Source organism: Sphingobium sp. VMM (assembly GCF_056790315.1).
Window position 1 is genome coordinate 1 of the sequence record NZ_JBXGSI010000017.1, and the last position, 113,041, is coordinate 113,041.

The window sequence follows — 113,041 nt, forward strand, 5'->3', positions numbered from 1 at the left end:
GTGGAATATATCGAGACATATAGGAACGGCCTAAATTTATCTGAACTCCTACGCCTGAAAGCCGTAAGAACCCAGGGCCGCCGCCCACATGTCCCTTCATCTAAATCACAATGTCAAAGAGCCGCACCGACATCAAAACCGGACAACCAGTGTTCCCTAAACTCTCGTTCAGAGGACCAGTGTCCGTCTATGTGGGCGACCGGGTCAGTCAAGCGCCTCAGCAGCGCCGCCCCGTCCGGTGAAAAGCCCTCTAGGCGGGGCAGCCGGAACCGTCAAACGCTTTTTGCAATTTTGTTTCACATTTTTTTGGCGGTTCCGGTCTAAACCCGGAAAACACGGGCATTTCGCCACGGGATACAGGATGACTATGGGGTTACAGGAAGCCGATGCCGCCGACGCAGGGTTCGGCGCACGGGTGAAGAAAGCGATATTCTGGCGCTCCGGCAGCCAGATCATCTCGCAGATGCTGAGCTGGGTGGTGACGCTGGCGGTGATCCGCCTGCTCGACCCCAAAGATTATGGCCTGTTCGCCATGACCCAGGTGATCCTGAACTTCGCCACCTTCCTCAATGGCTATGGCCTGGTCGCGGCGCTGGTTCAGTCGGAGGATCTCGAATCCCACCGGCTGCGCCAGGCCTTCACCATCATGCTGCTGCTGAACGGCAGCCTGGCGCTGCTGCAACTGGCAATCGCACCGCTGGCCGCCGACTATTATGACCAGCCGATGGTGGCGCAGCTGCTGCGGGTGCAGGCACTGCTCTATCTCTCCACCCCCTTCATCGCGATTCCCGAGGCGATCACCGCCCGCGCACTCGATTTCCGACGCCCGGCCTTCATCAACCTGATCGCCGCCATAGCGTCGGCCGCTATGGCGCTGGTCGGCGCGCTGTCGGGCTGGGGCGTATGGACCCTGGTGTTCGCGCCGATGACCGGATTCTGGGTGAAGGCGCTGGGCTATATGCTGGTCACCGGCTTCCGCCCGATTCCCAGTTTCGATTTCAGCGGCACGCGGGCGATGATTCTCTATGGCGCGTCGCTGCTGGGCAGCCAGCTCTTCTGGATCATCCAGAGCCAGAGCGACATCTTCATCGGCGGCCGCGTGCTCACGCCGCATCAACTGGGCCTCTATGCCGAGGCGCTGTTTCTGACCCAAATCTTCGTCAGCAAGTTCATCCCGCCGCTGAACGAGGTCGCCTTCCCGGCCTATGCCCGCATGCAGAAGGATGTGTCGCGGGTGGCCTGGTCCTTCTGCAAGGCGGTGCGGCTGCTGATGCTGATCTCCTGCCCCATCTATCTGGGCATGGCCGTCACCGCAGAACCGCTGGTCGAGACCTTGTTCGGGCAGAAATGGCTGGAGATGGCGCCCTTCGTAGCGATCCTGGCGCTCGCCATGCCATTCATGACGCTGCAGGTGATGTTCGCGCCGGTCAGCAATGCGCTGGGCCGGCCCGGCACCACCGCCCGAATCGCCGCGATCGGGGCGATATTGATGGCCGGCGCCTTCCTGATCGGTATCCAGTGGGGGGCGATCGGCCTGGCCTGGGCATGGCTGGGCGCCTTCCCGATCCTGACCATCGTCACCGCAAGGCTCGCGGGCGGGCCGATGGGGCTGCGCGCGATCGATCTGATCCGTGCCGCCGCGCCGGGGCTGGGCTGTGCCATCCTGATGGCTGGCGTGGTGCTGGTGATCGACCGCCTGCTGCCGCCGCTCGCCGCGCCGATCCGGCTGGCGATCCTGGTGCCGGCCGGCGGCATCGCCTTCCTGGCGGCGCTGATGCTGTGCGCGCGCGGCACGTTGATGGAGCTGGTGCGCCTGATCGTGCGCCGCGCGCCGCCGGTGCAGGCGCCCGCCTGACGGATCGGCGCACGCCCGGCCTTCGTCAGGCGGTCTGGATATAGTCGCGCAGCGCGGCGGCTTCCGATTCGATATTGTCGATGCGGAACTTCACCAGATCGCCGATCGAGACCAGGCCGATCAGGTCGCTGCCCTTCACCACCGGCAGATGGCGAATGCGCCGCTTGGTCATCAGCGACAGGGCGTGGATCACCGGCATCTGGTCGTCGATGGTGATCGCGGGCCGGGTCATCACATCGGCGACCGTGTGGTTCAGGGCCTCTGCCCCTTGCTGGGCCAGACGATAGACGACATCGCGTTCGGAAAAGATGCCGACCACCTGGCCGCCATCGACCACGGGTACGCAGCCGATTCGCCGATCCGCCAGCAAGGTCACCACCGACAATACGCTGTCGGTCGACTGGACCTGGACGACTTCGCGCCCCTTGCCCTGCAAGATTGCCGCGATGGTCATGGCCGCTCTCCTTTTGTGGACTTACTGTCTCTGCGCTTGATGATCCCACTTTCGCGGCGCAAAGAAAAGGGAGGAGAGCAAGAGAATGACAGAGAAAAAGGGCCTGGACGATCCCCGGATCGCGGCAATCGCCTGGTCGCGATTCCGCCGGATCATGCTCTGGATGGCGCTGATCGGCGCATTATGCGTCGGCGCGGCCCTGCTGTTCCTGCGGCTATGGACCGGGCCGATGCCGGTTCACATGATCATCGCCACCATATTGGGCGTCTGGTTGACCTTCATGCTGGGAACGGGCTTGATGGCGCTCGTCTTCCTCTCCGCCGGGACGGGGCATGACGACCAGGTAATGGACCGGCTGAAGGACGAGGTGCCGCTTGACGATTGATCCCCATCGCGAAGTGATATTGCGGGTCGTGCCGCGCCCGGCCGACATCAACAGCAATGGCCATATCTTCGGCGGCTGGGTGCTGAGCCAGATGGATATTGCCGGCGGCATCGTCGCGGGCCGAATCGCCCAGGGCGCGGTGGCGACAGTCGCGATCGAGAGCATGAAGTTCATCTCGCCGATCCTGATGGGCGACCTGGTGTCGGTCTATGCCCAGGAAGAGAAGCGCGGCCGCACATCGGTGGCGATCCGCATCGATGTGGTGGCGACTCGCGGCGGCGGCGCGGAAACGGTGGCACTGACCAGCGGCGTCTTCACCTTCGTCGCACTGGATGAGACCCACCGCCCCCGCCCCATTCCCGGCGATTGAGGGGTCAGCGCAGCTTCTGGTCGTAGCTGTAGCTGACCTGCCCGTTGGCGGGGATGATGGCGCGCCAGACCCAGCTATTGCCGCGGCGCTCCATCTGCGTCGGACGCGGCGCGATGTCGTGGGGAATGAGGATTTCCGCCGTCGCATCAAACGGCCGCGCATTGGTGAGGGTCAGCGTCCAGCGCCGCGCCTTGGCCGACTGGCTGCCGATGACCGCCATGATGCGCACATCGGCGCTTTGGGCGATGTCATAGTCGACCCGCTCGCCTTCCGCCTTGTCGCCAATGTCGGTTTCGCCCGCGAGCAGGCGCTGGCCATCGACGGCTTCGAACAGGGCGACCCGGCCCGAAGGCATGGCGAGTCCCAGCCCGTCGGCCTTGCGATTCTGGAGCCGCAGGCGGAGCGTCATCGGGCGTGAGCGGCCATTGCCGTCGCCATAATCAATCGTCGCGGCATAGAGGCGTTCGACCAGCACATCGGGCTTGCGCAGCAGCGCAACCTGCTTCTGCCCCTTGGCTGCAACGTCGACGGTCACCGGGACGCGATAAAGTTTGAGATCGCCGACATCCTCCGGTGGCGGCGGCGGAGGGGGTGGCGGCGCGGCCACCATCGGCGCGGGAACGCGACGCGCGGTCAGCACGATCTCCTGCGCCGAATCCATCATCGCCTCGGCCTGCGGCATGTCGATCGGGAACAGTTCCCACTGCGGATGGGTACTGGTGATGTCCATCGGCCAGCAGCGCAGCGACAGTGGGCCGCCGGTCGGGCGCGGTTGCGTCTTGCGCCCCTGCTTGTTGGGCTGGCCGGCGATGACGCTGAGCCGGGCGTCGGCAAAGCCGGTGACGCCGCCATTGGCCACGGTCAGCCAGGCCATGAGATCGAGATGGCGGCCGTCATCCTGCATGTCGGCGACATAATTGGCGGCCCAGTCGAATCCCTCGGCCAGATAGGTGAGTTGCAGCGTCACGCGGGTCGGCCGGGCGCTGGTGGCGATCACCGATAGCGTCGGCCGTGGCGACAGGTCGGTCGGCACGCGCGGATAGAGCATGCGTTCGGGCAGGCCGCTGCACCCCAGTGCCTCATAGCCCTGCGCCGTCTGGACGATGACGCCGCCCATCGGCCCGGCGCTGATGATCGCATCCTGTTCACTGACCTTTCCGGTCTTGCGATCGGTGCGGTGCAGGGTGACGCTGCGCTTGAGATAGGCGTCGACCAGACCGGCCGGCGAGAGCAGCCGGGCATCGCGATTCTTCTCCCGCACGCCCTGCGGCATGCCGGAGAGGATCGCGGTTTCGGGCATCAGCCCCTCTGCCACGCCCTCGAACCGCACCACCGAGTCGCCCTTCGGCAGGTTGATGATGCGAGTCTCGTTGATCAGCGCATAGCCGCCGGGCCATTTGGGATCGATCGCCCCCCTGACACGATCGGGCTGGCGATAGACGGTGACCGAGACCGAATCGGCCTTGGCCGAAACCACCGTCCCCGCCCGCGCTGGCGCGATGCCGAGGCAGAGCATAAGAAGGACAAGGACGCGCAGCAGCACGGCGCCGGCCCGGTCAGTAGCGCGAATCGAAGGTGACGCTGAGATCGACCGAGCCATTGGCCGGCACCGGCACGCTCCATTCCATCCGGTCGGCGGAGACGCGCTTGCCTTCGAGGCTTTGTGCAGTGACGCGGGTGTCGCCCCACATCCCCTGCTGGGCCAGGTCGACCGTCACCGCTTCGGGCCGGGCGTTGGTGAGCGTGTAGCGCATCCGCGTTTCCCAGCGCTGGCCGCCCTTTTTCGTGCGCTGCTCGACGGTCGGGCGCACCTTGACGTCGAATGCCTCGCCGGTGCGCAGCGCCATCGACGATCCCATCGGCGTATGGTCGATGCTGTTCTCACCGATGAACTGCGGATCACCGCGCGCGTCGCGCATATAGACGCGGATCGTGCCGGCGGGCAGCTGATCGCCAAGGACGCCCTGTTTCGAGGTCGAGAATTTGAGCACGCTCGATGCGCTCATCGGTTCGGTCGAACTGCCCATCCAGGGATTGAGATATTCATAGGTGGCCCGCGCCGGCGCGCCCTTCACATCGAGGAAGCTGACCTGCTTCTGCTGGGCATTGGCGATGGTCGTGCGATCGGCCAGCGGATAGAGATAATAGTCGCCCAGCCGCTCGCGCGGGCCGCTTTCGGTGCCGGCCTGGTCGATCGCGCCGCTAGACGACTGCCACCAGTTATGCCGCCCGCCGCCACTGGCCGGATTGCCGGCGACCAGGATCGTCTTCGCATTGGTGAAGCTCGTGCCGGTATTGTTGGTGAGCGTGACCCAGCCCTGCATGTCCATCGCGCCCTTGGTCGCGTCGAACAGCGCGACATAATCGGCCGTCCAGCCAAGATTGGGCGTCAGATAGGATAACCGGGCCGGCACGGTGCCGCCGCGCGCGGCCTCGATCGTCACCGACAGGGTCGGGCGGGCGCGTAGATTGGGCGGCACCCGGTCGAAGATCACCCGCACCGGCAGACCATCGTCGCGCAGCACCTCGATCCGCGAACCGATCTGCATGACGATGCCGCCATTGGCCGCCAATATCTTGGCACGCTCGCGCGTCTCGGCGCCGGTCGCGGGGTTGGTGCGGACCAGGGTCACTTCCTGCCCCACCGCCTTGTCCATCAGCTTGTCGGGCGAGAGCAGGTCGAAATCGAAATTCTGTTCGACGATCGAGAAGCCGGGGCCGGAGAGATTGACCGTTTCGGGCCGGATGCGAGCGGAAACGTCGGGAAATTCGATGCGGTTGCGGCCGGCATTGACGCTCAACTGCCGGTCATCCTGCACCAGCGACGGACCGCCATTATAGATGGTGACGGCGACATCGCCCTGCGCGGTGGCGCCGGTGGGATCGACAGCAGCAGTCTGGGCAAAGGCGGCGGCCGGCAGCAGCAGCGCCAGACCGGTCAACAGGCGGACAGTCGTCATCAGGTCTGCACTCCCAAGACCTTGAAGAGAGCCTGATTCACGTCATCGGTGAAAGCGCAAAGCGCTTCCGCCTCAAACGATCAGGCTCTCATGCGACGATCTTCTGCCCCAAGCGGCTATATTTGCAAATAAAAAGGGCGGCGCCGGGATGGCACCGCCCTTTTTGTTTTTGGGGTTGCTCGAAAGCCGCGCTTATTCGGCGGCTTCGGTCGCCGGACGAGCGCGACGGGTGCGCTTGCGGGGGGCTTCCTCCGTCACGTCCGTGTCGCTGTCATTATCGGCGCGGGCGATCGAGGGCGGCAGGATGCTGACATCCAGGCCTTCATTCGCTTCGGTCGGCGCGGCATCGGCCTTGCGCGGGCGACCGCGACGCGGCTTGGGCGCTTCGGCGGCCGGTTCGGCTGCGAGTTCTGCGGGCTGTTCGGCTGCCACCGGCTGCTGCTCGGCGCCTTCCTCGGCCACCGGGCGGTCACGGCGATTGCGATCGCGACGGTTGCGGTCGCCCCGGTCGCCCCGATCATTGCGGTCACCGCGATCCTGACGCTCGCCGCGCGGTTCGCGACGGTCATAATCGCGCTCGGCGCGCTCGGGCTGTTCGGTGCGGCCCTCTTCGGCGCCGTCCTCATTGCCCTCGAACTCTTCGCTCTCATCGTCGAAATTCTCGTCATTCCGGCGGAAGCGCTGCTGCTGCTCCTCCTGGCGCGAACGATTGTCGGCCAGCACGCGGAAATAATGATCGGCGAACTGCAGATAATATTCGGCGTTCACACGGTCGCCGGCCATCTGGGCATCGCGCGCCATATTCTTGTATTTCTCAAGAAGCTGGGCCGCATTGCCGCGGGCGCGGTTGTCGATACGGTTGCCGTTGTCGCCACCACCCCGGTTACCGCCATTGGGACGACCGTTGTTGTTATTATTCCGGCCGCGATTGCGGCGACCGGCCTGCCGGTTGTTGATCAAGACATGATCCTTGCGTTCGCTATGATAATATTCACTGAAAACACTGTTCAGCTGCTATCCCCAAGCACCGCCCCTTCCGTGGGGCCGGATGTGGCTCCGCCGGACATGATCCGAACCGGACCACGCCCTCAGCCACCAGAGGCGCTTGCGCAGCAGCGCCATCTTGACTTTCAGGAGCAGGAAAATGCCTTATCCATCAATGGCCTGATAAGGCCATGTCGCCGGAATAGCGGTTTTCCTGATCCCGATGTAATGGCATTCACGCGATAAACCAAGCAATTTTCGCTGTGGTGGCGTGAAATCCCGCCTTCTTATTCGCCCGGCGTGGCGACGAGGCAGCGATCATGCCCCGCAAGGTCGCGGCGCAGCGAGACGCCCAGCCCCTGTGCCAGCAGCAGTGCCGACACGCTTTCCCCCTGATCATAGCCGATCTCGATCGCGGCCATGCCGCCCGGCGCGATCAGTGCGGGCAGTTGCGGCACGATGCGGCGATAATCGTCCAGCCCGTCGGCGCCGGCGAACAGGGCGCTGGCCGGGTCGTGCAGCACATCGCCGGCGAGCGGCGCGTCGGTCGCGATATAGGGTGGGTTGATCAGCAGCAGGTCGAACGGTCCGGTCACGCCAGCCGCCCAATCGCCAAGCTGGAAGCGCGCGCGCGTCCCCATGCCCAGCCGATCGGCATTGCCCTGCGCCACCGCCAGCGCGGCGGCCGAGGCGTCGATGCCCAGCCCCGTCGCATCGGGCCACTGGTCGAGCGCGGCGAGCAGCAGCGCGCCCGATCCGGTGCCCAGATCCAATATGGTCGTGGGCGACCGGTCACGGAAATGATCGACCGCCGCCTCGATCAGCGTCTCGCTGTCCGGGCGCGGGATCAATACGTCGGGGGTGACGGTCAGGCTGATCGTCCAGAAATCGCGGCTGCCCAGGATATGGGCGATCGGTGCGCCGGCCAGCCGCTGCTGCAGATGGACAGCGAAAGTGACAGGGACAGACAGGTCGCGCTGGCGCAGCAACAGGTCGTTGCGGCCGATGCCCAGCGCATGGGCCATCAGCAGTTCGGCGTCGAGCCGCGGGGTGTCGCTGATCGCGGCTAAGCTGACAGTGGCGTCGCGCAGCGCATCGGCGACGCTCACGCCACCCCGTCCAGCTGGGCGAGGCGCGCGGCCTCATCCTCGGCCACCAACGCGTCAATCACTTCGGCAAGGCCCGGCCCTTCCAGGATTTCGGGCAGGCGGTGCAGGGTCAGGTTGATGCGGTGGTCGGTCACCCGCCCCTGCGGGAAATTATAGGTGCGAATGCGCTCCGACCGGTCGCCCGATCCGACCATCGCCTTGCGCGCGCCGGCCTGTTCGCTCTGGGTGCGCTCCCGCTCCGCTTCATAGATGCGGGCGCGCAGCACCTGCATCGCCTTGGCCTTGTTCTTGTGCTGCGAGCGCTCATCCTGCTGCGTCACGACGATGCCGGTCGGCAAATGGGTGATGCGCACGGCGGAATCGGTGGTGTTGACGTGCTGGCCACCGGCCCCAGAGGCGCGGTAGATGTCGATCTTCAGATCGCTATCGGCGATTTGGACATCGACCTCCTCCGGCTCGGGCAGAATCGCGACGGTCGCCGCGGACGTGTGGATGCGGCCGCCGCTTTCGGTGACCGGCACGCGCTGGACGCGATGCACGCCGCTCTCGAACTTCAGCTTGGCGAATACGCCGGTGCCATTGATGCTGGCCACCACTTCCTTGAAGCCGCCCTGTTCCGAGGCGTTGGCGGAGATCATCTCCATCTTCCAGCCCTGGGTATCGGCATAGCGCTGATACATGCGGAAGAGGTCGCCGGCGAAGAGTGCGGCTTCGTCCCCGCCGGTGCCGGCGCGGATTTCCAGCATCGCCGGGCGGGCATCGGCCGAATCCTTGGGCAGCAACTGTAGCGCCAGCGCGCGCTCTGCATCGGGCAACTGCCCCTTGAGCAGTTGCATTTCCTCCTGCGCCATTTCGCGCATCAGCGGATCGGCGTCGCTGTCCTCGCCGCCGGCCATCTGTTCGAGCGCGCGCAGCTCCTGACGCAGCCGGCGCACTTCATGCGCGGCCCGCGCCACCGGCTCGATCTCGGCATATTCCTTGGACAGTTTCACGAACGCATCGGGCGCAAGGTCGGCGCGCGTCATCGACGCCTGCACCTCGTCCCGGCGCGCCTCGATCTGCGCGATGCGTTCGGCGGAGATGTGCATCAGAGCGCCGTCACCGTGCCGATCAGCGCATCCAGTGCGACCGCCTGCTGCTCGCCCGTGCCCAGATTGCGGACCGCCGCCTCGCCCCGTGTCAGTTCGTCGTCGCCCAGGATGATCGCCCAGGCGGCACCCGACGCGTTGGCGCGCTGCATCCGCTTCTTCATATTGCCGCGATAGCCCATGTCGCAGGCGATGCCGGCGCGGCGCAGATCCGCGATGATGCCGGTCGCCTTCGCCTCGGCCGCCTCGCCCATCGGGATCAGCACGATCTGCGGCTTGTCGATCGCCGGCTGGTCGATCAGCATCGCCAGCCGCTCGATCCCCGCTGCCCAGCCGACCGCCGGGGTCGACGGACCGCCCAGATTTTCGATCAGGCCGTCATAGCGGCCGCCGCCCAGCACCGTGCCCTGTGCGCCGAGGCGATCGGTGATGAACTCGAACGCGGTGTGGCGATAATAATCGAGGCCGCGCACCAGCCGCGAATTACGCTCCCATGCGACACCGGCGGCGTCGAGGCCGCTGGTCACCTTGTCGAAGAAGCTGCGCGCTTCGTCGGTCAGATAGGCGTCGATGTCCGGCGCGCTGTCGGCGATCGGGCGGTCGCGCGGATCCTTGGAATCGAGAATGCGCAGCGGATTCTTCGCCAGCCGGTCGATGCTTTCTTCCGACAGGTCGCCCCGATGCGCCTCGAAATGGGCGATCAGCGCGGCGCGCCAGGCTTCACGGCTTTCCGCGTCGCCCAGCGTGTTGAGGTTCAGGGTCACGCCTTCCGACACGCCCAGTTCACGCAGCAGCTGGTCGGCCAGCACCAGCAGCTCGACATCGGCTGCCGGCTCGCCCGCGCCCAGGATTTCGGCGTCGAGCTGGTGAAACTGGCGGAAGCGGCCCTTTTGCGGGCGCTCATAGCGGAACAGCGGGCCGTGGGTCGCGACCTTCAGCGGCGCATATTGCTGCCAACCCTCGGTAATATAGGCGCGCGAAATGCCGGCGGTGAATTCGGGGCGCAGGGTGATGCTGTCACCGCCGCGATCCTCGAACGTGTACATTTCCTTCGACACGACGTCAGTGCTTTCGCCCAGCGAACGGGCGAACACCGCGGTCGATTCAAAGACGGGCACTTCAACCCGCTGGAATCCATAGAGTTTGCGCACCCGGTCAAAGGTGGCGACGACATGGGCGAAGCGTTCCTGGAACGCCTCCGCCGTGCCGCCCAACATGTCCTGCGTTCCGCGCACCGGGCGCGGCGTTTCGATCTTCGCCATGGGGCAGCGCCTTTAACGATAATCGCGGCCCAAGGAAACGCGCTTTTTATGGCGGCATAAGGGGTGGACGCGGGCGATTCGCCCCGCCATGCTTGGGACAGACGGGCCGTCCGGCCCCCGTTCCTTTTCTGGAGACCGTCATGATCCGCAGCCTTGCTGCCGCCCTTTGCCTTTCGACCGCGATTGCCAGCCCGTTGCTGGCGCAGGATGTCATCCGTTCCAAGCCGACCGCCCTGCCCGTCGACAGCGCCAAGCCGATGCCCAAGGATGTCCCCTATCCGGGCGGCACGATCCGCCTTGACGTCGACGCCACCGACACGGTGCAGCGCATCTTCCGCGTGAAGGAAACCATTCCCGTCGCGGCGAGCGGCCCGATGACCCTGCTGATGCCCGAATGGCTGCCCGGCAACCATGCCCCGCGCGGCCCGATCGAGAAGCTGACCGGCCTGACCTTCACCGCCGACGGCAAGCCGATCAGCTGGAAGCGCAATCCGCTCAACGTCTATGCGTTCGAGATCGACGTGCCGGCCGGCACCAAGCAGGTCGTGGCGCAGTTCCAGTTCCTGTCGGCGACCGCGACCAACCAGGGCCGCGTCGTCGTGACGCCCAAGATGCAGAATATCCAGTGGGAAGATGTCTCGCTCTACCCGGCCGGCTATTATACCCGTCAGATCCCGGTGCAGGCCAATGTCACCTATCCCGCCGGCTGGCAGGCGGCGACCGCGCTGCGCGGCAAGCGCAGCGGCGACACCATCGCCTATGACGTGATCGACTATGAGGCGCTGCAGGACTCGCCGGTCTTTGCCGGCACCCATTTCAAGGCGGTGGACCTGGGCCATAACGTCACGCTGAACATCGTTGCCGACGATGCCGACGAGCTGGTGTTCAACACCGACCAGATCGCCAAGCACAAGAAGCTGGTGGCCGAAGCCGGCGCCGCGTTCGGCACCTATCATTTCGACCATTATGATTTCCTGCTGTCGATCACCGACGAAATGGGCGGCATTGGCCTGGAGCATCATCGCTCGTCCGAGAATCAGGTCGAGCCGGGCTATTTCAAGAAGTGGGATTCGGGTGAGGCGCTGCTCGACCGCAACCTGCTGCCGCATGAATTCACCCATAGCTGGGACGGCAAGTTCCGCCGCCCCGACCTGCTGTGGACGCCCAATTTCGACGTGCCGATGCAGGACAGCCTGCTGTGGGTCTATGAAGGCCAGACCCAGTTCTGGGGCTATGTGCTGGGCGCCCGTTCGGGCATGTTCTCCAAGCAGGAGACGCTGGATGCCTATGCCCAGATCGCGGCGAAGCTGGACACCACGCGTGGCCGCGAATGGCGCCCGATGGTGGACACCACCAATGATCCGATCATCTCCGCCCGCCGTCCCAAGGGCTGGGCCAACTGGCAGCGGTCGGAGGATTATTATAATGAAGGCCTGATGATCTGGCTGGAGGTCGACGGCATCCTGCGCCAGCAGACCAAAGGCGCCAAGGGCATCGACGATTTCGCCAAGGCCTTTTTCGGCATCAAGCCGGGCGACTGGGGCCAGGTCGTCTATAATCGCCAGGACGTGATCGACGCGCTGAACGGCGTCGCCCCCTATGACTGGGCCGGCCTGTTCCACAAATATGTCGACAGCCCCACCACGGAAACGCCCAAGGGCGGCTTCACCCTGGGCGGCTACAAGCTGGTCTATACTGATACGCCCAATGCCATCACCAAGGCGGCCGAAGGCGCGCAGAAGACGGTCGACCAGAGCTTTGGCGTGGGCCTGACGGTCAAGAATGACGGCGATATCGCGGCGGTGATCTGGAACAGCGCAGCATTCAAGGCCGGTCTTGCGGTAGGATCGAAGATTATTGCGGTGAACGGCAATGAATATTCGAGCGACGCATTCAAGACGGCGCTGACCGAGGCTAAGGACGCGAAGAAGCCGATCCAGCTTATCCTAAAGCAGGACAAATATTATCGCACCCTGACCCTCGCTTATTCGGATGGCCTGCGCTATCCGCACCTCGAAAAGACCGGCACCGGCGAAGGCAGCCTCGACAAGCTGCTGCAGCCGCGCACCTGAAGATTTCCAAGCAACCGCATGTAAAAGGCGAAGATGCATGAATATTGACCTGATCCCCGTCGGCGAAGATCCGCCAAACAGCCTGAACGTCATCATCGAGGTGCCGGTTGGCGGCGAACCCGTGAAGTACGAGTTCGACAAGGCCTCGGGCGCGCTGTTCGTCGATCGCATCCTGCACACGCCGATGCGCTATCCGGCGAATTACGGCTTCGTGCCGCACACCCTGTCGCCCGATGGCGATCCGCTCGACGCGCTGGTCATCGCCCGCTCGCCCTTCGTGCCCGGCTCGGTCGTGCGTGCGCGCCCGATCGCCGTGCTGAACCTGGAAGATGAAGCCGGCGGCGACGAGAAGCTGGTCTGCGTGCCGGACAACAAGACCTTCCCTTATTATAATAATGTCGGCGAGAAGGACGATCTGCCCACCATCGTGATGGAGCAGATCGAGCATTTCTTCACCCACTATAAGGATCTGGAAAAGACCAAGTGGGTGCGCATCGGCACCTGGGGTGGCGCAGAAGACGCCAAGCGGATCACGCTGGAAGCGATCGAACGCTATCAGGCCGAGAAGAAGAAGGGCTGAGCCCTTCTCGGTATAGCCATCTGAAAGGGCCGCGCGGTGATGATCCGCGCGGCCCTTTTTCTATGGCCTAGATTAATCGGTCGGCCTCCAAGGCGAGCGCCAGCGGATCGCGACCGCGCGGCGTGCGGGCATGGAGCCGGGCATCCGCCTCCACCAGCCGGGCGACACCCATGTCGAGCTGTGCTTGCGGCAGGGTGAAGGGCAGGCGCAGGAACCGCTCGAACGCGCCATTGACGCCGAAGCGCGGCCCCGCCGCAATGCGCACGCCATGATTGCCGGCCAATGCCGCCAGCGCGCTCGCCTCCGCGCGGGGCAGTTCGGCCCAGAGCGACAGGCCGCCAGCCGGCGATTCCACCCGCCAGTGCGGTAGATGTTGTTCCAGCTGCGCCAGCAGATGGTCGCGCCGGTCGCGCAGCATCGCCGCGCGCGGCCCCAGCCCCTCGTCCGCATCCATCAACTGGGCGACGGCCAGCTGCTCGATCACGGGACTGGCCATGTCCATCGTCGTGCGGATGCGGCCGAGCGCGGCTACGGTCTGCGGATCAGCACGGATCCAGCCAACCCGAAGCCCGCCCCAGAAGATCTTGCTGGCCGACCCCAAGGTGATGACATGGCGGCCGGACGGATCATGGCAGGCGACCGGCGGCGGCGGCGATCCGTCCAGGCCCATCGCCACCATCGTTTCGTCGATCACCAGCGGCGTGTGGGTGCGCATCGCCACCGAAACCAGCGCGCGGCGGGTCGCCGGGTCCATGCTGCGCCCGGTGGGATTGTGGAAATCGGCGATGATATAGGCGAAACGCGGCGCGGTCTGGCGGAAGGCCGCATCCATCGCGTCGATATCCCAGCCATGGACCGGCAGGCCGACCGGCACCGGCACGACATTGGCCCGCTGCAGCGCCTGGATCGCATTATGATAGGTCGGATGGTCGATCACCGCCCGATCACCCGGCCCCGCCAGCCATTGCAGCAGCAGCGAGAAACCCTGCTGCGCGCCGTTGGTGATCATGATCTGGTCGGGATCGGTCGGGCAGCCACGCCGCTCATAATGGGCGGCGATCGCCCGGCGTAGCACCGGCAGGCCGAGCGGATCATAGCCCAGATCCCCCAGATAGGCGGGCAGCGCCTCGACCGCATGGGCATAGGCCAGGCCCACGCCGGGCGCAGCCGGCAGCGCGGCATGGGTCCAGTTGAGCAGATTGTCGCCGGTCACGCCATCGATGTCTGGCGTCGGCGTCTCGACCCGGCCGGGCGGCAGGCGCGTGACGCTCCCCGATCCCTGCCGGCTTTCCAGATAGCCCTCGTCGCGCAGCCGGTCGAAGGCGGCGGCGATGGTCGTGCGGCTGAGCCCCAGCGCGGCGGCCAGCTCCCGCTCGCCCGGCAACCGGACATTGAGGCCGATCCGCCCGTCCAGCACCAGCATCCGCAGCGCCTGCGCCAATTGGCGATAGGCCGGTTCGGCACTGTCCTGCGCGCGCCAGGCGCCCAGCAACCGCAGCAGCGAGGGAGGCCGAAGGAAGGAAGTGGACATGGCAATCAATCCAATCAGAGAGATTTGAAGGCCACTTACGCGTCATTGGTCCTTTTGTAAAAGGCCAATTTGGCTAGGTCTGATGCCCATGATGATAACCCGCCGCCTTTTCCAGCTCTTCTGGGGCCTTGTGCTTTACGGCTTTGCCATGGCGCTGATGCTGCGCGCCAATCTGGGTCTCGATCCCTGGGACGTGCTGCATCAGGGGCTGGCGCCCAAGCTCGGCCTCAGCTTCGGCATGACGGTCAACCTGGTCGGCGCGGTCGTGCTGCTGCTCTGGTGGCCATTGCGGCAGCGACCGGGGATCGGCACGGTCTGCAACATAGTGGTGATCGGCACGGCGGTGGACATCAGCCTCCATTATCTGCCGACGCCGGACGGCTATGCGATGCGGGCCGCCTGGCTGGGCGCGGGGATCCTGCTCAATGGCATTGCCGGTGGCGCCTATATCGGCGCTGGCCTGGGGCCGGGTCCGCGCGACGGGTTGATGACGGGCCTGTGCCGCCGCAACGGCTGGCCGGTCAAATGGGTGCGCACCGGCATCGAGATCGCGGTGCTGGCGACCGGCTGGATGCTGGGCGGCACGGTCGGCATCGGCACCATCGTCTATGCCGCGACGATCGGCTGGATCGTCCACCACGCCTTGCCCTTCTTCACGATCACAGCGCCCGAACGCCCGGCGATCGCAGGATAAGTTGCCCCCTGACCGGCCGACAGAAACCCGTCGGCCGGTCCTTTTCCCGTTGAAAATGCGACGCACCTTCCTTGACCGGACCGGCCTTTGACCGGACCGGGCAGTCGGGCATGATCCCGCCTCCGCCATTCCCGACGATCAAGGAGTCCCCGCCATGCGCGCCTTCCTCGCCGCTGCCCTCACCCTGCCCTTCGCCGTGGCCGTCTCCGCCGCGCCACCGGAACAGGCACTCGCCCCCCTCGCTTTCGAGCAGATCGCACCCGCCGGCACCAAAATGCCGCGCTTCAAGGTCGATGCCGCCTGGCCGGCCATGCCAGAGGATTTGCTGCTGGGTCAGGTCAGCGGCGTCGCGGTCGGCCCGGACGATTCGGTCTGGGTCGTGCATCGCCCGCACAGCCTGACCGCGACCGACACCGGCCTGGCCGAATCGCCCGCCACCGCCGTCTGCTGCAAGCCGGCCCCGCCGGTGGTGCGCTTCGCCCAGGATGGCCGCTATCTGGGCGGCTGGGGCGGCGCAGCAAGCGCCCCCACGGTCGACGGCGTCAATCAATGGCCCGCAAGCCTGCACGGCATCTTCGTCGACAAGGCCGGCAGCGTCTGGTTCGGCGGCAATGGCAAGGGCGACCATGTCGTCATGAACTATACGCCAGAGGGCAAATATATCCGCAGCTTCGGCCGGCGCGAGAAGACCGGTGGCAATGACGCGACCGACCAGCTCGGCAACCCGTCCGACGTCAATCACAGCGACGGCATGGTGCTGATATCCGACGGCTATGTGAACCGCCGCGTGATCGGCTTCGACGACCGGACCAATAGCTACAAGGGCCGCTGGGGCGCCTATGCCAAGCCGCCGAGCGGACCGGTGCTGCAGGGCACGTTCGACCAGAGCCATGCCGTCGATCCCAGCCGGGTCGCCGATCCCAAGTCCGCCATCTTCAACAGCATCGTCCATTGCGTGGTGCCGACGCGGGACGGCCACCTCTATGTCTGCGACCGCAACAATAACCGGGCACAACTGTTCAAGCGCGAAAAGGATGGCGGCCTGACTTTCGTGCGCGACCTGGCGATCGCGCCGGAAACCGGCGGCACCCACACGGTAACCGACATCGCCTTCTCGCCCGACCCCGACCAGACCTATCTCTACGTCGCCGACATGATGAACGGCCGCATCTGGGTTCTGGAGCGCAAGACCCACACTATCCTTGGCGCCTTCGGCCGGATCGGGCGACAGGCGGGGCAATTCACCTGGCTGCACAGCATTGATACCGACAGCGCCGGCAATATCTATGCGACCGAGGTGAACACCGGCCGCCGCGTGCAGAAGCTGGTCTTCACCGGCATCGAATGAAGGGAAACCTCCTTACGTGGCGACCGAACTCTACGACCTGACCGTCCCCGCCTTCCTGCGCGGCCTGCGCACTCTGTCCACCCTGCTGGACAAGGGCGCCGCCTTTGCCGCCGAACAGGGGATCGATCCCGCCACGCTGACCGGCGCCCGCCTGATCGAGGATATGCGCCCGCTGACCGCGCAGGTGCAGCTTGCCACCGACAGCGCCAAGGGCGCGGTCATCCGCATCGGCGAACTGGAGCCCTTCCCCCTGCCCGACACGGAAGAGACGTTCGCCGACCTGCAGGATCGCATCGCCCGCACCATCGCCTTCCTGGAATCGGTGCCACGCGACCGGATCGACGGGCGCGAGGAGGCGACAGTGACCCTCAAGACCTCGCGCGGCGAATTTGCCTCCACCGGGCGCAGCCATGTGCTGACCTTTTCTCTGCCCAATTTTTATTTCCACCTGACGACCGCCTATGCCCTGCTGCGCCAGGCGGGCGTACCGCTGGGCAAGCTGGACTATCTGGGCGGGCTGTAATCAGCCCGCCACCAGCCGGACATAGGCGCTGGAGACCCAGCCGCTGGTGCAGGGGCCGGCATAGGCCTGCTTGCGGTCGACCGGTTCGCGCACGCCGCAATCGGTCGGTGCCGCGCCTTCGGTCACTGGCGGCGGGATCACCACGCCCAGCCATTTCTGGTCGAGGCTGCGGGTGCAGACATGGACCCGTGCGCCTTCGGCCAGCTGCGCCAGCGCCTTCGCCTCGGCAAAGGGCGCGGAGCGGACGCTGAGCCCCTGCGGGCCGACACGGGTCGCCTGTCCCATCGCGCCGCAGGCGTCGAGCCGGGGGCCATCCTCGCCGATCGTCACCGGCCGGGCCAGGGTCGCCTCGATCCGGGTTTCGGGCATCGCCTCGCGCGGGGCGCCGGCCAGCGAGCTGTTGGGCAATTCGTCGGCCACTTCGCTGCTGCGCGAGCAGGCGGAAAGCAGCATCAGGGCAAGGATCGGGACAACACGCATGAGCGCCTGATAAACCGCCCCAAAGCCGGGTGGAAGACGCCATGTTTCGCTTTAGTTTCGAGGCGCCATTCCCTATATGCTGGGTATGAGCGACGAACAGCAGAACAGCCCCAACAGCAATGAATATGGCGCCGACAGCATCAAGGTGCTGAAAGGCCTCGACGCCGTGCGCAAGCGGCCCGGCATGTATATCGGCGACACCGACGACGGGTCGGGCCTGCACCATATGGTGTTCGAGGTCAGCGACAATGCGATCGACGAGGCGCTGGCCGGCCATTGCGACCGGATCGTCATCACGCTCAACCCCGACAACAGCGTCAGCGTCGAGGATAATGGCCGCGGCATCCCGACCGGCATCCACAAGGAAGAAGGCGTGTCGGCGGCCGAGGTCATCATGACCCAGCTGCACGCGGGCGGCAAGTTCGAGAACACGTCGGACGACAATGCCTATAAGGTGTCGGGCGGCCTGCACGGCGTGGGCGTATCGGTGGTGAACGCCCTGTCCGAATGGCTGGACCTCAACATCTGGCGCGACGGCAAGGAACATTGGATGCGCTTCGCCTATGGCGATGCCACCGCGCCGCTCAAGATCATCGGCGATGCGCCCGAGGGCAAGAAGGGCACGCGCGTGACCTTCCTCGCCTCGACCGAGAAGGTGCCGGGCGATGGCGGCACGTTCAAGAACCAGACCGAATATGATTTCGACAAGCTGGAGCATCGCTATCGCGAGCTGGCTTTCCTCAACAGTGGCGTGCGCCTGTTCCTGGTCGATGCGCGCCATGAGGAGAAGAAGGAAGTCGAGCTTTATTATGAGGGCGGCATCGCGGCCTTCGTCAAATATCTCGACCGCAACAAGAATGCGCTGATGCCCGATCCGATCGCGATCGCCGGCACCCGCGACGACGTGACCATCGACGTCGCGCTGGAGTGGAACGACTCTTATTATGAGAACGTCCTCTGCTTCACCAACAACATCCCGCAGCGCGATGGCGGCACGCACCTGGCTGCCTTCCGCGCCGCGCTGACCCGCACCCTCAACAGCTATGCCGAAAAGACCGGCCTGCTGAAGAAGGAGAAGGTGAGCCTCACCGGTGAGGATATGCGCGAAGGCCTGACCGCGATCGTCTCGGTCAAGCTGCCCGATCCCAAATTCAGCTCGCAGACCAAGGACAAGCTGGTCAGCTCCGAAGTGCGCCAGCCGCTCGAAAGCCTGATGGCCGACAAGATGGCCGAGTGGCTGGAAGAAAATCCCAGCCACGGCAAGATGATCGTCCAGAAGGTGATCGACGCCGCCGCCGCCCGTGAGGCGGCCAAGCGTGCGCGCGAACTGACCCGCCGCAAGGGCGCGATGGACATCGCCTCGCTGCCCGGCAAGCTGGCCGACTGTCAGGAGCGCGATCCCGCCAAGTCCGAACTCTTCCTGGTCGAGGGTGACTCGGCCGGTGGTTCGGCCAAGCAGGGCCGCAACCGCCATAATCAGGCGATCCTGCCGCTGAAGGGCAAGATCCTGAACGTCGAGCGCGCGCGGTTCGACAAGATGCTCTCGTCCAAGGAAGTCGGCACGCTGATCCAGGCGATGGGCACGGGCATCCGCGACGATTTCAACCTGGACAAGCTGCGCTACCACAAGATCGTCATCATGACCGACGCCGACGTCGACGGCGCGCATATCCGCACGCTGCTGCTGACCTTCTTCTATCGCCAGATGCCGCAGATCATCGAGGCGGGCCATCTCTTCATCGCCCAGCCGCCGCTCTACAAGGCGAGCCGCGGCCGGTCCGAAGTCTATCTGAAGGACGAGGCGGCGCTGGAGCAATATCTGGTCGACAATGGCGTCGACACGATGGCGCTGGAAACCACCGGCGGCGCCCGCACCGGCGACGATCTACGCAGCCTGATCGACCATGCCCGCCGCATGCGCGCGGTGATGCGCTATGTGCCGCGTCGCTACGACCCGGCGATCATAGAAGCGCTGGGCCTGACCGGCGCGCTTGATCCCGAACTGTCCGAAACACAGCTGGCCGAACGGCTGGCCACGGCCGTCGCGTGGATTGCGTCGCATGATCCCGAGGGCAAGTGGACCGGCCGTATCGCCGAAGGCGGCGGCTTCCATTTCGAACGGCTGTGGCGCGGCGTGACCGACCATCATGTCATCGAACATGGCTTCCTGGGCTCGGCCGAGGCGCGCAAGCTGCACGGCACCGCCAGCGAAGAGGCGGAAAGCTATGCCAAGGGCAGCCGCCTGGTCTCGGCCAAGGCCGTCGCCGCGCAGGATGAACTGGGCGAGGATGAACTGCCCACCGTGTCGGCCAAGGGCGTCAACATCTCGCGACCCAGCGAATTGCTGGAAGCGATCCTGTCCGCCGGCCGCAAGGGCCTGTCGATCCAGCGCTACAAGGGTCTGGGCGAAATGAACGCGGAACAGCTGTGGGAAACCACGCTGGACCCGGACAATCGCTCGATGCTGCGCGTCGAGGTGGAACAGGCCGACGTCGCCGACGAAATCTTCACCAAGCTGATGGGCGACGTGGTCGAACCGCGCCGCGAATTCATCCAGGACAATGCGCTGAACGTCGCCAACCTGGACGTCTGATAGGATGACTGTGCCAGCCCGCACCCCCACCCGGCCACCCAATCAGGATGATCTCTTGGGCGGCCGGGTGGGGGTGCGGGCCGGTGCGGCGCCGTGCGCCATCAGGCGCACCCAAAACCCATGACCGATCTGCCACGCTGCAGCTGGGTAGGGCCGGACCCGCTCTACCTGGATTATCACGACGCGGAATGGGGCGTGCCCCAACATGATTCGCGCATGCTGTGGGAAATGCTGATGCTGGAGGGGTTCCAGGCCGGGCTCAGCTGGATCACCATCTTGCGCAAGCGCGAGGGGTTTCGCGCCGCCTTTGCCGGCTTCGATCCGGACAAGGTCGCCGCCTTCGGTCCCGACGATGTCGAACGGCTGATGGCCGATCCCGGCATCGTCCGCGCCCGCGCCAAGATCGAGGCGACGATCAAGGGTGCGCAAATCTATCGCGCGATGCGCGACGCCGGCGAGGATTTCGCTGCCTATGTCTGGTCCTTCGCGCCCGACGGGCCGATCATCGGCGACGGCAAGACCTTCCCGACCCAGACGCCGCTGTCGGAGGCGATCTCCAAGGATCTCAAGAAGCGCGGCTTCAAATTCGTCGGGCCGACCATCGTCTATGCCTGGATGCAGGCGATCGGCATGGTCGACGATCATGCCGCCCATTGTTTCCGGCGGGTCGGCGCGTGAAAGTGACGGCGATGGTGACAGGGCTATTGGCCCTCGCCGCCTGCTCGGGCGATCCGGTGCCGCCGAACAGCGTCGACAATCGCACCGACAAGGCGATCGCCAACGCCGCCCCGGCGCTCAACCAGGCGATCGTCGCCAATGAGAATGCCGCGCCCGAACCGGCCCCTGCCCCAACGGCACAACCGGTCGCCGCCACTGTTTCCCGTGAAACACCCGCCGCCCCTCCTCCCCCTGAGGAGTATCGCGCGATCGGCACCGAGCCTTTCTGGGCGGTGATCGTCAATGGATCGGTCGCGACCTTGCAGCGGCCCGATCATCGTCCGCTGCGCTATCCCGTCACCCGCACCGATGATCCCCGCGCCATCCGCTTCATGGGCGATGGCTTCGCCATGACCGTCACCGAAGGACCGTGCAGCGACGGGATGAGCGACGCCATCTGGTCCGACCGGGTGCAGCTTTCCTTCGGCGAAGGCGTGCTGAAGGGCTGCGGCGGCATCAAGGACGGCGGCGAATAGGCGGGATCGCCGCCATCGCTCGTCTAACCCCGCAAACAGGGAGAATGTGACGATGAGCGACCAGCCCAAAGCCGATGTTGCGCGGCGCAACTTTCTCCTGACCGCCGGAATCGCGCTCGCCGCGACCGGCACGACTGTCTCCGCGCAACTTTCCGTGCAGCCGCCGGTGCCGCCAAGTGGGCCCAAGAAGAAGCTGGGCATGGTCCTGTTCGACGGGTTCGAGCTGCTTGACGTGTTCGGCCCGCTGGAAATGTTCGGCATGCTGAAGGACCGGGTCGAGATTGTCATGATCGCCGACAAGGCCGGGCCGGTGCGCAGCGGCGCCGGGCCGCAGACGATCGCCGATCATGGCTTTGCCGATGCCCCCAAACTCGACATCGTGATGATCCCCGGCGGCCTTGGCACCCGGCGGGAGGTCAACAATCCCGACTTCCTCGCCGCCGTGCGCACATTGGCACAGGATACGCCGCAGGTGGCGACCATCTGCACCGGATCGGGCCTGCTGGCGAAGACCGGGCTGATCGACGGGGTGAAGGCGACCAGCAACAAGATGGCCTGGGCCTGGGCGACGGCGCAGGGAGCCAAGGTCGCCTGGATTCCCCATGCCCGCTGGGTGGAGGATGGCAAATATATCTCCTCCTCCGGCATTTCGGCGGGGACGGACATGGCGCTGGGCCTGATCGCCAAACTCTATGGCAAGGAGATGGCCCGCTGGGTCGCCAACCGCACGGAGTATCGCTGGCAGGAGGATGCCAGCGACGATCCCTTTGCCAGGTTGAACGGGTTGCCGGGGTAGGCCATCTTCCATTCCGTTCGGGCTGAGCGAAGTCGAAGCCCATCACTGAGCGGAGCGAAGTGCCCTCCCTTCGGTCGGGCGAGCCCTTCGACTTCGCTCATGGCGAACGGTGTTGGGACGGTCGTCCCCTCTCAATCCGCGCGCATGGCTTCGGCCACCAGCGCCTCGGCCTCGATCAGCAGCGCGTCCTCGGCATCGCGCTGCGCCACCTGTTCGCGGCCGATCAGGATCAATAGCGGCACGGCGAGCGGGCTGACCCGGTCGAGCGGCACATGCAGCATGGTCGATGCCGCCCGGTCGATCAGGTCGCCCAGCCGCCCGACATCGGTCATCCGTGCCCGCGCATCGGCCCAGGCGGCTTTCAGCAGCAGATGGTCGGGCTGATATTTGCGCAGCACATCATAGATGAGGTCGGTGGAGAAGGTCACCTGCCGCCCGGTCTTGCGCTTGCCGGGATGCTGCCGCTCGATCAGGCCGGAGATCACGGCGACATCGCGGAACGCGCGCTTCAAGAGGCTCGACTGCTCGACCCAGTCGACAAATTCATGGTCGAGGATATCGGCGGAAAACAGGCTCTGCGGATCGGTCACCGGCTTGAGGCCATAGACCGCCAGCGCATAATCGTTCGACACGAAGCCCAGCGGCATCAGCCCCTGCGCGTCCATCCGCCGGGTCAGCAACATGCCGAGCGACTGGTGCGCGTTCCAGCCCTCGAAACTGTAGCAGACCATATAATGGCGCCCCTCATGCGGGAAGGTCTCGACCAGCAATTGCCCCGGTTGCGGCAAGGCGGAGCGGGCGCGCTGCACCTCCAGCCATTCGCGCACATCATCGGGGAAGCGGTGCCAGGCGTCGGGTTCGGCCAGGAAATGGCGCACCCGGTCGGCCAGCCGGGTCGACATCGCCATGCGGGTGCCGCCCCAGCTGGGGATGCGCGCGGTCTTGGCTGTCGCGCGGACGATCAGGTCGCTGGTGTCCATCCGCACCACCTCCAGCGCCATGCCGGAGAAGAAGAAGCTGTCGCCCGGCCGCAAGGTGGCGGCGAACCCCTCCTCCACCGTGCCGAGCTTGCGCCCATTGGCGAAGCGCACCGCCAGCGCGGGCTGATCGACGATGATGCCGGCATTCATCCGGTGCTGCTGGATGAACTTCGGATGCGACACCCGCCATGTGCCGTCACCCTCTCGCACCAGCCGCTTGAACCGGTCATAGGCGCGCAGCGCATAGCCGCCGCCCTCGATGAAATGCAGCACATGGGCAAAGCCCTCGTCGGTCAGCGCGCTATAGGGGGTGGCGGAGCGGACCTCGGCCAGCAATTCTTCCTCGCGGAACGGCCCGGCACAGGCGATCGCCATCACATGCTGGGCCAGCACGTCGAGCGCGCCGGGGCGGAAATCATCGGCATCCCGCTCGCCCGCCTCGACTGCGTCCAGTGCCGCCCGCGCCTCCAGATATTCGAAGCGATTGCCGGGAATCAATATCGCCTCCGACGCCATGTCGAGCCGGTGATTGGCGCGGCCGATGCGCTGGAGCAGGCGCGAGCTGCCCTTGGGCGCGCCCATCTGGATCACGCAGTCGACATTGCCCCAGTCGACGCCGAGGTCGAGCGACGCGGTCGCCACCAGCGCGCGCAGCTTGCCCGCCGCCATCGCCGATTCGACCTTGCGCCGCGCCTCGATCGACAGGCTGCCATGATGGATGGCGATCGGCAGGTTCGCATCGTTGACCGACCATAATTCCTGGAAGATCAGCTCAGCCAAGCCGCGCGTGTTGCAGAAGACGAGCGTGGTCTGCCGCGCGGCGATCTCCGCCATCACCTGGCTCGCGGCATATTTGCCCGAATGGCCCGACCAGGGCACCCGCCCCTCCGGGATCAGGATGGTGACGTCGGGCTCCGCCCCCGCCTCCCCCAGCACCGGCGTCACCGCATCGATATCGCCATCGGGCGCCAGCCAGGCGCGATAGGCATCGACATCGGCCACCGTCGCCGACAGCGCCACCCGGCGCAGGTCCGGGTTGATCGCCTGCAACCGCGCCATCGACAGGTTGAGCAGGTCGCCGCGCTTCTGCGTGGCAAAGGCATGGACCTCATCGACGATGACGGTGCGCAGATGCTCGAACAGCAGCGCCGCGTCGGGATAGCTCAGCAGCAGCGACAGGGATTCGGGCGTGGTCAGCAGGATGTGTGGCGGCCGCACCCGCTGCCGCGCCTTGCGATCCGACGGCGTGTCGCCGGTGCGAGTCTCCACCCGGATCGGCAGCCCCATTTCCTCGATCGGCGTCAGCAGGTTGCGCCGCACATCGACCGCCAGCGCCTTCAAGGGCGAGACATAAAGGGTGTGCAGCCCGTCGGCGGGATTGCCGATCAGGTCGGCGAGCGTCGGCAGGAAGCCGGCCAGCGTCTTGCCCGCCCCGGTCGGCGCGACCAGCAACGCATGCTCTCCCCGCTGCGCCGCCATGAGCATGTCACTCTGATGCCGCCGCACCCGCCAGCCGCGCGATGCGAACCAGTCGGTGAGGATGGGAGGAAGCGCGGGTGGCATCGAGGGAGATGTAGGGGCTGTGGCGGATGGGGGGAAGTGGTGCATGCGTTCACCCCGCTCATCGGGCATCAAGCATCGGGCATCGGGGGAAACCCCAATAGCCAATATGGCCGCCCCGACTAGGCTTCGCTCCATCACGTCCATCGCGAACGAGGATAGCAGCATGTCGACCCGCAAGAGCCCGCCCGCACTCAACCGCTATGTCCTGCCGATCCCGGAGCGCGTGCCGCCGCACGACACGCCGATGAACGCCAAGGAGGCGCAGAGCCCGCCGGCCAAGGAGTTTCTGCGCCCGCCGGCCGGTGCGCCCAATGTGCTGATCGTGCTGATCGATGACATGGGCTTTGGCGCCAGCAGCGCCTTTGGTGGCCCGTGCCTGATGCCCAATGCCGAGCGGGTGGCAAAGGACGGCATCCGCTTCACCCGCTTCCACACGACGGCGCTCTGTTCGCCGTCGCGGCAATCGATGCTGTGCGGGCGCAACCATCATACGGTGAACATGGGCGGCATCACCGAAGTGGCGACCGCCATGCCCGGCAATACCGGCCTGCGCCCCGACAGCTGTGCGACGATCGCCCAGATCCTCAAATATAATGGCTACAGCACCGGCGCCTTTGGCAAGATGCACCAGACGCCGACTTGGGAAACGAGCCCGTCCGGCCCGTTCGACCATTGGCCGTTCGGCGACGGGTTCGAGAAATTCTATGGCTTCCTGGGCGGTGACTGCAATCAATATGCCCCGCCGCTGGTCGACGGCCTGACCCCGATCGAGCCGCCCAAGAGCATCGAGGAAGGCTATCACCTGACCGAGGATCTGGTCGATCAGGTCATCAAATGGACCGGATCGCTGCAGACGTTTACGCCGGACAAGCCCTGGTTCACCTATCTGTCGTTCGGCGCCACCCATGCGCCGCACCATGTGCCCAAGGAATGGGTCGACAAGTACAAGGGCAAGTTCGACCACGGATACAACAAGCAGCGCGAAATCACGTTCGAAAAGCAGAAGGAGCTGGGCGTCATCCCCAAGGATGCCGAACTGACCGTGCCGACCGAATGGCTGCCCGAATGGGACGAGTTGACCGACGACGATCGCAAGGTTTCCTGCCGCCTGGCCGAAACCTATGCGGCTTTCGCCACGCATGTCGACCATCATGTCGGCCGGCTGCTCGACACGCTGGAGGCGCGCGGCGTGCTGGACGACACGCTGGTCATCTACATCCTGGGCGACAATGGCGCCTCGGCTGAGGCCGGCCCCTATGGCACCTTCAACGAGATGGCCTATCAGAACAGCGTTGGCATGACGACGGCGGACATCCTGCCGCGCCTGGACGAGATTGGCGGCCCCAATTCCTTCAATCACATGCCCTCTGGCTGGGCGCATGCGATGAACACGCCCTATCAGTGGAGCAAGATCGTCGCGTCCCACTGGGGCGGCACCCGCGTCGGCATGACGATGCGCTGGCCCGAGCGGATCAAGGCGAAGGGCGAGTTGCGTCACCAGTTCCACCACCTGATCGACATCGCGCCGACCATCCTGGAACTGGCCGGCGTGCCTGCGCCCGATTTCGTCAATGGCATCCAGCAAAAGCCGCTGGAAGGCGTCAGCATGGCCTATCTGTTCGACGAGGCCGAGGCGGAGGACCGGCACACGACGCAATATTTCGAGATCGGCTGCAACCGCGGCATCTATCATGACGGCTGGACCGCCGTGACGATGCACCGCCTGCCCTGGCCGGACGAGCGAGAAAAGGTGGGCGAGATCGAGGACGACACATGGGAACTCTATGCGCCCGACGACTGGACCCAGGCGCATAATATCGCGGACAAGAATCCCGAGATGCTGCGCAAGTTGCAGGACCGGTTCCTGATCGAGGCGACCAAGTACAACGTCCTGCCGCTCGACCCGCGCCAGCGCGAACGCTTCGACGCCCGCGTCGCCGGCCGGCCGGACCTGCTCAACGGCCGCACCTCCATGACCTTCCTACCGGGCATGACCCGGATGAACGAGAATACGGTCCCGAACGTCAAGAACACCAATTTCACCGTCACCGCGAAGGTGGAGCTGGGCGCGGAGCCGACCAATGGCGCGATCGTTGCGCAGGGCGGCAAGTTCGGCGGCTGGTGTTTCTACATGAAGGACGGCGTGCTTTCCTATGCCCATAACTGGGTGGGGCTGGAAACCTTCACGGTGCGTGCGGACGAGCCGCTGGGCAAGGGCAGCCACGAACTGCTGCTCGACTTCGAATATGATGGCGGCGGCGCGGGCAAGGGCGGCACCGTCACCTTCAAGGCGAACGGCAAGGCGATCGGCACGGGGCGGGTGGAAAAGACCGTGCCGGCCATCTTCTCCTTCGACGACTTCATGGACATCGGCCAGGACAATGGCGAGCCGGTGGTGGAGGATTATGGCCCGACCGGCGGCACCTTCACCGGCACGATCGAAACGGTGACGATCGACCTCAATGGCGAATCCCATCACGACCATGACCTGTCGCTGAAGGCGAAATACGCCAAGCAATAAGGGACGATTCCGGCGCACGGGGACATGCGGCCCCGTGCGCCGGTGCCTTTGTCGACCGATATTCCGTCTATCTCGTTCGAAACAATCATACCCCGACAAGAAAGATTATATCACTCTCCACTGGCCCCCTGCCCCGCTCCTGCGTTACAGTCCCGCCATCCATGAGCGGCACAGCAGAGGCCGCCAGACGCAGGAGAATGACATGACCGGCGAAACCCCGCCCCCCGTCACCGAGGCCGATCTGACCGGCACCGAGCCGCCCCATAATCGCCGCCGCCCCAAGGCGCCGATCCTGGAGATTGACGGCCGCAAGCTGAAGCCCGCGACCCTGATGATGGGCCATGGCTATGACCCGACCCTGTCGGAAGGATCGCTGAAACCCCCGATCTTCCTCACCTCCACCTTCGCCTTCGAGAGCGCAGCCGCGGGCAAGCGTCATTTCGAGGGGGTGACCGGCATCCGGCCCGGCGGCGCCGAGGGCCTCGTCTATTCGCGCTTCAACGGCCCCAATCAGGAAATTGCCGAGGATCGGCTGTCGGTGTGGGAGGAGGCGGAGGACGCCTTGCTCTTTTCCAGCGGCATGTCGGCGATCGCCACCACCCTGCTCGCCTTGGTGCAGCCGGGCGACGTGATCGTCCATTCCGCCCCCCTCTATGCCGCAACCGAATCGCTGATCGGCCGCATCCTCGGCCGCTTCGGGGTGCAGTGGCTCGATTTCCCCGCCGGCGCGACCGAGGACGAGATTGGCGCGGTGATCGAGAAGGCCAAGGGGCTGGGCCGGGTCGCCATGCTCTATCTGGAAAGCCCGGCCAATCCGACCAATGTGCTGGTCGATCTGGAGGCGGTGGTCGCGCGCCGCGACGCGCTGTTCGCCGGCGAGGATCATGTTCCGCCGATCGCGATCGACAATACCTTCCTGGGGCCGTTGTGGCACCGGCCGATCAACCATGGCGCCGACCTGGTCATCTACAGCCTGACCAAATATGCCGGCGGGCATAGCGATCTGGTCGCGGGCGGCGTGCTGGGCTCCAATGCACTGATCAACAGCATTCGCCTGATGCGCAACACGATCGGCACGATCCTCGACCCGCACAGCGCCTGGATGCTGTTGCGCAGCCTGGAGACGCTGGAATTGCGGATGAGCCGTGCGGGCGAGAATGCGGAGAAGGTCTGCACCTGGCTGAGGGACCAGCCGCAGGTGGAGAAGGTCGTCTATCTGGGCTTCCCGGAGACCGAGCGGCAGGCCGACATCTATCGCCGCCATTGCACCGGCGCCGGCTCCACCTTCTCGCTCTACCTGAAGGGTGGCGAGGCGGAGGCCTTCGCCTTCCTTGACGCGCTCAAGATCGCCAAGCTGGCGGTGAGTCTCGGCGGCACCGAGACGCTGGCCAGCCATCCCGCCGCGATGACCCATTTGTCGGTGCCGGCCGAGCGCAAGAAGGCGCTGGCGATCGGCGACAATATGGTGCGCATCTCGATCGGCTGCGAAGATGCCGACGATCTGATCGCCGACTTCGCCCAGGCGCTGAAGGCGATAGGATAATGGTCCATCTGCGCCCGGTCATCCTGATCGCCCAGCCCCATCTGGCGCCGCTGCTGCCGATCCTGGCGATGCAATATGACGTCATGGGGCTATGGGAGGAAGGCGGGCGCGCCCGCCTTGCCGAGGCGGAGATAGTGGTGACGGCCGGCGAGTTCCGGCTCGATCCCGCCATGCTGGCGGCGATGGGCCGGTTGCGGCTGATCGCCTGTTTCACCGTCGGCTATGACGGGGTCGATCTCGACTGGGCGCGGACCAAGGGCATCGCCGTCAGCCATGCCGGCGACGCCAATGCGGAGGATGTCGCCGACCATGCGATCGGCCTCATCCTCGCCCATCGGCGCCAGATCGTCAGCGGCGACCGGGCGCTGCGCGCGGGCGAATGGCTGCCCGGTGGCAAGACCATCACCCGCTCGATCGCCGGGGCCCGACTGGGCATCGTCGGCATGGGCAGCATCGGCATCGCCATCGCGGCGCGCGCCGATGTGCTGCGCATGACGACCCGCTGGTGGGGGCCGCGCGACAAGCCCGGCCTCGCCTGGCCGCGCAGCGACAGCCTGGCGGCGCTGGCGGCCGAGAGCGACATATTGGTCGTCGCGGCGCGGGCGACCGACGATAATCGCGGCATGATCTCCGCCGCGATCCTCGATGCGCTTGGCCCCAATGGCCTGCTGGTCAATGTCGCGCGCGGGCAGCTGGTGGACGAGGACGCGCTGATCGATGCCCTGCGCGCCGGCCGGCTGGGCGGCGCGGCGCTCGACGTCTATGCGCAGGAACCGACCGATCCGGCACGCTGGGCCGATGTGCCGAACTGCATCCTCACCCCCCACACCGGCGGCGCGACCGACGCGGCGGTGGCGCAGATGGCGCAGATGCTGCTCGCCAATATCCGCGCCTTCGTGGCGGAAGAACCGCTGCCCAATCGCGTGCTCTGAACCAAGCCGCAACGCCACGCGTTGAGCGCCGACACGGCCGACCGGGCCGGACGGGAGAGCGACAGGGATGGCCAGCGGGGCGAGACGATGGGTGGTGCGTGGGCTGGTCGGCCTGATCCTGCTTTGCGCGATCCTGCTGCTGGCGCTCGCCGCCTTTCCCTGGGGCTGGATGAAGGGGCTGATCGAGCGCCGCCTGTCCGACCGTATCGGCAAGCCGGTGACGATCGGCGCGATGGCGCGGGAAGACAGCCTGTCCTTCCACCCCGTCGTCACCCTGCGCGACCTGCGCGTGCCGCAACCCGGATGGGTCAGGCCCGCTTTGCCCGACCTGGCCCAGATCGGCGAGATCCGCGCCGGCTTTTCGGTCTGGGGCCTGCTGACCGGCGGGCCGGTGCTGGAGCGGCTGGAAGCACAGCGCGCCCGGCTCCATTTCTATCGCGATGCGCAGGGCCGCGAGAACTGGAGCGGCGAGCGCAGCAAGGGCAGCGACCGACGCGGCGGCCGTCCGGCGCTGCACAGCCTGATCGTCGCCGACAGCCGCATCGCCTATCGCGACGACAAGCGCGAGCGATCGGTCGATGCCGCGCTGACCGTCGATCCGCGCGGCCTGCGCCTGTCGGGCAGCGGCGATGTGCGCGGCCATCCCGTGACCGTCACCGCGACCGGCGGCCCGATCCTCGACAGCCGGCCGGGCCAGCGCTGGCCGTTCGACGCGGCGATCAGCGGCGACGCGGTCGGCTTCACCCTGAAAGGCACGATGGATGGCCCGCTCGACATCGGCCATCTGCGCGGCGAAGCGACCGCCCATGGCACCGACCTCGCCCTGCTCGACGCCATCATCGAGGCCGGCCTGCCCGGCACCCAGCCGGTCCGCCTGACCGCGCGGGTGATACGCGACCGGCCGGACTGGACCGTCGAGGGGCTGAAAGGCACGATCGGCCGTTCCGACATTGCCGGCCATGCCACCATCCGCAAGCGCGATGGCCGCACCTGGATCGACGGTGCGCTCAGCGCCGACCGCTTCGATTTCGACGATCTGTCGAGCAATGCCGGCAAGGCGAAGGCGGCGGCCAAACGCGCACAGCTCGGACCGCGCCTGATCCCCGATACGGCGATCGACCTTGCCACCGTCGATCGCACCGACGGCAAGCTGGACCTTCAGGTTCGGCAATTGCTGTGGCCCGGCCCCAGCCCGTTCCGCTCGCTCACTGGCACGATCAGCCTGGAACACAGCCGGCTGTCAGTCGAACCGCTGACGCTGGGCCTCACACGCGGCACGCTGTCCGGCCGGATCGGCGTCGACCAGCGCGACGGCGGCCCCCTGCTCGACATCGCCATGGCGATGCGCGGCGCACGGCTGCTCGATTTCTTCCCCGACGCCCAGATCGACGGCGCTCTGATCGGCCGGGTCGCGGTCAAGGGACGGGGCAGAACCATCCGTCAGGCGCTGGGCACATCGACCGGCACGATCGCGCTCGTCGCCCGCGACGGCCGCATCCCGGACCGCACCGCCGCGCTGATGGGGCAGGATGTCGGCCGGGGCCTGACCCTGTCGAAGCGGAAGGAGGCCGTCCTGCGCTGCATCATCACCCGGCTGGATGTGCGGGACGGTATCGCCCGGCCGGGTCCGGTGCTGATCGACACCTCCCGCGCCCAGACGCATGCCACGGGCACGATACGGCTGTCGGACGAGCGGCTGGCGCTGGCGCTGAGCGGCGTGCCCAAGCAGGACAGCCTGTTGCGGCTGAAGGGCAGCGTGCCGGTCGGCGGCACGATCAAGACGCCCGATATTCAGCTGCCCAGGGACGCCCGTTCGGCCAAGGGCATAATCAGGATGATCGGCGATGCGATCGGCGGCGAGAAACAGCCGACCGTGGGCGACGCCGATTGCGATAGCCTCGCCCGCACAGCAATGCGGTGAACCTAGCTCCAGTCCACCCGCGTCCAGCCGCGCTCGGCCGCCAGCCTGGCGAGCGGCGGGTGCGGGTTGGACGCGAACGCCTCGTCGGCGAATTCCAGCATCGGCGCGTCCGACACATGGTCGGAATAGGCGCGGATATGCGCCTGGCTGCGGTCGATCGCCTCAGCCGCCATCCACGCCTTGATCATCCGCAGCTTGCCAGTGTCGTAGCAATTCTCGCCGGAAATCTTGGCGCGGACATAGGGCAGATCCTGCCCGACATGGTCGGTCGCGATCACCGTGTCGAAACCCAGCCGCCGCGCGATCGCCTCGACATAGAGGCGGTAGGAGGCGGTGGCGAGCACCAGCCGATAGCCCGCCGCACGGTCCTTGGCGATCTGCTCCAGCGCGCCGGCGCGGACATTCTTCGCCATCACCTTGTCGGCATAGCTTTCGATATGCGGCTGCAACTTCGCCCGATCGGCGCGGCCGCCGATCATCAGCCACTGGTTGGTTTCCTTCAGCGTCTGGCGGCTGATCAGCTTCACCACATAGGCCAGCATGACGAACGGAATGAGCGGCAGGAAGATCAATCGCCAGGGCGCCATATGGGCGGCCACATGGATGAGAAAGCCGGTATAGGTGCCCGAAAAGGTCACCGTGCGGTCCATGTCGTAAATCGCCAGCCTGTATGTCATGCCGTGTCCGAAACTTTTATCCCTGCCCGTCGTTCTGTCTGGCGGATGGGCCGTTTCGGCTTGCCGCGCAACCGATAATGGACCACTAATCCCTCCACATGAACAAAGCCGCTGATCTCGTTGAGGAAAGCCGCGACGACGGCGGCAAGGTCATACGCCTGTCCGGCACCTGGTCGATCGCCTGTTTGCACGACATGCCGAACCGGCTGGACGCCATTTCCGGCCCCATCGCCTGCATCGACGTCGCCGATATCGACCATATGGACACGATCGGCGCCTGGACCATCCATCGCACCGCCAAGCGGCTGGAGACGGAGGTCTGTGGCGGCAGCACCGACTGCAAGCGACTGATCGGCGCGGTCGGCAAGATCGACGAACCGGTCGATATCCGCCCGACCTATGTCTCCCCCTTCAACCGGGTATTGGGCCAGATCGGCGAGGCGGTGATCAATTCCGTCAACACGCTGGTCGGCCTGCTCGGCTTCTTCGGCGGCGTGCTGGTCACGGTCTGGGGCCTGATCCGTCACCCCAGCCGCTTCCGCATCAACGCCGTGGTCCAGCGGTTCGAGGTGGTCGGCGTCTCGGCGCTGGGCATCATCGGCCTGATGAGCTTCCTGATCGGCATCGTCATCGCCCAGCAGGGCGCGGTCCAGTTGCGCCAGTTCGGCATGGAGATGCTGACCATCAACCTGGTCGGTCGCCTCACCTTCCGCGAACTGGGCGTGCTGATGACCGCGATCATGGTGGCCGGCCGGTCCGGCTCGGCCTTTGCGGCCCAGCTCGGCACGATGAAGCTGACCGAGGAGGTCGACGCGATGCGCACCATCGGCGTGTCGCCGATGGAGGCGCTGGTGCTGCCCCGCACCCTGGCGGTGGTGGTGATGATGCCGCTGCTCGGCTTCTATTCCTCGATCATCGCGATCATCGGCGGCGGCTTCCTGTGCGCCGTGTCGCTCGACATTCCGCCGATCACCTTCGTCCAGCGGCTGCGCGAAGTGGTGCCGATCCACGATCTGTGGGTGGGCCTGATCAAGGCGCCGGTGTTCGGCCTGATCATCGGCATCAGCGGCTGTTTCCAGGGCATGCAGGTCAAGGCCAATGCCGAGGAAGTCGGCCTGCGCACCACGGCGGCCGTGGTCCAGGCGATCTTCCTGGTTATCGTGCTCGATGCCTTCTTCGCCGTCTTCTTCACTTGGGTGGGCTGGAACTGATGACCACCGATGAACGCCAGGCCAAGGAAGAGCGGATCGAACGCGCGGTCGCGTCCGACGACATCGCCATTTCGGTGCGCGGCCTCAAGAACAGCTTCGGCGACCAGACCGTCCACGAAAATCTCGACCTCGACGTGCGCAAGGGCGAGATATTGGGCGTGGTCGGCGGATCGGGCACCGGCAAGTCGGTGCTGATGCGGTCGATCATCGGGCTTCAGGTGCCCGACGAGGGCGAAGTCCATGTCTTTGGCGAGGATATGGTCGGCCGCCTGGACGATGACGAGGCGCTGGCGATCCGCAAGCGCTGGGGCGTGCTGTTTCAGGGCGGCGCGCTCTTCTCGACCCTGACCGTGGCCGAGAATGTCGAAGTGCCGATCCGCGAATATTATCCCAATATCGGCCCGGTGCTGCGCGACGAGATCGCCGCCTACAAGATCCGCATGACGGGTCTCCCGGCCGAAGCCGGCCCCAAATATCCGGCCGAACTGTCGGGCGGCATGAAGAAGCGCGCTGGCCTGGCCCGCGCCCTGGCGCTCGACCCGGACCTCTTGTTCCTCGACGAGCCGACCGCCGGCCTCGACCCGATCGGCGCGGCCGCGTTCGACGACCAGACGCGCAAGTTGCAGGAGACGCTGGGCCTCACCGTCTTCCTCATCACCCATGATCTCGACACCCTCTATTCGATCTGCGACCGTGTCGCGGTGCTGGCCGACAAGAAGGTGATCGCGGTCGGGACGATCGACGAATTGCTGGCGCTCGATCACCCCTGGATCCAGGAATATTTCAACGGTCCGCGTGGCCGCGCCGCAACCGCGGCGGTCACGCGCGAACGCGGCAAGGCCGCTGCCGAAAAACAAGCGGACGGAAGGCAATAGGATATGGAAACCCGGTCCAATCATGTGCTGGTCGGCGCGGTCACGCTGCTGCTGCTGGCCGCCATCATGGCGGCGGCCTTCTGGTTCTCGCGCCTGTCGCAGGGCGACAACAAGGAATATGACATCTTCTTCAAGCAGTCGGTGAACGGCCTCGCCAAGGGATCGGGCGTCAATTATTCCGGCGTTCCCTCCGGCCAGGTCGAGAAGATCGAACTGTGGAAGCGTGATCCCAGCTTCGTGAAGGTCCGCATTTCGGTGAAGGACGGCACCCCGGTGCTGCAGGGCACGACCGCGACCATCGCTGGCGTGGGCTTCACCGGCGTCAGCGAGATCGTGCTGGACGGCGCGGTCAAGGGCGCGCCACCGATCCTGTGCCCGGCCGAGAATATCACTTCGGCCTGCCCCGACGGCGTGCCGGTGATCCCGACCAAGCCGGGTGCGCTGGGTGAACTGCTCAACAATGCGCCGCAGCTGCTGGAGCGCCTGTCGACCCTGACCGAGAAGCTGACCGAGCTGCTCAATGACAAGAATCAGCAGTCGATCGCCGGCATCCTCGCCAATCTCGACCGGGTGACCGGGTCGCTGGCCGATCGCAGCCCGGAAATCGCCGCTACCCTGGCCGAAGCGCGCATCGCGGTGCAGCGCACCGGCGTCGCCGCGCAGCAGATCGGCGAGCTGGCCGCGACCACCAACGGCCTGATCAATGACGAAGGCCGCCCGCTGATGGCCGACCTGCGCAAGAGCGTGGCCTCGGCCAGCCGCAGCATCGACACGCTCGACAAGACCATCGCCGAAGCGCAGCCCGGCGTGCATGCCTTCAGCAACCAGACCATGCCGGAAGTGAACCGCCTGGTTCGCGACCTGCGTGAAATGTCGCGCGCCTTCCGCGGCGTCGCCGAAAAACTCGACCAGCAGGGCGCGGGCTCGATCGTCGGATCGCCCCAGCTGCCCGACTATAAGCCATGAAAGGGAGCCGGATGATGGTCCACAAGAAACTGGGTGGCGCATCGCTGGCGCTGGCCGCTGCAATCGCCCTGTCCGGCTGCGTCTCGATCGGCAGCAAGCCGCCGCAGCAGCTGCTGACGCTCGACGCCGCGCACAAGGTGCCGACCGGCGCGCAGAGCAATGCCGGCGGCGGCCGCAGCCTGATCATCGTCGATCCCGAAGCCGCGCGCGTCATCGACACGGTGCGCGTGCCGGTGCAGGTGACGCCGACCTCGGTCGCCTATGTCACCAAGGTGCAGTGGGCCGAAACGCCCCGCCATCTGTTCCGCCGGCTGCTGGCTGAAACCGTATCGGCCACCACCGACCGGATCGTGCTCGATCCCGGCCAGTTTTCCGGTGACGGCGGCCAACGCCTGAGCGGCGAGCTGATCAGCTTCACCATCGACCAGGCCAGCAACAACGCCGTCGTCACCTTCGACGCGGCGTTGATGACTCCAGCCGGCGTCGCCATCGCGCGCCAGCGCTTCACCGCCAGCGCGCCGGTCGGCGGCAAGATCGACGCCGGCAGCGTCGGCGCGCCGCTTAACAGCGCCGCCAACAAGGTGGCGACCGACGTGGCCGCCTGGGTCGCGGCGCAAAAGGACTGATCGGCTGGCCGGGGTTTGAACGCCCCGGCCGCCGCCTTTCCCTTATCCCTCCAGGCTCTTGCTCGCCTGCTCGGTCACGTCCTTGGACAGGCCGGGCTCGTTTAGGATGCGCTGCAGTTCCGCCCGCATCTGTGCGGCGCGGCCTTCATCGAAGCGCTTCCAGCGACCAAGCGGCGGCACCAGCCGCGCCGCCGTCTGCGGATTGAGCTTGTCGAGCGCGATGATGCAGTCGGCGACCAGCCGATAGCCCTTGCCCGACTTGTGGTGGAACGCCCACTGGTTGCCGGCAAAGGCACCATAGAGCGACCGCACCCGGTTCGGGTTATTGAGCGTGAACGCCTTGTGCTGGCCCAGCTCTGCAACCAGTTCCACCGTATCGGGATGGAAGGCGAAGGCCTGGGTCTGGAACCATTTGTCCAGGGTCAGCGCATCGTCGCTGTAGCGATTATAGAAGATGTCGAGCGCCGCCTCCCGTTCCGGGCTGGTGCCGCTTGCCAGCGTCGCCAGCGCCGACTGGCGCTCGGTCATGTTGTCGGCCTCGCTATACTGGGCATAGGCGATCGCCGGCCCGTCCTCCGCGCCCGAGGCGACCAGATAGAGCAGCGCGACATTGCGCAGCTTGCGCGCGCCCTTGGCGGCCGGAGAGACCGCGAAGGCGTTCGCCTTGGTTCTGGCATGAATATCGCGCCACAGCGGCTCCAGATCGGCCCCCAGGCGCGTCTGAAGGGCATCGCGGGCGGCATGGATCGCATCCGGGTCCACCTGCTTCATCTGGTCGCCCAGATAGGCTTCGCTCGGTAGGCGCACCGCCTCCGCAACGAAGGCCGGATCGAGTAGCGGATCGGTGATGGTGTTGCGCACCGCGTCGACCACTGCCGTCACATCGACGCTCTGGCCGGCCACCTGGCCGACCAGCACATTGACCATCAACTGCTGCATCGCCTCATAACGGGCGAAGGGATCGTCATCATGCGCCGACAGGAAGGCGAGATCGGCCTGGCTGCGATTGGTCTCGACGATCACCGGCGCGGAAAAGCCGCGGTTGATCGACAGGATCGGCAGGCTGGCGAAATTGTCGAACGTGAAACGCTGCTGCGCCTCCGTCAGCATCAGCAGCTCATCACCATGATGACTGCCAGTCGCCGGATCATAGAGCGCGACGCGCAGCGGGATCGCCATCGGCCGCTTGTCGGGCTGGCCCGGCGTCGGCGGCACGCTCTGTTCCAGCATCAGTTCGGCGGTGCGGCTGACCGGATCATGGCTCAGCAGCGCGCGGACATGGGGCGTGCCCGCCTGTTCATACCAGCGGCGGAACTGGCCAAGGTCGATCTCGCCGCCCTCCTCCATCGCGCGGACGAAATCCTCGCAGGTCGCCGCCTCGCCATCATGCCTGTCGAAATAGAGGTCGGTGCCGGCGCGGAACCGCTCCGCCCCCAACATCAACGCCATCATGCGGATCAGCTCGGCGCCCTTGTTATAGATGGTCGCGGTATAGAAGTTGCTGATTTCCATGTAGGATTCGGGCCGCACCGGATGCGCCAGCGGGCCTGAATCCTCCTGAAACTGGGCCGCGCGCAGAATCCGCACATCCTCGATCCGCTTGACCGCATGGCTGCCCATGTCGGCCGAGAAATTCTGGTCACGGAAGACGGTGAAGCCTTCCTTCAGCGACAGCTGGAACCAGTCGCGACAGGTGACGCGATTGCCCGACCAGTTGTGGAAATATTCATGCGCCACCACGCCCTCGACACCATCATAGTCGATGTCGGTCGCGGTCTCCGGATCGGCCAATATGTAGCGCGAATTGAAGATGTTGAGGCCTTTATTCTCCATCGCGCCGAAATTGAAGTCGGCGACCGCGACGATGTTGAACACGTCCAGATCATATTCGCGGCCATAGACGCGCTCGTCCCAGGCCATGCTGTTCTTGAGCGCCTGCATCGCATGGTCGGTGCGCGGCAGGTCGGCCTCGCGCACCCAGATGCCCAGAGCCACTTCGCGCCCGCTCATCGTCACGAAACGATCCGCGTTACAGGCAAGGTCGCCGGCGACCAGCGCGAACAGATAGCAGGGCTTGGGGAAAGGATCATTCCACAGCGCCCAATGGCGGCCGCCCTCCAGATCGCCTTGCGCCACCGGATCGCCATTGGCGAGCAGGATCGGGTAGCGCGCCTTGTCGGCGGTCAGCTTCACGCTGTAGCGCGACAGGATATCCGGCCGGTCGGGGAAGAAGGTGATGCGGCGGAAGCCCTCCGCCTCGCACTGGGTGCAAAGCAGGCCGCCGCTGGCATAAAGGCCCATCAGCTTGCTGTTGCTCTCCGGCGCCAGCTCGACCAGCACCTCCACCTTGTGCGTCGCACCGCCGAGGGGGACGACCAGCGCGCCAGCCTCCAGCGTCCATTCCGTTTCGTTGAGGGTGCGGCCGTCGACCTTCACCGCCAGCGGCACCAGCCCATCGCCGTCGAGCCGCAGCGGCCGGTCATGGTCGCCATTGCGCGCCACCGACATGTCGGACCAGACCCGCGTCCGCGCGGCATCCAGGTCGAAGTCGAGGGCGATGTCGGGGATCAGCCAGTCGGGCACGCGATAATCGGCGCGGCGGATGATGGCGGGAGCGGCGGCTTGGGTGGATTGGATATCGGCCATGGCACCAGCCTAGTGCCTGATTCTGTGAGGGGGAAGCGCTTTGCACGTCCCCCTCATCCGGAACCGAACCGATGCGGCTTTTTTAGATCCGCTCGCCCGACAGGCGCTGACACAGCATGTCGAGCTGGTCGAGCGTCGAATAGCGCAGCGACAATGTGCCCGGCCCGTCACCGCTGTCGGCGATTTCGACCTTCAGGCCCAATATATCGGCCAGATGCTGCTCGAGTGCCGCGATATCGGCATCCTTGCCTCCGGGAGTTGCGCCGCGCGACTTGGGCTCTGCATCCTCGCCCTTCTTGGTCTTGCGCACCAGCTGCTCGGTCTCGCGGACCGAAAGCCCCTTCTGCTCGACCATCAGCGCCATCGATTCGCAGCCCGGCACGCCGATCAGCGCGCGGGCATGACCCATGCTGATCCGCCCGTGCGACACCGCCTGCTGCACCGGATCGGGCAGGTCGAGCAGGCGCATCAGATTGGCGATATGGCTGCGCGACTTGCCGACGATGCGGCCCAGCGCTTCCTGGCTATGATGGAATTCGCCGATCAGCTTGCGATAGGCTTCGGCTTCTTCGATCGGGTTGAGATCCTCGCGCTGGATATTCTCGACCAGCGCGATTTCCAGCGTTTCCTGCTCATCAAAGTCGCGCACGATCGCCGGAATGCGATGCAGTTGAGCCTTCTGCGCCGCCCGCCAGCGCCGCTCGCCCGCGACGATCTGGAAGCCGCCGCCATGGGGGCGCACGATGATCGGCTGGATCACGCCGCGCTTGGCGATGCTGTCGGCCAGTTCCTGCAGCGCGTCCTGGTCGAAATGGCGACGCGGCTGTTCGGGGTGCGGCTGGATCAGCGCGACCTCGATATTCTGCACCGCCTTGCTCGACGGCGCGGCGCTGTTGGCGCTCGCCGCCACCGGCTCTTCCCGGCTGACATCGCCCAGCAGCGCCGACAGGCCGCGGCCCAGACCGTGCGGCCGCTTTACCGGCTTCTGCTTTTCCCCAATTTCGTCGCTCAAGCCGCTACCTCCTGTCGGGGAAGACGCGCGATCAGTTCGCGCGCCAGACGCATATAGGCTTCCGACCCCGAACAGCGGAAATCATAGATGAGCGCCGGCACGCCATGGCTCGGCGCCTCGGACAGGCGCACATTGCGCGGAATGACGGTGGTGAAGACGAGGTCGCCCAGCACGGCGCGCACATCGTCGGCGACCTGATCGGTCAGCCGGTTGCGACGGTCATACATGGTCAGCGCCACGCCCAGGATCGACAGGCCGGTGTTGAACCGGCTGCGGATGCGCTCGACCGTCTGCAACAGCTGCGACAGCCCTTCCAGCGCGAAGAATTCGCACTGCAGCGGCACCAGCAGCGATTGCGCCGCCACCATCGCATTGACCGTCAGCAGGCCGAGCGAGGGCGGGCAGTCGATCAGGCAGATGTCCCAGCGCCCGGCGGGCGCCTCGGACAGCACCCGCTCCAGCCGGTGGGTGCGCTGCTCATAATCGATCAGCTCGATCTCCGCCCCGGACAGATCCTGGGTCGCCGGGATCAGGTCCAGCTTGGGCACGCGGGTGGTGACGACCGCCTCGTCCAGTTCGCAATTGCCGACCAGCAGGTCATAGCTCGACCGTTCGCGGTCGGCATGATTGACGCCCAGCCCGGTCGAGGCATTGCCCTGCGGATCAAGATCGACCAGCAGCACGCGCAGCCCCGTCGCGGCCAGGCCGGTCGCCAGATTGATAGCCGTGGTGGTCTTGCCGACTCCGCCCTTCTGATTGGCGATGGCGATACAAATCATCCTCGACCCTTCTTTTTGACAGGTTTGACGGATCGCGCGACGATGATGGCGCTGTCGGCGTCGGTCACGCTGCGTTCCACATGAAACGCACCTTGCCATGCCGGACGCGCGGTCTCCAGTTCATTCTGCGCATTTCGTCCCTTGGGCAGCACCCAAATCGTCTTTTCATCGGACAGATGCTGGGCCGACTGGAGCAATTTGGGCAGCGGCGCATAGGCGCGGGCGCTGATGACGGCCGACTTGGTCGGCGGCGCGACCTCGACCCGTCCGCCAAAGACGGAGGCGTTGGTCAGACCCAGCTCCGCGATCACATCATTGAGGAAGTCGATCCGCTTGCGGCGCGATTCGACCATGATCAGCGGCCGGTCGGACATGCTGGCGACGACGATGCCGGGCAGGCCTGCGCCGGAACCCAGGTCCATCCAAGGCCCCTCCCCCGCATCCTTCGCGTGCAACAGCAGCTGGGCCGAGTCGACGATGTGCCGCGCCCAGACATGGGGCCGCGTCGATTCGGCGATCAGATTCTGCTCGTCCATGGCGGACAGCAAAAGCGACACATAGCGCTCCAGCCGATCCCATGTTTCACGTGGAACATCAAAATGCGCGTCGAGCCAGGCCCGCGCTTCGTCTTCGGTCATGCTGCCTTCCGCCGCACATGGACAAGGATGGCGGCCAGAGCCGCCGGGGTGATGCCGCGGATACGGCCCGCAGCGGCCAGCGTGTCCGGACGGGCCCCGTCCAGTCGCTCGATCATCTCGGTCGACAGGCCGCCGACACTGCCAAAGTCGAAGTCTGCCGGAATGGCCACGCGCTCGTCCCGACGCAGCGCGGCGATCTCCGCATCCTGTCGTTCGAGATAGGGCGCATAATGGGCGTCCTCCAAAATCTCGGCGCGCAGGTCGGCCGGCGCCTCCGCCAGGTTCGGCGCCAGCGTCACCAGCAGCTCCGCCTGCACTTCGGGGAAGCGCGCCCATTCGAACAGGCTGCGCCGCGCGCCATCCTGCCGCACGGCCGCCCCTGCCCGCGCCATCTCGGTCGCGGTAAAGGGTCGCGCCAGTTCCGCTTCGATCGCGGCGCGCACACTGGCCCGTGCGGCGAAGCGCGCCGCCCGATCCGGACCGATTATGCCATGGGTCAGGCCAATCTCGCCCAGCCGCGTCTCGGCATTGTCGGCGCGCAATCGCAGCCGATATTCCGCCCGCGCGGTCAGCATGCGATAGGGTTCGGTCACGCCCTGCAGCACCAGATCATCGATCATCACGCCGATATAGGAGCTGGCGCGGTCAAGGATCATCGGCGCTTCATCCCGCGCCCGCGCGGCGGCGTTGGTGCCGGCGACCAGCCCCTGGGCGGCCGCCTCCTCATAGCCGGTCGTGCCATTGATCTGCCCCGCGCAGAAGAGGCCGGGCAGCGCCCGCACCTCCAGGCTGGCATCCAGCGCGCGCGGATCGATATGGTCATATTCGACCGCATAGCCCGGCACGACGATCTCCGCCTGCTCCAGCCCGCGCATCGACCGGATCATGGCCCGCTGCACATCGGCCGGCAGCGAGGTGCTGATGCCATTGGGATAGACCAGCGCATCGTCCAGCCCTTCGGGCTCCAGGAAGATCTGATGGCCGTCGCGATCGCCGAAGCGGATCACCTTATCCTCGATCGACGGGCAGTAGCGTGGCCCCCGCCCCTCGATCGCACCACTGAACAAGGGCGATCGCCCCAGCCCTTCGCGGATGATCGCATGGGTCCGTTCATTGGTGCGGGTGATGGCACAGGCCAGTTGCGGCAGCGGCCGATGATCCGACAGCGGCGACATGGTCCAGCCCTCGCCGTCCGACGCCTGCTCCTCCAGCACCGCCCAGTCGATGGTGCGGCCGTCGATGCGCGGCGGCGTCCCGGTCTTCAGCCGGCCGATCGGCAGGCCCATCTCGCGCAACTGCACACCAAGCGCCGTTGCCGCCCGCTCGCCGGTGCGACCGCCGACATCCACATCCTCACCGCGGAACAGCTTACCGCCCAGGAAGGTGCCCGTCGCCAGCACGATCGAAGGCGCCTCCAGCGTCCGACCATCGGCCAGAGCCAGACCGGCCACTGTGCCCTCGCGGACGATCAGGCCTACCGTCTCACCCTCGACAATCTCCAGCCCCGCCTGGGCGTCGAGCATCTGGTGGATTGCCGCCCTGTAGCGCTTGCGGTCGGCCTGCACGCGCGGTCCCTGGACGGCGGCGCCCTTGCTGCTGTTGAGCATGCGATAATGAATCGCGCCGGCGTCGGCAGCCCGGCCGATCAACCCGTCAAGCGCATCCACTTCACGGACCAGATGGCCCTTGCCCAGACCGCCGATCGCCGGGTTACAGGACATGGCACCCACGGTCGCCCGCTCGAAGGTGAGCAGCGCCACCGCTGCGCCCTTGCGCGCTGCCGCAGCGGCCGCCTCGCAGCCGGCATGGCCACCACCGACCACGATCACATCATAGCTTGTTCGCATGGCGGCCCCATATCAGATTCAGGGGCCTGCGGTCAAAAGCGTTCCACGTGGAACATCGCACTATCAGCCATCACACGCGGAAATTTCGCTCACTTCCCGATACAGAATCCCGAGAAGAGACGGTCGAGCATATCCTCGGTCCCCGCCTGTCCGGTCAGCGCATCAATGGTTCGCCGCCCCAGGCGCAACTCCTCCGCCAGCACCAGCAGGTCGCGGGCCGCGCCTGCGGCGAGCAGATGGTCGTGCAGTTGGCGCACGCCCTCCCGTTGCCGCGCATGCAGGGCATAGTCGCCCTCGCCCGGCAGCAGCGTCGCCGCCCGATCGAGCAGCATCGCCACCAGCGCGTCCATCCCCTCCCCCGTCCGCGCCGACAGACGCAGGCCGGGCCGGTCGGAACCATATAGCGCGACATCGCTCTGCGCCGCGATCAGCAGCGCATCCTCGCGTGGTGCCTCGGCCGGATCGCCCAGCCACAGGATGATGTCCGCCGCCTCCAGCGCGGCGCGTGCGCGGTCGATACCGATCGCCTCGATCGCATCGCCGGTCTCGTCGCGCAGCCCGGCCGTGTCGGTGAACAGGAAAGCGGTGCCGCCGATCGCGGCGGGCACCTCGATCCGGTCGCGGGTGGTGCCGGCAATATCGGACACGATCGCCGCCTCGCGCCCCACCAGCCGGTTCAGCAAGGTCGACTTGCCGGCATTGGGCGGCCCAGCCAGCACCACCCGAATGCCGTCGCGCAGCCGCTCGGCCGAAGGCGCCGACAGCAACGCACCGACATCGTCCGCAAGTGCCATCACCCCCTGCCCGATCCGCCCCTCGATATCGACGTCGGGCACATCATCCTCGTCGGAGAAGTCGAGCGCAGCCTCGGCCATCGCCGACAGGTCGAGCAGCCGCATCCGCCAGCCGTCGATCCGCTGCGAGAAATGGCCCTCCATCATCGCCAGTGCCGCACGCCGCTGCTGCTGCGTCTCGGCCGCCAGCAGGTCCGCCAATCCTTCGACCTCGTTCAGGTCCATGCGGCCATGGGCAAAGGCGCGGCGGGTGAATTCGCCCGCAGTTGCGCGGCGCAACTCTGGCATCGCGCCCAGCGCCGCCTCGACCGCCGCAATCACCGCACGACCGCCATGGCAATGCAGCTCGGCCATATCCTCGCCCGTCACCGTGCGCGGCCCCGGCAACCACAAGAGCAACGCCCTGTCGAGCGGCGCGCCGTCGCGCGGATCGCTCAGCAGCCCCAGGCTCGCCATGCGGGGGGTGGGCAGTCGCCCGGCCAGCGCCTGCAACGCCGCACCCGCCATCGGGCCGCTGACGCGCACCACGCCAATCCCCGCCGGCGGCGCACCGCTCGACAGGGCGAAGATCGTCTCGCTCACTTAATCCTTCTTGTCGCCATTCTTGCCCGCCATGCCGGACAGGCCAATATCCATCATCTGCTTGAACAGGCGCACGCCCGCATCACCCATCGGCGAGAAGCTCTTGAACAGGGTCTCCATCTGCTCGACGCTGCCGATGCCATCCATGCTGTCCAGCATCGTCTTGATATATTTGTCGTGGATGGTGCTGACGTCCGGCAGGCCCAGAAAGGCGCGCGCCTCGGCCGGGGTGCAATCCACGTCGACGGTCACTTTCATCTGCTGCCCTTCCCTGTCGCGGTCATCCGCCTGTCGCTCCATCTCATGCCGCAAACAGGCCGGCGATGGCAAATTTTTTGGGCGTGACAGCGCGCTTGCACCCCTCGCCCAAGGCGCCAATATGCGCCTCGACCTAACAGACTCCCAAGGCGGAAGGATATCCCATGGCAGACTATATTCCGATCAAGACGCTGGAAGGCGACGGCCAGTTCGACGCCTATGTCGCCACGCCCGACAGCGCCCCTAAGGCGGCGATCATCGTCATACAGGAGATTTTCGGCGTCAATGAAGGCATCCGCCGCAAATGCGACAGCTGGGCCCGCGCCGGCTATCTGGCGATCGCGCCCGACCTGTTCTGGCGCATCGATCCGCATATCGAGCTGGACGCTGACATCCCCGAACAGATGCAGCAGGCACTCGCCTATATCCCCCGCTTCAACCAGGATCAGGGCGTCCGCGATATCGAGGCGACCATCCGCGCCGCGCGCGCGATGCTGGAAGGCCCGGCCAAGGTCGGCGTCGTCGGCTATTGCCTGGGCGGCCGCGTCGCTTTCATGACCGCCTGCCGCACCGATGGCGATGCCTTTGTCGGCTATTATGGCGTGGGCATAGACGGGCTGCTGGGCGAACAACATGCCATCGGCAAGCCGACCATGCTGCATATCCCGACCAAAGACGGCTTCGTCCCTGCCGATGTGCAGGCCAAGATGCATGACGGGCTGAAGGACAACCGCCACGTCACCCTGCATGATTATGAAGGGCTGGATCATGGCTTCGCTGCCGAGATGGGCGATCGCCGGGTCGAGGAAGCCGCCCAGCTGGCCGACCGTCGCACCGCCGACTTCTTCGCGCAGGCGCTCGCCTGATGTCGGACGAAGCATACCGGATGATCGTCCGGGCCCATGGTGGCCCCGAGGCGATCGAACGCGAGCGTTTCGATCCGGGCACGCCCGGTGAAGGCGAGGTGTTGATCGCGCAGGATGCGGTCGGTCTCAACTTCATCGACACCTATTATCGCACCGGCCTCTACCCCGCCCCCCTGCCCCTGACGCTGGGATCGGAGGGTGCGGGCCATGTCGTCGCGGTTGGTGCGGGCGTCAGCGGCATGGCCGTGGGCGACAAGGTCGGCTGCGCCGCGGGCCTGGGCGCCTATGCCACCCACCGCATCGTCCCGGCCGATCGGGTCGTGCGCATCCCCGATGCGGTCAGCACGCGCGATGCCGCCGCGATGATGCTCAAGGGCATGACCGCCTGTTATCTGGCCGAGGACATGATCGACCTGCTGCCCGGCGATGTCGCCTTGGTCCATGCCGCCGCCGGTGGTGTCGGATCGGTGCTGGTGCCCTGGCTGCGCGACAAGGGCGTGGTCGTGATCGCCCATAGCGGATCGCCCGAAAAGGCGGCCAGGGTCGATGCCGACCACAGCCTGTCCGGTCCGCTCGACGATCTGGCGGCGCAGGTGCGTGACCTGACCGACGGCAAGGGCGTCGCCGTCGCCTATGATGGCGTCGGCAAGGATAGCTGGGCCGCATCGCTCGCCAGCCTGCGCCGCCGCGGTCTGCTGGTCAGCTATGGCAATGCATCGGGCGCGGTGCCGCCGATCAGCCTGCTCGACCTCAGCCGCAACGGCTCGCTCTATGTCAGCCGCCCGACCCTGTTCGACTATGTCGCGACGGCGGAGGATCTGACCAACACCGCCGAACGCCTGTTCGACCGGATGGCACGCGGGATCGTGTCAGCGCAGATCGGCCAGAGCTTCGCTCTCGCCGACGCTGCGAACGCCCATCGCGCGCTGGAAGGGCGCCAGACGACCGGCAGCACCATCCTGATCCCCTAAGCCTCTGGTTGATCTGTATAATCCTATCAGGGACGGCATTTGCACATGCCGTCCCTTTTTTTGTGCAGGCGGTCTGCCCGCCCTTCCCTATTGATCGCCATTTGCAGTATCCGACAGGAGATGCAGCCGTCCCGGAAGAACAAGAACATACCCCGATTGGCCAAGCTGATCCTGCTGCCATGGTGGACCGTGCAGCTGGCGACCGGTGCCAAATCCTTTATCGATAATCCGCTGATCGGTTCGTCCCGGCTCAATGCGCTGGGCCTCCATGTCGGGCGCGTCAGGCTCGCCCAATGGATGACAGCCCGTCGTCGCTCGCGTCTCGCCGCAGATCTTTCCGCAGCCGATCGTCATGCCTTTGATCGCGACGGTTTCATCGAGATTCGCGATTTCCTGCCGCCGGAGCAGTTTGCCGCCCTGCGCGAGCAGATTGCGGCCTATCAGGCTGTTCCACGTGAAATGGTGCAGGGTCATACCATCACCCGCCGTTACGCACTGGACGGCGCTGCACGGCGCGCCATGCCCGCAATAGCCCGCTTTCTCGATCATCCCCGCTGGCGCGCGCTGGCGCGCTATGCCGCCGGCTTCAACGTCGAGCCGCTGATCTACATCCAGACCATTCTCACCCATCGACGGGACGGCGCGCCCGATCCGCAGACTCAACTGCACGCCGATACCTTCCATCCCGCGATGAAGGCCTGGCTGTTCCTGGAGGACGTCCCGGCCGAAGGCGGCCCCTTCACCTATGTGCCCGGATCGCATCGACTGACCCCCGCGCGCGCGGCGTGGGAGAAACAGCGCAGCCTGACAGCGCGAGATGGCGATTGCCGCCTGTCGGCGCGCGGCTCGCTGCGGATCGACGAAGCGGAACTGGCCGGTCTTGGCCTCCCGCCGCCGCGCCAATTTCCGGTCCCAGCCAACACATTGGTGATCGCCGACACTTTCGGCTTCCATGCGCGCGGAGAAGCGGCGCAGCGTTCCACCCGCGTCGAACTCTGGGCCTATGGCCGGCGCAACCCCTTTCGTCCGCTGGTGGGGCTCGACATTTGGAGCCTGCCGGGCATCACCGAACGGCGCATCAACCTGCGCTGGGGCCTGCGCGATGCCGTGGCGCGCTGGATCGGCCATCCCTGGCGGCCCGCAGGCATGAAAAGGCCCGCCGACGACTGAGCGTGGGCGGGCCGATTGCGATAGCGTTGATCAGATCGATCAGAAGAGCGTCAATATGCCGACCGACCGATCCATGATGCCGTCATAGATCATCGAGCAGGCAACATAGACGATCACCGCCAAGCCAAGATAGGCCAGCCAGCGGAAGCGCTCGATATATTTGGCGATGATGTTCGCCGCGATGCCCATCATCGCCACCGACAGGATCAGGCCGATGATCAGGATGCCTGGATGCTCCCGCGCGGCACCGGCCACGGCCAGCACATTGTCCAGGCTCATGCTGACGTCGGCGATCGCCACCGACCAGGCGGCGGCGGCAAAGCTCTTGGCCGGGCGCACGCCCGACACATCATCGTCGCTCGGATCGTCAGGCGTATGCGCGCCGGCATTGGGCCGCAGCTCGCGCCACATCTTCCAGCTGACCCACAGCAGCAGCAGGCCGCCGGCCAGGATCAGGCCGACAATCTGCATCAGCTGGCTGACCACCAGCGCAAAGCCGATGCGCAGCACCAGCGCAGCGATGATGCCGATCAGGATCACCTGCTGGCGCTGCTTGGGCGGCAGGCCGGCGGCCAGCGCGCCGACGACGATCGCATTGTCGCCCGCCAGCAGGATATCGATCATCAGCACCTGACCAAAGGCGGCCAGGGCGCTGGGCGTCCCGATATTGCTGAAGTCGTTGACGATATGCTGCCAGATATCCGCCGGGGAACCGAGCCCCTGGGCGGCCGAAGCGGCGGTGGCGATAAGGTCGAGCATGACGGCCTAACGTCCCTGTATGTGAAAATGAAGAAAGCCGGACCATATACATGGCCCGGCTCTCACCGCAAAATATATGGCAGGGTGGCCGCACATCCGCGCAGCCGCCGCCGCGCTTACTGGTTCATGGTCGCGAAGAAATCCTCGTTGGTCTTGGAATCCTTCATCTTGTCGAGCAGGAATTCCATCGCGTCGACCGTGCCCATCTGCATGAGGATGCGGCGCAGCACCCACATCTTGCTGAGCGTCGGCTTCTCGACCAGCAGCTCTTCCTTGCGGGTGCCGGACTTGCCGACATCCAGCGCCGGGAAGATGCGCTTGTCCGCAACCTTGCGGTCCAGCACGATTTCCGAGTTACCGGTGCCCTTGAACTCTTCGAAGATGACTTCGTCCATGCGGCTGCCCGTGTCGATCAGCGCGGTCGCGATGATCGAGAGCGAGCCGCCCTCCTCGATGTTGCGCGCGGCGCCGAAGAAGCGCTTCGGGCGCTGCAGCGCGTTGGCGTCGACGCCGCCGGTCAGCACCTTGCCCGACGAGGGGACGACGGTGTTGTAGGCGCGGCCGAGGCGGGTGATCGAGTCGAGCAGGATAACGACATCCTTCTTGTGCTCGACCAGGCGCTTGGCCTTCTCGATCACCATTTCGGCGACCTGGACGTGGCGGGTGGCAGGCTCGTCGAAGGTCGAGGAGACGACCTCGCCCTTCACGCTGCGCTGCATGTCGGTGACTTCTTCCGGACGCTCGTCGATCAGCAGGACGATCAGGAAGACTTCGGGATGATTGTCGGTGATGGCCTTGGCGATATTCTGCAGCATCACCGTCTTGCCGACGCGCGGCGGCGCGACGATCAGCGTGCGCTGGCCCTTGCCCTGCGGCGAGACGATGTCGATGACGCGGGCCGACTTGTCCTTGATGGTCGGGTCCAGCGTGTCGAGACGCAGCTTCTGCTCGGGATAGAGCGGGGTCAGGTTGTCGAAATTGACGCGATGGCGGACGACGTCCGGATCATCGAAATTGACCGACAGCAGCTTGGTCAGGGCGAAATAGCGCTCGCCATCCTTGGGTGCGCGGATCTCGCCCTCGACCGTGTCGCCGGTGCGCAGGCCGAAGCGACGGACCTGGTTGGGCGAGACATAGATGTCGTCGGGACCGGCCAGGAAATTCGCCTCCGGGCTGCGCAGGAAGCCGAAGCCGTCCGGCAGCACTTCGATCGTGCCCTCACCCATGATCTGCGCGCCATTTTCGGCCTCGGCCTTCAGGATGGCGAACATCAGATCCTGCTTGCGCAGGGTCGATGCGCCCTCGACGCCCAGTTCTTCCGCCATGGTGACGAGGTCGGCGGGAACTGTCTTCTTGAGGTCCTTGAGATGCATTGCGAGTCGGTCCGATGGAGTGAGGGATAGAATAGCCGGGTAAGAAAGGAGATTTTGCCCGGTCAATGTCTCGGGAAAGCCTCGCGCCGGACGGGCGAGGGGAATAGTCGGCGTTTAGCGAGCGCCCGGCCCTCAAGTCAAGCGAGGACATTTCCCTATTCCGCCTGAAATCATGGGCGATCCGGGGATTTTCGACAGGTGGTGCCCCATCTGCGGCGATGGACGACATATCCTGCCCCATGATATGATGAGACATAAAATATCGGAAGGATGAGGAAATGCGTTATTTCCGTGCCCTGATGGCGATCGCCACGGGCGCGCTCACCGCGCTGCCACTCGCCGCGCAGGACAGCCCCCCGCTCGATCCCGACATACCACCCACCGTCGTCCGCACCGGCCCCTCGCTCGACGATCGCGTCACCATTCCCATCAATATCGACGGCAAGGGGCCGTGGAACTTCGTGATCGACACCGGCTCGCAGCGCACGGTCATCGCCCGCGACCTGGCCGACCGGCTCGCCCTGCCCAATCGGCGGATCGTCACCATCCTCAGCATGACCGGCAAGGCGGAGGTACCGACCGTCGCCGTGCCCCGACTCGGTTTCGGCGCGACCACGGTGGACGATATAGAGGCGCCGGTGCTGAACGGCGAGCATCTGGGCGCCGCCGGCCTGCTCGGCCTCGACAGCCTGCATGCCAAGCGGGTGCTGCTCAATTTCCGCACCGGCCGGATGGAGATCAGCAAAAGCCGCCGCCTGCCCCCGCGCGATCCCGATGCGATCATCGTCGAGGCGCGCCGGCGCAAGGGACAGCTGATTCTGCTCGATTCCGACGTCAACGGGATGAAGGTGAACATCATCCTGGATACCGGTGCCAATTTCAGCGTCGGCAATCTGGCGCTGCGCGACAAGCTGGTCCGCAAGAAGCGCGCGCCCGCGCTGCTGCAGGCCAGCCTGATCAGCGTGACCGGCGACACGCTGACCGGCGATGTCGGGCGGCTGGATTTCGTGCGCATGGGCCGGGTCAAGCTGACCGGCGTGCCGGTGCTGTTCGCCGAGGCCAGCCCCTTCGCCGAGCTGGGCCTGGCCGACAAGCCGGCACTGATGCTGGGGATGAACGCACTGCGGCTGTTCGACCGGGTGGCGATCGACTTCGGCCGGGGCAAGGTGGATTTCCTGCTGCCCGATACCGGTGCGCTCGATCCGGTCCGGCTGGCCGCCTCAGCGCCCCGTCAGGGACGCTGAGGCACCGGATCACGGATTGTCGGGTCGCTGCTGCTGGGCCGGCTGGCGCTGGCGCGGCGTGCGGCCCAGCACATTGTCGATCCACTGCTGGTCCAGGCGCGGCGGCGCCGGGCGATCGGCCGGATCGGGCTGAGCCATATCCTCGCCATCCTCCGCCTCGCTGCCGGCCGGCCGGGCACGGTCGATCGGCAGGCCATTTTCATCGACCATCATGCCGCCTTCCATGCCGTTATCCGGCTGGCCGTAATAGGCTTCCTCGTCCGGCTCCAGCTGCCATTCGGGCAGGGTGACCTGGGTCTCGAACTGCTCCACCGGCCGCTTGGCGACGGCGACCTTCATATAATCGGCAAAGGCGTGGGCCGGCGCGCGACCGCCATAGAGCGAAGGCACCGCCTTGGCGTCATCGCGGCCGACCCAGACGCCGGTGGTGATGCCGCTGGAAAAGCCCAGGAACCAGCCATCCTTGCCGCTGTTGGTGGTGCCGGTCTTGCCCGCGACCGGGCGTCCGATCTGCGCCGCCTTGCCGGTGCCGGTGCTGACCGCGGTCTGCATCAGGTCGGTCATGCCCGCCGCGACCCAGGGCGCCACCAGCACGCGGCTGGTATCGTCCTGATGCTGGTAGAGCATCCGCCCGTCGGCGGTCGTCACCTTGGTGATGCCATAGGGGGTCACCGCCACGCCCTTGCGCGCGATCGAGGCGAAGGCACGGGTCATGTCGATCAGCCGCACGTCCGACGTGCCTAGCACCATCGAGGGATGGGTGTTGATCGGCGTGGTGATGCCGAAGCGGCGCGCCATGTCGGCGACGGTCGGGAAGCCGACCTCCACGCCCAGCTTCGCCGCGACCGTGTTGATCGAATAGGCAAAGGCGGTGCGGATATCGATCGCGCCGGCAAAGCGACCATTGCTGTTGCGCGGGCTCCAGCCATTGATCGTCACCGGCTCGTCGGTAACGCCGGTATCGGGCGTATAGCCTGCCTCCAGCGCCGCCATGTACACGAAGATCTTCCAGGCCGAGCCGGGCTGGCGCACGGCGGTCGTCGCGCGATTATAGTTGGACGTCACATAGTCGAGCCCGCCGACCATGGCGCGCACCGCGCCGTCGCGATCCACGCTGACCAGAGCGCCCTGCATGCCGTTCGACACGTTTGCCTTCACCGCGGCGGTCGCGGCATTCTGCATGCCAAGATCGATGGTGGTATAGACTTCCAGCGGCTCATTGGGCTCGTCGATCAGCGTATCGAGCTGCGGCAGCGCCCAGTCGGTGAAATAGCGCACGCTGTTCTGCGGCGGCTCGGGCGCCATGCGCACGCCAGCCAGATTGGCATTGGCGTGATCGGCAGCGCTGATCTTGCCATTTTCCTGCATCAGGTCGAGCACCACGCCGGCGCGGCCGATCGCGGCCTCGGCATCGGCGGTGGGGGAATAGCTGGACGGCGCCTTCACCAGGCCGGCGATGATCGCCGCCTCGGGCAGGTCCAGGCTCTGCGCGGGATGGCCGAAAAATTTGCGGCTGGCGGCGTCGATGCCATAGGCCCCGCCGCCGAAATAGACCTTGTTGAGATAGAGTTCCAGGATCTGCTGCTTGGAGAATTTGCGCTCCAGCGCCATCGCCAGCACCATCTCGCGGACCTTGCGGCCCCAGCTATAGCTGTTGTTGAGGAAGATGTTGCGCGCGACCTGCTGGGTGATGGTCGACGCCCCCTGCCAGCGCCGGCCGCTGCCGCGCCGTTCCAGCGCGACCCAGGCCGCGCGTGCCATGCCGACCGGATCGACGCCGGGGTGCATGTAGAAACGGCGATCCTCGGTCGACACCATCGCATCGACCATGACCGAGGGGATCTGGTCATAGCTCAGCCAGCGGCCGAAGCTCGGCCCCAGGGAGACGATGACCGATCCGTCCGCCGCATGGACGCGGATCATCTGGCCATTGGGGGAGGATTTGAGGCTGTTATAATCGGGCAGCGACTGCATCGCGATGAACACGGCCACGCCGATCGCGACCAGACCGGCAAAGGCGCCGACCAGACTGATCTTGAGCCCGCGCACCAGCCATTTCTTCGCCTTGCCCGGCGCCTTCTTGCTCTTGTCAGATCGTGCCATTTGCCGCCCCGGATACGCGCTATTACCGGCCCGGACCAGCGCAAATCAGGGCGCTCGTCCGGAAAACTCCCCGGTCTGTAAGGATGATGCGGCTTTACCCGCGATGAATATTATCGGTGGAGGCCCGAACAAGCCGGGACGGGCAGGACATGCTGCCCCCGCCCCGCAGCGGTCCGTCCCTCTGTCGTTCTTATTCCGCGTCGTCGCGCGACTTGAAATCCAGCGACGCGCTGTTCATGCAGTAACGCAGGCCGTTGACGCCGGGGCCGTCAGGGAAGACATGGCCCAGATGCCCCTCGCAGGTGGCGCAGCGCACCTCGGTGCGGATCATGCCATGGCTGGCGTCGCGAATTTCCTCGACCGCGTCGATATCGACCGGCGCGGTGAAGCTGGGCCAGCCCGACCCGCTGTCATATTTTTCCTCGGCATCGAACAGTTCCGCGCCGCAACCGGCGCAATAATAGACGCCATCCGCCTTGTTGCTGTTATATTTGCCGGTGAAGGCCCGTTCGGTGCCCGCTTCGCGCAGCACATGATATTGTTCGGGGGAAAGGCGCGCACGCCATTCGGCTTCGCTCAGGTCCAGCTTTTCCATGGCCGCAATATGGCGTCCGCCGCAGCCCTTATCAAGTCCGCGATCAGGCCCGCTCGCGCGCCGCCTGTCGGGCGATCGCCAGCAGCTCGTGCCGCACCAGCAGATCGCCCAGCCCCTTGCCGCCACGGCTGGACCGTTCGGCCTGGGCCAGACGCTGGATGACGCGGGCGATGCCGGTCGCGTCCCACAGCCGCACCTGGCGGGTGACCAGCCCCTTCTCCTTCCAGAAGACCGCCTTGCCGGCCGATTCCACCGCCGCCTCCAGCCGCCCGCTGCTGTCGAAGTCCGCGCGGATATTGGCGATCAACATGGCACGGGTCAGCAGCGGCCGGATCACCGACGCCATGGCCGCGCCGATCTCCGCCAGATTGTTGAGTTCCTTGTGCATCGCCCGGAGGTCACCGCCCAGCACCGCATTGACCAGCGGCGCGGCATCGGAATCAGGATTGTCGGCCGACAGCGCATCCAGCGCCTCCACCGTCGCCTCGCGCGGCTGTTCCGGCGCGGCGTCGAGATAGAGGACCAGCTTCTCGATCTCGATTCCCATCAGCGCCCGGTCGCCATTGGCCAGGTCGACGATGCGGCGCGCCAGTTCCTGCGGCAGGCGCAGGCCATTCTCGCGCGCGGTCGCCATCGCGATCTGCTCTGCCTCGCGGGCATCGGGCTGATAGGAGATGAAGGCCATGCAGCCCTTATGGTCGAGCGCCAGCTTGACCAGCTTCGACGTCGCCTTGAGCGCGCCGGCAATCGCGATCACCGGATTGCCCGCCGCCTCCGCCTCCAGCAACGCCGTCACCGCCGGCAGCGATTCGTCGCCCATGCCGTTGATCCGCACCCAGCGCTTATCGCCGAACATCGAGAAGGATGCCGCTTCGTCCGCCAGCCGCGCCGGATCCTCGCGCAGCGTGGCCACGTCCAGGTCGACCCGCTCCGCCCCCGGCCCCATCGCCCGCTCCAGCCGCCTGGCGAGCGCCGTGCTGCCCGCCTCGTCAGGACCATAGAGCAGGAAGAAGCGGATATCCGACGGCGGCGCGTCGAGCGCCTTTTCTATCTGGCCGCGATTGGCTTTCACTGGCCGGTCGACGCCGCCGGCGATGGGGCCGACGAGGACGCCGCCTGGGCGCCTTCCTTGCGCGTCGCATACAGCGCCAGGCGGGTGACGATCTGGTCGGCCACGATCTCCGACAGCCGCTCCAGCGCCGTGTCTTCCGCCGCGATCGTCGCATATTCGCTCGACGTCGCGTTGATGCCGGCGTCCGACCCGGCGCTGTCGTCCAGCACCTGCGCACCGGTCGCTTCGTCGATCAGCTGATAGCGCGCCCGCAGCGTGCGCCGCTCACGGGTGATGGCCGCGTCGGACCGCAAACCGAAACCGCTGATCTGGTCGTCCAGCTTCACCACCAGCTTGTAGCTGGGGCCGGAACCATTGCTGATCGCGCCAAGCCGGTCGTTGAGCGCGTTGCGCATCAGCCAGCCGCCCTTGCCCGCAATATCCTGCACTTCGACATGACCCAGCCCCTGCGCCACCGCGCCATGGCTGCCGCCGCCATAGACCGGGCGCAGCCCGCAGGCGGTAAGGAGAGTCAGGGCGACGAGGGGAAGGATGCGCTTCATGGGCATGATCCTTATCCCGTCACCCCGCCCTTGTCGAACCAAAGGTCGGGGTGACGGGCACAGGTCAGATGACCAGATTGACCAGACGATCGGGCACCACGATCACCTTCTTGGGGGTGGCGCCATCCAGCGTGCGAACGACGTTCGGCGCGGCCAGCGCCAGCTTTTCCAGCTCGTCCTTCGGCGTGCCCTTGGGCACGGTGATGGTGTCGCGCAGCTTGCCCATCACCTGGCAGGCGATGGTCACTTCATCCTCGACCAGCAGTGCCGGATCGACCGCCGGCCAGGCGGCTTCGGCGATCAGGCCCGGCTGCGCCATCTCGGCCCAGCCCTCTTCGGCCAGATGCGGGGTCATCGGCGCGACCAGCAGCGCCAGCGCGCGGATCGCCGCGGTGCGGCTGGCCGACGGCTTGGCCTTCTCGATCGCGTTGACCAGCTCATAGATCTTGGCGACGGCCTTGTTGAAGCCCAACGCCTCGATATCCTTGGCAACGCCGTCGATCGTCTGGTGCAGCTTGCGGTCGAGCGCCTTGTCCTGGCCTTCCGCCGCCGCATCGGCTTCGCCGAACAGGCGCCAGACGCGGTTGACGAAGCGCCAGCTGCCTTCGATGCCGGCCTCGGTCCAGGGCAGGTCGCGCTCGGGCGGGCTGTCCGACAGCATGAACCAGCGCACGGCGTCGGCGCCGTACTGCTCGATGATGTCGTCGGGATCGACAACATTCTTCTTCGACTTGGACATCTTCTCGACGCGGCCGACCGTGACCGGCGACCCGCTCTCGATATGGATATAGTCGTCGCCGGACTTCTTGATTTCCTGCGGCGACAGCCAGCTGCCATCGCCGGCCTTGTAGGTCTCGTGCGTCACCATGCCCTGCGTGAACAGGCCGGTGAAGGGCTCGGCAAAGCCGAGCTGGCCCATATGCTGCAGCGCGCGGGTCCAGAAACGGGCGTAGAGGAGATGCAGGATCGCATGTTCCACGCCGCCAATATATTGGCCGACCGGCAGCCACTGCTCGACGGTCGCACGATCGAACGGCTTGTCGTCGGGCTGGCTGGCAAAGCGGATGAAATACCAGCTCGAATCCGCGAAGGTGTCGAGCGTGTCGGTCTCGCGCCGCGCCGCCTTGCCACAGGACGGGCAATCGACATGCTTCCAGCTCGGGTGACGATCCAGCGGGTTGCCGGGAATGTCGAAGGTCACATCCTCGGGCAGCTTCACCGGCAGCTGGTCCTTGGGCACGCCCACCACGCCGCAGTCATCGCAATGGATGACCGGGATCGGGGTGCCCCAGTAACGCTGGCGCGACACGCCCCAGTCGCGCAGGCGGAACACGGTCTTGCGCTTACCCCATACTTGGGATTCGGCAAGGTCCATCACATTATTCTTAGCTTCGTTTACAGTAAGAAGCTGATCTTGACCAAGAAATTCCTTATACAGCCATTGTTGGCCATTATATTGCTCGGCCAACTTTTTTCGAATTTTTATCAGGTTTTCTGATGTTAGCGTGCTGAATTTCGGCTCGGCAATAGTGCCATCAAAGGCCTTATTATCGATCCGGAAAAATTCATACTCGTCATCGCCACCTCGGATGACCCAAGGGTTTTCGTTAAAGGCATCGCCAAGTTGCTTAGCCTCTTCCGCATTTGGCGAACGCGCCGTAATCGGTTGGAGAGCAGCTTTGACCGGCAGCATATATTTGCGCGCGAAGTCGAGGTCGCGCTGGTCATGTGCGGGCACGCCCATGACCGCGCCGGTGCCATAGTCCATCAGCACGAAATTGGCGATGAAGACGGGCAGGTGCCAATCGGGATCGAACGGATGCGCGACCGTCAGGCCGGTGTCGAAGCCCAGCTTCTCCGCCGTTTCCAGCTCGGCGGCGGTGGTGCCGCCTTCCTTGCACTTCTCGATGAAGGCAATCGCGTCGGGGTTGCTGGCCGCAACCGCCTGCGCGACCGGATGGTCGGCGGCGATCGCAACGAAGCTGGCGCCGAAAATCGTGTCGGGGCGGGTCGAATAAACCTCGATCTCGCTGTCGAACGGTGCGACCGGCTTGAAGCTGAACTGCAGGCCAACCGACTTGCCGATCCAGTTTTCCTGCATCAGCCGCACCTTGTCGGGCCACTGGTCGAGCGTCTTGAGGCCCTCCAGCAGATCGTCGGCGAACTGGGTGATCTTGAGGAACCACTGATTGAGCTTGCGCTTCTCGACCAGCGCACCGGAACGCCAGCCGCGCCCGTCAATCACCTGCTCGTTCGCCAGCACGGTCATGTCGACCGGATCCCAGTTGACCTGGCTTTCCTTGCGATAGACCAGACCGGATTCCAGCATGTCCAGAAACAGCGCCTGCTCATGGCCATAATAGTCCGGCTCGCAGGTGGCGAGCTCGCGGCTCCAGTCGATCGCGAAGCCCAGCTTTTTCAGCTGCGCACGCATGTTCGCGATATTGGAGCGGGTCCAGTCGCCGGGATGCACCTTCTTTTCCATCGCCGCATTTTCGGCCGGCATGCCGAACGCGTCCCAGCCCATCGGATGCAGCACTTCATGGCCGGTCATCCGGCGGAAGCGCGCCAGTACGTCGCCCATCGAGTAGTTGCGGACATGACCGATATGGATGCGCCCCGACGGATAGGGGAACATCTCCAGCACGTAGCTGCGCGGCTTCGTCGAGGCATCATCCGCCTTGAAGCTCTGCTTCTCGTCCCAGACGGCCTGCCAGCGGGCGTCGGCCTCCAGCGGGTTGAAGCGCCTTTGCATGTCATGTCCTTACAAATGCAAGCGGGCTGGGCTCCGTAAAAGCCCAGCCCCGATGGTTTGAAAACAGGGCGTTACCGTATCAGTCGCGCCCGAAAGGGGTGGTTCAGCCGATCGCCATGCGGCGCAGGTCGCGCGCCTTGGTCAGGATGATCTCTTCCAGCTTCTGCACCGTCGCGGCCTGCACCGGGGCATCGACCCACTGGCCATTCTGGTTGACCTGGCGGCTGGCGGCCACGCGCAGCGCGTCGGCGCGCAGATCCTGATCCAGGATCGACACGGTGACCTTCATCCGCTCACTCGGCGTATTGGGATTGGTATACCAGTCGGTGACGATGACGCCGCCGTTGGAATCGGTCTGCACCATCGGCATGAAGGACAGCGTGTCCAGGCTGGCGCGCCACAGATAGGCGTTGACGCCGATGGTGGTGACCTTCGACGCGGCCAGATCGGCCTTGGGCCGTTCCTTCGCGCCGCCCCCGCATGCGGCAAGCGGCAGGAGCGCAGCCAGCAGAAGACCGGAGGAAAGGGTAACGGGAAGGCGACGGACCATCAGGCATGTCCTAGCTTGAAAAAGACGAAAAACGCCCCGCTTCTATAGTCGACGCGCGCCATTGGGCAAGGGGGCGCGCGGGTCCGACACGCCACGGATCGTCGCAACCCGTCCTCGGAGTCTGTGTGCTCTGTGCAACAGCTCAGACAAAAAGCGGATAGCGCCTCTGGTCAATGGCGCTTTTTGGTGTCTAATGCGTCTTGAAAAATAACCGGTGGGGAAGAGATTCGAATCATGCGCGTGAAACGGGGACATTTGGCATTGGCAGGCTCGGCAATCGCCGTCGCTGGCTTCATGCTGTCGCCCGCTTTTGGCGCCGCAACCGATCTCGTCCGCATGCGTGAGGAAGCGCCTGTGTCGCTTGGCGCGCTGGGCAGCATTTCCTCCTTCACCCCCACGACCAAGGATTCGCGCCTGGCTGCGGCCTATGCGAAGATCGCCGCCTCGGCCGGTCGCCAGAATTTCCGTTTCACGCCGACCAGCGGTTCGCTCAGCGGCCAGCGCTCGATCACCGTCATGGTCCGCGCCAGCGACGTCGATCGCGTTGCCGCCAACCGCTCAGTGGTCCCGGTCAACATCGCGCCCGTCAGCTTCAGCCTGAATGGCGAGCATGGCTGGCGCAAGTTCGCCCTGCCGGAAAATACCGGCCGCAAGGCGCTGGACCCGGTTCCGGTCGAAACCATGGTCGATGCGAAGAATTTCTCGCTGGATGATGGCAAGAAGGATCGCTTCAGCACCAAGGTGCTGCTGGAAAGCCGTCGCGAGCCGACGGCGACCGTCCGCAACCCGAGTGCGGACAAGGATTATTCGCTGGATCTGGCCAGCTCCTACTCGCTGACCCGCAACCTCAACGTGACAGCGGGCATCCGCTACAACAACAGCGTTGCCGGCCGCCTGACCCCGATGACCGACGAGCGCCAGGACAACCAGGCCGTCTATCTGGGCACCATCTTCAAATTCTGATCGCCTGAATGGGCTAGGATACGCATGATCGGCATCGCCTGATGCCGATCACTCCAACGCGTCAGCAATAGCTGCCGCCACCCTTGGCGCAGAGCATGACCGGCTCCGTCTCGATCAGGCGCAATGACTGCACCATGTCGGCGGTGCCCTGCTTATATTTCAGGAAATGCAGTGTCTTGAGATGCGCCTGATAGGCCGCGTCACTGGCATAGACTTCCAGCAGGCGGATGCTCGCCGGCTTTCCGGCGATCGCCACCGCCGACAGTGACAGCACGCCCGGCTCTTGCGCCACCGATGCGGCAATCTCCTCGCGCAGATAGGTCTTATACTGCTCGATCCGGGCCGGATCGATCTCCAGCTCGGCGATCCGCACGATCGGCTTGTCCGGCGCGGCCTGCGCCTTGGCCTGCCGCCCGGCTCCGACACCCAGCATGAAGGCGGCCAGCGTCAATGCGCCCATCGCCGCCTTAGTCCTGCACATCGTCGAACAGCTTGCGGGCGATGCCCAGTGCGGTCATCGCCGGCGGCCAGCCGGCATAGAAGGCCAGATGGGTGATGGTCGCGATGATCTCCGCGCGCGTCAGCCCATTGTCCAGTGCCCGCTGCAGGTGAAAGGGCAGCTCATTGCCGCGATAGAGCGAGATGAGGCTGGTGATGGTGATGAGGCTGCGGTCGCGCGGCGACAGTGCCGGATCGGCCCAGACTTCGCCGAACAAAGTCTTGTCGGTCATTTCCGCCAGATGAGGCGCCAGATCGCCAAAGGATCGGCGCGCGTCGGTGGGTTCGGTCATGTCGGCTCTCCGCCGGATGGATGGCGTCCCCCAGCCTAGCCGACTTATCCACAGGCTATTAGGCCCGCATCCGCGCTAGGCCCCATGACCCGGATTCATATATGGTCGGTCAGTCCGTCGATCGCCGCCCAGCCCGCCGCGCCGATTCCGCGCAGCATATGCCGGTGCTTTGCCCTGACCCCGCCCAGCGCGATCACCGGCGCCTTCGCCTGCCGCGCAAGCGCCGCAAAGCCGATCCGCCCCAGCGCCCCGGCACCGGGATGCGACCGGGTCGGGAACAGCGGCGACAGGAAGACCATGTCCGCGCGCGCCGCCGCCTGAAGCTCCCGCCGGTCATGCGCCGCCTGGCTGTGGATAAGTCTGTGGAAATTTTTCGCCCCATCCCACCCATGCCAGCCATCCGCGCGCCAGACGGCGGCCGTCCGCGCGTCCCCCGCCAGCATCAGAACGAGCCGCTGCCGCCGCGCAATCGCCCGCAATGCCTCGAACAGCGCGCGCCGTTTCACCGCTTCGGTGCGATAATGGCGAAAGACGATTCCCGCGCGCCCACGCGGCAAGCGCGCCGCCGCCGCCAGCAACGACGCATCCTCCACCCGCTCATCGGTCATCAGCCAGAGGCCGGGCAGCTTTTTGCGGTGGCGGGCGTGCATAGCCATCGCCTATAGCAGCCGCCATGACCACCGACATCCCCGAAGCTGCGGCCCGCCTCGCCACCCTGCGCGACCAGATCGACCGCGCCGCCCGCCTGACCCAGCGCAGCGCCGACGACATCAACCTGATCGCCGTGTCCAAGACCCAGCCGGCCGAAGCGATCCTTCCGCTGATCCACGCCGGCCAGCGCGTCTTCGGCGAAAACCGCGTCCAGGAAAGCCAGGACAAATGGCCGGCCCTGCGCGAACAATTCTCGGATCTGACCCTGCATCTGGTCGGCCAGCTGCAATCGAACAAGGCCGCCGATGCTGTCGCCCTGTTCGACGTCATCCATTCGCTCGATCGCCTCTCGCTGCTGACCGCGCTCGCCAAGGCGATGGACGCCGCGGGCAATCGCCTGCCCTGCTTCATCCAGGTGAATATCGGTGCCGAGGAACAGAAGGGCGGCTGCCCGATCGCCGATGTGCCGGCGCTGATTGCCGCCGCGCGCGACGCCGACATCCCCTTGCTCGGCCTGATGTGCGTGCCTCCGGCCGATGTCGAACCGGCGCCCTATTTCGCCCTGCTCGCGAAAATGGCGCGGGAAGAGGGCCTCCCGCGCCTGTCGATGGGCATGTCGGGCGATTTCGAAACCGCCCTGATGCTGGGCGCCACCGACATTCGCGTCGGCACCGCCCTGTTCGGCGAACGCGCACCCGTCAGCCGCCCCGTCCCCCGGAGCGGCCTGGGGATGATCAGAAACGCCCCCGCAAGGTAATGCCATAGGTGCGGGGTTCGGCCAGATAGGCGGAGATGAGCTGGTTCGCCATCGGCGCGCCCTGCGCGAACTGGCCGGTGGTCGATGTCGCCGGGCTGCTCGACTGGAGCGGGCTGCTGAAGGCGACCTGGGTATAATCCTGGTTGAAGATATTCTGGCCCCAGAATTCGACCGCCCAGCGCTGGTCCTTGCCGCGCAGGCCGACGCGCGCATTGAATACCGCAAAGCCGTCCTGCGCCTTTTCCGGGAACAGGTCGGACCCGGTATTATAGTCGCTCATCATGCGGCCATCGATGTAGAAGAGCGCGGACAGGCCGTTCGACCCGATATCGGGTGTCCAGGCCATGCTCGCGGTCGTCACCAGTTGCGGCGCATTGCTGTTGATCGATCCGGGCAACAGGAACAGCGCCGGATCGAGCGGCACGCTGCCATCGCCGCTGCCGACCAGCCGCTTGGCGAATTTCGCCCGTGCATAGGTCAGGCCACCGGTCAGGCGGAAATGGCGCACCGGTGAAGCGGTCAGTTCCAGTTCCACGCCCTGGCTGATCAGGCCCGGCCCGACATCGCCGGAATCGCAGGTCCGCGCCGCCGACAGGGCGCTGTCACAGCCATTGATATTCTGCACGACGAAGCTGGTGCCGTTGAAGGTGTTCAGCTGGAAATTCTTGAACTCCTGACGGAAGGCCGCGATGTTCGCGCTCCATTTCGGCTGGGTATATTTGAAACCGATTTCAAAGGCATCGACCTTCTCCGCAGCGAAGCGCAGGCTCGTCACATCGGCATTGGTGCGCGGCGCATAGACCGCCGGCACCGTGTTCAGGCCGGTCGATCCCAGCTGGAAGCGGTCGAGGTTGAAGCCACCCGCCTTATAGCCCTTGGAATAGCTGCCATAGACCAGCATCTCGTCGATCGGCTTCCACGACAGCACTGCCGTGCCGCTGAACTCGCCGTCGCTGATCTTGTCGTTGAGGTCGAGCGCATTGAGCGTGGTCGAGCCATTGCCAAGGCAACCGAGCGTCAGGATGCCGCCCGCCAGCGCCGCCGCACTGCCCAGCGCCGCATTGGTCGCCAGCGTCGGCAGCGAAGAGGCCTGCAACGCCGCGCAGGTCGCGTTGTTGTTATTGAAGTCCGAAGAGAATTTCTTCGATTCATGGGTGTAGCGCAGGCCCAGGGTCAGATCGAGCCGCTTGGTGATATGAATGATATTATGGGTGAAGAGCGCCCAATTCTCGCTCTTCTGGCGATAGATGGAGGCAACGTCGCCGGTGCCTTCCGGGATCGCCGCCAGCGCGCGCAGGCCATTGCCAAGGCCGGTGGAGATCGCCCCCGCCTGCGCCGCCGCGACGCCGGCCGGCAACCCGGCATTGATCAGCGCGGCAGTAAGCCCCGCATTGAGATTTGCCTGCGTGCCGCCGATCAGAGCGGAAGTGGCAAGTCCGCTGCCGCAGGCTGCCAGTTGCGCTGCGGTGAAGTTGCTGTTGACGCCCGCACCCGCCATCAGGCGGCAGGCGGCAAAGCGGCCATAGTCGGCGCCGAAGCGGATATTATCTTCCAGCGTCAGCTTCTCATTGGCGTAATAGCCGCCCACCAGCCAGTCGAGCGCTTCGTTGAAGGCCGAACCCTGCGCCCGCAATTCCTGGGTGAAAGTCTTGAACTGGCGATAGGTGTTGGGATCGCGATAGAGAAGATCGGCGCCCGAATAGTCATAATCGCCATAGTCGCGGGATTTATAGTCGCGATAGGCGGTGATGCTGGTCAGTTTCGCGCCGCCCAGATCATAGTTGATCTCGCCCGACACGCCCCAGTCTTTGAGCTTGCTGACATAGTCGCGCCCTTCGGTGATGGTCAGCTCGCGATCATAGGGATCGGCGGGGAAGACGCTGCCCTGCCCGGCCAGGATCGCGCCGATGCGGTTGAACGGTGCCGTGCTATAGCCACCGCCGGTCGCCGGCCGCCGTTCGCGCGTCTCGACATAGGCCGCGCCGCAGCAGCTTTCGTCGCGATTGGTATAATCGCCGATCAGCCGGATCGACAGGGCATCATTGGGTTCGATCAGCGCCTGACCACGCAGGAAATAACGGTCGCGGTCATTGGTATCGCCAACCTTGTTGCCGCTGGTATCGACCAGATCATAGAAACCGTCGCGCTTGGACCAGACACCGTCCAGGCTCAGCGCGATCCCCTTGGCGATCGGGCCGGTGATGCGCCCGGCCAGGCGCCAATAATCATAATTGCCATATGTCGCCTCGGCCATGCCACCCAGGGTGAATTCCGGCGCCTTGCTGACGATGTTGATCAAACCGGCCGACGCGTTGCGGCCGAACAGCGTGCCCTGCGGCCCACGCAACACCTCGACCCGCTCGATCTCGCCCAGATCATTGAGGCCCGCGCCGGTGCGCGAACGATAGACGCCGTCGATGAACACCGCGACCGAGCTTTCCAGGCCAGGATTGTCGCCGACCGTGCCGATGCCGCGAATACGGGCCGAACCATTGGCCTCGGTCCCGGTCGAGGAAACCAGCAGGGACGGCGCCAGCTGATTGAGCGCGCGAATATCATTGGCACCGCTATTCTGCATCGCCTGCTGGCCGACCGCCGATACCGCGATCGGCACGTCGGACAGCGGGCTGGCGCGGCGGGTCGCGGTGACGATGATGTCGACGCTTTCGGTGTCCACTGCCGCCTGCGGCGCGGCATCCTGGGCATGGGCAAGCGGCATGGCGCCCACCAGCGCGACGGCACCGGCGGACATCAGCCAAAGGCTCTTGTGCATCATGATGTGCATCCTCTCCTGGCCCGCCTGGCTTTTTGCCGGGTCGGGACTATGCGCGATTATGCTGCCACAGTCGGAATAACGCAATATATCGCGTGATTCCGGGCGTTTTCCGCAGTTGCGTGATGATGGCCGCATGGTCCTGTTGCCTAGCAGCAACAATTTAACGCCCGGTTTCCGTAGCGTTTGCTTACGTCAGCGGAAAGCGCAGCAATCGGTCGGAAACGGGTATCAACGCCATTGCACCCGGCCCGACGGCCTTTTGTATCTCGCCATGGCCTGCATCCAGCCCGCCCGTCAGCGCGCCCAGCGCCGGCAGGATCAGCTTGGTCGGCGATCCGACGAAGCAGCGGCGCGATACATGCCGGCCGCGCAGCGACAGGCGCAGCTTGGGGTGGAAATGGCCCGATATCTCCGGCCGGGGGTCGGCCGGGTCGGCCTCATGCCGCAGCCAGACGCCGTCCACCTCCGCCTCGACCGCACGGTGTCCGCCCGGCATATGCGCCACGCCGACGTCATGATTGCCGGTTATCCACAGCCAGTCGAGCCGTTCGGTCAGCCCCTGCAATCGCGCCCGCGCCCGCGGGTCCAGCCGCGCCGCGCCATCGGCATCATGAAAACTGTCGCCCAGCGACCAGATCGCCCGTGCGCCGGTGCGCGCCACCAGCGCCTCGATCATGTCCAGCGTCGCCGCGCTGTCATGGGGCGGCAGGAACTGGCCGAAGCGCGCATACCAGCTCGCCTTCTCGAAATGCAGGTCGGCCACCAGCAGCGCGCCCTGCGCCGGCCAGAACAAAGCCGCCTCCGGCAAAGCCAGGAAATCATGACCTGCGAACGAAAGGGGAACCATTACCCGGCTATGCGCCCTCTTCGCTCGGCTTTCAAGTATGCGCGCCAGCGCCTATAGGGCTCCCCATGTTCACCGTCGCAGCCCTCTACCGTTTCGCCACCTTCGCCGACCCGCAGGCAACCGCCGCCGATCTGCGCGCACTGTGCGCCGATCTTGGCACCTGCGGCACGCTGATCCTGGCGCGCGAGGGCATCAACGGCACCGTCGCGGGCACGGCCGACGCGATCGAGCGGCTGGTCGCCCATATCCGTGCCCTGCCCGGCTGCGCCGATGTCGACGTCAAATATGCGACCGCCGACAGCGCCCCCTTCGGCAAGATGAAGGTCAAGGTGAAGGCGGAGATCGTGACGCTGGGCGCGGGCGACCTGGACCCCGCCCATCAGGCCGGCGTCCATCTCGATCCCGCGGACTGGAACGCACTGATCGCCGATCCCGACACCGTCATCATCGACACGCGCAACGCCTATGAGGTGGCAGTCGGCACGTTCGAGAATGCGATCGACCCGGCCACCCGCTCCTTCCGCGAATTTCCGGCCTGGTTCGACGATTTCGCCGCCAAGCTGCGCGACGAAGGCCGCAGCCCCAAGATCGCGATGTTCTGCACCGGCGGCATTCGTTGCGAAAAATCGACCGCGCTGGTCAAGGCGCGCGGCTTTGATGAAGTCTATCACCTCAAGGGCGGGATCCTGCGCTATCTGGAGGAAATGCCACAGGCGCAAAGCCGCTGGCAGGGCGACTGCTATGTCTTCGACGAGCGGGTCGCGGTCGGCCATGGCTTGAAACAGGGCCATTATGCCACCTGCAGCGCCTGTGGCCTGCCCTATCCGCGCGATACCGAGCATGACTGCCCCGGCGACGCCGACGGCGCCTGGCCGCATCGGGGCTAATCCGCGCTTTCCACCAGTTCGACCATCTCGAACTGATAGGATGTCCAGCCGCGCATCCGCGCGCCATCGGGCGCGGCGGCGCGCTTCTTCTTCGCCTCGGCCAGCGAACGGGTGTGGCCCCAGAAGACCTCGGTCTTGCCATTTTCCAGTATGGCGACGATCCGCCAATAATGGGTGAAGGGGTCGGCGGTCGGCCCGATCTTCTTCACATAGCCGTCGGGCATGGTGGCGGTCAGATAGCGTTTCCGGCGCGCCATCGGTTCAGGCCTGATAGCGGTGCAGACCCGCACCATGGGCCTTCAGCCAGGCGCGCGCCGGGCGCGGATCCTCGCCATAGATGCGGGCATGGGCGGCGTGAAAGGCCGGGCTATGGTCCATGTGCAGCAGATGCGCCAGCTCATGCGCCACGGTCGATCGCCGCACCCAGGCCGGCGCCAGGATCAGCCGCCAGCTATAGCGGATCGCCCCGGTCGACGTGCAGCTGCCCCAGCGGCTGCGCGTGTCCCCGGTGCCGACCGAGGCGACGATCAGGCCATGATCCTGCGCCATCGCCAGCGTCTCCGCCTCCAGCACCGCCTTGGCCCGTGTCCTCAGCCAGCGCAGCACCCGCGCACCGACCGATTCCGCCGCCCCGCCCAGGATCAACCGGTCGCCCTCCAGCCGGATCGTGCGGGTCGCCCCTGCAATCCAGCAGATGCGCACCTCGCGCCCCTCCAGCGGGAAGGTCGCGCCATCACCCAGCAGCGTCACCGCCGGCGTCACCGCCATCTGCGCCCGGACCCAATCCTCATGCCCCTGCGCCCAACCCAGCGCACGCTTGAGGTTCGCCCGCGCCGGCAGCGACAGCCGCAATTCGCCGCGCACCCCGTCGATCGTCAGCTTGTAGGCGCGCGCCCGCGCCGACCGGCGCACCCGCACCGGCATGGCGACGCCATCGATCAGGATTGCCGGGTCAGAGTTCTCGGTCGACAAGATGATGTTCCCAATCGCCCGCATCGGCCTCCGCCACGGTCCAGCCGCGCACGGATTCCCTGGCCCGATGCACCGCCTCGCGATCGCCGCAGACCAGATAATGCCAGTCGGGCAGCGGCAGCCCCGCCTCGCGCAGCCGATAGGCACAGGTGCGCGGCAGCCAGCTGATCTGCTTCACCTTGGCCGGAGTCAGCCGCACGCAATCGGGCACGAACCGCCGCCGGTCGGGATAGTTGGTGCATTGGCCGCTATGCCGGTCGAGCAGGCGGCAGGCGACATTGGTCGGATAGATGCGGCCCGTGTCCTCATCTTCCGCCTTGTGCAGGCAGCATTTGCCGCAACCGTCGCACAGCGCTTCCCATTCGGCGCGGTTCAGCTTGTCGAGGGGCTTGTCCCAGAAGTCCAAATGTCACTTGACCCATTTTTCGAGAAAGGCGCGCACGATATCGGGTGCGCCCTCGTCCACGTCCGGCGTGCCCGGATCATCCACCGGCACCAGCGCGATCGGCTTGCCGTCCGGCCCGAACAGATAGGGCGTGCGGCTGTGGCTGACCAGATAGTCGCTCGCCCCCTCCGGCTTTTCCGCATTGTAGAGGACGACGAAGTCCTTGGCCACCTTTGCAATCTGTTCCGGTGTGCCGGTCAGGCCGACGAGGCGCGAGTGGAAGGCCGCGACATAGGTTTTCAGCACCGCCGGCGTGTCCCGCTTGGGATCGACGCTGATGAAGATCGGCTGCACCTTCGCGGCGCGGGCCGGGGCTGCCTTCTCGAAGGCGCTGAACGCCTGCATGATCCGCTGCAGATCGACTGGGCAGACATCCGGGCAATAGGTGTAGCCGAAATAGACGATCCGATACTGGCCCTTATAATCGTCCCAATGAACGGTCTTGCCGTCCTGGTCCGTCAGGGTGAAGGGCGCGCCAATGCGCGCACCGACCAGATTGCCCTGCTCGCTCTCGCCGCTTGATGCGTTGCCGCCAGCCCCCATATTGCATGCTGTCAGCAAGGCCAGAAGCGGCAGGGCGAGCGAGATCAGCGCTTTGTTCATGGTGTCGCCTGCCATGCCTTGCTATGGGCCGATTTGCAAATCGAACGGGGCGCGCAACGATGAAGATTGGGATGAAGAGCGGACTTTCCACCTGGCTGTTTCTGGCGCGGCCTGCCGCCATCACCCTGGCACTGATGGCCCCGGTTGCGGCCCAGGCCCAGTTTTCCAACAATTACAACTTCCTCAAGGCGGTGAAGGACGCCGATGGGGACAAGGCGACCGAGCTGCTGCAGAAGCCGGGTTCGACCGTCATCAACAGCCGTGACGTCACCACCGGCGAAACCGCGCTGCACATCGTCATCGGCCGCCGCGACACGACATGGCTCAACTTCATGCTGTCGAAGGGCGCCAATCCGAACCTGGCCGACAATAATGGCACCACGCCGCTGCTGCTCGCCGTGCAGAACCGGTACGAGGAAGGCGTGCGCCTGCTGCTCGCCCGCGGCGCCCAGGTCGACAAGACCAATGGCAGCGGCGAGACCGCATTGATCCGCGCGGTGCAGCTCCGCGACATCGGCCTGGTCCGCCTGCTGGTGGCGCAGGGCGCCAATGCGGACAAGCGCGACACCATCGCCGGCATGTCCGCCCGCGACTATGCCGAGCGCGACAGCCGCACCCCCGGCCTGGTCGAAGCGCTCGATTCCGCCAAGACCAACGCCGCCGCGCCCAAGGGCCCGGTCCAGGGTCCGGTCTTTTGAAACATCCAACTTATGACCCGGCGCCGAAAGCTGCCGGGTCGTTCGATTAATTCACGATATCGCCTTTACCAATGCAGGCGTTCAATGCGGTCTGCGCACAATCATCCAGCCAATCTTGCCCCGATGGTTCGACCCATGGCCGCATCAAATCGGTAAGAGACGCATCAGCAATTATTGTGACCGCTTCGAAAACGGCCATTGGGGCGAAGTCTCTTTGAAGCGCTTGCCGCGCTAGAGGCAGTGCGAGATGGCGATCTCGTTCAGCCACCCCCAATAGCGCCTCTGCACTGACGTAGATGTCTTCGTCATCAAAGGCCCTCAGCAAGGCCGTCCGAACATCGGGCGTATCCAACGCCGTTTGGGCCAACAACAATGTCGCCCAATCCCGGTTGGTCGCATTTTCATCCTGCGTAAAAGCAATCAGGCGCTGCAGGTTAATCGCTCCGAAGCCAGTCTCCGACAGCGGAATCTCTTCTGCGATGATGTCCTTCAGAAAATCGGACGCCGGCTCATAATTCTTGCCCATCCCGCAAACATTACATGGCCGCGCATGGTTGCCAAGCAGAGGCCTTACCAGCCCAGTTCCGCCGCATAATCCGGGTCCGCCAGCGCCGACAGGCGGCGGGCGGCGCGGCGGGCGAAGCGCAGCGTCTCTGCCTTGCGCCGGGCGGCGGCCAGCGGCTCGAACGGCGCGGCACGCACCAGTTCGGCATCATATTGGTCGGCGACGATCAGGCCGGTGCGGGCCGGCCACAGCGCCTCGCTGTCGAACAGGCTGGTGTCGAAACCCGATGGCACCGCCCAGAAATAGCGGTCGCAATAGTCGAAATAATCCGGCCATTTCATGTCGCCCAGCAGGTCCGCCCGGCTGCACTTGATCTCGACGATGGTCAGGCGCCCGGCACTGTCGATCGCCATGATGTCGGCTCGCCGGCCATTGGGCAGCGGCACTTCCAATATGCCGTTCATGTCATGGCGATGGAACAGGCGCAGCGTGCCGCGCGCAACCGCCAGCGCGGTTCCGTCGGTCAGCGGTGAACAGCGATCGGCGTCTTGGGCGGCGTCTTGGATGGTCATGGCACCAGACTAGAACAGGAAGGGAACAAAAGAAAAGACCGATTCGGACATGGGGTCCGAACCGGCCTTCAAAAGGGCGTCACTGTCGCGCGGTGAACGCGGATCAGCGATAGAAGACGTGATTGTCGATCGACGCCAGCTTGGTCTTGCCCCAGCCCGGCGACACGCGGCGAGCGTGGAAGAACAGTGCGCCTTCGGCCTGGCTGTCCCAGCTGTCGTCCAGGGCGATCTGCGCGATCGCAACGGCCTGGCGCCAGGAATCGCTGGCGATGTTGATCGGCGGCATGCCGTGACCACGCACGAAGCTGAACTGGCTCGGCTGATAGATGACGCCGCACAGGCTGCTGGCGAAGCGGCCCGACTTGGCACGGTTGATGATGACGCGGGCAACGGCCAGCTGGCCTTCCAGCGTTTCACCCTTGGATTCGAAATAGACCGCACCGGCCAGGCACTTCATGTCGCCTTCGACATCCTCGGGAGCGCCTTGCGCATCAACCAGGGCTGCCAGGGTCTCGGCCTTGGGCTCGATATCGGTCGAAAAATTGTTGCCAGCCTTGGGGCCGGAATCCAGCGACTGCGCGACTTCCTGCGGCGCAGCGAAAACGACGGCGGGCTTGGTGCCGGCCGTGGGTGCGCTAGTCAGCGCGGCGGTTTCCGGCAGGGAAACCGTGGACAGGGAGGCCTCGCTGGCACTCGACATGTCCGACGCCGTAACAGCCGCAGCGGCCGACAGCGTAAATGCCGCGATGATCGCGGCCTTCAGACGAAAACTCATTATTGCTCAAAATCGTGCGGTTATTGGCCAGAAACGTCGATTGTAACCGATATTCTGTGACGTTCGGCCGCCCCCCGTCTGCGTGTTTACCGGCCCGCCCCCCATGGACGAATGCAGGCAACCTGCGCGTTCAGCGTCGGCCGCCATTGCCCGCGCGCGTGCAAGGAGTCAACGATCAGCAGATCGTTTCAGCGGCGAACCGTTCCGCATCCGCGATATCAAGCTCCACCAGCCACAGGTCGGGGTCCGATCTGCGCCGGCGTTCGGCATAGGCGGCGAACGCCTCCGGCCCCTCTTCCGCAGGGGGTCCACAGCGCATCAATGCATGGCCGCTGCGAAAGTTCGATACCCGTTCGAAAATTGCGGATTCCCGCCCCTTGTCCATCACCTGGACCAGGATGACGCCGCTCATTGCATCGCCCTTGGCCAATATCATGGCAAAGCCACCGGCGGCATTCACCCGCTTCACCAGCGCGCCGACCAGCATCGCGCTGGTCAGCCGCGCGGCCGGACTATCCTCAGCCATGATATCCCGGCAGCGATGACAGCGGAATCTGCGACCGCATGAAGGTGCCGGTGCCCCGGCCCACCTCTTCCCCGTCCGAATCGAGGATGCTCGCCTCGGCGACATAGACGCGACGCTTGCCGCTGATCCAGCGCCCTTCAGCGCGCAGCTTTCCGGGGCCGATCGGCCGGGTGAACAGCAGGTTGAAGGCGGTGGTCAGCAGGAAACGATCGCTGACCAGACTGTTGGCGGCATAGAAGGCCGCATCGTCCAGCATCTTGAAATAGACGGTGCCATGCACCGCGCCGGCGGCATGGAAATGCCGCTCGTCGACCTCGAAATCGATCACCGATCGGCCGGGCTCCGGCACGCGCAGGGTCGACAGGAACAGGTCGTTGATCGGCGCGCTGTTGTAGAGATGCTCCAGCGCGCGAAAATGCGCCGCCTCGCCACTGGCGAGCGCAGCGGCCTCAGGCGGCGTCACGCGCCTCACCACCGGCCAGCAGCGCGTGCAGCGCCTCGGCCGACTTGGCACCGCGCAGGCGCGTCACCTGCGCCTCGTCGCGCAGATAGCGGGATACACGCGCCAGCGTCTTCAAATGCTCGGCACCGCTGTCCTGCGGCGACAGCAGCGCGAACACGACATCGACCGGCGCATCATCGACCGCGTCGAACGGCGCCGGCGGATCGAGCAGCACGACCACGCCGCACATGCGGTCGAGGCCCGGCAGCTTGGCATGGGGAATGGCAACGCCGCCACCGAAGCCGGTGGAGCCCAGACGCTCGCGCTCCAGCAGCGCGTCGGCGGCCGCTTCGGCATCCACGCCATAGGATTGCGCCGCCAGAGCCGCGATCTTCTGGAACAGCATCTTCTTGCCGTTCACAGTCACCTCGGTGGCCAGCGCGTCCGGCGAGACAATATCGTTGAAATGCACCATTTTACTTCCGGGGGCAGCCGAGGCGCGCCCAGCCTGTCGAAAAAAATGCGCGTTGCTCGGAGAAACTAAAGCCCGGCCCCATAGGCCGCCTGCACCCGGAGGTCAACAGGCGGCCCGGCTTGGCAGGGGGTCAGCCGCGCGGCTCGACCCAGCCGATCGTGCCGTCCTGACGGCGATAGACCATATTATAGGCCGACGTGCCGGCATTGAGGAACAGCAGCGCATTGGTGTTGCGCAGGTCCAGCATCATCACCGCGTCGGACACGCTGGCCTCGGGAATATCGACCCGCGTTTCGGCAACGATCAGGGGCGCATCGGCCGCTTCTGCCTCCTCATCGGCGGCACCGGCGAAGATGGTATAGCCTGCGCCATCGATATCATCGACGCTATAGCCATTGGCGCGCTGCGCCTCGGCAGCGGCGGCCTGGATGCTGCGGTCCTTCAGGCGGCGCATATAGCGGCGCAGTTGCTTCTCGATCCGGTCCGATGCCTGGTCGAAGGCGGGATGCGCCTCCTGCGCCTCGCCGGCGCCCTTCAGGATCAGGCCGGTCATCACATGGCAGACGATATCACAATGAAAGGCGCCATGCGGGGCCGGTCGGAAGGTCACCTGGGCGGAAATCGTGCGGGAGAAATATTTCTCGGCTATCGCTTCCAGCCGGTCGCTGACGTGCTGCTTGAGCGCCTCGCCCGTCTCGACCTGATGCCCGGAAACACGGATATCCATATGCCTTCTCCTTATTCTTGCCGGGACGCCGGATCAGCGGCCCGGTTGGCACGTGGCAAACGCCGGCAGGTTCAGGCCGGCGGCGCCTCCTCGAGCCAGAGCGGCTTATCCAGCTTCGCGACGAAAGCGGCATGCCTCTCCAGCTCCTCCGCGCTCGCCGTGAAGACGCGCGCGGGACGAACAGGGCGAACAACGGCGGTTTCCGTCAGTTCCACCCTGACGATCTCTTTCTCTTCCTCCTGTGCAAGACCCAGGCCGATCTGACGGCCGCCGGTCAATTCGACATAGAGCTGCGCCAGCAGTTCGGCGTCGAGCAGCGCGCCATGCTTGACGCGATGGCTGCGGTCGATGCCGTAACGGGTGCAGAGCGCGTCCAGGCTGTGCTTGGCGCCGGGATGCAGGGTGCGGGCGATCGCGACCGTGTCGATCATCCGGTCCATCGACACGGCGTCGCGCGCGCACAGCTTCAATTCGTGATTGAGGAATCCGAAGTCGAAGCGCGCATTATGCGCGACCAACGGGCTGTCCTCCAGAAAATCCATCAGTTCAGCCACACCCTCGCGGAACAGCGGCTTGTCCGACAGGAACTGGCTCGACAGGCCATGCACCGCCTCCGCGGCGGAGGGCATGTCGCGCTGTGGATTATAATAGGCGTGGAAGGTGCGGCCGGTCGGCACGCGATTGATAAGCTCTATGCACCCGATTTCGACCAGCCGATCGCCGGATGCCGGATCAAATCCCGTCGTTTCGGTGTCGAAAATGATCTCGCGCATCGCCCTTTTGAACCGACTCTCTATGACTCTACTTATCTGCCTGTCCGGGCGCCAAGGCAAGCGACCAGACGCCTGACCTGTGCTCGGGTTGCGGCAAATGTCGTACCCGTGTTGATGATATAGTCTGCCCTTAGCCGCTTTTCAGCATCGGGCAGCTGCAAGTGCAGGATTCTACGAAATTTTGCCACCGTCATGCCCGGCCGGGCCAGCACCCGCCGCCGCTGTTTCCATGCGGGCGCACTGACGACGATGATCCCCGCCATGCGCCGGTAGCCACCCGTCTCGAACAGCAAGGGCACGTCTAGAATCACGAATTGGCGCGACCGATGGCGTTTGAGGAATCGCCGACGCGACTCGCCCACGGCGGGATGGACGATCGCCTCCAGCGCCTTCAATTCGGCGGGATGACCGAACACCGCTGCGCCCAGCTTGGCCCGATCGACGCCCCGTGGTCCAGTGGTGCCGGGAAAGCGCGCCTCGATCGCCGGGATCAGCCGGCCGCCCGGCCCCTGCAGCCGATGCACCTCGGCATCGGCATCGAACACCGGCACGCCCTCGCGGCGAAACATCGCCGCGACCGCCGACTTGCCCATGCCGATCGAGCCGGTGAGGCCGTAAATCTTCACCCCGTCGCCGTTCAGTCCGCCGCCGTCAGCAGCGCGCGCAGTTCCGCGTCCAGTTCGCGCGGTGCCTCCGCATCAAAGAAGATGTCGAACGCCAGCGCCGCCTGGCCGATCAGCATTTCCAGCCCGTCCAGCGTCTTGAGGCCCCGGTCGCGCGCCGCCTTCAGCAAGCCCGTCTCCAGCGGCGCATAGACGATGTCATAGACGGTCGCGCTCGCCGGCAGCGGCGACAGGTCCAGATCCAGCGCCGGCTGGCCGACCATGCCCAGCGACGTGCTGTTGACCAGCAGGTCGGCGGCCGGCAGCGCATCCGTCATGCCGATCACCTTGCCCTTCACCCCGGCCCGGTCGAGCAGCGCCTGTCCCTTGGCCGGGTCGCGCGCCATGATCGTGATCTCCGGCACGCCCAGGCTGGTGAGCGCGAACAGGATCGCCCGCGCCGCACCGCCCGCGCCGATCAGCACCGCATGGCGGCCCTTCCACTTGTCGCGCAGCAGCGGCTGCAGGAACCCGCCGGCATCGGTGTTGGTGCCGATCAGCGGCCCTGCGGTCTCGCTGGCGATGGTGTTCATCGCGCCGATCCGGTCGCGCACGCCACCTGGATCATCGGTATAGTCCATCACCGCGATCTTGTGGGGAATGGTGACATTGCAGCCCAGCCAGTCGGGATCGGCCCGACGCTGCAGGAAATAGGCGGACAGCCCCTCGGGTGTCACATGAGTCTTCTTATACTCCGCCTCGATATCCAGCGCCTGCAGCCAGAAATTGTGGATAAGGGGCGATTTGCTGTGGTCGATCGGATCGCCGATCACCTCGGCATAAGGGAGCTTGTCGGTCATGACGCCAGAACGCCCCTTATGCGCAGGAAGTCAAGCAGCGGCAGCAGTGGCAGGCCCTGGATGCCGAACTGGCTGCCTTCCACCCTGGCGAACAGTTGCGCGCCCGGCCCCTCGATCCGGTAGCAGCCAACGCACCATTGGCATTCGTCCCAGTCGTCCTCCAGATAGGAATCGATGAATCCGTCGGACAGGGTCCGCACCGTCATCCGCACCCGTTCGACATGGCGCCAGATCGGTTCATTGTTGAGCACGATCACCGCTGCGCTGTGGAGATGATGGACCCGGCCCGACAGCAGGCGCAGGATGCGCGCGGCATCCGCCTTGTCGACCGCCTTGTCGATCATCGTCCCGTCGTCGAGAGTCAGGGTCTGGTCACAGCCCAGCACCAGCGCGCCCGGCACCCGGCGCGACACTTTGAGCGCCTTCAGCTCCGCCAGGGCATCGGCCAGCGCGCGACCGTCATGGCCATCGGCGCGCAGCGCTTCCTTGGCGGCCTCTTCATCCACACCCGGTGACAGCGCCTCGAACGGCACGCCGGCCGCGCTCAGCATGGCGCGCCGGCTGGCGCTCTGCGAGGCTAGGACGATCATGCTTCATTTCCTTCCGCCAGTTCGCGGTCGTTGAACAGGTTGATGATGGCGGCGGCCGCTTCCTCGATCGACCGGCGGGTCATGTCGATCACCGGCCAGCCATTGTCGGCGAACATGCGCCGCGCAAAGGCCAGTTCCTCCTGCACCTTGTCGCTATCCACATAGGCGGTCTCGGGCGCCTGGTTGAGCGACAGCAGCCGGTTGCGCCGTATCTGGATCAACCGCTCGGGACTGATGGTCAGGCCCACCACCATCGGATGCTTCAGGCCATAAAGGCTGCGCGGCGGCGGCGATTCCGGCACCAGCGGGATGTTGGCGGTCTTGTAGCCGCGATTGGCAAGATAGATGGAGGTAGGCGTCTTCGACGCGCGCGACACCCCCGCCAGGACGATATCGGCCTCCTCCCAATTCTCATGCCCCACGCCATCATCATGGGCGATGGTGAACTGGATCGCCTCAATCCGCGCGAAATAGGCTTCGTCCAGGATATGCTTGCGGCCCGGCCGGGTCCGGGTTTCCTGCCCCAATATGTTGGACAGGGCATCGGCCACGCTGTCGAGCGCAGCGACATGGGGCAGGCCAAGCGCCCGGCAGCGCGTTTCCAGCCGCCGCCGCAGCACATGGTTGGTAAGTGTGAACAGCACCAGGCCGGGATGGGCGGAAATCTCCTCCATGATCCGGTCGAGATGCACTTCGGATCGGACCATCGGCCAGAAATGGCGGATCGCCTCGACATTTTCGAACAGGCCGATCGCCGCCTTGGCGATATTCTCCAGCGTCTCGCCGGTGGAGTCCGAAAGCAGGTGAAGATGGATACGTGACACAGGCATATCTCTGTGAGTCCCCTGTGGATAAAGCAAGGGATAGAGTTGTGGATAACTTTGCAGCCCCATTTCGTCCCCAGAAAGCGGAATCTTATCCACAGCCTCTCAACAGGGCCGGAATCTTATCCACAGCCTGTGGGTAATGGGGATGATTCAGATGACTCGCCGCGGAATCGCGTGACTCCAGAAGTCAAGCTGTTGGCAAAAGCGGGGACAGCGCATAAACCCCCGAACCAACAGCCCAACAACCTCAACATTCCTTTTTAAATATCTTTATAAAGTAGAGAGTTCATGACGGGTCCCGACGCTCACGCCGGCGCAGTCAGCGCCAAGCCGCTCCTTTCCGTATTGCGCGGCGCGGTGCCGCCCGTCCCGCCGATGTGGCTCATGCGCCAGGCTGGCCGCTATCTGCCGGAATATCGCGCACTCCGGGCCGACAAGGGCGGCTTCCTCGAACTGGTCTATGACAGCGCCGCTGCGGCAGAGGTCACGCTCCAGCCGCTGCGCCGCTTCGGCTTCGACGGCGCCATCCTCTTTTCCGACATATTGATCGTCCCCTATGCGATGGGACAGGATCTCTGGTTCGAGGCCGGTGAAGGCCCGCGTCTCGCCCCGATCCTGGCGGAGACCGACCTGCCGGCGCTGAAACCCGATTTCAGCCGCTATGAGGCTGTGTATGAAACGGTCCGGCAGGTGAAGGCTGCGCTGGACCCGTCCGTGACCTTCCTGGGCTTTGCAGGCAGTCCCTGGACGATCGCCACCTATATGGTCGCGGGACAGGGCAGCAAGGACCAGGGCGCCGCGCGTCGCATGGCGTATCAACAGCCCGATCGCTTCGCCGCGCTGATCGACGCGATCGTCGATGCCACCGTCATCTATCTCTCCGGCCAGATCGAAGCCGGCGTGGAAGCGGTGCAATTGTTCGACAGCTGGGCCGGCAGCCTCGCCCCGCTCCAGTTCGAACGCTGGGTGATAGAGCCCAATGCCGCGATCGTCCGCAAATTGAAGGCGCTTCATCCCGACATTCCGGTGATCGGCTTTCCCAAGGGCGCCGGCGCGAAACTGCCGGCCTATGCGATCGGCACCGGCGTCGATGCGGTGGGTGTGGATGAAACGGTCGACCCGCATTGGGCCAACCAGGCGCTGCCCGCCGGCCTTCCGGTGCAGGGCAATCTCGATCCGCTGGCGCTGATTGCCGGCGGTCAGGCGGTGGAACAGGCTGTGGATAACTTGCGCGCCGCCTTTGCCGGCCGGCCCCATATCTTCAACTTGGGCCATGGCATATTGCCCGACACGCCGATCGCCCATGTCGAGGCGCTGATCGCCTATGTGCGCGGAACGGAGACACGCTGATGCCCTATCTCGGCGCCGCTTATCTGTGGGTGAAGGCCGCCCATGTCATCTTCGTCATCTTTCTGATGGCGGGGCTGTTCATGATGCCGCGCTTCTTCGTCTATCATCAGGAAACCGTGCCGGGCTCGGCGGAGGACCAGCGCTGGATCGAACGTGAGACGCGGCTGCTCAAGATCATCCTCAACCCGTCGCTGATCCTCACCTGGGTCTTCGGCCTGATGCTGATGGTGGAAATCGGCGCCTGGCATTTCGGCTGGTTCCACCTGAAGCTGCTCTTCGTCCTGGCGCTGTCCGGCTATCATGGCTGGATCGCCAGCTATGCGAAGAAACTTGCGCGCGGTCAGCGCAGTCTTGCCGACAAGCAGTTGCGCATGCTGAACGAAGTGCCCGGCATCGCCGCGGCGGTGATCGTCATCATGGTGATCGTTCGCCCCTTCTGACGGTCGTAGCGTAAAGCGTCCGAAAAGATCGGGCGCTTTACTTGGCCTCTGGCGCAAGTCTTCGGACTATGCTTTGCCTCCGCCGGTCCGCATCCTGCGGACTTTCTGTGGGGGTATCATGATTCGTCTGTTTTTGTGCGCGGCCGCGTTGGCCGCGCCGATGGCGGCTGCGCAGCAGCCTGCCGTCACCATCGCGCCTGCCGTCGATGGCAATGTCCTGCGTGCCGGTGCCAAGGTGCCCGTTCGCACGCTGGTCGAACTCACCACCAAGAAGAAGGCGGTGAAGGTCGGCGACCGCGTCAATATCGAGACCGCCGAAGCCGTGATGGTCGGCAATAATGTGGTGATCCCCGCCGGCACGCCCGGCATCGCGGAAATCACCAGTGTCCGGAACAAGGGCATGTGGGGCAAGTCCGGCTTCATCGAGGGCCGCGTGCTCTACGTCCGGCTGGGGGGCCGGCAGGTGCGCTTGACCGGCACCTTCAATGACAAGGGCGTGACCGGCACCGCCGGCGTCGTCGGTGCGATCGCGCTGATCCCGGTCGCCGGTTTCTTCACCACCGGCACCAGCGCCAACATCCCGTCGGGCTCGATCATCCCCGCCTTCCTGGACGAGGATATCGCCTTCTCGGTCGACAGCGCGGCGGCGACGCCCGCGCCGATCGCCGCGACCCCTGCCGCAACGCCGGCAGAAGGAACCGCCGCTCCGGCCGCTGGCGCGCTCTGATCGACAGGGGGATCGGGGCCTTCGCCCCGGTCCCTCGGGCTGCTGTCCTACGCCGCCATGACCATGCTATAGCGGGAGTGTCGCCGATCGGGTGACAGGCGAATAGGATCGCCCCCGCGCAACATAATGTCAAAATGTGCGGGAAATGTGCGAAGTTAAGCGGAAGGCGCCCATGAATGACCCGCGCATCTGGTTCGGCCCCAAGCGTATCGGCTGGGGCTATGGTCCCCGCACCTGGGAGGGCTGGGCGGTGGTCGGCCTGCTCGTCCTTGCCGTCATCCTGCTCAAGCGTCTGAGCTGAGATCAGGCCGGCCCTTTAGACTAGATCGACCGCGATATTGTCGATCAGCCGGGTCTTGCCCAGCTTCGCCGCGCCCAGCAGCCGTGCCGGACGGTCGAGCGTCGCGATCGGCTCCAGGCTGTCGGCGTCGCACAGTGTCACATAGTCGATCGGATCGAAACCATGGGTCGCCAGCATGGCGATTGCCTTCGCCAGTGCTGCCTCGACCGGTTCGCCCTTCTCGATCTGCCGCTTCGCCTCACCCAGCGCGCGCGGCAGCGCCAGCGCATCCTTGCGCTCCTGTTCGCTGAGATAGGCGTTGCGCGACGACAGCGCCAAACCATCCTCGGCCCGCTGGGTCGGCATGCCGATGATCTCGATGTCCAGATTGGTGTCGGCAACCATCCGGCGGATCACGGCGAGCTGCTGATAATCCTTCTCGCCAAAGATCGCGACATCGGGTGCGACCTGGTTGAACAGCTTGGTGACGACGGTGGCGACGCCATCGAAATGGCCCGGCCGCGCCGCGCCATCCAGCCCTTCGCTTACCCCCGACACCCGGATATTGGTGGCATAGCCGGCCGGATACATGACCTCGACGCTCGGCGCCCACAGGATGTCGACGCCGGCGGCCTGCAACAGCTGCGCATCCTTCGCCTCGCGCCGGGGATAGGCGTCCAGATCCTCGTTCGGGCCGAACTGGCGGGGATTGACGAAGATCGACACCACGACATGCCGGCCATGGCGGCGCGCTTCCTCGACCAGCGCCATATGCCCGTCATGCAGCGCCCCCATGGTGGGCACCAGCGCCAGCCTCTTTCCGTCGGACTTCAGCGCGGCAACGGCAGCGCGCAGGGCGGGAAGGTCACGGAGAATTTGCACGGGACGAGGGGCTCCGATAAGGGCAGGGACACAGGGGCGTCCTGCTAGGCTTCGCGCCACGGGACCGTCAAGAATCTAGAGCGACAAACACGGGGTTATCAAGGTCCGATGGCGAACGCGCAAACGCACCTCATCGTCTTCGCCAATGAAAAGGGCGGAACCGGCAAGTCGACGACCGCCGTCCACACGGCGATCGCGCTGACTGCGCTCGGCCATAGCGTCGGCCTGATCGATCTCGACCCGCGCCAGCGCACCGTCACCCGCTATATGGAAAACCGCGCCGAAACCGCGCGCCGCCGCGGCATCGATCTGTCGGCACCCGACTTTGCGGTGTTTCAGGGCGACAATGTCGCTGCGCTCGACGAACAGGCGGCGGCGGTTGCCGAGGGCAAGGATTTCCTGATCGTCGACACGCCCGGCCGCGATGATGATTTCGCCCGGCACATGGCGGCCCGCGCCAACACGCTGGTCACGCCGATGAACGACAGTTTCGTCGACTTCGACCTGATCGGCCAGGTCGATGCCGAAACCTTCCGGGTGCGCCGCCTGTCCTTCTATTCCGAACTCATCTTCGAAGCGCGCAAGTCGCGGGCCAAGGCCGATGGCGTGTCGATCGACTGGGTCGTGCTGCGCAACCGCGTCCAGCATCATGATGCCCGCAACAAGAAGCGCGTCGGCGATGCGCTGATGGAATTGTCGCGCCGGGTCGGCTTCCGCGTCATTCCCGGATTGTCGGAACGCGTCATCTTCCGCGAACTCTTCCCCTCGGGCCTGACCCTGCTCGACAAGGGGCATCTGGGCGACCTGGGCATCAGCCATATCGCCGCGCGCCAGGAACTGCGCGAGATGGTGGCCGGATTGGCCTTGCCGACCGGCGATCATGCCGCGTCCGTGGACATGCTCGGCGCCGCCTGATGGGGCTGATCGCGCTGGTGCTGATCGGCCTGGCGGGCTGGCTCATCTGGACCGGGAGATTGCAGCGCATGTCGACCAAGGATGGCATGGCATTGGGGGCGGCGCTGGTCGGCGCGGTGCTGGCGGCCAAGGGCAAGCCCGCGCTCGGCGCGCCGATCCTGCTGGGCGCGGCTCTCTTCTTCGCGTCGCAGGGCAAGGCGAAGAAGGGCGCTAACCGCGCCAGGCGCAAAGCTGCGCCGCCGGTGCAGACTGACAGGGCCGACGTGGAGGGCGCCCGCGCCCTGCTCGGCCTGTCCGTGGATGCCCGCGCGACCGACATCCGCGCCGCACATCGCCGCCTGATCGCCTCGGTCCATCCCGACAAGGGTGGAACCGAAGCGCTGGCTGCCCAGATCAATGCCGCGCGCGACCTGTTGCTCGCCGACCTTGCCGAGCGGGATCGTCCGTCCGCCGACTGATTGCCCCAGAAAGGACTATATGGCCCATCGCTTCCACCCGACCCTGCTGCGCGAATATGACATGCGCGGCGTTGTCGGCCCGATGCTCGGGGAAGCGGACGGCTATGCGCTGGGGCGCAGTTTCGCGACCTGGGTGCGGCGCGCCGGCGGATCAGCGGTCGCGGTCGGCTATGACGGGCGGCTGAGTTCGCCCATGCTGGAGGGCGCGCTGGTGCGCGGCCTCACCGACAGCGGCGTCGATGTGCTGCGTGTCGGTCTCGGTCCCACGCCGATGCTCTATTATGCCGAGGCCGAACTGGACGTGGCGGGCGCCATCCAGGTGACCGGCAGCCATAATCCCGCAGATCAGAATGGTTTCAAGCTGGTCCTGGATCATGCGCCCTTTCATGGCGAGGCGATCCAGCAGCTCGGCGCGATGGCGGCGGCCGGCGACTGGCTGGCGGGCGAAGGCCGGGTGCGCGATGTCGATATTATGCCGGCCTATGTCGAACGGCTGGTGCGCGATTTTGACGGCGCCGCCTGGCGGATCGGCTGGGACGCGGGAAACGGCGCCGCAGGACCGGTCGTGGAGAAGCTGGTGCAACTCCTGCCGGGTGAGCATCATCTGCTCTTCACCAATGTAGACGGCAATTTTCCCAACCATCATCCTGATCCTACCGAAGAAGCGAATCTGGCCGATCTTCGTTCCCTTGTCCTCTCCAGGAAGCTCGATTTCGGCGTGGCTTTCGATGGCGATGGCGACCGGATCGGCGTGGTCGATGGCCTCGGCCGGATCATCTGGGGTGACCAGCTGCTCGGCCTGTTCGCGCAGGTGGTGCTGAAGGATCGTCCCGGCGCCCCGATCGTCGCGGATGTGAAGGCTAGCCAGGCCCTGTTCGACGAGATTGCGCGGCTGGGGGGTGAGCCGGTGCTGTGGAAGACCGGGCACAGCCATATCAAGTCCAAAATGAAGCAGATTGGCAGTCCGCTGGGTGGCGAGATGACCGGCCACATCATGTTCGCCGACGATTTTTACGGTTTTGATGATGGACTCTATGCCGCCGTTCGCCTGATCCGCGCCGCGGCTCGGTTGCGCCGCACCGTCACCGACCTGCGCGGCGGCATGACCGAAATGGTCAACACGCCGGAAATCCGCATCGCTGTGCCGGAAGACCGCAAGTTCGCGATCATCGAAGACCTGCGCGACCGCTTGGTTGCATCCGGCGCAATCGTGGAATCGATCGATGGCGCACGCGTCCGCACTGTCGATGGCTGGTGGCTGCTGCGCGCGTCCAACACCCAGAATGCGCTGACCGCGCGGGCGGAGGCGTCGGATGCTGCGGGATTGGCGCGTCTGCTGGCCGAAATCGAATCCCATTTGCGTGATTCGGGTGTCGATCAGCGATTGCAAGCAGCAAAATAGCCTGTCGCAGCGCGCAAAATTGATATCGCTATCATTATTTCATGCGGAATTTCCCTTAGGGAAACATGGTTTTATGACACCGGTTGCATGAAACGCAATCGCGCCATCATGTTTCGCATTTGCGACGAACGCCGCCTGGCCGCAAAAGGAACTCGCCTTTCAGGCATCCTCTCCTAAAACTTCATAGCCGTCCCTCGGGGCGGCTTTTTTTTTGACCTGTGACGTTGACGCAACAGGGCGGCACTTGCCGTAGCGTCCAGCCGGCCGAAATCCGGGCAATTGAGCGAAAAATCGCGGAAATCCGTCATTGGCGCCTGTAGAAATCGTCGGGATAGCTGTTATGCGCATGGTTCCATAAGTCGCATGAGGCGTTTAAGCGCCCGCACCAAATGGCCAAATGAGCTTTTAGCAGAGGAAACGCCATGTCCCTTCGCCGTCGCATTCTTCCCACCATCCTGCTGACCGGCGCGATTGTCGCACCGATGCCGGCGCTGGCCGGTGGCTTCTATCTTCAGGAACAGTCGCCGGTGGAAACCGGCCGCGCCATGGCTGGCGGCGCCGCTGCAGGTGACGATCCCTCGACCATCTATTTCAACCCCGCCGCCATGACCCAGCTGTCGGGCGTCCAGGTTTCGGCCGGCGTCAACGCCCTGATGGCTTCCGCCCACCAGACCAACCGTGGCAGCTATCGCTCGGTCCCCGGTTCGACCGCCCGCGTGCCGGTGACCGGCAATGACGGTGGCCAGCCGTTCGAAAGCGTCATCCCGGTTCCCAATTTCTACGCCTCGGCGCAGGTCACCGACCGGCTGTGGCTGGGCCTGGGCGTCAATGCGCCCTTCGGCCTGAAGCTGGAATATGATGACGGTTTCTTCGGTCGCTATGACTCGATCTACACCGACCTCAAGACCTACAACATCCAGCCTTCGGCCGCGTTCAAGCTGAACGACAATTTCTCGATCGGCGGCGGCGTCGATGTGCAATATGTGAAGGCTAACCTGACCAACGCGCTGCCGCAGGTGTCGCCGCTGGTCACCACCGACGGCTTCACCAAGCTGAAGGGCGACGACTGGACCGTCGGCTGGAACGCCGGCCTGTTCTACACCAACGGCACCACCAATGTCGGCGTCCACTATCGGTCGGGCATCAACCACAAGCTCAAGGGCACCCAGACCATTTCCGGCCTGGTGACGCCGCTCAGCGCCGCCAATGGCGAGTTCGATGCCTCGGCACCGCTGGACCTGCCCGATATTGTCACCGTGTCCTTCATGCACAAGCTGACGCCGAACCTGCGCGCGATGATCACCGGCAAATGGTATGGCTGGTCCAGCTTCAAGGGGATCGAGGTCACCTCGGCCACCGGCACCACCAACAAGGAACTGGATTACAAGGACAGCTACAGCGTCAGCCTGGGCGGCGAATATGATTTCAGCCCCGCCTTCACGCTGCGCGCCGGCACCATGTTCGACCGTTCGCCGACCAATCCGCAGCATCTGACCACCCGCGTGCCCGATGGCGACCGCGTGTGGCTGACGGGCGGCGCGACCTGGAATATCTCGCCGGCCTTCGCGCTGAACGTCGCCTACGCCCATACCTGGGTGGAAAAGGCGAACATCATTCGCCCGGACAGCTATTTCCCGTCGCCGGCCACCGTCACCGCCACGACCCTGGCACAGACCAGCGGCAATGCGGACCAGGTTGCCGCATCGCTGACCGCGCGCTTCTAAAAAGCTGCGTTAATGCTTATAGGGGGCTCCAGAGATCTGGAGCCCCTTTTCATGTCCGAACATAATCCCGGCCTGCGCCCCTGGCGCGACATCGCCCGACGGCAGTCGCGGCAGATCATGGTCGGCAACGTCCCCGTGGGCGGCGGTGCGCCGGTCACGGTGCAGACCATGACCAACACGCTGACCCATGACGTCAAGGCGACGATCGACCAGATCCGTCGCTGCGAGGATGCCGGCGTCGACATCATCCGCGTGTCCTGCCCTGACGAGGAATCGACCGCGGCGCTCAAACAGATCGTCCGCGCCGCGCGCGTGCCGATCGTTGCCGACATCCATTTCCACTATAAGCGCGCGCTGGAAGCGGCCGATGCCGGTGCTGCCTGCCTGCGCATCAATCCCGGCAATATCGGTTCGGCCGCGCGGGTGAAGGAAGTGGTGGACGCCGCCAAGGCCAATAATTGCTCGATCCGCATCGGCGTCAATGCCGGCAGCCTGGAACGCGACCTGCTCGAAAAATATGGCGAGCCTTGCCCGGAAGCGCTGGTCGAAAGCGCGCTCGACCATATCAAGCTGCTGCAGGACCAGGATTTCCACGAATATAAGGTCGCGGTGAAGGCGAGCGACGTGTTCCTGGCGGTCGCGGCCTATATGCAACTGGCCGACGCGGTCGATTGTCCGCTGCATCTTGGCATCACCGAAGCCGGCGGCCTGATCGGCGGCACGGTCAAGAGCGCGATCGGCATCGGCAATCTGCTCTGGGCCGGCATTGGCGACACGATCCGCGTCTCGCTCTCGGCCGAACCGGAAGAGGAAGTGCGGGTCGGCTATGAGATGCTCAAGACGCTCGGCATCCGCACCCGCGGCGTCAAGGTCATCTCCTGCCCCAGCTGCGCGCGGCAGGGCTTCGACGTGATCCGCACCGTCCAGGCGTTGGAGGAACGGCTGCAGCATATCAACACGCCGCTCTCGCTCTCGGTGCTGGGCTGCGTCGTCAACGGTCCGGGTGAAGCGCGCGAGACCGATATCGGCCTGACCGGCGGCGGCAATGGCAAGCATATGGTCTATCTGTCGGGCGTCACCGATCACACGATCCAGGATGCCGACATGGTCGACCATATCGTCAGGCTGGTCGAGGCCAAGGCGGCCGAGATCGAGGCAGCGGCGAGCGACGCGGGACAGGTCCAGGCGGCGGAATGACGGACAGCGCCGACCGGTCCGCCATCGCCCATGGCGCAAGCGCTACGGGCGCGCAGGCGGTCGGCGCGTCCGCTATTGGGACATTGGCCCTGGGCGCGATCGCATTGGGGGCAATAGCGGTCGGCGTCCTGGCCATCGGTCGCCTGCGCATCGGCAAGGCACGGATCACCCGGCTTCATATCGACGAATTGCATATCGGCAGGATCGTCGGCTCCGGTCGCGACTGATCCCGTCACCCGTCGATGGATCGTCCGCTTTCTTCTCCCCGCAGCCCGTCCGTGCTGTTGCCCTTCCTCATCTGCTGCCTTGGCGTCGCGCTTTTTTCGGTGATGGACGCGGCGATGAAGGGGCTCAGCCTCTCGATCGGCCTTTATAATGCGCTGCTCTGGCGTGCGATCACCGGCAGCCTGCTCGGGCTGGTCCTGATGCTCGCCACCCGCCAGCGCTGGCCCAACCGTTCCGTGCTGCGCCTGCATCTGCTGCGCGGCGTGGTGGTCGCGCTGATGGCCAGCTTCTTCTTCTGGGCGATCATGCGCCTGCCACTGGCCGAAGCCATTGCCCTCTCCTTCATCGCCCCGCTGATCGCGCTCTATCTGGCAGCGCTGCTGCTCAAGGAACGGATCGGGCGGCAGGCGATCGGCGCCTCGCTGCTCGGCCTGGTCGGGGTCGGCGTGATCCTGTCGGGGCGGATGCGCGGCGACTATGATGGCGATGCGCTGATGGGGGCGGGCGCGGTGCTGCTTTCGGCGATACTGTTCGCCTGGAACCTGATCCTCCAGCGCCAGCAGGCCCAGCTTGCCTCGCCGATCGAGGTCGCCTTCTTCCAGCATCTGGTCATGCTGGGCGTGTTCGCGATCGGTGCGCCGGCCTGGGCGATCGTGCCGACCGGAGCGGCGGTGCCGCTGGTGCTGCTGGCCGCCATGCTGGCCTTCACTTCTCTCGCGGCGCTCGCCTGGGCCTATGCGCGTGCGGAAGCCCAGCGGCTGATCCCGGTCGAATATACCGCCTTCGTCTGGGCCGCGATCTTCGGCTGGCTGGCCTTTGGCGAGCAACTGACGCTCACCACCCTTGCCGGTGCCTTGTTGATCGTCGCCGGCTGCCTTATCGCCGCGCGCACGAAACGGGCGGATATCGCCCATGTGGAAGCGGGAGCGGCATGAGCAAGGTCATCATCAGGGACGCGCAATCAACGGATATCGATACTATCCGGAATTTCATCCTGGCGCTCGCCGATTATGAGAAGCTGGCCCATGAAGTGAAGGCCGACCGCGAGACGCTGGCCCGCTATCTGTTCGGACCCCGGCCGATGGCGGAGGTGCTGATCGCCGAGCATGATGGCGCGCCGATCGGCTTTGCCCTTTTCTTCCACAATTTCTCGACCTTCGAGGGGCGTCCCGGCCTCTATCTGGAGGATCTGTTCGTCCTGCCCGAAGCGCGGGGCCTCGGCGCCGGCAAGGCGTTGCTCGCCCGTCTCGCCCGATTGGCGATCGCGCGCGACTGCGCCCGGCTCGAATGGTCGGTGCTCGACTGGAATGCACCGGCCATCGCCTTCTACCGGGCGATCGGCGCCCGGCCGATGGACGAATGGACCGTGCAGCGCGTCGACGGCGATGCGCTCAGCGCCCTCGCATCGCATCCTGCAGGCTGACGCCCAGCAGCACGATCGCAAAGCTGCTCAGGGCAATCACGACAAAGGCGGGATAGAAAGAGGCGAACATGGCGACATCTCCTTTCGCCGCCCATTTTGCGCCTGCGCCCCAGGCGCGCGACATACGCAATGTTGCGGATGGGGCGGGACGAGCCGAGGGGCCGCAGGCTTGACGAGGACTCCTGGCTCGGCGCATTGTGCCGGAACGGAACATTTGGGGGACATTTGACCATGGCTGTCAGCCGCGGAGCCAAGCGCGCGCCGGAATGGCGCGAAATGCTCAAGCGCAGCATCGTGCGCAGCGGCGCGCTGATCGGGGCGATCTCGCTGTTTCTGGCGACCCTGTTCCTGGCGCTGGCGCTGCTGAGCTATCAGCCCAGCGACCCGTCGATGAACACGGTGGCGGGCGATCATGTCGCCAATATCATGCGCGCGCCCGGCGCCATGGTGGCCGACATGCTGCTGCTGCTGTTCGGCGTGCCGATCGCGCTGCTGCTGCCGCTGATGGGGATTACCGCCCGTCGCCTGTGGGGCGATCATGAGATGATCGGGTGGAAGGCGCAGTTCGGCAAATGCCTGGTCGGCATCATCCTGATCGGCATCGCGCTGGCCCTGTTCCAGCCCGATCCGCTGGTCGGCCTGCCCTCCGGCTGGGGCGGCATGATCGGCCTTGTCACCGCCAAGGGGGTGATGAGCCTGACCGCCCAGGCGCCGGCCGCGCAGGGCTGGATCATCGGCATATTGGTGGTCGTGACCATGCTGGCCGGCCTGTTCGTCTGGTATCGCAGCCTGGCGCTGGAAAAGCCGATCTTCACCATCCGTCGTCCGACCCTGCCCCGGCTCAGCCTGCCGCGCCCCTCGCTCGCCTTTGCGGGACAGGGTGGAGCGGCCGATCTGGACGAGGATGATGACGGTCCGGTCGAACGGGTGATCGCGCCGCGCAAGCAGGTGTCGAACGAGCCCAAGCCGCCGATCACCATCCAGGCGCCCAAGCCCGCCCCGGTGCAGCGCTCGACCGCGCCGGTGTCGCAGGATGACCTGTTCGGCCATAGCTCGCTGCCGTCGGCCGACCTGCTCAATCCGATTCCCGCCAATCAGGGGCAGAAGATCGACAAGGCGGCGCTGGAACGCAACGCCCGCCTGCTGGAGAGCGTGCTCGACGACTTCCATGTGAAGGGCAATATCGTCGAGGTTCGCCCCGGCCCGGTCGTCACCATGTATGAACTGGAGCCGGCACCGGGCATCAAGGCGAGCCGCGTGATCGCGCTGGCCGACGATATCGCGCGCAACATGTCGGCGCTGTCGGCGCGCGTCGCGACCATTCCCGGCCGCACTGTCATCGGCATCGAACTGCCCAACACCAATCGCGAGGGCGTGTCCTTCCGCGAACTCATCACCAGCGAGCAGTTCGGTGCGGAAGCGACCCTGCCGATCATCCTGGGCAAAAATATCTCGGGCGAGCCGATCATCGCCGATCTGGCGCCGATGCCGCATCTGCTGATCGCAGGCACCACCGGTTCGGGTAAGTCGGTCGGCCTCAACGCCATGATCCTGTCGCTGCTCTACCGCATGACGCCGGACCAGCTGCGCCTGATCATGATCGATCCCAAGATGCTGGAACTGTCGACCTATGACGACATCCCGCATCTGCTCGCCCCGGTCGTGACCGAGCCGAGCAAGGCGATTCGCGCGCTCAAATGGGCGGTCGAGCAGATGGAGGATCGCTATCGCATGATGGCGTCGATCTCTGTCCGCAACCTCGCCAATTACAACGAGAAGGTTCGCGCCGCCAAGGCCAAGGGCAAGCCGCTCGGCCGCCGCGTCCAGACCGGCTATGACCCCGAAAGCGGCAAGCCGATCTATGAGGAAGAGCAGCTGGATTTCCAGCCGCTGCCGCAGATCGTGGTGGTGGTCGACGAGCTGGCTGACCTGATGATGACCGCTGGCAAGGAAGTCGAATTCCTGATCCAGCGTCTGGCGCAGAAGGCGCGTGCTGCCGGCATCCACCTGATCCTCGCGACCCAGCGTCCCTCGGTCGACGTCATCACCGGCGTCATCAAGGCGAACCTGCCGACCCGCATCAGCTTCTTCGTGACCAGCAAGATCGACAGCCGCACCATCCTGGGCGAACAGGGTGCCGAACAGCTGCTGGGCAAGGGCGACATGCTCTACATGCATGGCGGCAAGGGCCTGATGCGCGTCCATGGTCCCTTCGTTTCGGACGATGAAGTGCGCGTGGTTGCCGACCATTGGCGCGCGCAGGGTTCGCCCGATTATATCCAGGCGGTCACGGAAGAGCCGGAGGAAGGCAGCTTCGCGCTCGACGGCGTGGACCTGGGCGATGACAGCCCGGACGCGCAGCTGTTCCGCAAGGCCTGCCAGCTGGTGTTCGAGAATCAGAAGGCCTCGACCAGCTGGCTGCAGCGCCAGCTGCGAGTCGGCTACAACAGTGCCGCACGCCTGATCGAACGGATGGAGGAAGAAGGGCTGGTCGGCCCGCCCAACCATGTCGGTCGCCGCGAAGTGCTGCGTGACGAGAATGGCAATCCGCTCTGACGCTACGAAATGCCTGTTTTCCTTGAGCGATTGCGTTCCGTGCAACCATGCTTGCTGCCTTCGCATTTGTCGTGACAGGGGCTTTGGGACATTAGGAACAGGCCTTTCAGGCATCCTCTCCTAAAAACTTTTCAGGCTGATCTTCGGATCAGCCTTTTTTTTGTCCGCGAATCGGTCTAGGCAGGCGTCGCTGCTGCCGCGCCGATAAACATAATTGGAGCGGTGCCGCCGGTAAGACCGGCATGGCGAGGCGGGAGCACGGGGGATCGAGCCAGCCATTTCACAGCCGCTCTCCCCCGTCTGGTCTTTCCGATCGATCCTTTCCCTGCGATGGAACAGCAAGGTTCACAGCGGGTTCAAGCCCCACCCCCTATGCCCCCTTTTCCGAACAACCCGGAGATGATTGCATGAAGCGCATCCTCGCGCCTGTCGCCCTTTCCCTCGCCACCGCGCTGGTTGCGGTGCCGGCGGGCTATGCCCTTGCCCAGCAGGCGGCACCGTCCGACCTCAATCAGGTCAATGCCTATATCCGCGCCGTCACCACCCTGACCGCCGATTTCAGCCAGACCGACCGCAATGGTCAGGTGCTGACCGGCAAGCTGACCCTGAAACAGCCGGGCAAGATCCGTTTCCAATATGAAAAGGGCGTGCCGCTGCTGATCGTGGGCGATGGCAAGGCGCTGACCCTGATCGACTATGAAGTGCGCCAGGTGCAGCGCTGGCCGATCGGCAATTCGCCGCTGGCCGCGCTGATCGACCCGACCAAGGATCTGTCGAAATTCGGCACGGTCGTGCCCACCGGCGACCCGACCGTGCTGAGTGTGCAGGCGAAGGATCCCAAGCGGCCCGAATTCGGCACCATCACCATGATCTTCAAGCGCAAGCCTGCGTCGCCGGCCGGACTGGAGCTGTATGGCTGGGTCGCGCTCGACGCACAGAACAACCGGACGGCGGTGCGCCTTTCGAACCAGCAATATGGCGTGCCGGTCGCCGATTCCGCCTTCCGCTGGACCGATCCGCGTCCGCGCGGCCGTCCGAACGGCTAGGGCGGGCCACAGGAACGATGGGCTGAAAACTTTCTGCCATCGTTCATCTGCCGCTCATATCCGATCGCCTAGATAGAGATCACGGCGAGAGACGTAGACCGGGATTTCCCCCCTGTTACCCGGCACACCGCTCCCGTCGCAAAGCGCTTCAAGGGCGCGATCGAGACCCCCGTTCCACGCCCCCGGAGCGGGGGTCTTACTTTGTCCGGCGCTTGCGCGCGGGCGCGCGGCACCCTAGGTGCTTTTCATGGCCGATACCCTTTCGATTGCATCCTGGAACATCAACAGCGTCCGCGCCCGGATCGACATCGTCGAACGCTTCCTGACCGAAGAAGCGCCCGACATTCTCTGCCTGCAGGAAACCAAGGTGGTGAACGAGATTTTCCCCACCGACATGTTCAGGCGCCTGGGATATGTCCATCAGGTGCTGAACGGCCAGCGCATGCATCATGGCGTTGCGATCATGAGCAAGGTGCCGATCCATGAGGATGACCGGTTCGACTGGCAGGCCAATGGCGAAGCGCGCCATGTCGGCATCCGCCTCGACAATGGCGTGCGGATCGAGAATGTCTATGTCCCTGCCGGCGGCGATGTCGCCGACCGCACGGTCAATCCCAAATTCGGCCAGAAGCTCGACTTTATCGAGCGGATGATCGAGTGGTCCGGCGCGCTCGACAACAAGCCGACCATCCTGACCGGCGACTTCAACATCGCGCCGCTGGAATGCGACGTCTGGAGCCACAAGCAGCTGCTCGACGTGGTCAGCCATACGCCGGTTGAATGCGCGCTGCTGGGCCGGTTGCAGGCGTCGAACGACTGGGTCGATATCGGCCGCCATTTCCACCCTGCCCCCGCGCGCCTCTACACCTGGTGGAGCTATCGCGCGAAGGATTGGGCGGCGTCGGATCGCGGCCGTCGCCTCGACCATATGTGGATGACCAAGGATGTCGCCGACAAGGCGGTCGCCCACCGTGTCGTCGAACCCGCGCGCAGCTGGGAAAAGCCGTCCGACCATATCCCGATCATCACCGAGTTCGCTTTCTGATGAACGGGCGGGATGCTGCCCGCGCCATCGATGCGCTGCGTCGCGGCTGGGCGATCCGCCTGACCGCGCCCGATGGCGCAATCCGGCTGATGGCAATCGAGGGCGCGGATGCGGTGACGCTGGCCGATTTCGATCCGCAGGGGCAGGCCGATATCCTGATTTCCGCCGCCCGCGCCGAGACGCTGAAGCTCGCCAACCAGTTGGCGGCGGCCGATCCGGACCTGCCGGTGCTGATCGAACGGGCGCCGTGGATCGACGCGGATGTCGCGACCTCGATTTCCGATCCGGTGCTGGACCTCGCCTCGCCGCTCAAGGGGCCATTCCGTGCGCGGACCTTGCCGGCGCCACAGGCGGCCAAGGCCGCGCTGCGCCTGGCCCGGCTGGCCGGTATCCTGCCCGCCTATTTCCTCGCCGAAGGCGACGGCCCGGTCGAGGCGGAAGTCAGCGCCGATGATGTCGGCGATTATGACGATGCCATCCACCTCGCCATCGCGACCCGTGCCCGCCTGCCGGTATCGGCGAGCGAGAGCGCGGAGATCATCGCCTTCCGCAGCCCCGACGAGCCGCGCGAGCATGTCGCGCTGGTGGTTGGCAAGCGCGATGCATCGCCGCCGGTCATCCGCATCCACAGCGAATGCCTGACCGGCGACGTATTCGGCAGCCTGAAATGCGATTGCGGCCCGCAATTGCATCAGGCGCTGCACCAGATCGCCGACGCACAATGGGGCGTGCTGCTCTATCTGCGGCAGGAAGGGCGGGGCATCGGCCTCGTCAACAAGCTGCGCGCCTATGCGTTGCAGGATCAGGGCTTCGATACGGTCGACGCCAATGTGCGGCTGGGCTTCGCGATCGACGCGCGCGATTTCTCGGTCGCGGCGCGGATGCTCGATCTGCTCGGCATAGGCGGCGTGCGCTTGCTCACCAACAATCCGCAGAAGGTTGCCGGGTTGCAGGCGGCCGGGATCGAAGTGGTCGAGCGGTTGCCGATCATCCTGCCGGCCAATCCGCATAATGAACGCTATCTCGCCACCAAGCGCGACCGGACCGGCCACCAGCTATGAGTGTCATCCATGTCGATGTCGCCGCCGGGCGGCTGCGCTTCGGCGATCTCGACATGGCCTGCACCATCGGCCGCAGCGGCGCCTGTGCGGCCGCCGACAAGCGCGAAGGCGATGGCTGCACCCCCTTGGGCAATTGGCCGATCCGTGCGGTGCTGTTGCGCCCCGGCAAGGTCTCCGCCACCGGCATCGCCCTGCCCTGGCGCTGGACCCATGCGGGCGATGGCTGGTCGGATGATCCGGCCGATCCCGCCTATAACCGTCCCGTGCGCCTGCCCCGGCCCTTCTCGACCGAAAGCCTGCAGCGCAGCGACGAGGCCTATGACGTGATCGTCATCCTGGGCCATAATGATGCGCCGCCGGTGCCGGGCATGGGCAGCGCCATCTTCTTCCATCTGTCCGAAGGACGTCCGACCGCCGGCTGCGTCGCGGTCGACCGCGACGACATGCTGCGCCTGTTACCTTTGCTGTCACCCGGCGACGTCATGACCATTGCCTGAGAATTTAGGCGCCTGAGTAGCGATCAGGCGCGCTCCAGTGCCTCGCCCACTTCGCCGCCGGCCGCCTCCAGCAGCCGCCGCTCCAGAGTCTGCAACCGGGCCTTGCTCTCGATCTTCCCGCCCAAGAGGTCGGTGACATAGAAGGTATCGACCGCGCGCTCGCCATAGGTGGCGACATGGGCGCTGTGGACCGTGACCTTCGACTGGAACAGCGCATTGGCCAAGCTGAACAGCAGCGCCGGCCGATCGCGGGCATTCACCTCGATCACGGTGAAGCGGTTCGACGCCTTGTTGTCGATCAGCACATTGGGCTCGATACGGAAGGCTTCGGCGCGGGTGCGGGGCAGCGGGCGCGCTTCCAGCTTGGTGATCATGCGGTGGCGGTTGGACAGGGAGTCCTCGATCGCCGCCTTGATCCGCGCCAGCTGCTCGGGACTGTGGAAGGCACCGCCCAGCGGATCCTGCACCAGGAAATTGTCGATCGCGACGCCGTCGCGCGTCGTATGGATGCGCGCGTCGATGATGTTGCCGCCAGCCAGATGGATGGCGCCGGCGATGCGGTAGAACAGGCCCGGATGGTCGGTCGCATAGACGGTGACCAAAGTCGCGCCACGCTGGGGATAATATTGCGCGGCGATCGACAGCGAGGATTCGCCCGCTTCCAAGATATGCCGCGCATTATGGACCAGGATATCGTCCGGTTCGGCGATCCAGTAGCTTTCGGGCATGCGGCCGCTGAAGGCGGCGAAGGTCGCCTCATCCATGCCGAGCGCCTGGCGCAGCGCCTCCTGCTTGGCGGCAACGCGCTCGCTGCGGCCCTTCTGCTTGTGGCCGAGGCGCAGCACTTCCTCGGCCGCATCATAGAGGTCGCCCAGCAACTGCCGCTTCCAGCTGTTCCAGACGCCCGGCCCCACCGCGCGGATATCGACCACGGTCAGGCATAGCAGCAGGCGCAGTCGCTCGGGGCTCTGCACCACTTCGACGAAATCGAGGATCGTCTTGTAGTCGGCCAGGTCGCGCTTGAAGGCGGTGGCCGACATCAGCAGGTGATAACGCACCAGCCAGGCGACGGTCTCGGTCTCGGCGGCGGTCAGGCCCAGGCGCGGGCAGAGATGCTCCGCCACTTCCGCACCCAATATGCTGTGGTCGCCGCCGCGCCCCTTGGCGATGTCATGCAGCAGCACCGCGACATAGAGCACCCGGCGCGACAATATCTTGCCCATCAGCTCGGTCGCCAGCGGATGATCGGTCGCCAGTTCGCCTTTCTCGATCCGGGCCAGCAGGCCGACGGCGCGGATGGTATGCTCGTCCACCGTATAATGATGGTACATGTCGAACTGCATCTGCGCCACGACGCGGCGGAAATCGGGGATGAACCGACCGAACACGGTGGACTCGTTCATCCAGCGCAGCACCGTTTCCGGGTCGCGCGGGCTGGTCAGCACATCCATGAAGGCGGCATTGGCGCGTGCGTCCTTGCGCACCTTGGCGGTGATCAGGCCGGCGTCGCGGCTGGCCGCGCGCATCGCGCTCGGATGAATCTGCAGCCCATGCCTGTCGGCCACGGCGAAAATCTCGACCAGGCGGACCGGATCGGCCTGGAAGAAATCATCACTCGGCAGCGCCAGCCGCCCGCGATCCAGCACGAAACCATCCAGCTTCTTGGGCCGGCGAAAGATGGACGGAATATAGCGGCGTCCGCGCTCGGCCAGCTGGTCGTCCAGATGCGCCAGGAACACCGCGGTCAGGTCGCCGACCGCCTTTGCATTGAGGAAATAATAGCGCATGAAGCGCTCGACCCCGGATCGTCCGGCCCGCGCGGTGAAATGCATGCGCGTCGCGGTTTCCAGCTGCAGGTCGAAGGTCAGCCTGTCCTCGGCCCGCCCCGTGATCATGTGCAGATGGCACCGCACCGCCCACAGGAAATCCTCGGCCTTCTGGAACTGGCGCAGCTCGCTCTGCGTCAACAGGCCGACATCGACCAGTTCGGCGACCGATTTCACCCGGTTCACATATTTGCCGATCCAGAACAGCGTGTGCAGGTCGCGCAGGCCGCCCTTGCCTTCCTTGACATTGGGCTCGACGACATAGCGGCTGTCGCCCATGCGGCGGTGGCGCTCGTCGCGTTCCTCCAGCTTCTCGGTGACGAAGGTGCGGGCGGTGCCCTGCATGATCTCGCTGTCGAAACGGGCGGCCACTTCCTCGTAAAGCGCCCGGTCGCCCCACACATAGCGCGCTTCCAGCAGGGCGGTGCGCACGGTGAGGTCGGCCTTGGCCATCCGCATCGTCTCGTCGATCGAACGACTGGAGTGACCGACCTTGAGCCCCAGATCCCACAGCGAATAGAGCATGGATTCGATGATCTGCTCGGTCCAGCCGGTCGGCTTCCAGGGAGTGATGAAGCCGATGTCGACATCGCTGTGCGGTGCCATCTCGCCCCGGCCATAGCCGCCGACGGCGATCAGCACGATCCGCTCGCCGGTGCTGCGGTTGCCGGCGGGATAAAGATGATGGGTGGTCGCGTCGTAGAGCAGCCGCAAGATCTGGTCGATCAGGAAGGCAAAGGCCGTCACCGCCTCGCGCCCGCGCGTCGGTTTCGCCTCGAGCCGGCGCGCGACATCCTCGCGGCCATGTTCCAGGGCGGCCTTGAGTTCCTTGACGATCAGCCCGCGCAGCTTGATCGGATCGCCCCGGTGCTCCTGCGCCAGGGCGTTGATGCTGTCGGAAATCGCGCGCCGGTCAATGATCGCGCGGCGCGACCCCAGGCTGGGGAACTGCATGACCATGGCTCTCGTCTACTCGTGGTGACTGGCGGCAGCCAGTTGTTTCAAACGATATATGTGATCGAGTGCCTCACGCGGGGACAGGGCGTCGGCATCGATGCCATCCAGTGCGTCGCGCAGCGGATCGACCACCTCTTCGACCTGCGTCGCGACGCTGGCGAACAGCGGCAGGTCGTCCAGCCCCGCGGCAATGCCGCCGGTCTTCGCCTTGCCTGCCTCCAGGCGGCCCAGCACATCCTTGGCGCGCTTGAGCACCAGGGGCGGCAAGCCGGCCAGCCGCGCCACCGCCAGGCCATAGCTGCGATCGGCCGGTCCTTCGGCCAGTTCGTGCAGCAGCACCAGGTCGCCCTTCCATTCGCGCGCCCGCACATGATGCAGCGACAGCGCATCGAGCGTTTCGGACAGGCGGGTCAGTTCATGATAATGGGTGGCGAACAGGCAGCGGCAGCGATTGACCTCATGCACCGCTTCAACCACTGCCCAGGCGAGCGCAAGGCCGTCATAGGTGGATGTGCCGCGCCCAACCTCGTCCAGGATGACGAAGCTATGCTCGGTCGCCTGCGCCAGGATCGCGGCGGTTTCCACCATCTCGACCATGAAGGTCGACCGGCCACGCGCCAGATTGTCGGAGGCGCCGACCCGGCTGAACAGCCGGTCGACCAGGGTCAGCGTCGCCGATTCCGCCGGTACGAAGGCGCCGGCCTGGGCCAGGATGACGATCAGCGCATTCTGCCGCAGGAAGGTCGACTTGCCGCCCATGTTCGGGCCGGTGACCAACCATAGCCGGTCGGTCGCGACCAGCCGGCAATCATTGGCGACGAAGGGCTGGCCCTGCGCGCGCAGCGCATCCTCGACCACCGGATGGCGCCCGCCGACAATGTCGAGGCAGGGGCCGACCCCATCCTCGACCACGAAATGGGGGCGTTGCCAGCCGCCTTCGGCTGCCCGCTCGGCCAGTGCGGCGGCAACGTCCAATCGAGCGAGCGCATCGGCGGCGCGGGCGATGTCGGCCTTGCGGTCCAGCACCGCCTCGATCAGCGTTTCGAGATGGGCGGCTTCCGCCACCAGCGCATGGGCGCCGGCCTGCGCCACCCGTCCGGCCTGCTCATGCAGGTCGATCGAGTTGAAGCGCACGACCCCGGCCAGCGTCTGGCGATGGGTGAAGCCGCTTTCGGGCTGCATCAGTTGGTCGGCGGCGCGGGCCGGCACCTCGACATGATAGCCCAGCACGCCATTATGGCGGATCTTGAGCGCGCTGATCCCCGTCTGCTCGCGATATTGCGCCTCCAGCGCGGCGATCGCGCGGCGGCCGTCACCGGCCAGGCGACGCAGTTCGTCGAGCGCCGGGTCGAAGCCGTCGGCGATATAGCCGCCATTATTGGTTTCGGTCGGCGGGCTGGGCACCAGTGCGCGCGCCAGCGCATCGACCAGCGCGCCATGCCCGTCGAGCGCCGGCAGCAATTGCGTCAGCAGCAGTGGCTGATCGGCCAGCCGCCCCAACCGCTCGCGCAGCAATCGCGCTTCGCCCAGGCCGTCGCGCAATTGGCCGAGGTCACGCGGACTGCCCCGCCCCACGGCGACACGGCCGAGCGCACGGCCGATGTCGGGCAGCGCCCGCAGCGCCGCACGCAACTGACTGCGCAGCGTCGCGTCATCATGGAACAACTGGACCAGGCCCAGCCGCGCGTCGATCAGCGGCGCATCCATCAGCGGCGCCGACAGATCCTGCGCCAGCAGCCGGGCGCCGGCCCCGGTGACGGTCCGGTCGACCGCCCCCAGCAGGCTGCCCGCCCGCGTGCCGCCGGTGGTCGCGACGATTTCCAGGCTCTCGCGCGTCGCCGCGTCGATCGCGACATGGGCGCCGCTGGTCTTGCGGAGCGGCGGCGCCAGGAAGGGCAGCGTGCCCTTCCCCGCATGATCGAGATAGGAAATCAGCCCGCCCATCGCCGCCAGTTCGGCGCGACTGAACTGGCCAAAGCCATCCAGCGTCGCGACCGCGAACAGGCGCTTGAGCGCCTCTTCGGCACGGGCGCTGGAAAAGGCCGCCTTGTCGAACGGATGGCTGTTGGCGACCTCCAGCGTCGAACCCTCGGCAATCACCACTTCGCTCGGCCGCAACCGGGCGAGTTCGGCGGGCAGGTCGCCCGTCCGCACCGTCATCGTCTCGAACCGGCCGGTCGAAATATCGGCGGCGGCCAGGCCCAGCTCACCTTCCCCGCCGGTCTGGGCGAGCGCCACCAGCATATTGTCGCGCCGGCTGTCGAGCAGGGTTTCCTCGGTCAGCGTGCCGGCGGTGACATAGCGGACGATGGCGCGTGCCACGAGCGCCTTGCCGCCCCGTGCCTTGGCCTCGGCCGGCGTCTCGGTCTGCTCGGCAATGGCGACGCGATGGCCGCCCTTGATCAGTCGGGCGAGATAGGATTCGGCGCTATGCACCGGCACGCCGCACATCGGGATCGGCTGCCCGGCATGTTCGCCACGGCTGGTGAGCGCAATGTCGAGCGTCGCGGCCGCCATCTTGGCGTCATCGAAGAAGAGTTCGAAGAAATCGCCCATGCGGTAGAAGAGCAGGCAATCCTGCGCCTCTGCCTTGAGGGTGAAATATTGTGCCATCATGGGGGTAGGCTGGGTGGTGGTGGAGGTCGAATTGGCCATGGGGCAAGCGGATAGCCTGATCGCTCCGCTGAAACCAGAGCTTCGCCAAAGGGCAGGAAAATTGCGCTTCTCGCACTTGCCCACAAGATAATCTTGCCGCTAGGGCGGCGCTATTGTTCCATTATGTGGGTATCGCGATGACCGAAAAGTCAAATGTGGAATTTTCCGAGCGCGAGGCGCTGTTCTTCCACGCGACCGGCCGCCCCGGCAAGATCGAGATCATTGCCTCCAAGCCGATGGCGACGCAGCGCGATCTCTCGCTCGCCTATTCGCCCGGCGTCGCGGTGCCGGTGCGCGCGATCGCCGAAGATCCGGCGACCGCCTATGATTATACCGCCAAGGGCAATCTGGTCGCGGTCATCTCCAATGGCACGGCGATCCTGGGTCTTGGCAATCTCGGCGCGCTGGCGTCCAAGCCGGTGATGGAGGGCAAGGCCGTCCTCTTCAAGCGCTTCGCCGACGTCGATTCCATCGATATCGAGCTGAAGACCGAGGATGTCGATCGCTTCATCGACGCGGTCGAACTGATGGAGCCGAGCTTCGGCGGCATCAATCTTGAGGATATCAAGGCGCCCGAATGCTTCGTCATCGAAACGACGCTCAAGGAACGGATGAACATTCCGGTTTTCCATGACGACCAGCATGGCACCGCGATCATCGCGGCGGCGGGCGTCATCAATGCCGCGCTGCTCACCGGTCGCGACATGAAGGACATGAAGGTGGTGGTGAACGGCGCGGGCGCCGCCTCCATTTCCTGCACCGAGCTGATCAAGGCGCTGGGCGTCCCCAATGAAAACGTCATCATGTGCGACAGCAAGGGCGTCATCTATCAGGGCCGCACCGAGGGCATGAACCAGTGGAAGTCGGCCCATGCGGTCAAGACCGACGCGCGCACCCTCACCGAAGCGGTCAAGGGTGCCGACGTGTTCCTCGGCCTTTCGGTCGCCGGCGCCATGTCGCAGGATATGGTGAAGTCGATGGCGGCCAATCCGATCATCTTTGCCATGGCCAATCCCGATCCGGAAATCCTGCCGCCTGACGCCCATGCGGTTCGCCCCGATGCGATCGTCGCCACCGGCCGGTCGGACTTCCCGAACCAGGTCAACAATGTGCTGGGCTTCCCCTTCATCTTCCGCGGTGCGCTCGACGTGCGGGCGACCGGCATCAACGAAGCGATGAAGCTGGCCGCCGCCAAGGCGATTGCCGATCTGGCGCGCGAACAGGTGCCCGAGGAAGTGGCCAAGGCCTATGGCCGTTCGCACAGCTTCGGCCCCGACTATATCATCCCCGCGCCGTTCGATCCGCGCCTGATGGAGGTGGTGCCGGCCGCCGTCGCCCAGGCGGCGATGGATACCGGCGTCGCACAGAAGCCGATCGCGGACATGGCCGCCTATCGCGATTCCCTGAAGGCGCGGCTCAACCCGACCACCTCGGTTCTCACCAGCGCCTATGAACTCGCCAAGGCCAATCCCAAGCGGGTCGTCTTTGCCGAGGCGGAAGAGGAAGTGGTGCTGCGCGCCGCGATCCAGTTCCGCGAGCTGGGCTATGGCATCCCCGTGCTGGTCGGCCGCGATCATGTGCGCGACAAGCTCAAGGAACTGGGCGTCCGGGATCCCGACAGCTTCGAACTGCACAACAGCGTCAATTCGCCGCTGGTGCCCGAGATGGTCGACCTTCTCTATGCCCGGTTGCAGCGGCGCGGTTATCTGCGTCGCGACTGCGAGCGGATGGTCAATCGCGACCGCAACATCTTCGGATCGCTGCTGGTGAAGATGGGCGTGGCCGATGCGATGATCAGCGGCGTCACCCGCCCCTATGGCCAGACCCTGCGCGAAGTGAAGCGGGTGATGGACCCGGCGGCGGGCCGCACCCCCTTCGGCATCCACGTCATGGTGACCAAGGACAAGACCGTCTTCCTGGCCGACACCACCGTGCATGAACGGCCTTCGGCGTCCGAACTGGCCGACATTGCCGAGGGCACGGTCGCGGTCGCGCGGCGCATGGGCCATGACCCGCGCGTGGCCTTCCTCTCCTATTCCAATTTCGGCAATCCCCCCGGCGCCTTCCTCGACAATGTGCGCGATGCGGTGAAGCTGCTCGACCAGCGCGACGTCGATTTCGAATATGAAGGCGAAATGACGCCGGATGCGGCGCTCAATCCGACCGTGATGAAGAATTATCCGTTCAGCCGCCTGTCCGGCCCGGCCAATGTGCTGGTCATGCCGGGGCTGCAGTCGGCCAACATCTCGGCCAAGCTGCTGCGCGAACTGGGCGGCACGTCGATGATCGGTCCGGTGCTGGTCGGCATGGAAAAGTCGGTGCAGATCGCGACCATGTCGTCCAATGCGTCCGAGTTGCTGACGCTGGCCGTGCTGGCCGCCGGCGGCATCGCCCTCTGATGATCGTGGCGGGGCACCAGCCCCGCCCCTATCCGCTACGACCGGTTGGTTTCTGACCGGTTTCGCTTGCCTTGCGCCATCGTCTGCTGGAAGACCATGGCATGAACAGCGCAACCATGATCGACAGTGCCACCTTCCGCCGCGTCCTGGGCCATTATCCGACCGGCGTGTGTGTCGTCACCGCGTCGGGCGAGGATGGCGCCCCGGTCGGCATGGTGGTCGGCTCCTTCACCTCGGTGTCGCTCGATCCGCCGCTGGTCGCCTTCTTCCCCGCCAAAAGCTCGGGCAGCTGGCCGCGCATCCAGCAGATCGGCCGCTTCTGCGTCAATGTCCTCGCCAGCGATCAGCAGCCGCTCTGCCGCCAGCTGGCTGCACCTGGCCCTGACAAGTTCGCCGGCGTGTCGCATCGCGTATCCGACAATGGATCGCCCATCATCGACAATGTCGTCGCCTGGATCGATTGCAGCCTGCATGCCGTGCATGAAGCCGGCGATCATTATATCGTGCTGGGCGAAGTGGTCGCGCTGGAAGTGGAACGGCCCGACCGGCCATTGCTGTTCTTCCAAGGCAATTATGGCGAATTTTCGCTGCTCGCATGAGGAACGGGCGGCGCGACGCCGTCTGATCGAGCAAGAGGGCAAGAAAAAAGGGGTAAAGCTCGTTAAAAGGCCGTAATGATCCATACATGGGTCAGAAACATCACGGCTCCTTAACGTCTGCCGTCTATCATCGTCCCCATTCCGGATCGGACTGATCATGACTGCGCTGCTCATCACCATCGACACCGAATTGTCCGCAGCGCTGCACCAGCGCGGCGTTGGTCTTGAGCAGAATCTGCGCCAGTCGATCTGGGGCGAGACGGCGGCCGGTGCTTTCGGCATCGGTTGGCAGATGGATCTGATGGACCGCCATGGCCTCAAGGGCGTCTTCTTCCTCGATCCCCTGCCGGCGTTGATCCACGGTCCTGCCTTCCTCCAGCCCATCGTTGCGGCCATCGTCGGGCGTGGGCATGAAGTGCAGCTCCATCTGCACAGCGAATGGCTGGCCTGGGCCACGCACTCGCCGGTCGAAGCGCGACAGGGCCGCAATATCGGCGATTTCAGCCTTGCCGACCAGATCACCCTCCTCGGCCTTGGTCGCGACCTGCTGGAACAGGCGGGCGCCCCGCGGATCAGCGCGTTCCGGGCCGGCAATTTCGGCGCCAATGACGATACGCTGCGGGCGCTGGCGGCGATCGGCGTCGGCTGGGACAGCAGCGTCAATCCGGCCTATCTCGGCCAGGGATGCGGCATCAGCATGGACGCCGGCCAGATCGGCGCGGTTCGCGCCCAGGGGCTGGTCGAACTCCCCGTGTCGGGGATCGCCGATCGCCCCGGCCATTTCCGCCCGGCACAGATCTGCGCCATGTCGGCCGCCGAAATGCGCGCCGGCATGCGCCACGCCGCGCAGGAAGGTCATGATGCCTTCGTCATCGTCACCCATAGTTTCGAAATGCTCTCGCGCGACCGGATGCGCCCGAACCGCACGGTGATGCGCCGGTTCGAGCAATTGTGCCGGACCGCAGCAGCGACGCCGGGCATGCGTTCTGCCGGCTTTCACGATCTTTCCTCGACCCTGGCCGATGCCCCCGCGCGCGCGCTGACCCGCGTGCCGCCCAACCGGCTGCGCACCGGCTTGCGCATCGCGCAACAGGCCTGGGCGACATGGCGCTACGAACATCGGCTGGTGCCTGCGTGAGCCGCCTGTCCTGCGCGATCGTCATCGGCCTGGAAAATGCGATCAGCCTAACCATCGTCCGGGAACTTGGCCGCCATGGCGTGCGGGTCCATGGCGTCGGGCCGGCAACCGGCATCGCGGCGGCATCGCGCTACTGCACGGACAGCACCGATCGGCCGTCAGGCCCGGCGGCCGATTGGCTGCCCGACCTGATCGCCCGGACCGGCGCCCGCGCCGTCTTCGCCATTTCGGAGACCGATCTGCTCGATCTGGCGCTGCTGCCGCCGCTGATCGGCGATTGCCATATATTGGTCCCGCGCGCCGAAGCGCTCAACCAGGTGATCGACAAGCGTCGCACCCTGGCGGCCGCGGCAGCGCAGGGCCTGTTGATACCGCGAACCTGGCAGCCGATGGCGGGCGACGATTTCCAGGCCCATGCCGCATCCATGCCCTATCCGCTGGTCGCCAAATGGGCCAACCCGCCGGCGGTTATGCCGCTGCTTGAGCGGGCCGGGCTGGAATGGATCAAGGCGGAATATGTGCGGACGCCGGATGCGTTGCAGGCGCTGCTCGCCCGCTATCGTCCGGTCGGTATCTGGCCGATGATCCAGCAATATTGCAGCGGCGTGGGCCTGGGACAGATGCTGTTCATGGCCGATGGTGATGCGACCCTGCATTTCCAGCATCGCCGCCTGCACGAATGGCCGCCCGAAGGGGGCGTATCGACCCTGTGCCGTGCCGAACCGCGCGACCGCCATGGGCAACAGATGGCATTGTCCGAACAATTGCTGCGGGCGCTCGGCTGGCAGGGGCCGGCCATGGTCGAATATCGCTATGATGCAGGCAGCGATCATTATTGGCTGATGGAGGTGAACGGCCGTTTCTGGGGCAGCCTGCCGCTGGCCGGCCATTGCCATGCCCATTTCGCCTGGGAAGCCTATCGCCGGGCGGTGCTGGGTGAAACGGATGCGGCGCCCCTGCCCCGTGATACGCTGCGCGCCCGCTACATGGTGCCGGAAACCAAGCGCCTGCTGCGATTGCTGATGGGCGGAAAGATTGCCGATCCCTTCTTCCGCGCCAGCCCATGGCGCGACCTTGCCACCTATCTGCTCGGCTTCCTCGACCCGCGCATGCGCTATTATGTCTTCAGTTTCAGCGATCCGCGGCCGTTGCTGCGCGATCTGGGGCAGATCGTCAGGAAGGCGTTGCGCCGGGATAAGTCCTGATCAGCGCCGCCACCGCCTGCTCGATCCGCTGCAGGCAATGCGCCATGTAGCGATCGTCCAGGCCATAGGGATCGTGCAGATGCGGCATCATCGGCTGTGTCCATGTGCCGAGCAACTGACGCGGCAGGTGTGACAGGCGCGGATCGGCAGCCAGTCGATGCAGTTGCCGCACTTCCATCGCCAGCAGCAGGTCGCCCGGCTGCGGCTGATAGTCCGTCCTGTCGAGCGCCTTGTGGGCGGACAGGTCATGGCCCAGGGCCTGCGCCGCTGCAATTGCCGGATCATGCGCCGGTCGCCCGGTGGTGGTCGACAGGCCGAAGGAGGCCGTGCGGGCGCCGGCCTTGCCGGCCACCACATCGGCAAAGGCGCTGCGACAGATATTGCCCTGGCAGACGAAGACCAGCCGACGCACCTCGGCCGGGTCGGGGCGCAGCGTGGCCGATTGCCCCAGCGCGAGCTGCGGATAGGACAGGGCCAGGCGCACCAGACCGCGAAATGTGCCGAACCGCGCGTTGATCATGCGACGGTGCCGATGGGGAGCAGGGAATCCATTGAAAGGGCCTTAGCCCAAACAGGTTGCGATTTCCCTCCCCCTGTGGCTAGCCGCAAAGATGCGATCAACAAAGGACAGTCCGCAGGGAAGCGATTCCACCATTGCCGATGTCGCCGCTGCGGTGGGCGTCTCGATCCGAACGGTATCACGGGTTCTCAACCAGTCGCCCAAGGTCAATGCGGAAACCCGCGAGCGCGTCCAGAAGGCGATTGCAGCGCTCAACTTCCGTCCTTCCATGCGCGCCCGCGCCTTCGCCATGGGCCGCTCCTTCCTGATCGGCATGGTCCATAATGACCGCAATGCGCTGGTGCTCGACGCCGTGCAGCGCGGCATCGTCGGCGAAGCGGGCCGGCGCGGTTATGAACTGGTGGTCCATCCCACGCCGATGGATGCCGCCGCCTCGGTCGAGGATGTGCTGCAATTCGTCCGTCGCTCACGCACCGATGGTCTGGTGGTGCTGCCGCCGGTATCGGGCATTGCCGGCCTGCCCGAAGCGCTGGCGCGCGAGCATATCCCCGCCGTTGCCCTGTCGGCCCTGCCGATCACCGGCTATGCCGATGTGATCCTGTCGCCCGAGCGCGAGGCGGCCGCACAGGTGGCGCACTATCTGCTGGAACTTGGCCATCGCCGCATCGCGATGGTCGGCGGCCCGGCCAACGCCATTTCCGCGCAGGAGCGCCGGGCTGGCTTTGTCGAGGCGCTGGCCGCCGCCGGTGTCACTTTGCTGGACGAGGCCGAGGGCGATTATGGCTTCCAGTCGGGCCTTGCCGCCGCCGAGCGCTTCCTGTCGCTGCCGACCACGCCCACGGCGATCTTCGCGGCCAATGACGTCATGGCTGCCGGCGTCCTCAAATGCGCCGGGATCAAGGGCATTGCCGTTCCGCAGTCGCTGTCCGTCGTCGGCTTCGACGGCAGCCTGCTGTCGCATGTCGTGTCGCCGGCGCTCACCACCATCTGGCGCCCCTTTGGCGACATGGCGCGGATCGCGACCCAGCAGCTGATCGACCGGATCGAGGGGCAAGCCGTGACCGCCGAACGGCCCCCGCCGCTGCGCCTGGTGGAGGCGGAATCGAGCGGTCCCGCCCCCGCCTGACCGATCAGAGCCGATAGGCGCGGCGCACCAGGCCCACGGTCAGTTCCTGCGCCAGCTTGGCCGCTTCCCAGTCGGCCAGCCGATGTTCGGCGACCAGTCGTGCCAGGAAGGCGCAATCGATACGACGGGCGACATCATGCCGCGCCGGAATCGACAGGAAGGCGCGGGTGTCGTCGTTGAACCCGACCGTATTGTAGAATCCGGCGGTCTCCGTCGTCATCTCGCGGAAGCGGCGCATCCCTTCCGGGCTGTCATGGAACCACCAGGCCGGGCCCAGCCGCAGGCAGGGATAATGGCCCGCCAGCGGCGCCAGTTCGCGGGCATAGGTGGTCTCGTCCAGAGTGAAGAGGATGATGGTCAGATTGGCGTCGTTGCCGACCACGTCCAGCATCGGCTTGAGGGCACCGACATAGTCGGTGCGCATCGGGATGTCGGCGCCCTTGTCGCGACCATGGCTGTGGAACAGCGCGGCATTATGGTTGCGGCAGGAACCGGGATGGATCTGCATCACCATGCCGTCCGCCTGGCTCATCTTGGCCATTTCGGTCAGCATCTGGGCGCGGAACAGTTCGGCATCGTCGGCATCGGCCGTGCCGCCGACGATCTTCGCGAACAGCGCCTCGCACTCCACGGTCGACAGGTTGGCGGTGCGCGGCGTCGCAAAGCCATGGTCGGTCGCGGTCGCGCCCATGGCGCGGAAATCGGCGCGGCGCTTGGCATGGGCGGCCAGATAGCCTTGCCAGCTTTCCACATCCTCGCCGGTCATGTTGCCGAAGCGGACCAGCGCGTCGCGAAATTCCTCATGCTCGGGGTCGATCACCGAATCCGGGCGATAGGTGGTGACCACCCGCCCCTGCCAGCCGGATTCCCGGATCGCCTGATGATGGCGCAGATCGTCGTCCGCGCCTTCGGTCGTTGCCAGCAATTCGATATTGAAGCGTTCGAACAGCGCGCGCGGACGGAAGGCGTCGGTGGCGAGCGCCGCGTTGATCGCATCATAGACCTGGTCGGCGCTCTGTGCGTCCAGCGCCACGTCCAGCCCGAACACTTCGGCAAAGACATGCTCCAGCCACATGCTCGACGGGGTGCCCCGGAACAGATGATAATGGCTGGCGAACAGGCGCCATGCCGCGCGCGGATCGGTATCGGGCAGGCCGCCACGATGCGGCACGCCCAGATCGTCCAGCGCGATGCCCTGCGAATAGAGCATGCGGAACAGATAATGGTCGGGCGCCAGCAGCAGTTCGGTCGCGTTGGACCAGGGGGCATTGGTGGCGAACCAGGCCGGGTCGGTATGGCCATGCGGGCTGATGATCGGCAGGTTGGCGACTTCGGCATAGAGCGCGCGGGCGATCGAACGGGTCGTGGGATCGGCGGGAAACAGGCGGTCGGGCGACAGGGTAAGCGGATGCATGGCGATCTCCTTGTCCGCCGGTTACCGCCTTGTGCCAACGCTGGCAATGGCCTATTCCAAACCCATGTCGATCCTTGCCGAAAACGCCCCGCTGCTGGCCCTTCAGGTCGCACCCGAAGATGATGTCGCCGTCGCGCTGCACCCGCTGGAGGCAGGGCAGACCGTGCGGGTCGGCAAGGCCGATGTGCAGTTGGGCGATCCGGTCCCGGCCGGGCACAAGTTCGCGCTCCACGATATCGCGGCCGACGCGCCGGTCCGCCGCTATCGCGCGCCGATCGGCCTAGCGACGCGGGCGATCCTGGCGGGCGAGCATGTCCACAGCCATAATCTCCACACCGCGCTTTCGGGCGAACTGGCCTATCGCTTCACCGGCGCGCAGCCGCAGCCGCTATCCCCGACGGACCGACCCGTCCCGCATTTCCGCGGCTATGTCCGTCCCGACGGCAGTGTCGGCACGCGCAACGAGATATGGATTCTCCCGACCGTGGGTTGTGTCGGCCGGCTGGGTGAGCGGCTCGCAATGAAGGGGGCGGCGCTGGCGGAGGGACGTATCGATGGCGTCCATGCCTTCAATCACCCCTTTGGCTGCTCGCAACTCGGCGCCGATCTGGACGGCACTGCCGCGATTCTCGCCTCTCTGGCGCTCAATCCCAATGCCGGCGGGGTGCTGCTGCTTGGACTGGGCTGCGAATCCAACCAGCTCGATGCGCTGCTGTCGCGCATTCCGCCCGATCGCCGTGCCCGGCTGCGCACCGTCCGCGCGCAGAGTGAAAGCGACGAGTTCGAGGCCGGCATGACGGCGCTCGCTGAACTGATCGATCTGGCCAGCGCGGATCAGCGGCAGGATGTGCCGCTTTCGGCGTTACGTCTGGGGGTCAAATGCGGTGGCTCCGATGCGATGAGCGGGCTCACCGCCAATCCGCTGATCGGTCGCATGGCCGATGCCGTGGCCCAGGCGCAAGGCAGCGCGATCCTGACCGAAATTCCGGAGATTTTCGGCGCGGAAACGCTGTTGATGCAGCGCGCCGAGAATGAGGCGGTGTTCGATCGGCTGACGCAGGTGGTCAATCGCTTCAAACGCTATTTCCTCGACCATGGCGAGCCGGTGTCGGAAAATCCCAGCCCCGGCAATATTGCCGGCGGCATCACCACGCTGGAGGAAAAATCGCTGGGCGCGGTGCAGAAGGGCGGGATCGCCACCGTGACCGACGTCATCGACTATGGCGACCGGATCAGCCGCACCGGCCTCACCATATTGGAAGGCCCCGGCAATGATGCCGTGTCGACGACGGCGCTGGCGGCGGCTGGCGCAACCCTGACCTTGTTCTCGACCGGTCGGGGCACGCCGCTTGGCAGTCCGGTGCCGACGGTCAAGATCGCGTCGAACAGCGCGCTGGCCGATCGCAAGCCGGGCTGGATCGATTTCGACGCCGGACGCGTCCTGCAGGAAGGGATGGATGCCGCGGCCGATGCGCTGCTGGCGCATATCGTCGCGATTGCCAGCGGGGCGCCGGCCCGGAACGAGGTGAATGACGAACGCGCCATCGGCATCTGGAAGCGCGGCGTAACCCTTTAGTTTTTCGCCCAAGGATCAATGGGCGTTGGGGCGATCCGTCCGTGCGGGACCGGAGGACGCCGGCAGAATAAGCCCGGTGCCGCGCCATCAGGCGGGCACCGGGCCAGTTCCTCAGCCGTTCAGCTTGTCCTTGACCGCCTTGGCGGGGGTGAAGGTCAGCTTCTTGGCGGCAGCGATCTGGATGGTCGCACCGGTCGAAGGGTTGCGGCCTTCGCGGGCGGGCGTGTCCTTGACCTTGAACTTGCCGAAGCCGTTGAGCGAAACTTCTTCGCCCTTCGCGGCAGCATCGGCGATCGCGGCGAACACGCCATCGACCAGCTTGCGAGCATCGGCCTTGGTGATGTTGTTGGCCGAAGCCAGGCTGTCGGCGAGGTCGCTGTTGTTCATGGAATAGACTTTCCTTTGTTGTTGGCGCGCATTGCATAGCTGGCACGAAAGCCAAGGTCCATCGCCCCCAAGCGTCCGATTGCGCTTAAAAGTGCGGTTAATGGGGCGTTTTCGACGCTTTGTGCATGCGACGATGCCAACCGACCGGTCAAAGGCCGATGTTGCGGCCTGAGCGGCCGGATCATTATCAAGGGAAAGGTGGCGGAGACGGAGGGATTCGAACCCTCGGTAGCCCCTTAAGGCTACGACGGTTTAGCAAACCGCTGGTTTCAGCCACTCACCCACGTCTCCGCACGAATTTGCCTACCGGAAACCGGGAGGCAGTGGCTAGGCGACGGGCTATAGCGACGGCTTTGATCCATGGCAACGGTCCAAATGTGCGATTTTTCATGCGGATTTGCACAATCGGATTCAATCTGGCTTAGAATCGACTCCGGTGGGCGTTCGTTCATTGTCGTTTCAGCTTGGCGACGGATAATCTGACGGATGTTTTCAAGAGCGGGCTTCGGGGAGTATCGGGTAATGATCGGCAGCATGGGGCGCACGGGCGCCCGCTTCGCACGGGTGGGTGCCCTGATGGCGGCACTCGGCGGGCTTCTGCTGGCGCCGGTCGCCAGCGCGCAGATTCGCACGGTCGATCCCAACACGGCGATCGATTCCGATCTTGCGCCGCCGCCGGTCCAGAACAGCACGCCGACCGATCCCGGTGTCGATTCCAGCCTGCCGCCGCCAGCGACTTCGACCGATTCCGGCACCTATAATGCCGCGCCCGCTGCCGGCGGGGCGACCGCCACCGGCGCACCGGTCACCTCCAATTCGCCGCCAGCCGCGATGGCGCCGGGCGAATCCTATCAGGAAGATGATCTGATCGGCGCGGCCGAAGGCGTGTTCGGCAAGGGCGCCGAGGGCCTGGCCGGCATTATCGAGAAAATCCTCAAGGATCAGGGCCAGCCCAATGCCTATATTTCCGGGCGCGAGGCGTCGGGCGCCTTCGTGGTCGGCCTGCGCTATGGTTCGGGCACGCTCAACCACAAGATCGAGGGCAAGCGCGAAGTCTATTGGACCGGCCCGTCGATCGGCTTCGACGTCGGCGGCAATGCCGCCAACACCTTCGTCCTGGTCTATAATCTCTATGACAGCCAGGATCTCTACCACCGTTTCCCGGCGGCCGAAGGCACCGCCTATCTGGTCGGTGGCTTCACCGCCAGCTATCTGCGCTGGGGCAGCGTGGTGCTGATCCCGATCCGCCTGGGCGTCGGTTATCGCCTCGGCGTCAATGCCGGCTATATGAAGTTCAGCGAAAAGCGGACCTGGCTGCCCTTCTGACGGTCATAGCAGGGAGAGCTGGGCGCCCGCGTCGCCGCTCTCCCCCGCTTCTCCCTCGCCTTCCAGATTATGGATGCCCAGGCCCAGCAGCCGGGCCCCCATGCGCAGCGGCAATTGCGCCTTCAGCAGCGTACAGCCAGCGTCCACCAATTGTTCGACCGATCGAACCGGCGCGGCAAAGCTGCGCGACCGGGTGATGATGCGGAAATCGGCGAACTTCACCTTCAGCACCACGGTCCGGCCATAGGCCTGCGCCTTCTCGATCCGGGCCCACAGGCTTTCCGCTATCCGCTCGATCTCGCGCAGCAAGGCGTCCTCGGCGACAAGATCCTCGAAGAAGGTGTCCTCGACGCTGACCGACTTGCGCTCCTGCCGTTCATGCACTGGCCGATCGTCCTCACCCCGCGCGGCGCGATAATAAAAGAGCGCGCTGCTGCCGAAATGGGTCTGGAGGAAGGGCAGGTCGCGATCGCGCAGATCGGCGCCGGTCTCGATCCCCAATTTGTGCATCCGTTCGGCGGTGACCGGGCCGATACCGTGAATCCGCCGCACCGGCATGCGCGCCATGAAGTCGGCGCCTTCCGCCGGCCGCACCACGCACAGCCCGTCGGGCTTGTTCTGGTCCGACGCCAGCTTGGCGATCAGCTTGTTGTAGGACACGCCGGCTGATGCGGTGAGGCCTGTTTCCTCCTGGATCAGCCGCCGGATTTCCCGCGCCACCTGCGTCGCCGACGCGATGCCCGGCTTGTTCTGCGTCACATCCAGATAGGCTTCGTCGAGCGAGAGCGGCTGGATCATGTCGGTAAAGCGCGCAAAGATCGCGCGGATCTGGGCAGATACGCTGCGATAGACCTCGAAGCGCGGTTTCACGAACAGCAGGTCTGGGCATAGCCGCCGCGCTCTTGCACCCGGCATAGCCGATCGCACGCCGAATTTCCGCGCTTCATAGCTGCAGGTGGCGACCACGCCGCGCGGACCGCCACCACCCACGGCAATTGCCTTGCCGCGCAGACTCGGGTCGTCACGCTGTTCGACCGACGCATAAAAGGCGTCCATGTCGATATGGATGATCTTGCGCAGCGCGGGCGGCGGGGCGTCCATGGCCGGCCTTATGCCACCATGGGAACGAAAGGGAAACAGTCGGGCGCGTCAGCCCTTCTTCTTGCCCTTTTCATCCTTGGCCATGGCCAGCAGCGCGGCAAAGGGGCTGGCCTGATCCTCGGTCAGCACCCCGGCCTCGCGCAGATAGCTGTCGGCCTCCGGCGCGCGCGGATAGGGTTCCATCGCCAGCGCCACCGTCTCGGCCACCGCTTCGCCCATGTCGATGACATTGCCGTCATAGCCGATCGTGTCGCAATCCTCCGCGTCCAGCTCCAGCTCCTCGCCCTCGGGCAGGTCGCCACTCTCGGGCACGAAGCGCAGCAGGAAATCGGTATCGATGGTTTCGGGCACCGGCAGGCCGGTGGCGACGCAGGGCTGGGCCAAGGCGGCGCGGACCCGACCGCGCGCCAGGATCGTGCTGCCCTCCGCGCTCAGCCGATAATCCGCCTCCAGCCGGTCGAGCGCCAGCAGCGCAAAGCGGCGCATCAGCGCGGCGCGCTCGCCCTCATCGGCGCTGATGGTCACCAGGCTGTCACCCAGCTTGCCCAGCTGGTCGGCGCGCACGGGGCGCGAAAATTCGATCATGTCGCTCATCCAAGGTCTCCAGCCAGCAAGGCGTCGCGGGTCAGGCAGGCCAGCCTTGTCCAGCGCGCGCGCAGCGCGCCCTCGACATGGGCCAGGGCGTCCGTCGACGGGGCCTCACCGCGATACAGGTTTCGGCGCAGCGCATCCTCCAGATCACCCTCCCCCGTCAAGGCCGCACGATAGGCCGCCAGTCGCCCGCCCAGCGCGCTCATCATCCGGCCGATATGCTTGCCGACGACAACATCGCCAATCCCTTCCTGGCGCAGCTGGCCGTCCATGTCGTCGAC

At 65.4% G+C, this 113,041-nt stretch carries 107 protein-coding genes, 1 tRNA gene and 2 pseudogenes (1 of these 110 cut by a window edge); 52 read left to right on the forward strand and 58 right to left on the reverse strand.

Features of this window, described 5'->3' with window-relative positions; genetic code table 11:
* The first annotated feature begins 367 nt into the window (after positions 1-367).
* On the forward strand, positions 368-1,855 hold the full coding sequence (locus ACUCV3_RS19610; RefSeq protein WP_279776629.1) for a lipopolysaccharide biosynthesis protein: 1,488 nt from the start codon (positions 368-370) through the stop codon (positions 1,853-1,855).
* Between the two features lie 25 nt (positions 1,856-1,880).
* On the opposite strand, the gene ACUCV3_RS19615 is transcribed toward ACUCV3_RS19610, so the two are convergent.
* Positions 1,881-2,309: a CBS domain-containing protein gene (locus ACUCV3_RS19615; RefSeq protein WP_279776628.1), complete on the reverse strand. Its 429-nt coding sequence runs from the start codon at positions 2,307-2,309 to the stop codon at positions 1,881-1,883.
* A gap of 85 nt (positions 2,310-2,394) precedes the next feature.
* Between ACUCV3_RS19615 and ACUCV3_RS19620 the strand changes: the two genes are divergently transcribed.
* Both ACUCV3_RS19620 and ACUCV3_RS19625 read left to right on the forward strand, forming a co-directional pair.
* Entirely contained in the window at positions 2,395-2,694 is a 300-nt protein-coding gene (locus ACUCV3_RS19620) for a hypothetical protein (protein ID WP_004209126.1), read from the forward strand.
* Entirely contained in the window at positions 2,684-3,064 is a 381-nt protein-coding gene (locus ACUCV3_RS19625) for an acyl-CoA thioesterase (RefSeq protein ID WP_004209127.1), read from the forward strand. The genes ACUCV3_RS19620 and ACUCV3_RS19625 overlap by 11 nt, the downstream gene beginning before the upstream one ends.
* 4 nt (positions 3,065-3,068) lie before the next feature.
* Here the strand turns inward: ACUCV3_RS19625 and ACUCV3_RS19630 are convergent, their stop codons facing one another.
* From ACUCV3_RS19630 to hisS, 6 genes are all read right to left on the reverse strand, one after another.
* Positions 3,069-4,607: a DUF4139 domain-containing protein gene (locus ACUCV3_RS19630; protein WP_482241011.1), complete on the reverse strand. Its 1,539-nt coding sequence runs from the start codon at positions 4,605-4,607 to the stop codon at positions 3,069-3,071.
* A gap of 13 nt (positions 4,608-4,620) precedes the next feature.
* Positions 4,621-6,024 (reverse strand): DUF4139 domain-containing protein, encoded by a 1,404-nt coding sequence (locus tag ACUCV3_RS19635; RefSeq protein WP_482241012.1) that lies wholly within the window; start codon positions 6,022-6,024, stop codon positions 4,621-4,623.
* 192 nt (positions 6,025-6,216) lie between these two features.
* Positions 6,217-6,984 carry a DUF4167 domain-containing protein gene (locus ACUCV3_RS19640; RefSeq protein WP_010335730.1) on the reverse strand — a complete coding sequence of 256 codons (768 nt, stop codon included), beginning with the start codon at positions 6,982-6,984 and terminating at the stop codon, positions 6,217-6,219.
* A 311-nt stretch (positions 6,985-7,295) separates the two neighbouring features.
* On the reverse strand, positions 7,296-8,117 hold the full coding sequence (prmC, locus tag ACUCV3_RS19645; protein ID WP_048938051.1) for a peptide chain release factor N(5)-glutamine methyltransferase: 822 nt from the start codon (positions 8,115-8,117) through the stop codon (positions 7,296-7,298).
* The gene (prfA, locus tag ACUCV3_RS19650; protein WP_017499489.1) at positions 8,114-9,205 is read right to left on the reverse strand and encodes a peptide chain release factor 1; all 1,092 of its coding nucleotides are present in this window, start codon (positions 9,203-9,205) and stop codon (positions 8,114-8,116) included. Before prfA ends, prmC begins: the two co-directional genes overlap by 4 nt.
* Positions 9,205-10,467: a histidine--tRNA ligase gene (hisS, locus tag ACUCV3_RS19655; protein WP_482241013.1), complete on the reverse strand. Its 1,263-nt coding sequence runs from the start codon at positions 10,465-10,467 to the stop codon at positions 9,205-9,207. Before hisS ends, prfA begins: the two co-directional genes overlap by 1 nt.
* 140 nt (positions 10,468-10,607) lie before the next feature.
* Between hisS and ACUCV3_RS19660 the strand changes: the two genes are divergently transcribed.
* Positions 10,608-12,539 carry a M61 family metallopeptidase gene (locus ACUCV3_RS19660; RefSeq protein ID WP_279731252.1) on the forward strand — a complete coding sequence of 644 codons (1,932 nt, stop codon included), beginning with the start codon at positions 10,608-10,610 and terminating at the stop codon, positions 12,537-12,539.
* Between the two features lie 37 nt (positions 12,540-12,576).
* On the forward strand, positions 12,577-13,119 hold the full coding sequence (ppa, locus tag ACUCV3_RS19665; protein WP_004209136.1) for an inorganic diphosphatase: 543 nt from the start codon (positions 12,577-12,579) through the stop codon (positions 13,117-13,119).
* A gap of 67 nt (positions 13,120-13,186) precedes the next feature.
* On the opposite strand, the gene yczR is transcribed toward ppa, so the two are convergent.
* On the reverse strand, positions 13,187-14,650 hold the full coding sequence (gene yczR, locus ACUCV3_RS19670) for a MocR-like transcription factor YczR (RefSeq protein WP_279731251.1): 1,464 nt from the start codon (positions 14,648-14,650) through the stop codon (positions 13,187-13,189).
* 88 nt (positions 14,651-14,738) lie between these two features.
* On the opposite strand from yczR, the gene yczE reads away from it, so the two are divergent.
* The 3 genes from yczE (at position 14,739) to ACUCV3_RS19685 (ending at position 17,215) form a co-directional block, all read left to right on the forward strand.
* Entirely contained in the window at positions 14,739-15,344 is a 606-nt protein-coding gene (gene yczE / locus ACUCV3_RS19675; protein ID WP_279731263.1) for a membrane protein YczE, read from the forward strand.
* A gap of 154 nt (positions 15,345-15,498) precedes the next feature.
* Entirely contained in the window at positions 15,499-16,692 is a 1,194-nt protein-coding gene (locus tag ACUCV3_RS19680) for an NHL repeat-containing protein (protein WP_279731250.1), read from the forward strand.
* A 16-nt stretch (positions 16,693-16,708) separates the two neighbouring features.
* A complete protein-coding gene (locus tag ACUCV3_RS19685) occupies positions 16,709-17,215 on the forward strand; it encodes a DUF1993 domain-containing protein (RefSeq protein WP_279731249.1) in 507 nt (168 codons plus the stop codon).
* Here ACUCV3_RS19685 and ACUCV3_RS19690 read toward each other — a convergent pair whose 3' ends face one another.
* Positions 17,216-17,695 (reverse strand): hypothetical protein, encoded by a 480-nt coding sequence (locus ACUCV3_RS19690; protein ID WP_279731248.1) that lies wholly within the window; start codon positions 17,693-17,695, stop codon positions 17,216-17,218. It abuts the gene before it with no gap.
* An 85-nt stretch (positions 17,696-17,780) separates the two neighbouring features.
* Between ACUCV3_RS19690 and gyrB the strand changes: the two genes are divergently transcribed.
* The 4 genes from gyrB to ACUCV3_RS19710 all read left to right on the forward strand — a co-directional run bounded on the left by gyrB (position 17,781) and on the right by ACUCV3_RS19710 (position 22,277).
* The gene (gene gyrB / locus ACUCV3_RS19695; protein ID WP_279731261.1) at positions 17,781-20,288 is read left to right on the forward strand and encodes a DNA topoisomerase (ATP-hydrolyzing) subunit B; all 2,508 of its coding nucleotides are present in this window, start codon (positions 17,781-17,783) and stop codon (positions 20,286-20,288) included.
* A gap of 120 nt (positions 20,289-20,408) precedes the next feature.
* On the forward strand, positions 20,409-20,966 hold the full coding sequence (locus ACUCV3_RS19700) for a DNA-3-methyladenine glycosylase I (protein WP_279728361.1): 558 nt from the start codon (positions 20,409-20,411) through the stop codon (positions 20,964-20,966).
* Positions 20,942-21,481, forward strand: coding sequence for a COG3650 family protein (locus ACUCV3_RS19705; protein WP_432215152.1), 540 nt, complete (start codon positions 20,942-20,944; stop codon positions 21,479-21,481). The genes ACUCV3_RS19700 and ACUCV3_RS19705 overlap by 25 nt, the downstream gene beginning before the upstream one ends.
* Positions 21,482-21,533: 52 nt before the next feature.
* Entirely contained in the window at positions 21,534-22,277 is a 744-nt protein-coding gene (locus ACUCV3_RS19710; protein ID WP_279728358.1) for a DJ-1/PfpI family protein, read from the forward strand.
* A gap of 131 nt (positions 22,278-22,408) precedes the next feature.
* On the opposite strand, the gene ACUCV3_RS19715 is transcribed toward ACUCV3_RS19710, so the two are convergent.
* Positions 22,409-24,820 (reverse strand): ligase-associated DNA damage response DEXH box helicase, encoded by a 2,412-nt coding sequence (locus ACUCV3_RS19715; RefSeq protein WP_482241014.1) that lies wholly within the window; start codon positions 24,818-24,820, stop codon positions 22,409-22,411.
* Positions 24,821-24,983: 163 nt separating this feature from the next.
* Between ACUCV3_RS19715 and ACUCV3_RS19720 the strand changes: the two genes are divergently transcribed.
* The 4 genes from ACUCV3_RS19720 (at position 24,984) to ACUCV3_RS19735 (ending at position 31,737) form a co-directional block, all read left to right on the forward strand.
* Positions 24,984-27,341 carry an arylsulfatase gene (locus tag ACUCV3_RS19720; protein ID WP_482241015.1) on the forward strand — a complete coding sequence of 786 codons (2,358 nt, stop codon included), beginning with the start codon at positions 24,984-24,986 and terminating at the stop codon, positions 27,339-27,341.
* Between the two features lie 202 nt (positions 27,342-27,543).
* Positions 27,544-28,884 (forward strand): cystathionine gamma-synthase family protein, encoded by a 1,341-nt coding sequence (locus tag ACUCV3_RS19725; protein ID WP_482241016.1) that lies wholly within the window; start codon positions 27,544-27,546, stop codon positions 28,882-28,884.
* Positions 28,884-29,816: a 2-hydroxyacid dehydrogenase gene (locus tag ACUCV3_RS19730; RefSeq protein ID WP_279728355.1), complete on the forward strand. Its 933-nt coding sequence runs from the start codon at positions 28,884-28,886 to the stop codon at positions 29,814-29,816. The genes ACUCV3_RS19725 and ACUCV3_RS19730 overlap by 1 nt, the downstream gene beginning before the upstream one ends.
* A gap of 67 nt (positions 29,817-29,883) precedes the next feature.
* Positions 29,884-31,737 carry an AsmA family protein gene (locus tag ACUCV3_RS19735; protein WP_279728353.1) on the forward strand — a complete coding sequence of 618 codons (1,854 nt, stop codon included), beginning with the start codon at positions 29,884-29,886 and terminating at the stop codon, positions 31,735-31,737.
* 2 nt (positions 31,738-31,739) lie between these two features.
* Here ACUCV3_RS19735 and ACUCV3_RS19740 read toward each other — a convergent pair whose 3' ends face one another.
* Positions 31,740-32,414, reverse strand: coding sequence for an HAD family hydrolase (locus ACUCV3_RS19740; RefSeq protein ID WP_048938038.1), 675 nt, complete (start codon positions 32,412-32,414; stop codon positions 31,740-31,742).
* A 98-nt stretch (positions 32,415-32,512) separates the two neighbouring features.
* Between ACUCV3_RS19740 and ACUCV3_RS19745 the strand changes: the two genes are divergently transcribed.
* From ACUCV3_RS19745 to ACUCV3_RS19760, 4 genes are read left to right on the forward strand one after another with little or no spacing between them, the layout of a single operon-like run.
* Positions 32,513-33,625, forward strand: a complete 1,113-nt coding sequence (locus ACUCV3_RS19745) for an MlaE family ABC transporter permease (protein WP_017499471.1) — start codon at positions 32,513-32,515, stop codon at positions 33,623-33,625.
* Positions 33,625-34,500: an ABC transporter ATP-binding protein gene (locus tag ACUCV3_RS19750; RefSeq protein WP_004209157.1), complete on the forward strand. Its 876-nt coding sequence runs from the start codon at positions 33,625-33,627 to the stop codon at positions 34,498-34,500. The genes ACUCV3_RS19745 and ACUCV3_RS19750 overlap by 1 nt, the downstream gene beginning before the upstream one ends.
* A gap of 3 nt (positions 34,501-34,503) precedes the next feature.
* Positions 34,504-35,466, forward strand: a complete 963-nt coding sequence (locus ACUCV3_RS19755; RefSeq protein WP_004209158.1) for an MlaD family protein — start codon at positions 34,504-34,506, stop codon at positions 35,464-35,466.
* Positions 35,467-35,477: 11 nt separating this feature from the next.
* Positions 35,478-36,092: an ABC-type transport auxiliary lipoprotein family protein gene (locus tag ACUCV3_RS19760; RefSeq protein ID WP_010335754.1), complete on the forward strand. Its 615-nt coding sequence runs from the start codon at positions 35,478-35,480 to the stop codon at positions 36,090-36,092.
* Positions 36,093-36,134: 42 nt separating this feature from the next.
* Here the strand turns inward: ACUCV3_RS19760 and pepN are convergent, their stop codons facing one another.
* The 7 genes from pepN to ACUCV3_RS19795 form a co-directional block, all read right to left on the reverse strand.
* A complete protein-coding gene (gene pepN, locus ACUCV3_RS19765; RefSeq protein WP_279728351.1) occupies positions 36,135-38,738 on the reverse strand; it encodes an aminopeptidase N in 2,604 nt (867 codons plus the stop codon).
* Positions 38,739-38,820: 82 nt separating this feature from the next.
* The gene (locus tag ACUCV3_RS19770) at positions 38,821-39,750 is read right to left on the reverse strand and encodes a ParB/RepB/Spo0J family partition protein (protein ID WP_010335757.1); all 930 of its coding nucleotides are present in this window, start codon (positions 39,748-39,750) and stop codon (positions 38,821-38,823) included.
* Positions 39,747-40,529 (reverse strand): ParA family protein, encoded by a 783-nt coding sequence (locus tag ACUCV3_RS19775; RefSeq protein WP_037508856.1) that lies wholly within the window; start codon positions 40,527-40,529, stop codon positions 39,747-39,749. The genes ACUCV3_RS19770 and ACUCV3_RS19775 overlap by 4 nt, the downstream gene beginning before the upstream one ends.
* Positions 40,526-41,167: a 16S rRNA (guanine(527)-N(7))-methyltransferase RsmG gene (rsmG, locus tag ACUCV3_RS19780; protein WP_313393476.1), complete on the reverse strand. Its 642-nt coding sequence runs from the start codon at positions 41,165-41,167 to the stop codon at positions 40,526-40,528. Before rsmG ends, ACUCV3_RS19775 begins: the two co-directional genes overlap by 4 nt.
* Positions 41,164-43,014, reverse strand: a complete 1,851-nt coding sequence (gene mnmG, locus ACUCV3_RS19785) for a tRNA uridine-5-carboxymethylaminomethyl(34) synthesis enzyme MnmG (protein ID WP_279728350.1) — start codon at positions 43,012-43,014, stop codon at positions 41,164-41,166. Before mnmG ends, rsmG begins: the two co-directional genes overlap by 4 nt.
* An 89-nt stretch (positions 43,015-43,103) precedes the next feature.
* The gene (mnmE, locus tag ACUCV3_RS19790; protein WP_279728349.1) at positions 43,104-44,390 is read right to left on the reverse strand and encodes a tRNA uridine-5-carboxymethylaminomethyl(34) synthesis GTPase MnmE; all 1,287 of its coding nucleotides are present in this window, start codon (positions 44,388-44,390) and stop codon (positions 43,104-43,106) included.
* Positions 44,391-44,648: a DUF6489 family protein gene (locus tag ACUCV3_RS19795; RefSeq protein ID WP_279728348.1), complete on the reverse strand. Its 258-nt coding sequence runs from the start codon at positions 44,646-44,648 to the stop codon at positions 44,391-44,393. It lies immediately after the preceding gene.
* 164 nt (positions 44,649-44,812) lie between these two features.
* On the opposite strand from ACUCV3_RS19795, the gene ACUCV3_RS19800 reads away from it, so the two are divergent.
* The 3 genes from ACUCV3_RS19800 to ACUCV3_RS19810 all read left to right on the forward strand — a co-directional run bounded on the left by ACUCV3_RS19800 (position 44,813) and on the right by ACUCV3_RS19810 (position 47,655).
* On the forward strand, positions 44,813-45,514 hold the full coding sequence (locus ACUCV3_RS19800) for a dienelactone hydrolase family protein (protein WP_279728347.1): 702 nt from the start codon (positions 44,813-44,815) through the stop codon (positions 45,512-45,514).
* A complete protein-coding gene (locus ACUCV3_RS19805) occupies positions 45,514-46,485 on the forward strand; it encodes a quinone oxidoreductase family protein (RefSeq protein ID WP_279728346.1) in 972 nt (323 codons plus the stop codon). The genes ACUCV3_RS19800 and ACUCV3_RS19805 overlap by 1 nt, the downstream gene beginning before the upstream one ends.
* 120 nt (positions 46,486-46,605) lie before the next feature.
* Complete coding sequence (locus ACUCV3_RS19810) at positions 46,606-47,655, forward strand: phytanoyl-CoA dioxygenase family protein (protein WP_482241017.1); 1,050 nt, start codon at positions 46,606-46,608, stop codon at positions 47,653-47,655.
* Between the two features lie 39 nt (positions 47,656-47,694).
* Here ACUCV3_RS19810 and ACUCV3_RS19815 read toward each other — a convergent pair whose 3' ends face one another.
* Together ACUCV3_RS19815 and rho are read right to left on the reverse strand one after the other, a co-directional pair.
* Positions 47,695-48,414, reverse strand: coding sequence for a YjbE family putative metal transport protein (locus ACUCV3_RS19815; protein ID WP_004209170.1), 720 nt, complete (start codon positions 48,412-48,414; stop codon positions 47,695-47,697).
* A 116-nt stretch (positions 48,415-48,530) separates the two neighbouring features.
* Entirely contained in the window at positions 48,531-49,787 is a 1,257-nt protein-coding gene (gene rho / locus ACUCV3_RS19820) for a transcription termination factor Rho (RefSeq protein WP_004209171.1), read from the reverse strand.
* A 278-nt stretch (positions 49,788-50,065) separates the two neighbouring features.
* Here rho and ACUCV3_RS19825 point away from each other — a divergent pair, with 278 nt between their 5' ends.
* Positions 50,066-51,031: a retroviral-like aspartic protease family protein gene (locus tag ACUCV3_RS19825; protein ID WP_482241018.1), complete on the forward strand. Its 966-nt coding sequence runs from the start codon at positions 50,066-50,068 to the stop codon at positions 51,029-51,031.
* 9 nt (positions 51,032-51,040) lie between these two features.
* Here ACUCV3_RS19825 and ACUCV3_RS19830 read toward each other — a convergent pair whose 3' ends face one another.
* The 7 genes and pseudogenes from ACUCV3_RS19830 to ACUCV3_RS19860 all read right to left on the reverse strand — a co-directional run bounded on the left by ACUCV3_RS19830 (position 51,041) and on the right by ACUCV3_RS19860 (position 58,648).
* Positions 51,041-53,134, reverse strand: coding sequence for a transglycosylase domain-containing protein (locus ACUCV3_RS19830; protein WP_279728344.1), 2,094 nt, complete (start codon positions 53,132-53,134; stop codon positions 51,041-51,043).
* A 190-nt stretch (positions 53,135-53,324) separates the two neighbouring features.
* Positions 53,325-53,729: a peptide-methionine (R)-S-oxide reductase MsrB gene (msrB, locus tag ACUCV3_RS19835; RefSeq protein WP_004209174.1), complete on the reverse strand. Its 405-nt coding sequence runs from the start codon at positions 53,727-53,729 to the stop codon at positions 53,325-53,327.
* Positions 53,730-53,772: 43 nt separating this feature from the next.
* Positions 53,773-54,801 (reverse strand): DNA polymerase III subunit delta, encoded by a 1,029-nt coding sequence (gene holA, locus ACUCV3_RS19840; RefSeq protein WP_279728342.1) that lies wholly within the window; start codon positions 54,799-54,801, stop codon positions 53,773-53,775.
* Entirely contained in the window at positions 54,798-55,343 is a 546-nt protein-coding gene (gene lptE, locus ACUCV3_RS19845; protein ID WP_069338945.1) for an LPS assembly lipoprotein LptE, read from the reverse strand. Before lptE ends, holA begins: the two co-directional genes overlap by 4 nt.
* A 64-nt stretch (positions 55,344-55,407) precedes the next feature.
* Positions 55,408-56,748 (reverse strand): annotated as a pseudogene (locus ACUCV3_RS19850) (class I tRNA ligase family protein); the annotation flags it as partial.
* Positions 56,749-56,874: 126 nt separating this feature from the next.
* Positions 56,875-58,098: pseudogene (locus tag ACUCV3_RS19855) on the reverse strand (class I tRNA ligase family protein); the annotation flags it as partial.
* Between the two features lie 103 nt (positions 58,099-58,201).
* Entirely contained in the window at positions 58,202-58,648 is a 447-nt protein-coding gene (locus tag ACUCV3_RS19860; protein WP_004209178.1) for a DUF3576 domain-containing protein, read from the reverse strand.
* Between the two features lie 234 nt (positions 58,649-58,882).
* Here ACUCV3_RS19860 and ACUCV3_RS19865 point away from each other — a divergent pair, with 234 nt between their 5' ends.
* Positions 58,883-59,611 carry a hypothetical protein gene (locus tag ACUCV3_RS19865; protein ID WP_004209179.1) on the forward strand — a complete coding sequence of 243 codons (729 nt, stop codon included), beginning with the start codon at positions 58,883-58,885 and terminating at the stop codon, positions 59,609-59,611.
* 61 nt (positions 59,612-59,672) lie between these two features.
* On the opposite strand, the gene ACUCV3_RS19870 is transcribed toward ACUCV3_RS19865, so the two are convergent.
* The 3 genes from ACUCV3_RS19870 to ACUCV3_RS19880 all read right to left on the reverse strand — a co-directional run bounded on the left by ACUCV3_RS19870 (position 59,673) and on the right by ACUCV3_RS19880 (position 61,052).
* The gene (locus ACUCV3_RS19870; protein ID WP_279728339.1) at positions 59,673-60,071 is read right to left on the reverse strand and encodes a putative quinol monooxygenase; all 399 of its coding nucleotides are present in this window, start codon (positions 60,069-60,071) and stop codon (positions 59,673-59,675) included.
* Positions 60,072-60,078: 7 nt separating this feature from the next.
* Positions 60,079-60,402 (reverse strand): carboxymuconolactone decarboxylase family protein, encoded by a 324-nt coding sequence (locus tag ACUCV3_RS19875; protein WP_048938024.1) that lies wholly within the window; start codon positions 60,400-60,402, stop codon positions 60,079-60,081.
* Positions 60,403-60,497: 95 nt separating this feature from the next.
* The gene (locus tag ACUCV3_RS19880) at positions 60,498-61,052 is read right to left on the reverse strand and encodes a thiamine phosphate synthase (protein ID WP_279728338.1); all 555 of its coding nucleotides are present in this window, start codon (positions 61,050-61,052) and stop codon (positions 60,498-60,500) included.
* 23 nt (positions 61,053-61,075) lie between these two features.
* Between ACUCV3_RS19880 and ACUCV3_RS19885 the strand changes: the two genes are divergently transcribed.
* A complete protein-coding gene (locus ACUCV3_RS19885; protein WP_279728337.1) occupies positions 61,076-61,810 on the forward strand; it encodes a YggS family pyridoxal phosphate-dependent enzyme in 735 nt (244 codons plus the stop codon).
* Here the strand turns inward: ACUCV3_RS19885 and ACUCV3_RS19890 are convergent.
* A complete protein-coding gene (locus tag ACUCV3_RS19890; RefSeq protein WP_279728359.1) occupies positions 61,788-64,583 on the reverse strand; it encodes a TonB-dependent receptor in 2,796 nt (931 codons plus the stop codon). The genes ACUCV3_RS19885 and ACUCV3_RS19890 overlap by 23 nt on opposite strands.
* Positions 64,584-64,773: 190 nt before the next feature.
* On the reverse strand, positions 64,774-65,433 hold the full coding sequence (pdeM, locus tag ACUCV3_RS19895; protein ID WP_279728336.1) for a ligase-associated DNA damage response endonuclease PdeM: 660 nt from the start codon (positions 65,431-65,433) through the stop codon (positions 64,774-64,776).
* A 65-nt stretch (positions 65,434-65,498) separates the two neighbouring features.
* Between pdeM and trhO the strand changes: the two genes are divergently transcribed.
* Entirely contained in the window at positions 65,499-66,320 is an 822-nt protein-coding gene (gene trhO, locus ACUCV3_RS19900; protein ID WP_279728335.1) for an oxygen-dependent tRNA uridine(34) hydroxylase TrhO, read from the forward strand.
* On the opposite strand, the gene ACUCV3_RS19905 is transcribed toward trhO, so the two are convergent.
* From ACUCV3_RS19905 to ACUCV3_RS19920, 4 genes are read right to left on the reverse strand one after another with little or no spacing between them, the layout of a single operon-like run.
* Positions 66,317-66,577: a hypothetical protein gene (locus ACUCV3_RS19905; protein ID WP_004209188.1), complete on the reverse strand. Its 261-nt coding sequence runs from the start codon at positions 66,575-66,577 to the stop codon at positions 66,317-66,319. The genes trhO and ACUCV3_RS19905 overlap by 4 nt on opposite strands.
* 4 nt (positions 66,578-66,581) lie before the next feature.
* On the reverse strand, positions 66,582-67,292 hold the full coding sequence (locus ACUCV3_RS19910) for a M48 family metallopeptidase (protein WP_279728334.1): 711 nt from the start codon (positions 67,290-67,292) through the stop codon (positions 66,582-66,584).
* Positions 67,273-67,698 carry a YcgN family cysteine cluster protein gene (locus ACUCV3_RS19915; RefSeq protein ID WP_161732552.1) on the reverse strand — a complete coding sequence of 142 codons (426 nt, stop codon included), beginning with the start codon at positions 67,696-67,698 and terminating at the stop codon, positions 67,273-67,275. Before ACUCV3_RS19915 ends, ACUCV3_RS19910 begins: the two co-directional genes overlap by 20 nt.
* A 3-nt stretch (positions 67,699-67,701) precedes the next feature.
* On the reverse strand, positions 67,702-68,355 hold the full coding sequence (locus tag ACUCV3_RS19920) for an SCO family protein (RefSeq protein ID WP_279728333.1): 654 nt from the start codon (positions 68,353-68,355) through the stop codon (positions 67,702-67,704).
* Between the two features lie 44 nt (positions 68,356-68,399).
* On the opposite strand from ACUCV3_RS19920, the gene ACUCV3_RS19925 reads away from it, so the two are divergent.
* Positions 68,400-69,038 carry an ankyrin repeat domain-containing protein gene (locus ACUCV3_RS19925; protein WP_037524601.1) on the forward strand — a complete coding sequence of 213 codons (639 nt, stop codon included), beginning with the start codon at positions 68,400-68,402 and terminating at the stop codon, positions 69,036-69,038.
* A 46-nt stretch (positions 69,039-69,084) separates the two neighbouring features.
* Here ACUCV3_RS19925 and ACUCV3_RS19930 read toward each other — a convergent pair whose 3' ends face one another.
* From ACUCV3_RS19930 to ACUCV3_RS19985, 12 genes are all read right to left on the reverse strand, one after another.
* Positions 69,085-69,564 (reverse strand): hypothetical protein, encoded by a 480-nt coding sequence (locus tag ACUCV3_RS19930; RefSeq protein ID WP_048938017.1) that lies wholly within the window; start codon positions 69,562-69,564, stop codon positions 69,085-69,087.
* Between the two features lie 44 nt (positions 69,565-69,608).
* Complete coding sequence (locus tag ACUCV3_RS19935) at positions 69,609-70,115, reverse strand: MmcB family DNA repair protein (RefSeq protein ID WP_010335781.1); 507 nt, start codon at positions 70,113-70,115, stop codon at positions 69,609-69,611.
* A gap of 103 nt (positions 70,116-70,218) precedes the next feature.
* The gene (locus tag ACUCV3_RS19940) at positions 70,219-70,890 is read right to left on the reverse strand and encodes a cell wall hydrolase (protein ID WP_279728332.1); all 672 of its coding nucleotides are present in this window, start codon (positions 70,888-70,890) and stop codon (positions 70,219-70,221) included.
* Positions 70,891-71,065: 175 nt separating this feature from the next.
* On the reverse strand, positions 71,066-71,416 hold the full coding sequence (locus ACUCV3_RS19945; RefSeq protein ID WP_279728331.1) for a DUF1491 family protein: 351 nt from the start codon (positions 71,414-71,416) through the stop codon (positions 71,066-71,068).
* Positions 71,409-71,879: a PaaI family thioesterase gene (locus ACUCV3_RS19950; protein ID WP_017499440.1), complete on the reverse strand. Its 471-nt coding sequence runs from the start codon at positions 71,877-71,879 to the stop codon at positions 71,409-71,411. Before ACUCV3_RS19950 ends, ACUCV3_RS19945 begins: the two co-directional genes overlap by 8 nt.
* Positions 71,866-72,333, reverse strand: a complete 468-nt coding sequence (locus ACUCV3_RS19955) for a PTS sugar transporter subunit IIA (RefSeq protein WP_010335784.1) — start codon at positions 72,331-72,333, stop codon at positions 71,866-71,868. Before ACUCV3_RS19955 ends, ACUCV3_RS19950 begins: the two co-directional genes overlap by 14 nt.
* Before the next feature lie 130 nt (positions 72,334-72,463).
* Complete coding sequence (hpf, locus tag ACUCV3_RS19960; RefSeq protein WP_010335785.1) at positions 72,464-73,060, reverse strand: ribosome hibernation-promoting factor, HPF/YfiA family; 597 nt, start codon at positions 73,058-73,060, stop codon at positions 72,464-72,466.
* A 71-nt stretch (positions 73,061-73,131) separates the two neighbouring features.
* Positions 73,132-73,833, reverse strand: coding sequence for a DNA polymerase III subunit epsilon (gene dnaQ, locus ACUCV3_RS19965; protein ID WP_004209199.1), 702 nt, complete (start codon positions 73,831-73,833; stop codon positions 73,132-73,134).
* A 32-nt stretch (positions 73,834-73,865) separates the two neighbouring features.
* On the reverse strand, positions 73,866-74,459 hold the full coding sequence (gene coaE / locus ACUCV3_RS19970; protein WP_279728330.1) for a dephospho-CoA kinase: 594 nt from the start codon (positions 74,457-74,459) through the stop codon (positions 73,866-73,868).
* An 11-nt stretch (positions 74,460-74,470) separates the two neighbouring features.
* Positions 74,471-75,295 (reverse strand): shikimate dehydrogenase, encoded by an 825-nt coding sequence (gene aroE, locus ACUCV3_RS19975; protein ID WP_279728329.1) that lies wholly within the window; start codon positions 75,293-75,295, stop codon positions 74,471-74,473.
* Entirely contained in the window at positions 75,292-75,885 is a 594-nt protein-coding gene (locus ACUCV3_RS19980) for a Maf family protein (RefSeq protein WP_279728328.1), read from the reverse strand. Before ACUCV3_RS19980 ends, aroE begins: the two co-directional genes overlap by 4 nt.
* The gene (locus ACUCV3_RS19985; protein WP_026108809.1) at positions 75,882-76,709 is read right to left on the reverse strand and encodes a pyruvate, water dikinase regulatory protein; all 828 of its coding nucleotides are present in this window, start codon (positions 76,707-76,709) and stop codon (positions 75,882-75,884) included. Before ACUCV3_RS19985 ends, ACUCV3_RS19980 begins: the two co-directional genes overlap by 4 nt.
* A gap of 291 nt (positions 76,710-77,000) precedes the next feature.
* On the opposite strand from ACUCV3_RS19985, the gene hemE reads away from it, so the two are divergent.
* From hemE to ACUCV3_RS20005, 4 genes are all read left to right on the forward strand, one after another.
* The gene (hemE, locus tag ACUCV3_RS19990; protein ID WP_161732564.1) at positions 77,001-78,062 is read left to right on the forward strand and encodes a uroporphyrinogen decarboxylase; all 1,062 of its coding nucleotides are present in this window, start codon (positions 77,001-77,003) and stop codon (positions 78,060-78,062) included.
* Positions 78,062-78,502 (forward strand): CopD family protein, encoded by a 441-nt coding sequence (locus tag ACUCV3_RS19995; RefSeq protein ID WP_010335790.1) that lies wholly within the window; start codon positions 78,062-78,064, stop codon positions 78,500-78,502. Before hemE ends, ACUCV3_RS19995 begins: the two co-directional genes overlap by 1 nt.
* A gap of 118 nt (positions 78,503-78,620) precedes the next feature.
* Positions 78,621-79,229 carry a hypothetical protein gene (locus ACUCV3_RS20000; protein WP_279728326.1) on the forward strand — a complete coding sequence of 203 codons (609 nt, stop codon included), beginning with the start codon at positions 78,621-78,623 and terminating at the stop codon, positions 79,227-79,229.
* A 172-nt stretch (positions 79,230-79,401) separates the two neighbouring features.
* Entirely contained in the window at positions 79,402-79,530 is a 129-nt protein-coding gene (locus ACUCV3_RS20005; protein ID WP_279728325.1) for a hypothetical protein, read from the forward strand.
* Positions 79,531-79,545: 15 nt separating this feature from the next.
* Here the strand turns inward: ACUCV3_RS20005 and panC are convergent, their stop codons facing one another.
* Positions 79,546-80,391, reverse strand: coding sequence for a pantoate--beta-alanine ligase (gene panC, locus ACUCV3_RS20010; protein WP_279728324.1), 846 nt, complete (start codon positions 80,389-80,391; stop codon positions 79,546-79,548).
* Between the two features lie 108 nt (positions 80,392-80,499).
* On the opposite strand from panC, the gene ACUCV3_RS20015 reads away from it, so the two are divergent.
* From ACUCV3_RS20015 to ACUCV3_RS20075, 13 genes are all read left to right on the forward strand, one after another.
* A complete protein-coding gene (locus tag ACUCV3_RS20015; RefSeq protein WP_004209209.1) occupies positions 80,500-81,306 on the forward strand; it encodes a division plane positioning ATPase MipZ in 807 nt (268 codons plus the stop codon).
* The gene (locus ACUCV3_RS20020) at positions 81,306-81,764 is read left to right on the forward strand and encodes a J domain-containing protein (protein ID WP_279728323.1); all 459 of its coding nucleotides are present in this window, start codon (positions 81,306-81,308) and stop codon (positions 81,762-81,764) included. Before ACUCV3_RS20015 ends, ACUCV3_RS20020 begins: the two co-directional genes overlap by 1 nt.
* A 19-nt stretch (positions 81,765-81,783) precedes the next feature.
* The gene (pgmG, locus tag ACUCV3_RS20025; RefSeq protein ID WP_279728322.1) at positions 81,784-83,166 is read left to right on the forward strand and encodes a phosphoglucomutase/phosphomannomutase PgmG; all 1,383 of its coding nucleotides are present in this window, start codon (positions 81,784-81,786) and stop codon (positions 83,164-83,166) included.
* Between the two features lie 422 nt (positions 83,167-83,588).
* Positions 83,589-84,890, forward strand: a complete 1,302-nt coding sequence (locus tag ACUCV3_RS20030; RefSeq protein WP_004209213.1) for an OmpP1/FadL family transporter — start codon at positions 83,589-83,591, stop codon at positions 84,888-84,890.
* 51 nt (positions 84,891-84,941) lie between these two features.
* A complete protein-coding gene (ispG, locus tag ACUCV3_RS20035) occupies positions 84,942-86,087 on the forward strand; it encodes a flavodoxin-dependent (E)-4-hydroxy-3-methylbut-2-enyl-diphosphate synthase (RefSeq protein WP_004209214.1) in 1,146 nt (381 codons plus the stop codon).
* On the forward strand, positions 86,084-86,314 hold the full coding sequence (locus tag ACUCV3_RS20040) for a hypothetical protein (protein ID WP_279728320.1): 231 nt from the start codon (positions 86,084-86,086) through the stop codon (positions 86,312-86,314). The genes ispG and ACUCV3_RS20040 overlap by 4 nt, the downstream gene beginning before the upstream one ends.
* A 15-nt stretch (positions 86,315-86,329) precedes the next feature.
* Positions 86,330-87,247 (forward strand): DMT family transporter, encoded by a 918-nt coding sequence (locus tag ACUCV3_RS20045; RefSeq protein ID WP_279728319.1) that lies wholly within the window; start codon positions 86,330-86,332, stop codon positions 87,245-87,247.
* A complete protein-coding gene (locus ACUCV3_RS20050; protein ID WP_017499425.1) occupies positions 87,244-87,735 on the forward strand; it encodes a GNAT family N-acetyltransferase in 492 nt (163 codons plus the stop codon). Before ACUCV3_RS20045 ends, ACUCV3_RS20050 begins: the two co-directional genes overlap by 4 nt.
* A gap of 231 nt (positions 87,736-87,966) precedes the next feature.
* The gene (locus tag ACUCV3_RS20055) at positions 87,967-90,291 is read left to right on the forward strand and encodes an FtsK/SpoIIIE family DNA translocase (RefSeq protein WP_279728318.1); all 2,325 of its coding nucleotides are present in this window, start codon (positions 87,967-87,969) and stop codon (positions 90,289-90,291) included.
* A 407-nt stretch (positions 90,292-90,698) separates the two neighbouring features.
* Positions 90,699-91,337: a LolA family protein gene (locus ACUCV3_RS20060; protein ID WP_004209221.1), complete on the forward strand. Its 639-nt coding sequence runs from the start codon at positions 90,699-90,701 to the stop codon at positions 91,335-91,337.
* A 247-nt stretch (positions 91,338-91,584) separates the two neighbouring features.
* Positions 91,585-92,382 (forward strand): exodeoxyribonuclease III, encoded by a 798-nt coding sequence (xth, locus tag ACUCV3_RS20065; protein ID WP_279728317.1) that lies wholly within the window; start codon positions 91,585-91,587, stop codon positions 92,380-92,382.
* A complete protein-coding gene (ribA, locus tag ACUCV3_RS20070) occupies positions 92,382-93,443 on the forward strand; it encodes a GTP cyclohydrolase II (protein ID WP_279728316.1) in 1,062 nt (353 codons plus the stop codon). Before xth ends, ribA begins: the two co-directional genes overlap by 1 nt.
* Positions 93,440-93,940 (forward strand): L,D-transpeptidase family protein, encoded by a 501-nt coding sequence (locus ACUCV3_RS20075; protein ID WP_279776167.1) that lies wholly within the window; start codon positions 93,440-93,442, stop codon positions 93,938-93,940. The genes ribA and ACUCV3_RS20075 overlap by 4 nt, the downstream gene beginning before the upstream one ends.
* A gap of 23 nt (positions 93,941-93,963) precedes the next feature.
* On the opposite strand, the gene ACUCV3_RS20080 is transcribed toward ACUCV3_RS20075, so the two are convergent.
* On the reverse strand, positions 93,964-96,726 hold the full coding sequence (locus ACUCV3_RS20080; protein WP_125998874.1) for a [protein-PII] uridylyltransferase: 2,763 nt from the start codon (positions 96,724-96,726) through the stop codon (positions 93,964-93,966).
* Between the two features lie 9 nt (positions 96,727-96,735).
* A complete protein-coding gene (gene mutS / locus ACUCV3_RS20085; RefSeq protein WP_482241019.1) occupies positions 96,736-99,378 on the reverse strand; it encodes a DNA mismatch repair protein MutS in 2,643 nt (880 codons plus the stop codon).
* Between the two features lie 137 nt (positions 99,379-99,515).
* Here mutS and ACUCV3_RS20090 point away from each other — a divergent pair, with 137 nt between their 5' ends.
* From ACUCV3_RS20090 to ACUCV3_RS20105, 4 genes are all read left to right on the forward strand, one after another.
* Positions 99,516-101,777, forward strand: coding sequence for an NADP-dependent malic enzyme (locus ACUCV3_RS20090; RefSeq protein WP_010335805.1), 2,262 nt, complete (start codon positions 99,516-99,518; stop codon positions 101,775-101,777).
* Between the two features lie 101 nt (positions 101,778-101,878).
* A complete protein-coding gene (locus ACUCV3_RS20095) occupies positions 101,879-102,376 on the forward strand; it encodes a flavin reductase family protein (RefSeq protein ID WP_037509026.1) in 498 nt (165 codons plus the stop codon).
* Positions 102,377-102,533: 157 nt separating this feature from the next.
* The gene (locus ACUCV3_RS20100) at positions 102,534-103,514 is read left to right on the forward strand and encodes a polysaccharide deacetylase family protein (protein WP_279728130.1); all 981 of its coding nucleotides are present in this window, start codon (positions 102,534-102,536) and stop codon (positions 103,512-103,514) included.
* Complete coding sequence (locus ACUCV3_RS20105) at positions 103,511-104,719, forward strand: carboxylate--amine ligase (protein ID WP_279728129.1); 1,209 nt, start codon at positions 103,511-103,513, stop codon at positions 104,717-104,719. Before ACUCV3_RS20100 ends, ACUCV3_RS20105 begins: the two co-directional genes overlap by 4 nt.
* On the opposite strand, the gene ACUCV3_RS20110 is transcribed toward ACUCV3_RS20105, so the two are convergent.
* Positions 104,688-105,239 (reverse strand): arsenate reductase/protein-tyrosine-phosphatase family protein, encoded by a 552-nt coding sequence (locus ACUCV3_RS20110; protein ID WP_279728127.1) that lies wholly within the window; start codon positions 105,237-105,239, stop codon positions 104,688-104,690. The genes ACUCV3_RS20105 and ACUCV3_RS20110 overlap by 32 nt on opposite strands.
* A gap of 91 nt (positions 105,240-105,330) precedes the next feature.
* Between ACUCV3_RS20110 and ACUCV3_RS20115 the strand changes: the two genes are divergently transcribed.
* Complete coding sequence (locus ACUCV3_RS20115) at positions 105,331-106,365, forward strand: LacI family DNA-binding transcriptional regulator (protein ID WP_279728126.1); 1,035 nt, start codon at positions 105,331-105,333, stop codon at positions 106,363-106,365.
* A gap of 4 nt (positions 106,366-106,369) precedes the next feature.
* On the opposite strand, the gene uxaC is transcribed toward ACUCV3_RS20115, so the two are convergent.
* Entirely contained in the window at positions 106,370-107,779 is a 1,410-nt protein-coding gene (gene uxaC, locus ACUCV3_RS20120) for a glucuronate isomerase (RefSeq protein WP_279728124.1), read from the reverse strand.
* A gap of 46 nt (positions 107,780-107,825) precedes the next feature.
* Here uxaC and ACUCV3_RS20125 point away from each other — a divergent pair, with 46 nt between their 5' ends.
* Positions 107,826-109,355, forward strand: a complete 1,530-nt coding sequence (locus ACUCV3_RS20125) for a UxaA family hydrolase (RefSeq protein ID WP_279728132.1) — start codon at positions 107,826-107,828, stop codon at positions 109,353-109,355.
* A gap of 111 nt (positions 109,356-109,466) precedes the next feature.
* On the opposite strand, the gene ACUCV3_RS20130 is transcribed toward ACUCV3_RS20125, so the two are convergent.
* Positions 109,467-109,742 carry an HU family DNA-binding protein gene (locus ACUCV3_RS20130; protein WP_017499409.1) on the reverse strand — a complete coding sequence of 92 codons (276 nt, stop codon included), beginning with the start codon at positions 109,740-109,742 and terminating at the stop codon, positions 109,467-109,469.
* 199 nt (positions 109,743-109,941) lie between these two features.
* A tRNA-Ser gene (locus ACUCV3_RS20135) sits at positions 109,942-110,033 on the reverse strand.
* A 231-nt stretch (positions 110,034-110,264) separates the two neighbouring features.
* On the opposite strand from ACUCV3_RS20135, the gene ACUCV3_RS20140 reads away from it, so the two are divergent.
* Positions 110,265-111,068: a DUF1134 domain-containing protein gene (locus ACUCV3_RS20140; protein ID WP_010335812.1), complete on the forward strand. Its 804-nt coding sequence runs from the start codon at positions 110,265-110,267 to the stop codon at positions 111,066-111,068.
* Positions 111,069-111,071: 3 nt separating this feature from the next.
* Here the strand turns inward: ACUCV3_RS20140 and dinB are convergent, their stop codons facing one another.
* The 3 genes in view from dinB to ACUCV3_RS20155 are tightly spaced (at most 48 nt apart) and all read right to left on the reverse strand, a layout consistent with a single transcriptional unit that may run on beyond the window.
* The gene (gene dinB, locus ACUCV3_RS20145; protein ID WP_169862247.1) at positions 111,072-112,169 is read right to left on the reverse strand and encodes a DNA polymerase IV; all 1,098 of its coding nucleotides are present in this window, start codon (positions 112,167-112,169) and stop codon (positions 111,072-111,074) included.
* A 48-nt stretch (positions 112,170-112,217) separates the two neighbouring features.
* Positions 112,218-112,763: a YceD family protein gene (locus tag ACUCV3_RS20150; protein WP_004209271.1), complete on the reverse strand. Its 546-nt coding sequence runs from the start codon at positions 112,761-112,763 to the stop codon at positions 112,218-112,220.
* Positions 112,760-113,041, reverse strand: partial view of a ubiquinol-cytochrome C chaperone family protein gene (locus ACUCV3_RS20155; protein WP_279728123.1) — the 3' portion only. It continues 246 nt past the right edge of the window; the window shows 282 of its 528 coding nt (coding positions 247-528); the start codon falls outside the window, past its right edge; its stop codon occupies positions 112,760-112,762. The genes ACUCV3_RS20150 and ACUCV3_RS20155 overlap by 4 nt, the downstream gene beginning before the upstream one ends.

Coding starts and splice junctions, on each gene's coding strand:
- ACUCV3_RS19610 (WP_279776629.1), top strand. CDS start 368: ATGGGGTTACAGGAAGCCGATGCCGCCGACGCAGGGTTCGGCGCACGG.
- ACUCV3_RS19615 (WP_279776628.1), bottom strand. CDS start 2,309: ATGACCATCGCGGCAATCTTGCAGGGCAAGGGGCGCGAAGTCGTCCAG.
- ACUCV3_RS19620 (WP_004209126.1), top strand. CDS start 2,395: ATGACAGAGAAAAAGGGCCTGGACGATCCCCGGATCGCGGCAATCGCC.
- ACUCV3_RS19635 (WP_482241012.1), bottom strand. CDS start 6,024: ATGACGACTGTCCGCCTGTTGACCGGTCTGGCGCTGCTGCTGCCGGCC.
- prfA (WP_017499489.1), bottom strand. CDS start 9,205: ATGCACATCTCCGCCGAACGCATCGCGCAGATCGAGGCGCGCCGGGAC.
- hisS (WP_482241013.1), bottom strand. CDS start 10,467: ATGGCGAAGATCGAAACGCCGCGCCCGGTGCGCGGAACGCAGGACATG.
- ACUCV3_RS19660 (WP_279731252.1), top strand. CDS start 10,608: ATGATCCGCAGCCTTGCTGCCGCCCTTTGCCTTTCGACCGCGATTGCC.
- ppa (WP_004209136.1), top strand. CDS start 12,577: ATGAATATTGACCTGATCCCCGTCGGCGAAGATCCGCCAAACAGCCTG.
- yczR (WP_279731251.1), bottom strand. CDS start 14,650: ATGTCCACTTCCTTCCTTCGGCCTCCCTCGCTGCTGCGGTTGCTGGGC.
- yczE (WP_279731263.1), top strand. CDS start 14,739: ATGATGATAACCCGCCGCCTTTTCCAGCTCTTCTGGGGCCTTGTGCTT.
- ACUCV3_RS19680 (WP_279731250.1), top strand. CDS start 15,499: ATGCGCGCCTTCCTCGCCGCTGCCCTCACCCTGCCCTTCGCCGTGGCC.
- ACUCV3_RS19690 (WP_279731248.1), bottom strand. CDS start 17,695: ATGCGTGTTGTCCCGATCCTTGCCCTGATGCTGCTTTCCGCCTGCTCG.
- gyrB (WP_279731261.1), top strand. CDS start 17,781: ATGAGCGACGAACAGCAGAACAGCCCCAACAGCAATGAATATGGCGCC.
- ACUCV3_RS19700 (WP_279728361.1), top strand. CDS start 20,409: ATGACCGATCTGCCACGCTGCAGCTGGGTAGGGCCGGACCCGCTCTAC.
- ACUCV3_RS19710 (WP_279728358.1), top strand. CDS start 21,534: ATGAGCGACCAGCCCAAAGCCGATGTTGCGCGGCGCAACTTTCTCCTG.
- ACUCV3_RS19715 (WP_482241014.1), bottom strand. CDS start 24,820: ATGCCACCCGCGCTTCCTCCCATCCTCACCGACTGGTTCGCATCGCGC.
- ACUCV3_RS19720 (WP_482241015.1), top strand. CDS start 24,984: ATGTCGACCCGCAAGAGCCCGCCCGCACTCAACCGCTATGTCCTGCCG.
- ACUCV3_RS19725 (WP_482241016.1), top strand. CDS start 27,544: ATGACCGGCGAAACCCCGCCCCCCGTCACCGAGGCCGATCTGACCGGC.
- ACUCV3_RS19730 (WP_279728355.1), top strand. CDS start 28,884: ATGGTCCATCTGCGCCCGGTCATCCTGATCGCCCAGCCCCATCTGGCG.
- ACUCV3_RS19735 (WP_279728353.1), top strand. CDS start 29,884: ATGGCCAGCGGGGCGAGACGATGGGTGGTGCGTGGGCTGGTCGGCCTG.
- ACUCV3_RS19740 (WP_048938038.1), bottom strand. CDS start 32,414: ATGACATACAGGCTGGCGATTTACGACATGGACCGCACGGTGACCTTT.
- ACUCV3_RS19745 (WP_017499471.1), top strand. CDS start 32,513: ATGAACAAAGCCGCTGATCTCGTTGAGGAAAGCCGCGACGACGGCGGC.
- ACUCV3_RS19750 (WP_004209157.1), top strand. CDS start 33,625: ATGACCACCGATGAACGCCAGGCCAAGGAAGAGCGGATCGAACGCGCG.
- ACUCV3_RS19755 (WP_004209158.1), top strand. CDS start 34,504: ATGGAAACCCGGTCCAATCATGTGCTGGTCGGCGCGGTCACGCTGCTG.
- ACUCV3_RS19760 (WP_010335754.1), top strand. CDS start 35,478: ATGATGGTCCACAAGAAACTGGGTGGCGCATCGCTGGCGCTGGCCGCT.
- pepN (WP_279728351.1), bottom strand. CDS start 38,738: ATGGCCGATATCCAATCCACCCAAGCCGCCGCTCCCGCCATCATCCGC.
- ACUCV3_RS19775 (WP_037508856.1), bottom strand. CDS start 40,529: ATGATTTGTATCGCCATCGCCAATCAGAAGGGCGGAGTCGGCAAGACC.
- rsmG (WP_313393476.1), bottom strand. CDS start 41,167: ATGACCGAAGACGAAGCGCGGGCCTGGCTCGACGCGCATTTTGATGTT.
- mnmG (WP_279728350.1), bottom strand. CDS start 43,014: ATGCGAACAAGCTATGATGTGATCGTGGTCGGTGGTGGCCATGCCGGC.
- ACUCV3_RS19795 (WP_279728348.1), bottom strand. CDS start 44,648: ATGAAAGTGACCGTCGACGTGGATTGCACCCCGGCCGAGGCGCGCGCC.
- ACUCV3_RS19800 (WP_279728347.1), top strand. CDS start 44,813: ATGGCAGACTATATTCCGATCAAGACGCTGGAAGGCGACGGCCAGTTC.
- ACUCV3_RS19805 (WP_279728346.1), top strand. CDS start 45,514: ATGTCGGACGAAGCATACCGGATGATCGTCCGGGCCCATGGTGGCCCC.
- ACUCV3_RS19810 (WP_482241017.1), top strand. CDS start 46,606: ATGCAGCCGTCCCGGAAGAACAAGAACATACCCCGATTGGCCAAGCTG.
- ACUCV3_RS19815 (WP_004209170.1), bottom strand. CDS start 48,414: ATGCTCGACCTTATCGCCACCGCCGCTTCGGCCGCCCAGGGGCTCGGT.
- rho (WP_004209171.1), bottom strand. CDS start 49,787: ATGCATCTCAAGGACCTCAAGAAGACAGTTCCCGCCGACCTCGTCACC.
- ACUCV3_RS19825 (WP_482241018.1), top strand. CDS start 50,066: ATGCGTTATTTCCGTGCCCTGATGGCGATCGCCACGGGCGCGCTCACC.
- ACUCV3_RS19830 (WP_279728344.1), bottom strand. CDS start 53,134: ATGGCACGATCTGACAAGAGCAAGAAGGCGCCGGGCAAGGCGAAGAAA.
- msrB (WP_004209174.1), bottom strand. CDS start 53,729: ATGGAAAAGCTGGACCTGAGCGAAGCCGAATGGCGTGCGCGCCTTTCC.
- lptE (WP_069338945.1), bottom strand. CDS start 55,343: ATGAAGCGCATCCTTCCCCTCGTCGCCCTGACTCTCCTTACCGCCTGC.
- ACUCV3_RS19860 (WP_004209178.1), bottom strand. CDS start 58,648: ATGGTCCGTCGCCTTCCCGTTACCCTTTCCTCCGGTCTTCTGCTGGCT.
- ACUCV3_RS19865 (WP_004209179.1), top strand. CDS start 58,883: ATGCGCGTGAAACGGGGACATTTGGCATTGGCAGGCTCGGCAATCGCC.
- ACUCV3_RS19870 (WP_279728339.1), bottom strand. CDS start 60,071: ATGGGCGCATTGACGCTGGCCGCCTTCATGCTGGGTGTCGGAGCCGGG.
- ACUCV3_RS19875 (WP_048938024.1), bottom strand. CDS start 60,402: ATGACCGAACCCACCGACGCGCGCCGATCCTTTGGCGATCTGGCGCCT.
- ACUCV3_RS19880 (WP_279728338.1), bottom strand. CDS start 61,052: ATGCACGCCCGCCACCGCAAAAAGCTGCCCGGCCTCTGGCTGATGACC.
- ACUCV3_RS19885 (WP_279728337.1), top strand. CDS start 61,076: ATGACCACCGACATCCCCGAAGCTGCGGCCCGCCTCGCCACCCTGCGC.
- ACUCV3_RS19890 (WP_279728359.1), bottom strand. CDS start 64,583: ATGCACAAGAGCCTTTGGCTGATGTCCGCCGGTGCCGTCGCGCTGGTG.
- pdeM (WP_279728336.1), bottom strand. CDS start 65,433: ATGGTTCCCCTTTCGTTCGCAGGTCATGATTTCCTGGCTTTGCCGGAG.
- trhO (WP_279728335.1), top strand. CDS start 65,499: ATGTTCACCGTCGCAGCCCTCTACCGTTTCGCCACCTTCGCCGACCCG.
- ACUCV3_RS19905 (WP_004209188.1), bottom strand. CDS start 66,577: ATGGCGCGCCGGAAACGCTATCTGACCGCCACCATGCCCGACGGCTAT.
- ACUCV3_RS19920 (WP_279728333.1), bottom strand. CDS start 68,355: ATGGCAGGCGACACCATGAACAAAGCGCTGATCTCGCTCGCCCTGCCG.
- ACUCV3_RS19925 (WP_037524601.1), top strand. CDS start 68,400: ATGAAGATTGGGATGAAGAGCGGACTTTCCACCTGGCTGTTTCTGGCG.
- ACUCV3_RS19930 (WP_048938017.1), bottom strand. CDS start 69,564: ATGGGCAAGAATTATGAGCCGGCGTCCGATTTTCTGAAGGACATCATC.
- ACUCV3_RS19935 (WP_010335781.1), bottom strand. CDS start 70,115: ATGACCATCCAAGACGCCGCCCAAGACGCCGATCGCTGTTCACCGCTG.
- ACUCV3_RS19940 (WP_279728332.1), bottom strand. CDS start 70,890: ATGAGTTTTCGTCTGAAGGCCGCGATCATCGCGGCATTTACGCTGTCG.
- ACUCV3_RS19945 (WP_279728331.1), bottom strand. CDS start 71,416: ATGGCTGAGGATAGTCCGGCCGCGCGGCTGACCAGCGCGATGCTGGTC.
- ACUCV3_RS19955 (WP_010335784.1), bottom strand. CDS start 72,333: ATGGTGCATTTCAACGATATTGTCTCGCCGGACGCGCTGGCCACCGAG.
- hpf (WP_010335785.1), bottom strand. CDS start 73,060: ATGGATATCCGTGTTTCCGGGCATCAGGTCGAGACGGGCGAGGCGCTC.
- dnaQ (WP_004209199.1), bottom strand. CDS start 73,833: ATGCGCGAGATCATTTTCGACACCGAAACGACGGGATTTGATCCGGCA.
- aroE (WP_279728329.1), bottom strand. CDS start 75,295: ATGACCGACAAGCTCCCTTATGCCGAGGTGATCGGCGATCCGATCGAC.
- ACUCV3_RS19980 (WP_279728328.1), bottom strand. CDS start 75,885: ATGATCGTCCTAGCCTCGCAGAGCGCCAGCCGGCGCGCCATGCTGAGC.
- hemE (WP_161732564.1), top strand. CDS start 77,001: ATGACGGGTCCCGACGCTCACGCCGGCGCAGTCAGCGCCAAGCCGCTC.
- ACUCV3_RS19995 (WP_010335790.1), top strand. CDS start 78,062: ATGCCCTATCTCGGCGCCGCTTATCTGTGGGTGAAGGCCGCCCATGTC.
- ACUCV3_RS20000 (WP_279728326.1), top strand. CDS start 78,621: ATGATTCGTCTGTTTTTGTGCGCGGCCGCGTTGGCCGCGCCGATGGCG.
- ACUCV3_RS20005 (WP_279728325.1), top strand. CDS start 79,402: ATGAATGACCCGCGCATCTGGTTCGGCCCCAAGCGTATCGGCTGGGGC.
- ACUCV3_RS20015 (WP_004209209.1), top strand. CDS start 80,500: ATGGCGAACGCGCAAACGCACCTCATCGTCTTCGCCAATGAAAAGGGC.
- ACUCV3_RS20020 (WP_279728323.1), top strand. CDS start 81,306: ATGGGGCTGATCGCGCTGGTGCTGATCGGCCTGGCGGGCTGGCTCATC.
- pgmG (WP_279728322.1), top strand. CDS start 81,784: ATGGCCCATCGCTTCCACCCGACCCTGCTGCGCGAATATGACATGCGC.
- ACUCV3_RS20030 (WP_004209213.1), top strand. CDS start 83,589: ATGTCCCTTCGCCGTCGCATTCTTCCCACCATCCTGCTGACCGGCGCG.
- ispG (WP_004209214.1), top strand. CDS start 84,942: ATGTCCGAACATAATCCCGGCCTGCGCCCCTGGCGCGACATCGCCCGA.
- ACUCV3_RS20040 (WP_279728320.1), top strand. CDS start 86,084: ATGACGGACAGCGCCGACCGGTCCGCCATCGCCCATGGCGCAAGCGCT.
- ACUCV3_RS20045 (WP_279728319.1), top strand. CDS start 86,330: ATGGATCGTCCGCTTTCTTCTCCCCGCAGCCCGTCCGTGCTGTTGCCC.
- ACUCV3_RS20050 (WP_017499425.1), top strand. CDS start 87,244: ATGAGCAAGGTCATCATCAGGGACGCGCAATCAACGGATATCGATACT.
- ACUCV3_RS20055 (WP_279728318.1), top strand. CDS start 87,967: ATGGCTGTCAGCCGCGGAGCCAAGCGCGCGCCGGAATGGCGCGAAATG.
- ACUCV3_RS20060 (WP_004209221.1), top strand. CDS start 90,699: ATGAAGCGCATCCTCGCGCCTGTCGCCCTTTCCCTCGCCACCGCGCTG.
- xth (WP_279728317.1), top strand. CDS start 91,585: ATGGCCGATACCCTTTCGATTGCATCCTGGAACATCAACAGCGTCCGC.
- ribA (WP_279728316.1), top strand. CDS start 92,382: ATGAACGGGCGGGATGCTGCCCGCGCCATCGATGCGCTGCGTCGCGGC.
- ACUCV3_RS20075 (WP_279776167.1), top strand. CDS start 93,440: ATGAGTGTCATCCATGTCGATGTCGCCGCCGGGCGGCTGCGCTTCGGC.
- ACUCV3_RS20080 (WP_125998874.1), bottom strand. CDS start 96,726: ATGGTCATGCAGTTCCCCAGCCTGGGGTCGCGCCGCGCGATCATTGAC.
- mutS (WP_482241019.1), bottom strand. CDS start 99,378: ATGGCCAATTCGACCTCCACCACCACCCAGCCTACCCCCATGATGGCA.
- ACUCV3_RS20090 (WP_010335805.1), top strand. CDS start 99,516: ATGACCGAAAAGTCAAATGTGGAATTTTCCGAGCGCGAGGCGCTGTTC.
- ACUCV3_RS20095 (WP_037509026.1), top strand. CDS start 101,879: ATGAACAGCGCAACCATGATCGACAGTGCCACCTTCCGCCGCGTCCTG.
- ACUCV3_RS20100 (WP_279728130.1), top strand. CDS start 102,534: ATGACTGCGCTGCTCATCACCATCGACACCGAATTGTCCGCAGCGCTG.
- ACUCV3_RS20110 (WP_279728127.1), bottom strand. CDS start 105,239: ATGATCAACGCGCGGTTCGGCACATTTCGCGGTCTGGTGCGCCTGGCC.
- ACUCV3_RS20115 (WP_279728126.1), top strand. CDS start 105,331: ATGCGATCAACAAAGGACAGTCCGCAGGGAAGCGATTCCACCATTGCC.
- uxaC (WP_279728124.1), bottom strand. CDS start 107,779: ATGCATCCGCTTACCCTGTCGCCCGACCGCCTGTTTCCCGCCGATCCC.
- ACUCV3_RS20125 (WP_279728132.1), top strand. CDS start 107,826: ATGGCCTATTCCAAACCCATGTCGATCCTTGCCGAAAACGCCCCGCTG.
- ACUCV3_RS20130 (WP_017499409.1), bottom strand. CDS start 109,742: ATGAACAACAGCGACCTCGCCGACAGCCTGGCTTCGGCCAACAACATC.
- ACUCV3_RS20140 (WP_010335812.1), top strand. CDS start 110,265: ATGATCGGCAGCATGGGGCGCACGGGCGCCCGCTTCGCACGGGTGGGT.
- dinB (WP_169862247.1), bottom strand. CDS start 112,169: ATGGACGCCCCGCCGCCCGCGCTGCGCAAGATCATCCATATCGACATG.
- ACUCV3_RS20150 (WP_004209271.1), bottom strand. CDS start 112,763: ATGAGCGACATGATCGAATTTTCGCGCCCCGTGCGCGCCGACCAGCTG.